Source organism: Chelativorans sp. M5D2P16, from assembly GCF_034427935.1.
Taxonomy (GTDB): Bacteria; Pseudomonadota; Alphaproteobacteria; order Rhizobiales; family Rhizobiaceae; genus Chelativorans.
In genome coordinates this window covers 167,735-279,525 of sequence record NZ_JAXQNM010000012.1, presented here as the reverse complement: position 1 = coordinate 279,525, position 111,791 = coordinate 167,735, and the positions used below count along the sequence as shown (strand labels likewise).

The 111,791-nt window shown below is 64.8% G+C and carries 109 protein-coding genes, 2 tRNA genes and 1 pseudogene (2 of these 112 running past the window's edge); 40 read left to right on the top strand and 72 right to left on the bottom strand.

Translation table 11 applies throughout. The features are described 5' to 3' along the window. Positions 1-357: the end of a tyrosine--tRNA ligase gene (tyrS, locus tag SIN08_RS07135; protein WP_322450879.1), read on the top strand. 897 nt of this gene lie to the left of the window's left edge; 357 of the gene's 1,254 nt are visible here — the last part of the coding sequence; its start codon lies off the left edge, out of view; the stop codon is at positions 355-357. Positions 358-368: 11 nt separating this feature from the next. On the opposite strand, the gene SIN08_RS07130 is transcribed toward tyrS, so the two are convergent. After that, positions 369-3,737, bottom strand: coding sequence for a DUF3971 domain-containing protein (locus tag SIN08_RS07130; RefSeq protein WP_322450878.1), 3,369 nt, complete (start codon positions 3,735-3,737; stop codon positions 369-371). A gap of 126 nt (positions 3,738-3,863) precedes the next feature. On the opposite strand from SIN08_RS07130, the gene SIN08_RS07125 reads away from it, so the two are divergent. Further along, positions 3,864-4,331: a peroxiredoxin gene (locus tag SIN08_RS07125; protein WP_322450877.1), complete on the top strand. Its 468-nt coding sequence runs from the start codon at positions 3,864-3,866 to the stop codon at positions 4,329-4,331. Positions 4,332-4,402: 71 nt separating this feature from the next. Then, positions 4,403-5,656 (top strand): M23 family metallopeptidase, encoded by a 1,254-nt coding sequence (locus SIN08_RS07120; protein ID WP_322450876.1) that lies wholly within the window; start codon positions 4,403-4,405, stop codon positions 5,654-5,656. A 63-nt stretch (positions 5,657-5,719) separates the two neighbouring features. Here SIN08_RS07120 and tig read toward each other — a convergent pair whose 3' ends face one another. Both tig and SIN08_RS07110 read right to left on the bottom strand, forming a co-directional pair. Continuing rightward, positions 5,720-7,168, bottom strand: coding sequence for a trigger factor (gene tig, locus SIN08_RS07115; RefSeq protein ID WP_322450875.1), 1,449 nt, complete (start codon positions 7,166-7,168; stop codon positions 5,720-5,722). A gap of 195 nt (positions 7,169-7,363) precedes the next feature. Then, a tRNA-Leu gene (locus tag SIN08_RS07110) sits at positions 7,364-7,448 on the bottom strand. A gap of 312 nt (positions 7,449-7,760) precedes the next feature. On the opposite strand from SIN08_RS07110, the gene SIN08_RS07105 reads away from it, so the two are divergent. Continuing rightward, positions 7,761-7,901 carry a DUF1127 domain-containing protein gene (locus tag SIN08_RS07105; RefSeq protein WP_322450910.1) on the top strand — a complete coding sequence of 47 codons (141 nt, stop codon included), beginning with the start codon at positions 7,761-7,763 and terminating at the stop codon, positions 7,899-7,901. Positions 7,902-8,025: 124 nt separating this feature from the next. Here SIN08_RS07105 and SIN08_RS07100 read toward each other — a convergent pair whose 3' ends face one another. Further along, complete coding sequence (locus SIN08_RS07100; RefSeq protein WP_322450874.1) at positions 8,026-8,595, bottom strand: hypothetical protein; 570 nt, start codon at positions 8,593-8,595, stop codon at positions 8,026-8,028. Positions 8,596-8,688: 93 nt separating this feature from the next. On the opposite strand from SIN08_RS07100, the gene trmFO reads away from it, so the two are divergent. After that, entirely contained in the window at positions 8,689-10,095 is a 1,407-nt protein-coding gene (gene trmFO, locus SIN08_RS07095) for a methylenetetrahydrofolate--tRNA-(uracil(54)-C(5))-methyltransferase (FADH(2)-oxidizing) TrmFO (RefSeq protein WP_322450873.1), read from the top strand. Between the two features lie 2 nt (positions 10,096-10,097). Here trmFO and SIN08_RS07090 read toward each other — a convergent pair whose 3' ends face one another. The 5 genes from SIN08_RS07090 to yajC all read right to left on the bottom strand — a co-directional run bounded on the left by SIN08_RS07090 (position 10,098) and on the right by yajC (position 16,120). Beyond that, on the bottom strand, positions 10,098-11,852 hold the full coding sequence (locus SIN08_RS07090; RefSeq protein ID WP_322450872.1) for a DUF4153 domain-containing protein: 1,755 nt from the start codon (positions 11,850-11,852) through the stop codon (positions 10,098-10,100). A 79-nt stretch (positions 11,853-11,931) separates the two neighbouring features. Further along, positions 11,932-12,774, bottom strand: coding sequence for a phytoene/squalene synthase family protein (locus SIN08_RS07085; RefSeq protein ID WP_322450871.1), 843 nt, complete (start codon positions 12,772-12,774; stop codon positions 11,932-11,934). A gap of 1 nt (position 12,775) precedes the next feature. Beyond that, complete coding sequence (locus SIN08_RS07080; protein WP_322450870.1) at positions 12,776-13,165, bottom strand: Mth938-like domain-containing protein; 390 nt, start codon at positions 13,163-13,165, stop codon at positions 12,776-12,778. Beyond that, positions 13,162-15,729, bottom strand: a complete 2,568-nt coding sequence (gene secDF, locus SIN08_RS07075) for a protein translocase subunit SecDF (protein WP_322450869.1) — start codon at positions 15,727-15,729, stop codon at positions 13,162-13,164. The genes SIN08_RS07080 and secDF overlap by 4 nt, the downstream gene beginning before the upstream one ends. A 52-nt stretch (positions 15,730-15,781) precedes the next feature. Continuing rightward, positions 15,782-16,120 (bottom strand): preprotein translocase subunit YajC, encoded by a 339-nt coding sequence (yajC, locus tag SIN08_RS07070; protein WP_322450868.1) that lies wholly within the window; start codon positions 16,118-16,120, stop codon positions 15,782-15,784. A 200-nt stretch (positions 16,121-16,320) separates the two neighbouring features. Here yajC and SIN08_RS07065 point away from each other — a divergent pair, with 200 nt between their 5' ends. Next, positions 16,321-17,199 carry an ATP-binding protein gene (locus SIN08_RS07065; RefSeq protein ID WP_322450867.1) on the top strand — a complete coding sequence of 293 codons (879 nt, stop codon included), beginning with the start codon at positions 16,321-16,323 and terminating at the stop codon, positions 17,197-17,199. 21 nt (positions 17,200-17,220) lie between these two features. On the opposite strand, the gene SIN08_RS07060 is transcribed toward SIN08_RS07065, so the two are convergent. The 14 genes from SIN08_RS07060 to SIN08_RS06995 form a co-directional block, all read right to left on the bottom strand. Beyond that, a complete protein-coding gene (locus SIN08_RS07060; RefSeq protein WP_322450866.1) occupies positions 17,221-18,528 on the bottom strand; it encodes a peptidoglycan DD-metalloendopeptidase family protein in 1,308 nt (435 codons plus the stop codon). A gap of 170 nt (positions 18,529-18,698) precedes the next feature. Next, on the bottom strand, positions 18,699-19,352 hold the full coding sequence (locus SIN08_RS07055; protein WP_322450865.1) for a protein-L-isoaspartate(D-aspartate) O-methyltransferase: 654 nt from the start codon (positions 19,350-19,352) through the stop codon (positions 18,699-18,701). After that, positions 19,349-20,107: a 5'/3'-nucleotidase SurE gene (gene surE / locus SIN08_RS07050; RefSeq protein ID WP_322450864.1), complete on the bottom strand. Its 759-nt coding sequence runs from the start codon at positions 20,105-20,107 to the stop codon at positions 19,349-19,351. Before surE ends, SIN08_RS07055 begins: the two co-directional genes overlap by 4 nt. A gap of 5 nt (positions 20,108-20,112) precedes the next feature. Next, complete coding sequence (gene serS / locus SIN08_RS07045; RefSeq protein ID WP_322450863.1) at positions 20,113-21,411, bottom strand: serine--tRNA ligase; 1,299 nt, start codon at positions 21,409-21,411, stop codon at positions 20,113-20,115. A 59-nt stretch (positions 21,412-21,470) separates the two neighbouring features. Next, entirely contained in the window at positions 21,471-22,295 is an 825-nt protein-coding gene (gene tatC, locus SIN08_RS07040; protein WP_322450909.1) for a twin-arginine translocase subunit TatC, read from the bottom strand. Positions 22,296-22,339: 44 nt separating this feature from the next. Next, on the bottom strand, positions 22,340-22,954 hold the full coding sequence (tatB, locus tag SIN08_RS07035) for a Sec-independent protein translocase protein TatB (protein WP_322450862.1): 615 nt from the start codon (positions 22,952-22,954) through the stop codon (positions 22,340-22,342). A gap of 39 nt (positions 22,955-22,993) precedes the next feature. After that, positions 22,994-23,218, bottom strand: coding sequence for a twin-arginine translocase TatA/TatE family subunit (locus SIN08_RS07030; RefSeq protein WP_322450861.1), 225 nt, complete (start codon positions 23,216-23,218; stop codon positions 22,994-22,996). Positions 23,219-23,254: 36 nt separating this feature from the next. After that, entirely contained in the window at positions 23,255-24,358 is a 1,104-nt protein-coding gene (locus SIN08_RS07025) for an ABC transporter ATP-binding protein (RefSeq protein WP_322450860.1), read from the bottom strand. 51 nt (positions 24,359-24,409) lie between these two features. Then, a complete protein-coding gene (scpB, locus tag SIN08_RS07020; protein ID WP_322450859.1) occupies positions 24,410-25,150 on the bottom strand; it encodes an SMC-Scp complex subunit ScpB in 741 nt (246 codons plus the stop codon). Next, positions 25,147-26,004 (bottom strand): segregation and condensation protein A, encoded by an 858-nt coding sequence (locus tag SIN08_RS07015; RefSeq protein WP_416208025.1) that lies wholly within the window; start codon positions 26,002-26,004, stop codon positions 25,147-25,149. Before SIN08_RS07015 ends, scpB begins: the two co-directional genes overlap by 4 nt. Positions 26,005-26,029: 25 nt before the next feature. Continuing rightward, entirely contained in the window at positions 26,030-27,049 is a 1,020-nt protein-coding gene (nagZ, locus tag SIN08_RS07010) for a beta-N-acetylhexosaminidase (RefSeq protein WP_322450858.1), read from the bottom strand. Between the two features lie 73 nt (positions 27,050-27,122). Next, positions 27,123-29,624, bottom strand: a complete 2,502-nt coding sequence (locus SIN08_RS07005) for an SPOR domain-containing protein (RefSeq protein ID WP_322450857.1) — start codon at positions 29,622-29,624, stop codon at positions 27,123-27,125. Positions 29,625-29,723: 99 nt separating this feature from the next. Continuing rightward, a complete protein-coding gene (argS, locus tag SIN08_RS07000) occupies positions 29,724-31,481 on the bottom strand; it encodes an arginine--tRNA ligase (RefSeq protein ID WP_322450856.1) in 1,758 nt (585 codons plus the stop codon). A gap of 63 nt (positions 31,482-31,544) precedes the next feature. After that, positions 31,545-32,765, bottom strand: a complete 1,221-nt coding sequence (locus SIN08_RS06995) for a deoxyguanosinetriphosphate triphosphohydrolase (RefSeq protein WP_322450855.1) — start codon at positions 32,763-32,765, stop codon at positions 31,545-31,547. A gap of 72 nt (positions 32,766-32,837) precedes the next feature. On the opposite strand from SIN08_RS06995, the gene erpA reads away from it, so the two are divergent. Both erpA and SIN08_RS06985 read left to right on the top strand, forming a co-directional pair. Then, entirely contained in the window at positions 32,838-33,188 is a 351-nt protein-coding gene (gene erpA / locus SIN08_RS06990; protein WP_322450854.1) for an iron-sulfur cluster insertion protein ErpA, read from the top strand. 133 nt (positions 33,189-33,321) lie between these two features. Then, complete coding sequence (locus SIN08_RS06985; protein ID WP_322450853.1) at positions 33,322-33,858, top strand: SH3 domain-containing protein; 537 nt, start codon at positions 33,322-33,324, stop codon at positions 33,856-33,858. A gap of 29 nt (positions 33,859-33,887) precedes the next feature. Here the strand turns inward: SIN08_RS06985 and SIN08_RS06980 are convergent, their stop codons facing one another. The 4 genes from SIN08_RS06980 to SIN08_RS06965 all read right to left on the bottom strand — a co-directional run bounded on the left by SIN08_RS06980 (position 33,888) and on the right by SIN08_RS06965 (position 35,969). Then, the gene (locus tag SIN08_RS06980) at positions 33,888-34,988 is read right to left on the bottom strand and encodes an AI-2E family transporter (RefSeq protein WP_322450852.1); all 1,101 of its coding nucleotides are present in this window, start codon (positions 34,986-34,988) and stop codon (positions 33,888-33,890) included. A gap of 3 nt (positions 34,989-34,991) precedes the next feature. Then, positions 34,992-35,291 carry a hypothetical protein gene (locus SIN08_RS06975; RefSeq protein ID WP_322450851.1) on the bottom strand — a complete coding sequence of 100 codons (300 nt, stop codon included), beginning with the start codon at positions 35,289-35,291 and terminating at the stop codon, positions 34,992-34,994. 61 nt (positions 35,292-35,352) lie between these two features. Further along, on the bottom strand, positions 35,353-35,565 hold the full coding sequence (locus SIN08_RS06970; RefSeq protein ID WP_322450850.1) for a hypothetical protein: 213 nt from the start codon (positions 35,563-35,565) through the stop codon (positions 35,353-35,355). Positions 35,566-35,585: 20 nt separating this feature from the next. Beyond that, positions 35,586-35,969: a DUF2188 domain-containing protein gene (locus SIN08_RS06965; RefSeq protein WP_322450849.1), complete on the bottom strand. Its 384-nt coding sequence runs from the start codon at positions 35,967-35,969 to the stop codon at positions 35,586-35,588. 176 nt (positions 35,970-36,145) lie between these two features. Here SIN08_RS06965 and xth point away from each other — a divergent pair, with 176 nt between their 5' ends. Beyond that, positions 36,146-36,937: an exodeoxyribonuclease III gene (gene xth, locus SIN08_RS06960; RefSeq protein ID WP_322450848.1), complete on the top strand. Its 792-nt coding sequence runs from the start codon at positions 36,146-36,148 to the stop codon at positions 36,935-36,937. 6 nt (positions 36,938-36,943) lie between these two features. Here the strand turns inward: xth and SIN08_RS06955 are convergent, their stop codons facing one another. After that, positions 36,944-37,750 carry a tetratricopeptide repeat protein gene (locus SIN08_RS06955; protein ID WP_322450847.1) on the bottom strand — a complete coding sequence of 269 codons (807 nt, stop codon included), beginning with the start codon at positions 37,748-37,750 and terminating at the stop codon, positions 36,944-36,946. After that, positions 37,737-39,461, bottom strand: coding sequence for a dihydroxy-acid dehydratase (gene ilvD / locus SIN08_RS06950; RefSeq protein WP_322450846.1), 1,725 nt, complete (start codon positions 39,459-39,461; stop codon positions 37,737-37,739). The genes SIN08_RS06955 and ilvD overlap by 14 nt, the downstream gene beginning before the upstream one ends. Before the next feature lie 39 nt (positions 39,462-39,500). On the opposite strand from ilvD, the gene SIN08_RS06945 reads away from it, so the two are divergent. After that, on the top strand, positions 39,501-39,782 hold the full coding sequence (locus SIN08_RS06945; protein WP_322450845.1) for a hypothetical protein: 282 nt from the start codon (positions 39,501-39,503) through the stop codon (positions 39,780-39,782). A 57-nt stretch (positions 39,783-39,839) separates the two neighbouring features. Here SIN08_RS06945 and SIN08_RS06940 read toward each other — a convergent pair whose 3' ends face one another. The 7 genes and pseudogenes from SIN08_RS06940 to SIN08_RS06915 form a co-directional block, all read right to left on the bottom strand. Further along, positions 39,840-40,988, bottom strand: coding sequence for an outer membrane protein transport protein (locus SIN08_RS06940; RefSeq protein WP_322450844.1), 1,149 nt, complete (start codon positions 40,986-40,988; stop codon positions 39,840-39,842). A 346-nt stretch (positions 40,989-41,334) separates the two neighbouring features. Then, complete coding sequence (locus tag SIN08_RS06935; protein ID WP_322450843.1) at positions 41,335-44,115, bottom strand: valine--tRNA ligase; 2,781 nt, start codon at positions 44,113-44,115, stop codon at positions 41,335-41,337. Between the two features lie 99 nt (positions 44,116-44,214). Next, a complete protein-coding gene (locus SIN08_RS06930) occupies positions 44,215-44,679 on the bottom strand; it encodes a GNAT family N-acetyltransferase (protein WP_322450842.1) in 465 nt (154 codons plus the stop codon). Positions 44,680-44,731: 52 nt separating this feature from the next. Then, entirely contained in the window at positions 44,732-44,935 is a 204-nt protein-coding gene (locus SIN08_RS23610) for a PopZ family protein (RefSeq protein ID WP_416208027.1), read from the bottom strand. Between the two features lie 446 nt (positions 44,936-45,381). Beyond that, positions 45,382-45,472, bottom strand: a pseudogene (locus SIN08_RS23605) (DUF2497 domain-containing protein); the annotation flags it as partial. A 177-nt stretch (positions 45,473-45,649) separates the two neighbouring features. After that, positions 45,650-47,014: a TolC family outer membrane protein gene (locus SIN08_RS06920; protein WP_322450840.1), complete on the bottom strand. Its 1,365-nt coding sequence runs from the start codon at positions 47,012-47,014 to the stop codon at positions 45,650-45,652. Between the two features lie 198 nt (positions 47,015-47,212). Next, complete coding sequence (locus SIN08_RS06915; protein ID WP_322450839.1) at positions 47,213-47,887, bottom strand: protein-L-isoaspartate O-methyltransferase family protein; 675 nt, start codon at positions 47,885-47,887, stop codon at positions 47,213-47,215. A gap of 263 nt (positions 47,888-48,150) precedes the next feature. Here SIN08_RS06915 and SIN08_RS06910 point away from each other — a divergent pair, with 263 nt between their 5' ends. Next, positions 48,151-49,929 carry a mechanosensitive ion channel domain-containing protein gene (locus SIN08_RS06910; RefSeq protein ID WP_322450838.1) on the top strand — a complete coding sequence of 593 codons (1,779 nt, stop codon included), beginning with the start codon at positions 48,151-48,153 and terminating at the stop codon, positions 49,927-49,929. 36 nt (positions 49,930-49,965) lie between these two features. On the opposite strand, the gene SIN08_RS06905 is transcribed toward SIN08_RS06910, so the two are convergent. From SIN08_RS06905 to iolG, 4 genes are all read right to left on the bottom strand, one after another. Next, positions 49,966-50,039 (bottom strand) — tRNA-Cys (locus SIN08_RS06905). 137 nt (positions 50,040-50,176) lie between these two features. Further along, complete coding sequence (locus SIN08_RS06900; RefSeq protein ID WP_322450837.1) at positions 50,177-51,169, bottom strand: hydroxyacid dehydrogenase; 993 nt, start codon at positions 51,167-51,169, stop codon at positions 50,177-50,179. Beyond that, on the bottom strand, positions 51,169-51,984 hold the full coding sequence (locus SIN08_RS06895; RefSeq protein WP_322450836.1) for an HpcH/HpaI aldolase family protein: 816 nt from the start codon (positions 51,982-51,984) through the stop codon (positions 51,169-51,171). Before SIN08_RS06895 ends, SIN08_RS06900 begins: the two co-directional genes overlap by 1 nt. Before the next feature lie 64 nt (positions 51,985-52,048). Then, on the bottom strand, positions 52,049-53,056 hold the full coding sequence (gene iolG, locus SIN08_RS06890; protein WP_416208024.1) for an inositol 2-dehydrogenase: 1,008 nt from the start codon (positions 53,054-53,056) through the stop codon (positions 52,049-52,051). 106 nt (positions 53,057-53,162) lie between these two features. Here iolG and iolD point away from each other — a divergent pair, with 106 nt between their 5' ends. Genes iolD through SIN08_RS06875 form a run of 3 tightly spaced genes read left to right on the top strand, consistent with a single transcriptional unit; the run spans position 53,163 to position 56,737 of the window. Continuing rightward, positions 53,163-55,013, top strand: coding sequence for a 3D-(3,5/4)-trihydroxycyclohexane-1,2-dione acylhydrolase (decyclizing) (gene iolD, locus SIN08_RS06885; protein ID WP_322450834.1), 1,851 nt, complete (start codon positions 53,163-53,165; stop codon positions 55,011-55,013). 3 nt (positions 55,014-55,016) lie between these two features. Beyond that, positions 55,017-55,916, top strand: coding sequence for a myo-inosose-2 dehydratase (gene iolE / locus SIN08_RS06880; RefSeq protein ID WP_322450833.1), 900 nt, complete (start codon positions 55,017-55,019; stop codon positions 55,914-55,916). 5 nt (positions 55,917-55,921) lie between these two features. After that, positions 55,922-56,737, top strand: a complete 816-nt coding sequence (locus tag SIN08_RS06875; protein WP_322450832.1) for an SDR family oxidoreductase — start codon at positions 55,922-55,924, stop codon at positions 56,735-56,737. A 146-nt stretch (positions 56,738-56,883) separates the two neighbouring features. Here SIN08_RS06875 and dksA read toward each other — a convergent pair whose 3' ends face one another. Beyond that, complete coding sequence (dksA, locus tag SIN08_RS06870; RefSeq protein ID WP_322450831.1) at positions 56,884-57,300, bottom strand: RNA polymerase-binding protein DksA; 417 nt, start codon at positions 57,298-57,300, stop codon at positions 56,884-56,886. A 218-nt stretch (positions 57,301-57,518) separates the two neighbouring features. Here dksA and SIN08_RS06865 point away from each other — a divergent pair, with 218 nt between their 5' ends. The 4 genes from SIN08_RS06865 (at position 57,519) to SIN08_RS06850 (ending at position 61,299) form a co-directional block, all read left to right on the top strand. Further along, positions 57,519-58,025 carry a SixA phosphatase family protein gene (locus tag SIN08_RS06865; RefSeq protein WP_322450830.1) on the top strand — a complete coding sequence of 169 codons (507 nt, stop codon included), beginning with the start codon at positions 57,519-57,521 and terminating at the stop codon, positions 58,023-58,025. Positions 58,026-58,088: 63 nt separating this feature from the next. Then, positions 58,089-59,552, top strand: coding sequence for a YcjX family protein (locus SIN08_RS06860; RefSeq protein WP_322450829.1), 1,464 nt, complete (start codon positions 58,089-58,091; stop codon positions 59,550-59,552). Further along, positions 59,549-60,622: a TIGR01620 family protein gene (locus SIN08_RS06855; protein ID WP_322450828.1), complete on the top strand. Its 1,074-nt coding sequence runs from the start codon at positions 59,549-59,551 to the stop codon at positions 60,620-60,622. Before SIN08_RS06860 ends, SIN08_RS06855 begins: the two co-directional genes overlap by 4 nt. Positions 60,623-60,753: 131 nt before the next feature. Beyond that, complete coding sequence (locus SIN08_RS06850) at positions 60,754-61,299, top strand: hypothetical protein (RefSeq protein WP_322450827.1); 546 nt, start codon at positions 60,754-60,756, stop codon at positions 61,297-61,299. 54 nt (positions 61,300-61,353) lie between these two features. On the opposite strand, the gene folK is transcribed toward SIN08_RS06850, so the two are convergent. Then, positions 61,354-61,872, bottom strand: coding sequence for a 2-amino-4-hydroxy-6-hydroxymethyldihydropteridine diphosphokinase (folK, locus tag SIN08_RS06845; protein WP_322450826.1), 519 nt, complete (start codon positions 61,870-61,872; stop codon positions 61,354-61,356). After that, positions 61,872-62,714 carry a dihydropteroate synthase gene (folP, locus tag SIN08_RS06840; RefSeq protein WP_322450907.1) on the bottom strand — a complete coding sequence of 281 codons (843 nt, stop codon included), beginning with the start codon at positions 62,712-62,714 and terminating at the stop codon, positions 61,872-61,874. The genes folK and folP overlap by 1 nt, the downstream gene beginning before the upstream one ends. Before the next feature lie 146 nt (positions 62,715-62,860). Here folP and SIN08_RS06835 point away from each other — a divergent pair, with 146 nt between their 5' ends. Continuing rightward, a complete protein-coding gene (locus SIN08_RS06835; RefSeq protein ID WP_322450825.1) occupies positions 62,861-63,472 on the top strand; it encodes a DUF922 domain-containing Zn-dependent protease in 612 nt (203 codons plus the stop codon). A 1-nt stretch (position 63,473) separates the two neighbouring features. On the opposite strand, the gene SIN08_RS06830 is transcribed toward SIN08_RS06835, so the two are convergent. Together SIN08_RS06830 and SIN08_RS06825 are read right to left on the bottom strand one after the other, a co-directional pair. Beyond that, the gene (locus SIN08_RS06830; RefSeq protein WP_322450824.1) at positions 63,474-63,794 is read right to left on the bottom strand and encodes a 2Fe-2S iron-sulfur cluster-binding protein; all 321 of its coding nucleotides are present in this window, start codon (positions 63,792-63,794) and stop codon (positions 63,474-63,476) included. A gap of 88 nt (positions 63,795-63,882) precedes the next feature. Next, positions 63,883-64,248 (bottom strand): Hpt domain-containing protein, encoded by a 366-nt coding sequence (locus SIN08_RS06825; RefSeq protein WP_322450823.1) that lies wholly within the window; start codon positions 64,246-64,248, stop codon positions 63,883-63,885. Between the two features lie 248 nt (positions 64,249-64,496). Between SIN08_RS06825 and SIN08_RS06820 the strand changes: the two genes are divergently transcribed. The 3 genes from SIN08_RS06820 to SIN08_RS06810 all read left to right on the top strand — a co-directional run bounded on the left by SIN08_RS06820 (position 64,497) and on the right by SIN08_RS06810 (position 71,162). Further along, positions 64,497-69,524, top strand: coding sequence for a hypothetical protein (locus SIN08_RS06820; RefSeq protein ID WP_322450822.1), 5,028 nt, complete (start codon positions 64,497-64,499; stop codon positions 69,522-69,524). Between the two features lie 199 nt (positions 69,525-69,723). Then, positions 69,724-70,470 (top strand): LuxR family transcriptional regulator, encoded by a 747-nt coding sequence (locus SIN08_RS06815; RefSeq protein WP_322450821.1) that lies wholly within the window; start codon positions 69,724-69,726, stop codon positions 70,468-70,470. Positions 70,471-70,604: 134 nt separating this feature from the next. Continuing rightward, complete coding sequence (locus SIN08_RS06810) at positions 70,605-71,162, top strand: alpha/beta hydrolase (RefSeq protein ID WP_322450820.1); 558 nt, start codon at positions 70,605-70,607, stop codon at positions 71,160-71,162. On the opposite strand, the gene SIN08_RS06805 is transcribed toward SIN08_RS06810, so the two are convergent. After that, positions 71,149-71,469 (bottom strand): DUF1476 domain-containing protein, encoded by a 321-nt coding sequence (locus tag SIN08_RS06805; RefSeq protein WP_322450819.1) that lies wholly within the window; start codon positions 71,467-71,469, stop codon positions 71,149-71,151. The two genes, SIN08_RS06810 and SIN08_RS06805, sit on opposite strands and share 14 nt — an antisense overlap. A 238-nt stretch (positions 71,470-71,707) precedes the next feature. On the opposite strand from SIN08_RS06805, the gene purC reads away from it, so the two are divergent. The 4 genes from purC (at position 71,708) to SIN08_RS06785 (ending at position 73,970) form a co-directional block, all read left to right on the top strand. Then, positions 71,708-72,499, top strand: coding sequence for a phosphoribosylaminoimidazolesuccinocarboxamide synthase (gene purC, locus SIN08_RS06800; RefSeq protein ID WP_322450818.1), 792 nt, complete (start codon positions 71,708-71,710; stop codon positions 72,497-72,499). A 61-nt stretch (positions 72,500-72,560) separates the two neighbouring features. Continuing rightward, positions 72,561-72,821, top strand: coding sequence for a phosphoribosylformylglycinamidine synthase subunit PurS (purS, locus tag SIN08_RS06795; protein ID WP_322450817.1), 261 nt, complete (start codon positions 72,561-72,563; stop codon positions 72,819-72,821). Between the two features lie 46 nt (positions 72,822-72,867). Beyond that, positions 72,868-73,536 carry a phosphoribosylformylglycinamidine synthase subunit PurQ gene (gene purQ / locus SIN08_RS06790; RefSeq protein ID WP_322450816.1) on the top strand — a complete coding sequence of 223 codons (669 nt, stop codon included), beginning with the start codon at positions 72,868-72,870 and terminating at the stop codon, positions 73,534-73,536. A gap of 32 nt (positions 73,537-73,568) precedes the next feature. Beyond that, a complete protein-coding gene (locus tag SIN08_RS06785) occupies positions 73,569-73,970 on the top strand; it encodes a hypothetical protein (RefSeq protein WP_322450815.1) in 402 nt (133 codons plus the stop codon). Between the two features lies 1 nt (position 73,971). Here the strand turns inward: SIN08_RS06785 and SIN08_RS06780 are convergent, their stop codons facing one another. Then, complete coding sequence (locus SIN08_RS06780) at positions 73,972-74,133, bottom strand: DUF1127 domain-containing protein (protein ID WP_322450814.1); 162 nt, start codon at positions 74,131-74,133, stop codon at positions 73,972-73,974. A 166-nt stretch (positions 74,134-74,299) separates the two neighbouring features. Here SIN08_RS06780 and SIN08_RS06775 point away from each other — a divergent pair, with 166 nt between their 5' ends. Next, positions 74,300-75,727 (top strand): PLP-dependent aminotransferase family protein, encoded by a 1,428-nt coding sequence (locus SIN08_RS06775; RefSeq protein ID WP_322450813.1) that lies wholly within the window; start codon positions 74,300-74,302, stop codon positions 75,725-75,727. Positions 75,728-75,865: 138 nt separating this feature from the next. Here the strand turns inward: SIN08_RS06775 and recA are convergent, their stop codons facing one another. Then, positions 75,866-76,954 carry a recombinase RecA gene (gene recA, locus SIN08_RS06770; RefSeq protein ID WP_322450812.1) on the bottom strand — a complete coding sequence of 363 codons (1,089 nt, stop codon included), beginning with the start codon at positions 76,952-76,954 and terminating at the stop codon, positions 75,866-75,868. 233 nt (positions 76,955-77,187) lie between these two features. Between recA and SIN08_RS06765 the strand changes: the two genes are divergently transcribed. Beyond that, positions 77,188-78,129, top strand: a complete 942-nt coding sequence (locus SIN08_RS06765) for a carbohydrate kinase family protein (protein ID WP_322450811.1) — start codon at positions 77,188-77,190, stop codon at positions 78,127-78,129. Positions 78,130-78,149: 20 nt separating this feature from the next. Beyond that, the gene (locus SIN08_RS06760) at positions 78,150-79,073 is read left to right on the top strand and encodes a pseudouridine-5'-phosphate glycosidase (protein WP_322450810.1); all 924 of its coding nucleotides are present in this window, start codon (positions 78,150-78,152) and stop codon (positions 79,071-79,073) included. Between the two features lie 39 nt (positions 79,074-79,112). Here SIN08_RS06760 and SIN08_RS06755 read toward each other — a convergent pair whose 3' ends face one another. The 3 genes from SIN08_RS06755 to SIN08_RS06745 all read right to left on the bottom strand — a co-directional run bounded on the left by SIN08_RS06755 (position 79,113) and on the right by SIN08_RS06745 (position 81,907). Then, positions 79,113-79,766, bottom strand: coding sequence for an OmpA family protein (locus SIN08_RS06755; protein ID WP_322450809.1), 654 nt, complete (start codon positions 79,764-79,766; stop codon positions 79,113-79,115). 108 nt (positions 79,767-79,874) lie between these two features. After that, a complete protein-coding gene (locus SIN08_RS06750) occupies positions 79,875-80,948 on the bottom strand; it encodes a GGDEF domain-containing protein (protein WP_322450808.1) in 1,074 nt (357 codons plus the stop codon). 131 nt (positions 80,949-81,079) lie between these two features. Next, the gene (locus SIN08_RS06745) at positions 81,080-81,907 is read right to left on the bottom strand and encodes an aldo/keto reductase (RefSeq protein ID WP_322450807.1); all 828 of its coding nucleotides are present in this window, start codon (positions 81,905-81,907) and stop codon (positions 81,080-81,082) included. Positions 81,908-81,971: 64 nt separating this feature from the next. Here SIN08_RS06745 and SIN08_RS06740 point away from each other — a divergent pair, with 64 nt between their 5' ends. Both SIN08_RS06740 and SIN08_RS06735 read left to right on the top strand, forming a co-directional pair. Continuing rightward, the gene (locus tag SIN08_RS06740) at positions 81,972-82,973 is read left to right on the top strand and encodes a heparan-alpha-glucosaminide N-acetyltransferase (protein ID WP_322450806.1); all 1,002 of its coding nucleotides are present in this window, start codon (positions 81,972-81,974) and stop codon (positions 82,971-82,973) included. Positions 82,974-83,017: 44 nt separating this feature from the next. Then, on the top strand, positions 83,018-83,497 hold the full coding sequence (locus tag SIN08_RS06735; RefSeq protein ID WP_322450805.1) for an isoprenylcysteine carboxylmethyltransferase family protein: 480 nt from the start codon (positions 83,018-83,020) through the stop codon (positions 83,495-83,497). Positions 83,498-83,513: 16 nt separating this feature from the next. Here SIN08_RS06735 and SIN08_RS06730 read toward each other — a convergent pair whose 3' ends face one another. The 5 genes from SIN08_RS06730 to SIN08_RS06710 form a co-directional block, all read right to left on the bottom strand. Further along, positions 83,514-83,900: a MerR family DNA-binding transcriptional regulator gene (locus SIN08_RS06730; RefSeq protein ID WP_322450804.1), complete on the bottom strand. Its 387-nt coding sequence runs from the start codon at positions 83,898-83,900 to the stop codon at positions 83,514-83,516. A gap of 140 nt (positions 83,901-84,040) precedes the next feature. Further along, positions 84,041-85,633, bottom strand: coding sequence for a trimethylamine methyltransferase family protein (locus SIN08_RS06725; protein ID WP_322450803.1), 1,593 nt, complete (start codon positions 85,631-85,633; stop codon positions 84,041-84,043). 149 nt (positions 85,634-85,782) lie between these two features. Beyond that, on the bottom strand, positions 85,783-86,226 hold the full coding sequence (locus SIN08_RS06720; protein WP_322450802.1) for a hypothetical protein: 444 nt from the start codon (positions 86,224-86,226) through the stop codon (positions 85,783-85,785). Next, positions 86,223-86,609 (bottom strand): hypothetical protein, encoded by a 387-nt coding sequence (locus SIN08_RS06715; protein ID WP_322450801.1) that lies wholly within the window; start codon positions 86,607-86,609, stop codon positions 86,223-86,225. Before SIN08_RS06715 ends, SIN08_RS06720 begins: the two co-directional genes overlap by 4 nt. Positions 86,610-86,628: 19 nt before the next feature. Further along, positions 86,629-87,105, bottom strand: a complete 477-nt coding sequence (locus tag SIN08_RS06710) for a hypothetical protein (protein ID WP_322450800.1) — start codon at positions 87,103-87,105, stop codon at positions 86,629-86,631. Between the two features lie 332 nt (positions 87,106-87,437). On the opposite strand from SIN08_RS06710, the gene SIN08_RS06705 reads away from it, so the two are divergent. After that, on the top strand, positions 87,438-88,136 hold the full coding sequence (locus tag SIN08_RS06705) for a corrinoid protein (RefSeq protein ID WP_322450799.1): 699 nt from the start codon (positions 87,438-87,440) through the stop codon (positions 88,134-88,136). Positions 88,137-88,191: 55 nt separating this feature from the next. On the opposite strand, the gene SIN08_RS06700 is transcribed toward SIN08_RS06705, so the two are convergent. Continuing rightward, positions 88,192-88,356 (bottom strand): entericidin, encoded by a 165-nt coding sequence (locus SIN08_RS06700; protein ID WP_322450798.1) that lies wholly within the window; start codon positions 88,354-88,356, stop codon positions 88,192-88,194. Between the two features lie 101 nt (positions 88,357-88,457). On the opposite strand from SIN08_RS06700, the gene SIN08_RS06695 reads away from it, so the two are divergent. From SIN08_RS06695 to SIN08_RS06660, 8 genes are all read left to right on the top strand, one after another. Further along, complete coding sequence (locus tag SIN08_RS06695) at positions 88,458-89,033, top strand: DUF1638 domain-containing protein (RefSeq protein ID WP_322450906.1); 576 nt, start codon at positions 88,458-88,460, stop codon at positions 89,031-89,033. 216 nt (positions 89,034-89,249) lie between these two features. Further along, on the top strand, positions 89,250-89,924 hold the full coding sequence (locus SIN08_RS06690; RefSeq protein WP_322450797.1) for an exopolysaccharide biosynthesis protein: 675 nt from the start codon (positions 89,250-89,252) through the stop codon (positions 89,922-89,924). Positions 89,925-90,039: 115 nt separating this feature from the next. Beyond that, complete coding sequence (locus SIN08_RS06685; RefSeq protein ID WP_322450796.1) at positions 90,040-90,342, top strand: virulence factor; 303 nt, start codon at positions 90,040-90,042, stop codon at positions 90,340-90,342. Then, positions 90,329-90,931 carry a methylenetetrahydrofolate reductase C-terminal domain-containing protein gene (locus SIN08_RS06680; RefSeq protein ID WP_322450795.1) on the top strand — a complete coding sequence of 201 codons (603 nt, stop codon included), beginning with the start codon at positions 90,329-90,331 and terminating at the stop codon, positions 90,929-90,931. The genes SIN08_RS06685 and SIN08_RS06680 overlap by 14 nt, the downstream gene beginning before the upstream one ends. Beyond that, positions 90,928-92,025 (top strand): methylenetetrahydrofolate reductase, encoded by a 1,098-nt coding sequence (locus tag SIN08_RS06675; RefSeq protein ID WP_322450794.1) that lies wholly within the window; start codon positions 90,928-90,930, stop codon positions 92,023-92,025. The genes SIN08_RS06680 and SIN08_RS06675 overlap by 4 nt, the downstream gene beginning before the upstream one ends. 163 nt (positions 92,026-92,188) lie before the next feature. Then, positions 92,189-93,163 carry a methyltetrahydrofolate cobalamin methyltransferase gene (locus SIN08_RS06670; RefSeq protein WP_322450793.1) on the top strand — a complete coding sequence of 325 codons (975 nt, stop codon included), beginning with the start codon at positions 92,189-92,191 and terminating at the stop codon, positions 93,161-93,163. Between the two features lie 78 nt (positions 93,164-93,241). Next, positions 93,242-95,305: an ASKHA domain-containing protein gene (locus SIN08_RS06665; RefSeq protein ID WP_322450792.1), complete on the top strand. Its 2,064-nt coding sequence runs from the start codon at positions 93,242-93,244 to the stop codon at positions 95,303-95,305. An 894-nt stretch (positions 95,306-96,199) separates the two neighbouring features. After that, a complete protein-coding gene (locus SIN08_RS06660; RefSeq protein WP_322450791.1) occupies positions 96,200-96,550 on the top strand; it encodes a VOC family protein in 351 nt (116 codons plus the stop codon). Positions 96,551-96,764: 214 nt separating this feature from the next. On the opposite strand, the gene SIN08_RS06655 is transcribed toward SIN08_RS06660, so the two are convergent. From SIN08_RS06655 to nuoG, 15 genes are all read right to left on the bottom strand, one after another. Next, positions 96,765-97,454, bottom strand: a complete 690-nt coding sequence (locus tag SIN08_RS06655; RefSeq protein ID WP_322450790.1) for an ABC transporter ATP-binding protein — start codon at positions 97,452-97,454, stop codon at positions 96,765-96,767. Then, positions 97,455-98,738, bottom strand: a complete 1,284-nt coding sequence (locus tag SIN08_RS06650; RefSeq protein WP_322450789.1) for a lipoprotein-releasing ABC transporter permease subunit — start codon at positions 98,736-98,738, stop codon at positions 97,455-97,457. Beyond that, positions 98,735-100,063 (bottom strand): proline--tRNA ligase, encoded by a 1,329-nt coding sequence (gene proS / locus SIN08_RS06645; RefSeq protein WP_322450788.1) that lies wholly within the window; start codon positions 100,061-100,063, stop codon positions 98,735-98,737. Before proS ends, SIN08_RS06650 begins: the two co-directional genes overlap by 4 nt. A gap of 381 nt (positions 100,064-100,444) precedes the next feature. Further along, complete coding sequence (locus SIN08_RS06640; protein ID WP_322450787.1) at positions 100,445-100,711, bottom strand: DUF1467 family protein; 267 nt, start codon at positions 100,709-100,711, stop codon at positions 100,445-100,447. 90 nt (positions 100,712-100,801) lie between these two features. Beyond that, the gene (gene mce / locus SIN08_RS06635) at positions 100,802-101,206 is read right to left on the bottom strand and encodes a methylmalonyl-CoA epimerase (protein WP_322450786.1); all 405 of its coding nucleotides are present in this window, start codon (positions 101,204-101,206) and stop codon (positions 100,802-100,804) included. Positions 101,207-101,216: 10 nt separating this feature from the next. Then, complete coding sequence (locus SIN08_RS06630; RefSeq protein ID WP_322450905.1) at positions 101,217-102,824, bottom strand: ribonuclease J; 1,608 nt, start codon at positions 102,822-102,824, stop codon at positions 101,217-101,219. Between the two features lie 80 nt (positions 102,825-102,904). Then, on the bottom strand, positions 102,905-103,723 hold the full coding sequence (locus SIN08_RS06625; protein WP_322450785.1) for a biotin--[acetyl-CoA-carboxylase] ligase: 819 nt from the start codon (positions 103,721-103,723) through the stop codon (positions 102,905-102,907). A 3-nt stretch (positions 103,724-103,726) separates the two neighbouring features. After that, positions 103,727-105,163: an NADH-quinone oxidoreductase subunit NuoN gene (gene nuoN / locus SIN08_RS06620; RefSeq protein ID WP_322450784.1), complete on the bottom strand. Its 1,437-nt coding sequence runs from the start codon at positions 105,161-105,163 to the stop codon at positions 103,727-103,729. A 14-nt stretch (positions 105,164-105,177) separates the two neighbouring features. Continuing rightward, positions 105,178-106,686, bottom strand: coding sequence for an NADH-quinone oxidoreductase subunit M (locus SIN08_RS06615; RefSeq protein ID WP_322450783.1), 1,509 nt, complete (start codon positions 106,684-106,686; stop codon positions 105,178-105,180). Continuing rightward, positions 106,687-108,675, bottom strand: a complete 1,989-nt coding sequence (gene nuoL, locus SIN08_RS06610; protein WP_322450782.1) for an NADH-quinone oxidoreductase subunit L — start codon at positions 108,673-108,675, stop codon at positions 106,687-106,689. 12 nt (positions 108,676-108,687) lie between these two features. Then, a complete protein-coding gene (nuoK, locus tag SIN08_RS06605; protein WP_322450781.1) occupies positions 108,688-108,996 on the bottom strand; it encodes an NADH-quinone oxidoreductase subunit NuoK in 309 nt (102 codons plus the stop codon). A gap of 5 nt (positions 108,997-109,001) precedes the next feature. Then, positions 109,002-109,622 carry an NADH-quinone oxidoreductase subunit J gene (locus SIN08_RS06600; protein WP_322450780.1) on the bottom strand — a complete coding sequence of 207 codons (621 nt, stop codon included), beginning with the start codon at positions 109,620-109,622 and terminating at the stop codon, positions 109,002-109,004. Between the two features lie 136 nt (positions 109,623-109,758). Beyond that, positions 109,759-110,250 (bottom strand): NADH-quinone oxidoreductase subunit NuoI, encoded by a 492-nt coding sequence (gene nuoI, locus SIN08_RS06595; protein ID WP_322450779.1) that lies wholly within the window; start codon positions 110,248-110,250, stop codon positions 109,759-109,761. A gap of 28 nt (positions 110,251-110,278) precedes the next feature. Further along, positions 110,279-111,322 (bottom strand): NADH-quinone oxidoreductase subunit NuoH, encoded by a 1,044-nt coding sequence (gene nuoH, locus SIN08_RS06590; protein WP_322450778.1) that lies wholly within the window; start codon positions 111,320-111,322, stop codon positions 110,279-110,281. A gap of 11 nt (positions 111,323-111,333) precedes the next feature. Further along, positions 111,334-111,791 carry the end of an NADH-quinone oxidoreductase subunit NuoG gene (nuoG, locus tag SIN08_RS06585; RefSeq protein WP_322450777.1) on the bottom strand. The gene runs 1,624 nt beyond the window's last position, so only the last 458 of its 2,082 coding nucleotides appear in the window; the start codon falls outside the window, past its right edge; the stop codon is at positions 111,334-111,336.

The following is a 111,791-nucleotide window of genomic DNA, read 5'->3' as shown; positions in this document are numbered from 1 at the left end:
AAGATCCTGGCCACGGAAGTGACGGCCATGTTGCACGGGCGCACGGCGGCCGAAGAAGCCGCCGAGACCGCCCGCAAGACCTTCGAGGAAGGCGCGCTGGCCGAATCTTTGCCCACCGTGTCCATAGAACGCGCCCGGCTCGAAGGCGGGATCGGCCTTCTCAGCCTGTTCGTCGAGACGGGCCTTGCCGGTTCCAACGGCGAGGCCCGCCGTCACGTGAAAGGCGGAGCCGTGCGCATCAATGACGATGTAGTGGACGACGACCGCCGCATGGTGACAACAGGCGACATCACGGCCGACGACGTGATCAAGCTGTCGCTGGGCAAGAAAAAGCACATGCTGGTGCGGCCGCAATAGAGCGATCCCGGTCAGTGGTATTCGAAGAGCTGCCTGAAGATCCCCGGTGCGATGGCCGAGATCGGGTTGATCTCGAGCGCCGGTTCGCCCGTCTTGCCGCTCAGGCGATAGGTGATGCCGATCAGCGCCCGGTCGCGTCCGTTGCCGAGGATCTGGCCGATGATCGGGATTTCCCCGAAAATGCGGTTGATACCGTAAAGCGGCATGAACGTGCCGGTGATGTCCATGTTTCCGTTCGGATCGTAGAGCGTGCCCTGGAACGTCGAGCCGATCAGCGGCCCGCGCAGCACGCCGTTGCTGATCCCGAGGCGCTGCGGCGCCTTTTGAAGCACAGCGGCTCCGCGCTCGAACCGGACGCGTGAAGCGTCCACCTGCCGCCCCGTGCCCTCACCGTCGGAGCTTGCGGCCACCAGCGAGCGCAGGCGCGGTTCGTCGACGACCCAGAAATCCTGGATCGTGAACTGACCGGCGAGATTCTTGTCGTCTGCTCCGTGTAAGGCGAGACTGAGCTGCCCGCCTTCGACATGCTCGTAAATATCGAGGAAGCGCAGGACCGCACCGGCATTGGTCGAGGACGCGCGCAGGCTGACACGCCCCGGCTCACCCCCCTTCTCCGCCTGCACGGCCCCATAGCCGGAAGGGGCGGCACGCAGCGACAGCCGCTCCGGCCGTGAGGATCGCGACGCATAGGTCAGTTCCACCTGCTCCAGGCTTTCCCCGTTAAAGCCGTGAACCGCGGCGAGCGAGGCCTCGACGGAGGTCTGTACGCGGTCCCCGGCGCTTTCCGATCCGGCGGTCTTTTCGTCCAGGACACGCTTGATGATACCGCGCGCATCCAGCGAGCGACCGTTCACCGAAACGGCATATGCGGCGCCGGAACGCCGGATCGTGGCCGCATAGTCGTCATTGCGGTTGAGCTGCACGTGATCGAGACGGGCTTCCGCCAGGGTTCCGCCGGAAAGGCGCACAAAGCCGTCGACAGCGAAGCTTTCGCCGCGCAGCGAGAACTCCCGCAGTTCCACCGTATCGCCGTCCCGCTCCATGAAGAAGCGCGCCGTTGCGGGAATGCCGGCCCCCTTCCGCCAACCGATCCACGGCACCGTCAGTTGTGCCTTGTCCAGGGAAACAGTCAGCTTCTCGCGCTTGTCGGGCTGTTGTTCGTAGACGACTTCGAATGGCCCGGAGACGAGCGTCTCCAGACCGGGGAAAAGCCTCTCCCGCGCGGCGTCGTCCACCTTCAATACGACGTGTCGAACCCGCTCCACGGCCGATCCGCGCAGCGGCTCGACGACGTGCACACTGGCGGGTACGGAGTTGAGGCGTGCTTCGGCGGTAAACTCCGCCCTGTCGGGCTGCACCAGCAGCGACCCGTTCGCATCGCTGATCTCCTGTCCCTCGAAGGGCTTGGCGATCGAGAGATTTTCGTAGTCGAGCGCAACGCGCCAGCTCAGGTCTTCCGCCGGGAGACCGGCCTGGAGGGGAATCTGGGCATTGACCCGTCCAGCCGTCTGCCCGCTCAGATCCGCGGGCGTCAGGTCGTGGAAGCGGGAGGCGTCGATCGGCTCGTAGGAAGCAAGTTCGACAACCGCCGCGGCCTCTCCCTCGATATCGATCTCCAGATCGCCGATGCGTGGCTTGCGATGCGCGGCGTCTATGCGCATCGTCCCGCCGTGAACGGCGACGCTGCGCCCGCTGGGCATGTAGATCGTCCCCGACTCCAGGCCGACCAGGACATCCGTGCCGCGAAATTCCACCTGTCCGCTGCCGTCGCGCACCGCCGGGATATCGCCGGCAATGTCGAAGCGCGTATCCTTCAGCGCGAAGCGGCCGACCAGTTCGTCATGCGAGAGCGGAACACCGTTTCCCAGCCGCCCGGGCGGAACGCTGAAGCGCAGCGTGCTGTCGTGCACGCGCCCGCCGAAAACGTTCTCCAGCGTCCAGCGGCGCGCCCCGTGCGCCGCGAACCAGGGCCAGAACTGCTTGACCTCCGCCATTGGCATGTCCGCCACATCCACCGCGAGCGTGATGCCCGGCGACATGCCGGCCGGGACGGATAGCGCGGCACTTGCCGCCATCTCCCCCGCTTGCGTGCGGATGTTGATCTCCTCGGCGACCAGGCGGGTGTCCGCCGGCTCAAATCGGCCCTTGAGGCGCATGGCATATGCAAGGGCTGGTTCGGGCGAATCGCGCGGTGCCAGCAGCGCATTCCGCGAAACGAGCTCGAAACCATAGCCGGCGGTCCCGGCGGCGGAGAGCGGCCGGATCGTGCCCTTGAAACCGATGGTGCTGCGGCCCACGCTCATATGGGATGAGATGAGAGAGTACACCTCGTCGCCTTCGGCGAAAGCCACCTCCAGCGCGGCCTTGGAGATCAGAAATTCGCTGTCGTCAACGCCCAGCAGGATATCCCTGGCATCGACCGCAAGCGACATTTGGCCGGCCTCCGTCCCGTGGGTCTCCCGGCCCGTCATCGCGATCGTCACCGGGCCGATCGACCGCACGGCGCCGCGCTGTGCGGGGGCCGACCGGTTGTCGTCGGTCAGCGCCATGTCGAGCGCAAGCTCCGTTACGGTGCCTGTTTCGGGATCGCGTGCGGCATGGCCTTCGAGGACGACACGGCGCAGGCCGTTGACAAGCGATCCTTCAAGATCGATGTGTGCGCCGTCGCGTCTGAGATCCAGATCTTCGATGACGAGCCCCGGCTCGCCCCGCGGCTTTTCCGACAGGAAGCTGAGCCGGGAAAGCGTGACACGGTCGAGGCCGGAGGCGCTCGTCGTCCGGAAGGCGTTTCGGACCGCGCCGAACACCGCCGCGCGCAGCCGATCCGGACCGATGGCTGTCCCTGGCGCATCCGCAAGCAGGGCCGGCAGACCGGCCGGCAGGATTTCGGCATCTTCCACTTCGACCCGCCCCAGCTCCACGCGGCCGTCAAGCAGGGCCAGGGGGCGGAGACCGAAACGCAAGGTGCCGACGCTCGCGATCAGTGCACTGTCGTCGGCCCGACTGATACGGGCCTCGCGCACCTCGAGGGCGAGAAGGCTGGTCTCGCCGAGTCCCATGCGCAGCTGGCCCAGTGTCACGTCCGCATCGAAACCGGCAAGCCGGCTGATCGCGCGTTCGGCCTGGAGCCGCAGGCGTTCATTGCCGATCGCATCGACCCCGATCGCGTAGAAGGCGCCGCCCGCGAGCACGAGAAGTACCAAAAAAGCCAGCCCCGCCATGGCGATCCACGCCAACAGGCGCTCGCGCAACCGGCGGGGCAAGGGTCGCGACGAAGAGCAAATCGCCGAGGGCAAGCGCGCGAGCGCGGCGATTTCGCTGCGTCGAAAATGCACCTCCTCGTGGCCCCGTGCCTCGTGCTCCCGCTGGTTGTCCGTCAATGCATCCTTACCCGGTTGGACGAATCCCCCTGGACCATTATATCTGTGCGTCCCGCGTGCGGGGGCCGGCCATGGAAAATTCCATCGATTTGTTCTGCCGGCGTAGAGAAAAACGAGGGAAATAAAATGGCCGGTCCTGACAAAGGAAGCGAAGCACCCGATTTCGAGCTGCCACGCGACGGCGGCGGCACCCTGCGGCTGTCGGAACTGCGCGGCAAACCGGTGGTGCTCTATTTCTATCCCAAGGACGACACCAGCGGGTGCACGGCACAGGCGCTCGACTTTTCCGCCCGCAAGGCCGATTTCGACGAAATCGGCGTGGCCGTCATCGGCATGTCGCCCGACAGCCGGAAAAGCCACGAAAAGTTCAAGACCAAGCACGAGCTCTCCATCGACCTCGTTTCCGACCCGGACAAGAAAGTGCTCGAAACCTACGGCGTCTGGGTCGAGAAGAGCATGTACGGGCGCAAATACATGGGCGTGGAGCGCACCACCTTCCTGATCGCGCCCGACGGCCAGATCGCCGAGGTCTGGCGCAAGGTGAAGGTGCCGGGCCATGTCGAGACCGTTCTGGAGGCTGCCAGGGCGCTGTGACGCGCTCAAAAGCCTTTATTAACCCTAAGATTGTGTAATCGGCTTCACTGAAATCACCATGGTGCGGGGCAGTGAAGCGGGCACGATCGACAGCGTCGCGCGGGCGGAGGGAGCCGCCCACCATCATCATCGCCCGAGGCGATGACATCCGCTATTTCACGCTGCGGCCGTGGATGACGGCCATCGCCGTGTCGGCGGCCGTCATCCTTTCCCTCGGTTACCTCGGCGCCACCGCCTATCTGGTCCTGCGCGACGACCTCATGACGGCGGCGGTCGCCCGTCAGGCGCGCTTGCAACAGGCCTATGAAGACCGCATCGCCGAGCTCAGGACGCGGCTCGACCGCACCGCCAGCCGTCAGCTGCTCGACCAGCAGCTCATGGAAAGCAAGGTGAAGGAACTTGCCGAACGGCAGCGGGCGCTGGATGAACGCTACGACAGGCTGGGCCTGGATCGCGGCGAGCCGGCCGAAAAGGAAGCACGGCAAACGCCGCCGATCCCCGCGCAAGTTCCCGAACGTCGTGCTGATCACCTGCGCTTGGACGGAATCACCACCGGCAGCGCCTATGCGCCGACGGACGTTGCCAGGAGACCTTGGCCGGATCGTGCAAGCCTGCAGAGCGAAGCCGATCACGCTGACCTTCTCTTCGTTTCGATCAACCGCACGCTTCGTACGCTTGAGGCGAAACAGATCGCCCGCGTGAAAGCCGTCACCGAGAAGGCCTATCAGACAGCCGAGACCCTGGGCGAAGCGTTCCGGACCGCCGGCATCGACCTGCCTGGTAGCTCCGCCGAGAGCAGTGCCGGCGGTCCGCTCATCGCATTCGAGGAGAACGCGCTCTTCCAGGACAGGATGCGCGAACTCGATGAAGTGCTCGACCGGCTGGAGACCTTGCGAAAGACGGCCAGGCGTATACCCGTCTTCCACCCCGTTCCCGCCGCGAGCGTGAGCAGCAGGTTCGGCATGCGCCGCGATCCCATCCTGCGGCGCCCCGCCTATCACGCCGGCGTGGATTTCCGGGTCCGGCATGGTGCGGCGGTGCGGGCCGGCGGCGGCGGCACGGTCGTCAAGGCGGGATGGAACGGCAGCTATGGCCGGATGGTCGAGATCGACCACGGTGACGGCTTCAGCACGCGATATGCCCATTTGAGCCGGGTTGCCGTCAAGGCTGGCGAAACGGTGCGCCCGGGACAGGTGATCGGCCGGGTCGGCAGCAGCGGGCGCTCGACCGGTCCGCATTTGCACTACGAAGTTCGCCGCAGCGACACCGCCGTCGATCCGCTGACCTTCATCGCCACCGGCCGCCGCATCGCGGATTATCTGTAAACATGAAAAGGCCCCGGTGAAAAACCGGGGCCTTTGGCGTGGAAACCGTTTGCCGACGGCCGCCTACTCGGATTCAGACTCGGATTCGGCGTTCTTGGCGGCTTTCTTCGGTGCCGCCTTCTTCTTGGGCGCAGCCTTCTTCTTGGCGGGCTTCGGCGCTTCCTCGGCCTCGTCCTCGTCGTCCGCCAGAAGCTCCTCGCGGCTCACCTTCTTGTCGGTAACGTCGACCTCGGCCAGGAGCTTGTCGACCACCTTCTCCTCGAAGAGCGGTGCGCGGATATTGGCGAGCGCCTGCGGGTTCTGGCGGTAGAAATCGTAGATTTCCTGCTGCTGGTGCTGCGGATAGCGCCGGATCGATTCGAACAGCGCGCGCTGCATCTCGTCCTCGCTCACCTGCACGTCGGATTCCTCGCCAATCTGGGCCAAGACGAGGCCGAGCCGCACGCGGCGCTCGGCGAGCTTGCGGTATTCCTCGCGCGCCTCTTCCTCGGTCGTGTCCTCGTCCTCGAAACTCCGGCCCGCTTGCTCCAGGTCACGAGTGACCTGCGACCAGATGTTGTCGAACTCGGCATCGACGAGCTTCGACGGCGCCTCGAACTGGTAGACCTCGTCCAGCGCATCGAGCAGCTGACGCTTGGCTTTCTGGCGCGTCACCTGGCCGAACTGGTTCTCGAGCTGGCCGCGGATGATCTCGCGCAGCTTGTCGGCCGATTCCAGGCCCAGCTTCTTGGCCAGCTCGTCGTCGATCACCAGTTCCTCCGCCGCGGCCACCTGCTTGACCGTGACGTCGAACTCCGCCTCCTTGCCGGCGAGGTGCTCGGCTGCATACTCTTGCGGGAAGGTGATCTTGAAAGTCTTCTCCTCGCCCGCCTTCAGCCCGACGAGTTGCTCCTCGAAGCCGGGGATGAACTGATTGTGGCCGATCACCACCTCAGAGTCGGTTCCGGCACCGCCTTCGAAAGGCTCCCCGTCGAGCTTGCCGACATAGTCGATGGTGACCTTGTCGCCCTCTTCGGCCTTGCCGTCCTTGGCTTCGTAGGTGCGCGCGGAATCGGCCACCCGCTTGACCTGCTCCTCGACCTCCTCCTCGGAAACGTCATAGACCGGACGCGTGATCTTGATCTCGGAGAAATCCTTGATCTCGATCGGCGGGATGACCTCATAGCTCATGGAGAACTCGAAATCCGCGTCACCGGCGAGCACCTTCTCGGCTTCCTTCTCGTCCTCGGTCATGGCGACCTCCGGCTGCATGGCCGGCTTTTCGCCCCGCTCCTCGAGAATCGACTTGGAGGAATCGGATAGGATCTCGTTGACGACCTCCGCCATGAAGGACTTGCCGTACATGCGCCGCAGGTGCTGGATCGGCACCTTGCCTGGACGGAAGCCTTTCAGCCGGACCTTGTCCTTGGCATCCACCAGCCGCTCCATCAGCCGGGCTTCCAGGTCCTCGGCCGGCACGGTGACCTTGATCTCGCGCTTAAGACCGGAATTGAGAGTCTCGCTAACCTGCATATCAAACCTTTATTTTACTTCAGCGCCACCTCTAGCGGCGTGCCATCGTCACCTGCCGGATGTCGTTCCCGGGCGGGCCCTGTTCCCCTCGGGGAAGCCGTTGCGCCCACACCAGTCCTCCCTTCGCCGGCTTCGAGGAAAAACTCCCTGTGCGCGGCGGCCCAGAACCGCAAAGCCCAGGCCTAACAAACATCCTGGTGCGGGTGGAGGGACTTGAACCCCCACGGCTTGCGCCACAGGAACCTAAATCCTGCGTGTCTACCAGTTCCACCACACCCGCCTCGAAAGCGGACGCTCCCGAAAGCGCGGCGTTCTATATCACCTGCCCCCTATGTATCAAAGGGAAATTGCCCGAGAAACCGGCCTTTTTTGGCCGACACCCCCGCAACGACGGGCCGCCGCACTGCGCAGCGGCCTGCCGGCCTTCCCATTTCCTTCGCGCCGCGCGTCGGCCGGCTTCGTGACAGATTTATGATGCGTTGCACAATTTGCATTGCTGCCATGCAACATCGTCTCTTTTTCCTTTGTGCCGAGGGGCTTATTTAACGAGGGCAAGACGGTTGAACAAAACCTCGACGAAATGAGTAAGACCATGAACCTGATCCGCAACTACAACAACTGGCGCCGCTACCGGCAGACGGTTAACGAACTGAACCGCCTCTCGACACGCGAATTGAACGACCTCGGCATCTCCCGTGGCGACATTCCGTACGTGGCGCGCAAGTCCCTTTAAGAGTTTCGCCAGGGTTACCTCCTCCCAACCCTGACGAATGCGGCTGGCTTTCTCCTCCTCCCGATTGCCAGCTACACAAACGACACCCGCCGGACCTCCTCCCCCGGCGGGTGTTGTTTTTTGCCTATCTCTCTCCCAGTACCCCACGCTGGCGCCAGTGCGCGAGCGGCATGATGTCGGGCGCACCTCCGGCCGGCTCGTACCAGCTGTCGACCGCCCACCGTCTGCCGTCGGGCGCACGGATCACTGCTGTGGCATGCGGGTAGCGCCGGTCCAGGAAGAAGCCGCGCGAGGCGTTCGCCTCGACCCGGTGGTGCCTGAGCAACCCCAGACGATTGAGCAGGTGCAGCAAAGCCTGGGTATTGGTCGATTCGTCGATGCAGTCCATCTGTCCCAGCACGCGCGAACCGGCGAAGCTGCCCTTCGCCTTGTCGGCCACGCCGATCGCTTTTGTCGCCTGTCGCTCGAAGAACTGGACCGCCGCGGCGATCGCCGCCCGTTCCGCCTCGGGCGAGTGCCGGCCGGGTTGCATGATCTCCTGAAAACGCTGGCGCATCTGGTGGCCGACCGACAGGCTCGTTCGGTAGGTACAGGAATAACCGCTGCAAACGTGAATCTGTAGGGGCTCCGCCGAAGCGCGAGCCACCGGTGCGGCGAAGCCGGCAAGCATGGCAATGATGATGAACCCGCGCATTCCCTCCCCTTCGGGGCGCACAGTCGGTCCGGAGATAACGCGCGTGTCGCGGTTTGCGTTGCATTCGCGGTGGCTTGCGCCTATTTCCGCGACATGAAACAGACTCCCCTACACGTCATCGGCGGCGGGCTCGCCGGCTCGGAAGCTGCCTGGCAGGCTGCGGAGGCGGGCGTGCCCGTCGTCCTGCACGAAATGCGGCCAGTGCGTGGCACGGACGCGCACAAGACGGACGGCCTGGCCGAGCTCGTCTGCTCGAATTCCTTCCGTTCCGACGACGCGGAAACGAACGCGGTGGGGCTCCTCCACGCCGAGATGCGGCTTTCGGGATCGCTGATCATGCGTGCGGGCGACGCCAACCAGGTGCCGGCGGGCGGCGCGCTCGCCGTGGACCGGGATGGGTTTTCCCAGGCCGTGACACGCGCGCTGGAAGACCATCCGTTGATCGAAATCACCCGCGAGGAGGTTCCCGGCCTGCCGCCGGCGGAGTGGGACCAGGCGATCATCGCCACCGGCCCCCTCACCGCCCCCGGACTGGCCGAAGCGATCCGGCGGGAGACCGGCGCGGAGGCGCTGGCCTTTTTCGACGCCATCGCCCCGATCGTCCATTTCGACACGATCGACATGGACGTGGCCTGGTTCCAGTCGCGCTACGACAAGGTCGGCCCCGGCGGGACGGGCAAGGACTATATCAACTGCCCGATGGACAAGGACACCTATCTGGCCTTCGTCCAGGCCCTGCTCGACGGCGAGAAGACCGCCTTCAAGGAATGGGAAGGCACGCCCTATTTCGATGGCTGCCTGCCCATCGAGGTGATGGCCGAACGCGGCGTCGAGACCCTGCGCCACGGGCCGATGAAGCCCATGGGGCTCACCAACGCCCACAAGCCCGACGAGAAGCCCTATGCGGTCGTACAACTGCGCCAGGACAACGCGCTCGGTACGCTCTACAACATGGTCGGTTTCCAGACGAAGCTGAAATACGGCGAGCAGGTCCGCGTCTTCCGCATGATCCCGGGGCTGGAGAATGCCGAGTTCGCGCGCCTCGGCGGCCTTCACCGCAATACCTACATCAACTCGCCGGCCCTTCTCGACGGCACCTTGCAGCTCAAATCCCGGCCGGGCCTGCGCTTTGCCGGGCAGATCACCGGCTGCGAGGGCTATGTGGAGAGTGCGGCGATGGGGTTGGTTGCCGGCCGCTTCGCTGCGGCCGAACGCCTGGGCCGGGCACTCACGCCGCCCCCGCCGACGACCGCCTTCGGGGCGCTGTTGAACCACATCACCGGCGGACACATCCTGGCCGAGGACGAACCCGGCAAGCGCTCCTTCCAGCCGATGAACGTCAATTTCGGCTTGTTCCCGCCGGTCGAGGTCCCGAAACAGGAGGGCAAGCGCCTGCGCGGCAAGGAGAAATCCGCGGCGAAAAAGCGGGCGCTCACCGCGCGTGCGCTGGCGGACTGCCGTGCATGGCTCGGGATCGCGGAAAAGGAAGCGGCCGAATAGACCTACCAGTCCTCGGATTTGAGCAGGATCGCGCCCTGGAAGGTTTCGAGGCGCGGCTGCTGGAGGTCGGCAAACAGGTAGGTGGGCAGCAGCATGATCTCGCGGCCTTCTGCGCCGAGGCCGAACTTCAGCACCTGCTTGGCCCCGTCGATCCGTGCCATGTCTTCGATGGTCGGCTTGGAAACGGGGAAGCGGACCGTCTCCTCCCCCGCCGTTATCAGGAGGGCATTCTCCTCCAGGCGGAAGGAAAGCTCCGTTCCCGATGGTAGAGTTAGGGACTCCGGCTCCTCATCGCGAGTGGAGAGATCGAAGTTCGGGATCATCACGTCGAATCCCGAAAGGGCAAAGGCGGTAGGCGCGGCGTTGTAGGCGAGCGAAAAACCGCTCGGCCCCTTGAAGCGCCGCGTCGGATCGAGGTCCCAGGCACGGGCTATGGCTTGATAGCCCATACCGGACGACAGATCGACGTCCTCTCCCTCCGGCGCAACGCGTGCCAGCGCGTCCTGCCCCGCGAGAAAGCTGAGGGCGCCCAGTGCTTCCTCGTGGCGCTTGCCCTCGACCGGCGGGTTTCCGACGATGTCCAGGAACCGCTCGGCCTGGCTCCTGATCGAAATCCCGAGAGCGCCCTGGGGGCCGAAGCCGCCGAGGAGAAGCGCGAAAACCGGAAGCGCCAGAATGACCCGGATGTCGCCGCGAAAACGCGGCAGGAACTGAAGCAGCACCACCACCGCCGTGACCGCCCCGAACAGACCGAGCAGGTAGCGCTCCGGCGTAAATCCGAACGTCCCCACGCGCTCGACCAGCGCAAAGAAGAGCAGCACCAGCGGAACCGGCAGGACGAACGGCCAGAACCGCAGAAAGAGCCGAGTCGGCGCCCGGGCGTGGTCGAAAAAGGGATTGATGATCAAGAGCGCGGCGAAGAGGCAGAAGCCGTAGGTGAGCACCAGCCACCCGATCTGGCCTTCCGGCATCTCGGCCGCGATGACGATTTTCAGCGCATAGACGTGAAGGATGAGCGCGTAGACGATGAGCAGCGGCGCAGCCAGAAAGTCCCCCAGGGCGCGCATGCCCCGGTCCATGAAGCTTCTGGCGGCCACGCTCGGACGTTCGTCGAATCGGTCGGGAAACTGCCCGAGGGCGAAGAGCGGCGCGGCAAAGAGGCTCGTGAACGCCCAGACGTGCTGATAGAGCTCACTCGGAACCTCCAGGCCGAACAGATACGTCAGGCTTGCCAGGATGGCCGATATCCCGCCGGCAAGCAGCAGCAGCGCCAGCCCGCCCAAAAGCACGGCAAAGGCCGTGCGTGCGGAAAACATCCAGAAGGAATCGCTATCACCCCGCCCGATAAAGGGGGCGATCAGGACCAGCCCGCACAATGCGGGAAACAGGACCCATTGCAGCACCGACAATTGTGCGGAAAATACGATCAGCAGCGTGACGGCACAGCCGGCCAGGACGGCGGTCGCGTTACTTGCCATGCGCGAGATCCCGCGCGCCTCACCGCTCAGAGAAGCCGCCAGAGCGGCGAGCGCACCGCTGAACAGGCCGATCGCGAGGTCAGCCGCAAATGCCCGCTGCGCATCGTCAGCGAACAGGTATATTTCGGCGATGATCAGATTGGCCTGCAGGGCCGCCGCCGCAAAGAAAATCGCCGGCACCGGAAAGCGGAAGGCTGCGGCACGCACGCCGACGAGCATTTCCTTGAACACGGCGCGCCAACCCGCGTCGGTTCCCCTGCCACTGGCCAGAACTGCCATCGCGAAAACTCCCTCGTCAAAGAATCAGGTCATGAAAAACGCTTCCTGGAGAGCAGACAAGGCTGGCAGAAATGGGGCGTCACCAGCCGCGCAGGGCTCGCCTCAAGAGCAGCCAATGCCGGCGCACAGGCGAGATGGCGGCGCTTTCCTCGAGCGGATCGACCGCGCCGGATTCGATCGCATCCAGATAGGATCCGGCAAGGGATACCGGTAGGTAGGCCGGCCTCAGCGACACGGGCAGCGTGCGGGCCTCCTGCTTGAACCGGGCGAGATGATCACGCGCCAGCGCCGCCGTGGCGGCCACGGCGCGCGTCGCGCCCGGCCTGTCATTGCCGGCAATGAAATCGTCCCGCGTCGTGCCGACCGCCTGGAGGATGTCGAGCGGCACGTAGCACTGGCCTCTTCTGCGGTGGATCGGCAGCAACCGCAACAGCCCGGCAATCGCCTGTGCGCAGCCGGCATGACCGGCGGTCGCCGCCGTTTTCACCGCCGCGCCGGGATCGAGCACCAGGCCGGCAAGCTGGATCAGCGCCGAAGCGGTCTCGCCGCAATAGCCTTCCAGATCCGTCCTGGTCGGCATCGGATCGTCATAGAGATCGAAGATGCGCGCCTCCAGCATGTTCTCGAAGGTCGCAAGGGGAAGATCGTACGCGCGGATGGCTTCCAAGAGCGCCGCGGCTATCGGATGCCCGCCCGCTGCCGCGGGATCGCCCGACGCCAGGACGTCGCGCCACCACTGCAGCCGCACCTCGCCGGGGAGCGGCTGGCTGATCCTGTCGCGCACGGCGGCGATCTCGGCATTGAAGGCGTAGAGCGCCAGCAGCGCGGGCCGCTTTGCCGCCGGCGCATAAAGGGCGGCCAGATAGCGGTCCGGGTCGGCCTGGCGGACGATGGCGAGCGTCTCGGTCTCGGCCGAACTCATCTCACCCGACGGCGATCAATGCCGCTGCGACGGCGCGCTCTTCCGCCAGGAGGACGTTGTAGGTGCGCACCGCTGCGCCCGTCGACATGGTCTCTACCGCCATGCCGGCCTCCCTGAGCCGGGCACGAAGTTCCGCCGGCAACGGCTTGAGCGATCCTCCGGTCCCCACCAGCAGGATTTCGATCGATTCTGCTTCCTCGATGGTCTGCAGAAAATCCCCTTCGCCGAGCCCGGCAGGATCGCTCGCCGCCCAGCCATGAATGCCCGAAGGCAGACACAGGATCGAACCGCGATGCGACATCTCGGCAAAGCGGAAGCCGCCATTGCCATAGGCGTCGACGGGCGCGCGCCCCGGAAAGTGCGCCTCGCGTATATGCATACCGCCAGTCATCCCTTGGCCGCGATCTCGCCCGTGCCCTGATCTTCCTTTTTCGCCGCGCCGGCCTCTTCCGTAGTGCCCGCGGGGCGCATCCGGAAGAGGATCAGTAAGGGTGCGGCAACGAAGATCGAGGAATAGGTGCCGATCACCACGCCGAAGATCATGGCCGCGGTGAAGGAGCGGATGACCTCGCCGCCGAAGGCGTAGAGTGCCACAAGTGCCAGAAGCGTCGTCACCGAGGTCATGAGCGTGCGCGCAAGCATCTGGTTCATCGACATGTCGAGAAGCTGCGGCAGGGGCATCTTCTTGAAGCGCCTGAGGTTTTCGCGAATACGGTCATAGACCACCACCGTGTCGTTCAGCGAATAGCCGACGATCGTCAGGATGGCGGCGATGCTCGACAGGTTGAATTCGATGCCGGTTATGACGAAGAAGCCGATGGTCATGATGACGTCGTGCATCGTCGCCAGGATCGCGCCGAGCGCGAACTGCCATTCGAAACGAAGCCAGATATAGATCAGGATCGCCAGCAGCGAGACAAGGACGGCGATCGTACCGGCACGCGCCAGTTCGCTCGACACTGTCGGCCCGACGACTTCGACGCGGCGGAAATCGTAGTCGGCCTCCAGAACGCTGCGAACCTGGTCGATGACGGCCTGCTGGGCTTCTTCTCCGCCTTCTTGTGCCTGGACCCTTATCAGCGCCTCGCGCGGGTCGCCGAACTCCTGCACCTGCAGGTCACCCAGATCGAGGACGGAGAGGCTGCTACGGATCTCGGCGATGTCGGCCGGGCCTTCCCGCGACTGCACCTCGATGCTCGAGCCGCCCTTGAAGTCGATGCCGTAGTTCATGTTCACGGTCGCGAAAAGCGCAAGCGCGCCGATGGAGGCGACCGCCGAAAGCGTGAAGGCGAAGCGGCGCAGCCACATGAAACGGATGCCCGTCTCCACCGGGACCACCTGCAGCGGGAAGCGCGGCAATTCCTTGGGCCGGCGGCGCCGAACCCATTCGGCGATCATCCAGCGCGTGAGCGTGTACGCGGAAAAGACCGTCGTGACGATACCGATGGCGAGCGTCACGGCAAAGCCGCGCACCGGACCGGTGCCGAGATAGAACAGGATCACGGCGGCAATCAGGGTCGTCACATTGGCGTCGACGATCGTGGTGAGCGCCTTGGAGAACCCGGCGTCAACGGCGTGAATAAGACTTCGCCCCGAGGCCCGCTCCTCGCGGATGCGTTCGAAGACGAGCACATTCGAGTCCACCGCCATGCCCATCGTCAGCACGATGCCGGCGATGCCCGGCAGCGTCAGCGTGGCCCCGAGTCCGGATAGGATGGCGATGATCATGCAGATATTCGCCGTGAGCGCGACGACGGCGAAGATGCCGAGGAGCCCATAGGCCGCGACCATGAAGAGGACCACCAGCGCGGCACCGATTATCGAGGCGATCTGGCCGGCCTCGATGGAATCCTGCCCGAGGCCCGGCCCGACGGTGCGCTCCTCGATGACGGTCAGGGTCGCCGGCAGGGCGCCGGCGCGCAGGAGAACGGCGAGATCGTTGGCGCTCTGGACCGTGAAACTGCCGGAAATCTGCCCCGATCCGCCGAGAATCGGCTCGCGGATCTGCGGCGCAGAGATCACCTGCCCGTCGAGGATGATGGCAAAGAGGCGCCCGACATTCTCCTGGGTGGCCTGCCCGAATCGGGTCGCGCCACGGGTGTCGAAACGAAAGGAAACGACCGGCTCGTTGGTCTGCTGGTCGAACGTGGCCTGGGCGTCGATCAGGTTCTCGCCCGAAACGATGATCCGGTCCTCGATGAGATACGGCACGGACGGCTCGTCCATCGAGTACATGACGGAGGTGCCCGCCGGCGGCCGGCCGTCGATCGCTTCCTGGGCGGGCATGGACTGATCGACCATCTGGAAGGTCAGCCGGGCGGTCTGGCCCAGCAGATCCTTCAGCCGCTCGGGATCTTCCAGACCCGGCACCTGCACGAGGATCCGGTCGTCACCCTGGCGCTGAACCACCGGCTCGGTCGTACCCAGCTCATTGATGCGGCGGCTCACCACCTCGATCGACTGCTCGAGTGCACTCGACAGCCGGTACTGTATCCCCTCCTCCGTCAGCGTCAGCCGCAGCAGGCCGGGCTCGGGTTCCGACAGCGCCAACTCGCGTAGGCTGCCGGATCCGAACAGGCCGCCGGTAACCGGCTGCAGGAGTTCGTCGAGCGCCTGCCGGGCTGCTTCGACCTCCGCCGTGTCGCGGATCCGAACCTGCACCGCCTGTCCGGCGGTGGAAAGGCCCGTGTAGCCGATGCGCTCGTCACGCAGCAGGCGGCGCACGTCGTCACGCACGCTGTTGAGCCGCTCGGCGACGAGTTCCTGACGGTCGAGCTGCAAAAGGATGTGCGATCCGCCCCTGAGGTCCAGGCCCAGCGTCATGGGTTGCGAGGGCGCCCAACTCGGAAGCGAAGAGAAATAGGACTGCGGAAGAACGTTCGGCGCGGCGTAGGCGACGCCGAGCGCCACCGCCAGCCAGATTAAAATAGTCTGCAAGCGTGAAAAATATAACATGCCGCTTCTTTCTTCAGGCTCCGTCCGGCGCGCCTTCCGCGGAAAATCAGAGCTATTTGTTGGCCGCTTGCTCGGAACTCGGCTCGCCCTTCACCCGCACATCGGCGAGCATGGAGCGCACGGCCGTCACCTTGGTGCCGCCGCCGAGATCGACCTCGAGCTCGGTGTCGTTGATCACCTTGGTCACCTTGCCGACGAGGCCGCCGCCGGTCACCACCGTGTCGCCACGCCGCACGGCCGCCAGCATCTCCGTGCGCTTCTTCATCTGTTGGCGCTGCGGCCGGATAATCAGGAAATACATGATCACGAAAATGAGCACAAAGGGCAGGATGCTCACAAAAAGATCGGGGGCTCCCCCGCCCGCCTGCGCATATGCCGGTGTCACAAACATAAAAAACTCCCGAATTGCGAAATGGGACCGGAACGCAGCGCCCGGTTCGAACTCGCGCGGAATATAGATGTTCGCACCCTGTTTGCAACTGCCCGCGTATCCCCTGATCCCACAGGTGGCCGGCACCCGGACAACCCTTGCAAAAACACGCTTGCTGTGACAGAACCGTACCGTACGGTACTATTGCCAAGGGGACCGCCATGACCGACAAAGCCGTCGACTCGCTCAATGAAAAGCTGGACAGGCTGATCGAAATCGTGTCGCGCATGGCCCCGAGAGCGCCCGAGGAACCGGATCTGGACGCGGCGGACTGTTTCGTCTGGCACGCCGAGACGGGTTCGCTCGCCCCGGTCGCAAAGGTCAACCGCGTCGATCTGACGCTCATCCGCGGCGTCGATCGCGTGCGCGACATCCTGCTCGACAACACGCGGCGCTTCGCCGCCGGACTGCCCGCCAACAACGCGCTTCTGTGGGGCGCGCGCGGCATGGGAAAATCCTCGCTGGTCAAGGCTGTCCACGCCGAAATTAATCGCACACGCGAGGGTGATGCGCCCGTCTTGAAGCTCGTCGAGATCCATCGCGAGGACATCGAGAGCCTGCCGGTCCTGATGGCGCTGGTGAAGGCGGCCGCGCACCGCCTCATCCTGTTTTGCGACGACCTGTCCTTCGACCAGGACGACACCTCCTACAAGTCGCTGAAGGCGGCGCTGGAAGGCGGTGTCGAAGGGCGGCCGGAAAACGTCATCCTCTACGCGACATCGAACAGGCGTCATCTCCTGCCGCGCGACATGATCGAGAACGAGCGCTCGACAGCCATCAACCCCTCCGAAGCGGTGGAGGAGAAGGTCTCCCTGTCGGACCGCTTCGGTCTGTGGCTCGGCTTCCACAGGTGTTCGCAGGACGAGTATCTGGCCATGATCGACGGCTATGCGCGCTATCACGACCTTCCGGTCGACGCGGACACGCTGCGCGCGGAGGCGCTGGAATGGGCCACGACCCGCGGCAGCCGCTCGGGGCGCGTGGCCTGGCAATTCGTGCAGGATATGGCGGGCCGCCTCGGCAGGCGGCTGAAGGATTGAGCGGACAGGCCCCGGCCCCGCCTATTCGAGATAGGTCATCGGGTCGACCGGCGAGGTGCCCTTGCGCACCTCGAAATGAAGCTTGGGACGGTCCGCTTCCCCGCTCATGCCCGAAAGGGCGATCTCCTGGCCGCGCTTGACGTTGTCGCCGCGCTTCACCTTGAGCTGCGAGGCATGCCCGTAGACGGTGACGAGACCGTCCTCGTGGCGCACGAGAACGGTATTGCCGAATCCCTTCAGCCCGTCGCCGGAATAGATGACCACGCCGTTCTCGGCCGCCCGGACGGACGTCCCCTCGGGGACGGCAATGTCTATGCCGTCGCTGCTTCCGCTGCCAAAGCCGGCGACGACGCGTCCGCGCGCCGGCCAGCGCAGACGTCCCACACCCGTGGCGTCAGGGGTCAGTGCCGCGACCTCTTCTGCCTCTTCCCCGCTCTTCTCCGAGACGGTATCGCCGGAGGGCGGCGTATAGGTGGAAACCTTCTTCTCCTCGGCCTTGGGCGGCGTACCCGCCTTGTCGGCCGAGGCGGTGGTCACCGGGTCGGCCTTCGGCGCGTCCGCCTTGGCTGGCTCCGCCTTGGCGACCGTCGTTTGGCCTGCGCCGTTGCCTTGCGGAATCGTGAGCGTCTGTCCGACCCGGATCATGCCGCCGGACAGTCCGTTCGCCTGCTTGATGCTGTCGACGCTGACCCCGGTCTTGCGCGAAATCCCGTAGAGCGTATCGCCCGAGGCAACGGTATAGCGGCCCGAATCGGAACTGTCGTTCGCCGTGCCTCCACCCGAATTGTCGCGGCCTGCCTGCTGCGGCTTCGGCGCCTGCGGCAGAACGCCGAGCTGTCCGTCGGGCTGATTCGCGGGCGCCTGCGGCTGCGGGGCTGTGCCGGAAGAAGGGGAAGCTGTGCGGTTAGCCGTATTGGCCGGCTGTGTACCCGTCGAAGGCGTGGCGGCGGAACGCTGCGGAGCCGGCAGGGGCGAAGAGGAAACGGCCGAGCCGCCGTTCACCGGCGCGCTCTGGTTGGTCCCGGCTTGGGACGGTGCCGGCAGTTGCGCCGGCGCCGTGCTCTGAACGGCCCCGCCGCCGACGGGCGCCTTGGGGCGGATGACCCGCTCATAGCTCGGCTGGGCGCGCCTGCCCTGCATGTCGCCGGGATAGGGCTGGTTGGCCTGAGCCACCGTAACCGGCCTGCTCGAGGTGGTCGAATTGGTGACGAGGCCATCGGTCAGGCTCGAGGCGCCCGCGCCGCAGCCAGCCGCCAGTCCGCCGAGCACGACGACCGCCGCTCCGCGCGCCAGCGTGCTCCTGAAGTGTCCTGTGATGCCGAAACGCATGAACCTACCCGCACTTATCCCGTTCCTGCAGCGCCATGCACCCTTAGGGCGCGCAAAGGACTCTGCAGGTGTTGAATCTGCGCATCGTGCCGTCGGCCGATACGCGAGTACAGGCCCGATTAGAACGCGTTAATGTTACCGGGCGGTTAAGCTGGAGAAAGTCGGCGCGTTCACAGTGCCTGCGCGACGCCCTCAATGAGCGGCTGGAGACGCACGGGCTCGAGATCGGTGCGCTCGAACCGGCTGCCCACCTTCACGAAACGCGTCATCATCTGCACGTCCTCCGGCGGGCCGACGGGCGCGATCATCATGCCGCCGCTTGCCAGGAAGTCCGCGAAGCGGCGGGGTGCCTCGTCGAATGCCGCCCACACGATGATACGATCGAACGGGCCGTCGGCGACGCCGTCGGACCCGTCCGCCTGGCGGGTGAAGACATTCGTCAGGCCGAAGCCTTCGTGGCGCAGGCGCGCCTGCTCGACCAGAGTCTTGTAGCGATCCACGGTAAGCACGCGCCCGGCGAGCCGCGCCATCACCGCCGCGGTGTAGCCCGAGCCGGTGCCGATCTCCAGAACGCGCACATCCGGATTGAGCTCGAGCGCATGAATCATCGCAGCCTGCAAATCGCAGCCCTCGAGCGTCTCGCCGCACTGAATGGGCACGGTGCGGTTGGACCACACCCATCGCTGCCACTCGGCGGACACGAAGCCGGTGCGCGGGATGGCCTCCATCGCCGAGAAAAGCTCGTTCGAGGTCACGCCGCGGGCGCGCATGCGCAGCATGAAAGCGGCAAAGTCCTCGCGTTGCTCCTGGCCCGTCCCCGTCACAGAATCGCCTTTGCCAGCCTCTCCCGGACCTCGTGCGCCGTCAAATCGAGGTGAAGCGGAGTGACCGAAACCCGGCCGTCGCGCACAGCGGCCTGGTCGCTGCCCTCGCGCACCTCCTCCTCCTTGGGACCGAAGCGCAGCCAGTAGTAGGGAAAGCCGCGGCCGTCCCGGCGCTCGTCGATCCACAGCCCGTGCACAAGCTTGCCCTGCGCCGTCACCACCGTGCCCTTCACCTCCTCGGGCCGGCAGTTGGGGAAGTTCACGTTGAGGAAGACGCCGCGCGGCAGCTCGGTGCCAACCAGCTTCTTGAGGAGGGCTGGCGCGACCGCCTCGGTCGTGTCCCATGGGATATAGCGAATGTCGTCGGAAAAATCGTAGGCCTGGCTGAGCGCGATCGAGCGGATGCCCAAAAGCGTGCCTTCCATGGCACCGGCCACCGTGCCGGAATAGGTCAGGTCGTCGGCCACGTTGGTGCCGTTGTTGACGCCGGACAGGATCAGGTCGGGCGGGGAGTCCATCACCCTGCGCACGCCCATGATGACGCAGTCGGTCGGCGTGCCGCGCAGCGCGAAATGGCGGTCGTCGATCTTGCGCATGCGCAGGGGCTCCGAAAGCGACAGCGAATGCGCGAACCCGGATTGGTCGGTCTCCGGCGCGACCACCCAGACATCGTCGGAGAGCGTGCGCGCGATCCGCTCCAGAACCTGGAGCCCCTCGGCATGGATACCGTCGTCATTGGTCAGAAGTATGCGCACTGTGCCTAGCCTTTCGCCGCCTCGATTCGTTGCATCCCGCCCATATAGGGCTGCAGGACGTCGGGAATGGAAATGCTTCCGTCCTCGTTTTGGTAGTTCTCCATGACGGCGATCAGCGCCCGGCCGAGCGCGACCCCGGAACCGTTCAGCGTGTGGACGAAATGCGGCTGCCTCTCGTCGGGCAGCCGGTAGCGCGCGTTCATGCGCCGCGCCTGGAAGTCGCCGCAGACCGAACAGGAGGAGATTTCGCGATATGCGCCCTGCCCCGGCAGCCACACCTCGATGTCATAGGTCTTGCGCGCGCCGAAGCCCATGTCGCCGGTGCACAGGATCACGGTGCGGAACGGCAGGCCGAGTTTCTTCAAGACCGTCTCGGCGCACTCCGTCATGCGCTCGTGCTCGTCGAGCGAGCTCTCGGCATCAGTGATCGAGACCAATTCGACCTTGTAGAACTGGTGCTGGCGCAGCATGCCGCGTGTGTCCCGCCCCGCAGAACCGGCTTCGGAGCGGAAGCAGGGCGTAAGCGCGGTGAAGCGCAGCGGGAGTTGGCCGGATTCCAGGATCTCCTCGCGCACGAGATTGGTAAGCGGGACTTCCGCTGTGGGGATAAGCCAATGGCTCTCCCCGGCGTGGAACAGGTCCTCCGCGAACTTCGGCAGCTGCCCCGTCCCAAACAGCGCCTCGTCCCGCACCAGAAGCGGCGGCTGGACTTCCGTATAGCCGTGCTCGTTCGTGTGCAGGTCGAGCATGAACTGACCGAGCGCGCGCTCGAGCCGCGCAAGCTGGCCCGAGAGCACGGTGAAGCGGCTGCCCGACAGCTTCGCCGCACGCTCGAAATCCATCTGGCCGAGCGCCTCGCCAAGCTCGAAATGCTCGCGCGCCCAGTTCGGTCGGAGGGTCTCGCCGGCCTTGCGGATTTCGACATTGTCGCTCTCGTCGGCGCCGACGGGCACCTCCTCCAGCGGCGGGTTGGGGATGCCGGCGAGCCGGTCGCGAAGTTCGGCGTCCAGCCGGCGCTCTTCCGCCTCGCCGTCCTGGACGAAGCTTTTCAGCTCCGCGATTTCGGCTTTCAGCCGTTCGGCGGTTTCCCTGTCGCCCCCGCGCATGGCGATACCGATTTCACGAGAGGCGGCGTTGCGGCGCTCCTGCGCCTCCTGCAACCGGCCCAGATGCGCACGTCTTGCCTCGTCGGCCAGGATCACGGCCTCGACGACGGACGCCGCCGCCTCCGCCGAATGCCCGCGCTTCCTCAGCGCGTCGGCAAGGGCTTCGGGGTTTTCGCGAATCCATCTGATATCGAGCATGTTCGGCTTCCGGGCGTGCGAATGACAACCGCCCGCGACAGAACGCGAAGACGAAGGATTTAGGAAGCGGAACCGGTGCTGGCGCTCGTCTCCGAATCGCCTGCCGCCGAATCGGCCTCCTCTTCCGCGGCCTGCCGCGCCGCCCTGTCCCTCTCGCGTCTGCGCTCCACCATACGGGCGCTCCAGATGGCAATCTCGTAGAGAAGGATGGTGGGAAGCGCAAGACCGATCTGGCTGACCGGATCGGGCGGCGTGAGCACTGCCGCCACCACGAATGCGGCGACGATGGCGTATTTCCGCTTGTCGGCAAGTCCCTGGGAGGTAAGCAGTTCTACCCGCGCCATCAGCGTCGTGACCACCGGCAGCTGGAAAACCAGGCCGAAGGACAGGATGAGCGTCATGATAAGCCCGAGATATTCGGACACGCGCGGCAGGAGCGAGATGTGGATTTCGTTGTCGGGCCCCACCTGCTGCATCGACAGGAAGAACCACATTACCATCGGCGTGAAGAAGAAATAGACGAGCGCGCCGCCGATGAGGAAGAGGACCGGCGAGGCCACCAGGAACGGCAGGAAAGCGCGCCGCTCGTTGCGGTAGAGCCCCGGCGCCACGAACTTGTAGACCTGCAAGGCGATGATCGGGAACGCCAGCACCAGCCCACCGAACATGGCGAGCTTGATCTGGGTGAAGAAGAACTCCTGCGGGGCGGTATAGATGAGGTCGACCTGCTCCGAATCGAGCCCGGCCCAGTCGCTCGCCCACTGGAAAGGAATCACCAGGAGGTTGAAGATCTCCTTGGCGAAGAAGAAACACACCAGAAATGCGACGAAAAAAGCGGCGATCGCCCAGATCAGCCGCGAGCGCAGCTCGATGAGATGGTCCATCAGCGGCGCGGAGGACTTATCGATGTCGTCGTCGTTCTTGGCGCTCACGGCGCGGTTCCCGTCGTTTTCTTCTTGCCCGCGGTGGATTTCGGCGCGGGTCGCTTCGCAGCGGTTTTTGTGGTGGCGGCGGATTTGCCGGGTGTCTTGCCCTGCGACACCGGCTCGCCGGATGCCTTCTTCGCCGCCGCCGGTTTGGTGGACGACGCCTTCTTGCCGGCCGCGGGTTTGGCGGCCGCCGTGTTTTTGGCCGACACGGATTTGGCGGCCTTGGAATCCTCGCCCGCAATGGCGGTCGCGCCGGTCTTGGCCGGTGCGCTCTCTTGGGCCGTAACGCCGGACGCCTCCTTGGCCTTGGGCTTCGCAGCATCATCGAGGCCGCTGCGAATGTCGCGGCCGACCTGGTTCAGTGGCTCCATGTGCTTGCGGATTTCCCGCCGCGGATCGAGCTTGCGCGCTTCATCGGCAAGCCCCTTCACATCGTCGAGCTCCGCCTCGCGCAGTGCTTCGTCGAACTGCTTGCGAAAATCGCCCGCCATCACCTTGAGCTTGCTCGTCGTGCGGCCGAAGCCGCGCAGGACGCGCGGCAGGTCCTTCGGCCCCACCACCACGATCAGCACAATCGCGATGACGAGAAGTTCAGGCCATCCGAAATCAAACATCGAGCGTTGTTCCGAGGATGCGGTCCGGCCGCGCCAAAATCAGGACGACTTGCTTGCCTTTTCCTTGGCGCCGTTCACCGACTCCTCGGAGCGGTGCTCCACCGTCTTCGGCTCCTCGGCGGCCTCGTCATCGGCCATGCCCTTCTTGAAGCTCTTGATGCCCTTGGCCATGTCGCCCATCAGCTCGGGGATCTTGCCCCGGCCGAAAAGGAGCAAAACGACCACAAGCACGATAAGCCAGTGCCAGATTGAAAAGGAACCCATGATATCTCTGCCCGTTTCCTGAGGTTGTTACCTGATTTATGCGCTTTCGCGCTCTCTTTCAAACACAAGAACGTCGCGCGGACGCACTTTCAGAAAAATGTCGCGAATACCGGGGGGAAGCAGGCCGCAGCGCACGCGCGCCCGCAGGTGCTCGTCGACTCCCTCGACCCCAAGCTCGAGCAGTTCCACCACTCCCAGGAAGCGCCGCGACAGGATGCGTGCGGCCACGCCATCCTCCTCCGCGCAGGGTTCCAGCCCCGACAGACGGACAGCCACCGTCACGGCAGCACCCTCGTCGAGCCCTGGCGCGGCAAACCGGCCGAGCGGCGTGTCGGCGGCACCGCCCGCCACGCGCGCACCGAACAGGTTGAGCTCGGAAAAGAAGCCGGCGACGAAAAGATCCGCCGGCTGGAGGTAGAGCTCCTCCGCCGTCCCCGTCTGGATCAACCACCCGCTGCGCAACAGCGCGATGCGGTCGCCCATGCGCATCGCCTCCTCCGCGTCGTGGGTGACGACGATCGCCGTCGCCCGGCTCTGCCGCAGGATGGCCAGCGTTTCGGCGCGCACCGTGTCCTTGAGCCGGGAGTCGAGGCCCGAGAACGGCTCATCCATCAAAAGCACCGCCGGGCGCGGCGCGAGAGCACGGGCCAGCGCCACGCGTTGCTGCTCGCCGCCCGAAAGAACATGCGGATAGGCGCCGGCGTAGGATTCCAGCCCGACACGCGAAAGCGCGGCCATGGCCTCGTTCCTCGCCTCCTCGCGCGAAAGGGCCGTCAGCCCGAAGCGGACATTGTCCAGGATGGTAAGATGCGGGAAAAGCGCGAAATCCTGGAACACCAGCCCGATCGAGCGTTGCTCCGGCGGGAGGAACACGTTCGGGCCGGCGATTTCACGCTCGTTGAGAAGCACCCGCCCCGCACTCTGGCTCTCGATTCCCGCGGCAATGCGCAGAAGCGTCGTCTTGCCGGATCCCGACGGCCCCAGCAGGCACAGAACCTCCCCCGGCTCGGCGACGAGGGAGACATCCTGGAGCGTGACCTGGTCGGACGCGAAGCGGTGGTGGATTTGCTCGAAGGCAAGCCTGGCGCCGAAGGTGACCCCGGCGGTCACCCGTGCCGGCTTTTCGCTCGTTCCGCTCATTTCCCCGGGTTCTCGCCTCTGCCCGCGCGCCTGCGCCTGCGCCGGGAGCGATCAATCATCCTCGGCACGGGGTGTCAACAGACCGAGTTCCTCCAGATCGATATCGGTCAGCGGATCCTCGTCTTCCGCGAGAGCATCGCCGTCGCTCGGCGGCTGTGGAACGGAGAAGTTGGACGGCATGCGTGCCGAAAGCAGTCCCGCGCCCTTGAGTTCGTCCAGCCCCGGCAGGTCGCGCAATTCCTCCAGCCCGAAATGATCCAGGAATTCGGTGGTCGTCCCGTAGGTAACGGGGCGCCCCGGCGTGCGCCGGCGTCCACGCATCCGGATCCAGCCGGTCTCCAGAAGCGTATCCAGCGTGCCCTTGGAGGTTTCCACGCCGCGGATCTCCTCGATCTCGGCGCGCGTGACCGGCTGGTGATAGGCGATAACCGCCAGCATCTCCAGCGCCGCGCGCGAGAGCTTCTTCTGCTGCACCGCGTCGCGGCTGAGCAGAAAGGCGAGATCATCGGCCGTGCGGAAGGCCCAGCAGTCCGCCACTCGCACCAGATTGACGCCCCGGCTGGCATAATCGCTCTTCAATTCCTCCATGACCGCGCCGATGTCGAGACCGTCCGGCAACCGCGCGGCGAGCGCCTTGGAGGAGACGGGTTCGGCACTGGCAAAGACCAGCGCTTCGGCCATGCGCTTTGCTTCGGCGAAGGAAATGCCATGTCCTTCCGCCTGCCGATCGAGCTCCCCCGCCGGTCCCTCGTCCTCGGCACGGAATGGAACCACGTTGCCGCTGTCGTTCATGGGGTCTTCCGCTCTTGGTGGGCTGCCTCGGCGGCATTGCGCATGTAAAGCGGCGCGAAGGGCTCGTTCTGGCGGATCTGCAGCGTACCCTCGCGCACCAGTTCCAGGGAGGCGGCGAAGGTGCTGGCGACCGCGGTGCGCCGGTCTTCAGGCTGTGTCAGATAGGCGATAAGAAACCGGTCGAGCGTCGTCCATTCCGAGAACTCGCCGATCAGGCGGATCAGGATCTCGCGCGCCTGCTTCAGCGACCATACTCCGCGCTTGGCGATCTGGACGCTGGTGATGGCGCGGCGCTGGCGCTGGCCGGCATAGGCGGTCAACAGGTCGTAGAGCGTCGCCGAATAGTCGCTCCGCTTTTGGACGACCACCGGCTCGGGCATGCCGCGGGCGAACACGTCCCGTCCCAGCCGGTTGCGGTTGACGAGCCGCGCCGCCGCATCGCGCATCGCCTCCAGCCGCTTCAGCCGGAATTGCAGGAGCGCTGCCATTTCTTCGCCGGAAGGCTCCTCGTCATCCTGCTGCTTGGGGATGAGCAGGCGCGACTTGAGGTAGGCGAGCCAGGCCGCCATCACGAGATAGTCGGCGGCAAGCTCCAGGCGCATCTGCCGCACGCGTTCGATGAACTGAAGATATTGCTCCGCGAGCGCCAGGACGGAGATGCGCGAAAGATCCACCTTCTGGTTGCGAGCCAAATGCAGGAGCAGGTCCAGCGGCCCCTCGAAACCCTCGACATCGACGGTCAAGGCTGGTTCGGAGACGCCCCGCTCCTCGCTCTCGGGCGCCCACAGCTTGTCCATGGGGATGGGTTTGCCCGCCCCGTCCTGGTCTCCCGCTTTCTGTTTCGCCTCGGCCATTTCAGCCGTTTCCTTCTCGTCGCGTCTAAACCGCGGCGGTGATGAGCGATAAAAACTCCGCTCGCAGCGCAGTCTCGTCCATGCGTTCTCCGACGCCCGCCGCGGCAAGGGCCCGCTCCGCGCGCAGCAGAGCCTTGCCGGACAAAGCCGGCGTTCGTTGGGCGACGGCCCGCATTTCGGCCATCGCGCCGTTGCAATGAAGAACGACATCGCACCCGGCTGCAAGGATCGCCGCCGTGCGCGCGCCGTAATCCCCAGAAAGCGCCTTCATCGACATGTCGTCGCTCATCAGGAGCCCGTCGAAGCCGATTTCGCCGCGGATGATGTCGTCTATCACGCGGGATGAGGTGGTCGACGGATGCTCGGAATCGATTGCCGAATAAACGACATGCGCCGTCATCGCCATGGGCAGGTCGTTCAATGCCTTGAAGGGGACGAAGTCACGGGCGCGCAGCGCCTCCAGCGAAGCCTCGACGCGCGGCAGCGCCAGGTGACTGTCGGCGCCGGCGCGGCCGTGGCCCGGCACGTGCTTCATCACGGGCAGGACGCCGCCGGCCATGAGACCGTCCGCCGCCGCACGCCCGAGCATGGAGACGGTTTCGGGATCGCCGCCATAGGCACGGTCGCCGATGACGTCATGGGCACCGGGCTGCGGCACGTCGAGCACAGGCAGGCAGTCGGCGGATACGCCGAGCCGCGCCAGGTCGAAGGCGTGCAGGCGCGACATCAGCCAGGCGGCATGCAAGCCGGCTTCCCGGTCCTGATCGTAGAGCGCGCCGAGTGCCGCTGCCGGCGGATAGTCGGGCGCCAGCGGCGGGCGCAGCCGCTGCACGCGCCCACCCTCCTGATCGATGAAGACCGGCGCGTTCTCCCGTCCGGTGCTGTCGCGCATCGCGGCGACGAGATCGCGCACCTGCTCGACCTCGGCGATGTTGCGTGCAAACAGGATGAAGCCCCAAGGTCGCTCGTCGCGGTAGAAAGCCGCTTCGTCGCGCTCGAGCCGGGTGCCGGCGGCCCCGAGAATCATCGCCTTTGATTCGCTCATGCCAAAAGCATAGCCGGATCTGCCCGGATTGGACACGCCCGGTCCTGCCGGCCTCCCCGCCTGAGGGACAGCACTACTGCGAGACGAAGCAGTTTCCGCCGGCGGACTTCAACTGGCTGCAGAGCCGGACGGCTTCGTCCTTGGAGGAGGACGGGATGCGCACCCGGTAGTACGTCCCCTTCCCTGCAATATCGGCCTTGACGATGTTGACGCCCCTGCCCTGCAGAAGATTGCCGTAACGCTGCGCCAGTTCCTGGTAGGACTGCTGCGCATCCTGCGCGGAGGGCTGGGAGGCGATCTGCACCGACCAGCCGGATGCGGCCGCCGAGGGCTGGACCGGCTGCGGTTCAGCAGCCGCTACCTGCGTCGGCGCCGAATTCGATTGCGCGGCCTGCGAAGCCTGCCCACTCGGCTGCTGCTGTGTGCTGGCGATGTTGGCCGGGCGCGAGGGTGGAATGGGAGCCGAATTCGGGATCGGAACGTCCGTCGTCTCGGTTGCACCGGCGGTATCCACCGCCGCCGTCTCGGCATTGTCGGGCGCATTGCCGTCCGCCGCCGCACTTTGCCCTCCGGCAGAGGCCGATTGCTCTCCGGCAGAGGCCGAGGCAGTCTCCTGCGGCTCGGGCATTTCCCGCGGCACCATCGTGCCGTCGGGCCGCACCACCAGGGAGCGGACACGGCGCGGCGCGAGTGCTGCGACTTCCGTTTCGCCCGCGGCGGCTTCCTCGAGCGAATTGTCCAGACGGTCCTCGCGCTTGTCCGAACCGCCCTCCATCACGGCGGGGGTCGCGCCGGACGAACCCGTCACGCCCGGGAGGTCGAGCGGTTCCTCGGCGGTGGAGACGAGCTCCGCCTGCGCCGGAACGGCATCGCCCGCTTCCTCTCCGGAAACGCGCTTGTAGACCTGGTTGTCCTGATTGGGAATGACGGTCCCGCCGGGATCCTCCGGCTGCACCTTCACCGGCTCGTTATCCGCTTTCACCAGCACGGGACCGGAGGATTCGCCGCCATTGAATGTCAGCGCGAATACCGTCACTCCGCCGAGGATGACGACACCGCCCGCCACGGCGGCCGCCAGGAGCGCCCGCGATCCGGAACGGCCACGTTCGGTTTCGACGGGAGGTTCGATCCCAGGCGCTGGCGCCAATCCTGCCCCGACAGGTTGTTCCGGCAGGTGCTCCCAGTCGCGGGAATAGGTCTCGGTGAAATCCCCGTTCAGGTCTTCCGGATAGGTCGCTTCGGCCGGCCTGGAAGCGTTGGCCGCCGTGCCGGCGACCCCCAGCCCCGCCGCAATGCCGGCAGCCAGAAATTCGTCAAGCCGTTCGTCCTCGGAGGAGGAAGCAGGCGCAGCATCGATCGCCGCCGGCTCGGTTTCCTTCCAGTTCGCCTCCGAAACTTCCGGCAGATCGCCCGTCTCGCCGAAGGCGCCCGCCAGCAGTTCGTCGATCTCGTCGAGTTCCGCCGCCGGCTTTACCTCCTCGCGATGGGGGACGTCCGGAATGTCGAGCGTGTCGGCAACAGCGACCGCCTCCTCGGGAACGTCGACGGTCTCGACCTCGGGGGGCAGTTCCGCCGCGCCCGCATAAGGCAGCGCTTCCTGGGGATCGTCCGCTTGCGCGGAAAGTTCCTCGACATGCGGCTTGTCACTACCGCCGAATATGTGCTCCAGCGACCAGTCACCGAACGCTCCACCGGAACTGTCGTCGGTGGATTCGGGCAACGGCGCAGGCTCTTCTGCCTGTGCCGTATCCTCCCGCCCGGTGGGAAGCTCCAGTTCCGGCGCCAGACGATAGGTTGCCGTGGCGGCATCGGCGGCGGTGAAGATGCTTGCCGGCAACGGCTCGGGATCGGTCTCGGCGGTCACGTCTTGCCGTTGCGGCGCCTCCGCCTCCTGAAAAGACGCGAACGACAGGGCCGCCTCCAGCGAAGCGGGCTCGGCTCTGTCGGCGAAAACTTCGTCACCAGCGCTTTCGGGAGAAGTGAAATCGGAATCGAGCGCGGCGAAATCCTCCTCGCGGATCACGAAGGGCTCAACCTCGCCATCGCCTTCCCCGAATCCCTCCTGCCGCGGCGCGCTCGCATCCGGCGCGCCAAAACCATCCTGAGGAAATTCCGGCTGGGCGGGAACGGACGCTTCATCATCTGCCGAGAAGGCCTGATCCCGGCCTGCCTCGAGGGCGGCATCCAGTTCGGAATCGGCAAACCCCGACATCTCCGCCTCGGCTTCCCGTGCGGGTTCGGCATACGCCTGCGCGGACGCAACATCTTGCGGCAAATGCGGCTCGACCGGCTCGATTTCGGAAATGCCTGACTCGACAGGCTGTTCTTCTTGCGGCACAGCAGGATGGAGGGTAAAGGCCTCGCCCTCCTGCGGGGCGTCGGGTTCGTTCTCGTCGAGCCCGCCCATCAGTTCGTTCTCGAGTTCGAGCGCGAGATCGTCCGCCGGCTGCTCCTCCGCCGCCGGGCGTGAGTCCGGGCGCGGATTGTGCCCCATAATTCGCGTCAGTTCCGCGAAGGGGTCGTCCTGGGTCAGATCGTTCCGATCCGCCGCGTTCGAATAATTGCTGTCAGCCATGCCTTTTCCCACACTCGGTCGGACGCCGGCGACGTCACACTTGAAGTTGGCCCTATCAGCGCATTGTGGGCAAAAGGTGACAGTTTTCCGCCTGCGATTTCAGCGCATTTCTGCCGGCGCATCCACCCCCACGAGCGCCAATCCAGAACTCACCACGTCGCCAACGGCCTGCACCAAACCCAGCCTAGCGCGGGTTAACTCTGGATCGTTAACTTTAACAAATCGTAAGTCGTCTGTCTCGGTGCCCCGATTCCACTGTGCATGGAACTGGCTGGCGAGGTCGTAGAGGTAGAAGGCGACGCGGTGCGGCTCCAGCGCCTCGGCGGCACTTTCGATGAGACGCGGGTACTCTGCCAGCTTGCGGATAAGCGCGATCTCGCCCTCGTCCTTGAGCCGGTGCAGCGCGCTGCGCATGGCCTCGCGATCGAAGCGGTCGACGCCGAGTTGCTCGCGTGCCTGGCGGAAAACGGAGTGGCAGCGTGCCGAGGCATACTGCACGTAGAAGGCCGGATTGTCCTTGGACTGCTCGGTGACCTTGGCGAAATCGAAGTCGAGCGGCGCATCCGATTTGCGGTAGAGCATCATGAAGCGCACGGGATCGCGCCCCACCTCGTCGATGACGTCGCGCAGCGTGACGAACTCCCCTGCCCGCTTCGACATGCGCACCGGCTCGCCGCCGCGGTAGAGCTTGACGAGCTGGCACAACAGAACCGTGAGCTCCAGTTCGCCGCCGGAGATCGCCCGCGCGAGCGCTTCCAGGCGCTTTACATAGCCGCCATGGTCGGCCCCCAGCACATAGATCAGCTTTTCGAAGCCGCGCGCGTATTTGTCCTTCATGTAAGCCACATCGGCGGCGAAATAGGTGAAGCTGCCGTCGGACTTGATCAGCGGCCGGTCGATGTCGTCCCCCACCTCCGTGGAGCGGAAGAGCGTCTGCTCGCGGTCTTCCCAGTCCTCAGGAAGCTGCCCCTTGGGCGGCGGCAGCTTGCCCTTGTAGACGTGCCCCTTCATGGTCAGGTCGTTGATGGCCGAACGGATCGCCCCGCCATTGCCGGCATGCAGCGAGCGTTCGGAGAAGAAGACGTCGTGGTGCACGTTGAGGGCCGCGAGGTCGTCGCGGATCAACGCCATCATGGCGTCAATAGCGCGGTCCTTGGCGATGACCAGCGCGTCCACCTCGGGCATTTCGAGCAGTTTCGTTCCGAACTCCTCGGCGAGCGCCCGGCCGACCGGCACGAGATAATCGCCCGGATAGAGGCCTTCGGGGATATCGACCACGTCCTCGCCCAGCGCTTGCCGGTAACGCAACATCACCGAGCGTGCCAGCATGTCGATCTGCGCACCGGCGTCGTTGATGTAGTACTCCTTGGTGACGTCGTACCCGGCAAAGGACAGGAGATTGGCCAGGGCATCGCCCACCACGGCACCGCGGCAATGGCCGACATGCATCGGGCCGGTGGGATTGGCCGAGACAAACTCGACATTGACCTTGTGCCCGGCACCCACCTGCGAGCGGCCGTAGTCGGTGGCCAATCCCAGCATTTCGCCAAGCCGCGCCTGCCAGAAACCGTCGCCGAGCCTGAGATTGACGAATCCGGGGCCGGCCACGCTGGTTTCGGCCACGTCCGGATCCTCGGCAAGGACCGCCGCCAGTCGCTCACCAAGGGCGCGCGGGTTTTCGCCCGCGGCCTTGGAAAGAACCATCGCGGCGTTGGTGGCCAGGTCGCCGTGGCTGGGATCGCGGGGCGGCTCGATGGTGACACGCGAGAAGTCGAGCGTCCTGCCTTCCTGGGCTTCAAGGCCGAGCGCCCTCACGGCATTGAGGACCCGATCGGAAAAATCGGCGAAAATGTTCATGGGGAGATGTCCCGGATCAAGATACCATCGGCTGGGCGCACGCCGCCACAAACCGCTTGCGCCCTATCGCAAATCCGGAGAACGGTCAAACAGGCGCTCGTGTTCTTTCAAGGCGTAGGTATCGGTCATGCCGGCCAGGAAATCGGCCACGGCGCGCGCCTTGATGCGCGCCTCCGCCCGGTCGAGCCCTTCGCGCCACCCCTCCGGCATCTTGCGCGGATCGGCGAAGTAGGCATCGAACAGCTCGCGCACCACGCGGTCGGCGCGGCTGCGTACGGCCAGCACGTCCGGGTGACGGTAGAGATTGGCGTAGAGGAAGGATTTCAGTTCCTTCTCCTGCGCCGCCATTCGGGGCGAAAATGCGACGATTGTGCGCCCGGCATCGCGCACCTCGTCGACTGAACGAGGATTCAGGACGCCGAGATTGGCGCGCGCCGTCGCGATCACGTCCTCAACCATCAGCGTGATCTGCCGGCGCATCAGCTCATGGCCCGTGCGGACCGGATCGAGATCGGGATAGCGTTCCTTGACCGCGTCGAGGATGCGGCCAGGCAGCGCCACCGTGCACAGCATGTCGAGCGTGATCAGTCCGGAGCGCAATCCGTCATCGATGTCATGCGCGTCATAGGCGATGTCGTCGGCGATCGCCGCGCACTGCGCCTCCAGGCTCGCGAAGCGGTCAAGCTCGAGATCGTGCAGCGCCGAATAGGCGCTTATGGCGCGCGGCACCGGCTCCTCGAGCCCGTTGCCGTCCCTGTCGGTCAGCGGTCCGTTGTGCTTGACCAGTCCTTCCAGCGTCTCCCATGCGAGATTGAGCCCGTCGAATTCGGCATAGCGTCGCTCCAGCCGCGTCACGACGCGCAGCGATTGCGCGTTGTGGTCAAAGCCGCCCCAGGGCGCCATTTCGTCGTTTAGCGCCTCCTCGCCCGTGTGGCCAAAAGGGGTATGTCCGAAATCGTGCACCAGCGCCACGGCCTCGGCCAGATCCTCGTCGCAGCACAGCGCGCGCGCCAGCGCCCGGGCGATTTGCGCCACCTCGATCGAGTGGGTGAGCCGGGTGCGGTAGTGATCACCCTCATGGGCGATGAAGACCTGGGTCTTGTGCTTCAGGCGGCGAAAGGCGGTGGAATGAATGATTCGGTCGCGGTCACGCTGGAAAGGCGTGCGGGTCCGACTTTCGGGTTCCGGGTGGAACCGCCCGCGCGAGCGTGCCGGATCGCAGGCGTAGGCCGCGCGCGGCCGGTAGCCGAAGCCGATGCCGTCGAGATCTGCCGGGCCTGCCATGTCCGCCGCTTGTTGACTTGCCGTCTCAGCGTTCATACCTATGATCCGTGTGTGAAAGCAAGGTGACCTCCCATGGGCATTGATGCGAAGACCGATATGAAGGGCGTCGATCTCACCGAGGCGGCGGCCAAACGCATCGTGCAGATTCTCAAGGACGAACCCGGCAAGATGGCGCTCCGCGTGTCCGTGGAGGGCGGCGGATGCTCCGGCTTCTCCTATAAGTTCGACCTCGTGGAGAGCCGCAACGACGACGACTCCATCATCGAGAAGGACGGCGCGACGGTGCTGATCGACGAGCTCTCCCTGGTCTATATGGGCGGCTCGGTCATCGATTTCGTCGACGATCTGATCGGCCAGTCCTTCCAGATCAGGAATCCGAATGCCGTCGCATCCTGCGGCTGCGGAACGAGCTTCTCGATCTGAGCTTCCCCGGCACCGGAAGCAGCGCTTTCGCCTTTTCATTCAGCAACTTTGCGATCCTCTTTCCTGTGGAACTTCGGAACCGCGGCCCCGCATAGCGGTTATACTGAAGAGGAATACCGAGGAGTTTGGACCGATGCTGAAGAGAATGCTCAAAGCCGCCGTCTTCGCCGGTGGGATTCTCCTTCCCGGCGCGGCTTTGGCGGTGCCGGCCATGGTGACGGCGGATCTCAACGTGCGGAGCGGGCCGGGCACGGGTCATCAACGCATCGCGACGATCCCCAACGGCTATCGTGTCGACGTGGACGGCTGCCTGCGCGGATACAACTGGTGCCGCGTCGATTGGGCCGGTCCTTCCGGCTGGGTGTCGGGCAACTATCTCGCCTATCTCGAAGGCGGCTATCGGCAACCTTTGCCGCAAGTCGGCGTCGGGATCGGCGTTCCCATCATTCGTTTCGAGTTCGACCGGGACCGGGACTGGTACGATCGACGCTGGCGTCACCGCGACCGGTGGGACCGGGACCGGGATTGGCGGCGGGACCGGGATTGGCGGCGGGATCGCGATCGTCATGCCGGGTGGCGCGACCGTGGCCGCGACCGGAACCGTGGCCGGGACCGCGAAGATGCGCCGGACTGGCTCAGGGACTGGGTGCCGCCCTGGGAGCGGGACTGAGGCGAAAGGACCGCCCCGGCGGTCCTTTTTCAATCGGTAACCGCCCGCAGTTCGTCCAGGTTTTTCGCGTTTGAAAGAAAGAGCGCGATGGGCTGCAACGTTTTCACCCGCGCGAAGGCGATGGTGATAGCCATCGTCATGGGAACCGCGAGAAGCGCACCCATAAGCCCCCACACCCAGGTCCAGAACATCAGAGCCACCAGGACGACAAGCGGCGAAAGCGACAATTGCCGTCCCTGCAGCCTGGGGTCGACGTAGTTGCCCATCACCTGCTCGATGACGATCAGCCCGGCGGCAATGATCAACGCCGTCGCGGGATCACGTTGAAGAAAGGCAAGTCCCACCGGCAGGGCCCCGGCGATCAAGGAGCCGATCGTGGGAATGAAGTTCAGCAGGAAAGCCAGAAGCCCCCACACCAGAACGAAATCAAGCCCCCACCACCAAATCCAGGACATATACAGAAGCGCCGTTGCAACGCCGAGCACCGTCCGCACCACGAGGTAGCGGCGGAACCGGGAGGCCGTCGCCTCGACCGCGTGGTAAAATGACCGGCCCTTGGTTTGCGATGTGGCGGCGGAGACCTTCGCCATATAGGACGGCGTTTCCACGAGCATCAACAAGACCAGGAAGAAGAGCAGGGTCAGAATTCCCCCGGAACTCCAGATCGACTGGACGACGGTGGTCGCAAGCGACATAAGCGGATCGATCAGGCGTTCGACGACCGGCGTGTCGCCACCGCCCTGCTCTTCGGCCACGGCCATCCACTGGCCGATCCGATCGGCGAATTGCTGCAACGCGGTCTGATAGCGCGCGAGCCCGGTTGCCAACTGGCGCGCGGCAAAGAGAATGCCCAGCGAGAATAGCACGAGGACTGACACCATGACCGCCAGCGCGGCCGCATGGCCGATCCACGCGAGCGGGCGCGGCATGTGCCGACTGATCCAGGAGTCGACCGGCCAGACCGCAAGTGCGGCAAAGAAAGCCATTGCGAGCGTCGAGGTGATCCAGGCGGTCTGCCGCAGGGCTGTCACGATCAGAATGGTTGCGATGGCAAATAGCAACCAGAACGCCGCGCCCGGCGCCTGCGGTCCCTCCGGCCCTCCGCCGGCCCTGGTGGTCGCCTCTGTCAACGCCTACTCCTCTCCGGAGGAATTACCACGCCAGCGCTCGTCATTGCTGCCGGTCTGTTCGGTGACGCCAAAGCGCTGCACCTGGGCGGACCGCGGAAAGCGGTCGGGCAATTCCGCCGCAAGGAGTCCCTGGAGCAGCTTCATCGCACGCTCGATGATGCGGCTGCGGCCCATCTCGCCACTGCCGGAAGACGGACAGGCCAAACGCACCGAAACCGTCTCACCGCCATCCCCGACAAAGACGACATTGGCCCAAATGCTGTTGTCGCCTTCCCGTGCGATGACTGTATCGACGATACGCAAGTCCCTTCCTCCGCTCGCATGGTCTCAACTGACGAATGGCTGCCGTCGTTCCAGGCGTTGTTCATTCGTCTTGCGGTGTCGTGGGACGCGTCTCCTCCGTCTCCATCGGAGCGCTGTAGCGGGCATCGGGGCCGCCCGACGTGGTATCGGGAGCGGTGCGGTAGCCGAAGTCGAAGAACAGGAAAAGCGCGAGAACGACCACCACCACAATCGCCGCCGCGACCAGCACCCGCCTGTCCATTCTCCAGCGCCTCGGCTCGCGGTCGTTGGCCATCTTCTCGTCCTTCCTTCTCGTCAGCCGGTGGCCGGCCTGCCCCGCACCTCCGTCTCGGGCCGGTCCTCTCCCGGTTCGGTTTCCTCATGCCAGCGGCCTTCACCGTCCTGGTACTGGATGAACGTGTCGCTGCCGGCACTCTCATGGGCGGCCGCTGCCTGACGGGCGGCGCTGTCAGCCTCGCGCCTTGTCGCGAAGGTTTCGGAATAGACGTCGTCCACCTTGTAGGCCCAGCCACCATCGTGCTCGACCACCTCGTAGGTGACATGCACCGGCGCTGCGCCGCGCGGTCCGCCTTCCCCGCGCATGTCGGAAAGAAGCGCCGACCGCCCGTGGCGCTCCTTCCGCCACTTGAGGAAACGATAGAGCCCGAAGGTCCCGAGTGCGAGCAAAACGAACCGCATATCCTTCTCCTGCCTTGGGGCCTGTCTCATTCCGGCCGCGCAGTCCAACGCCGGCGGGGAACGACATGTTCCCTTCCGTGTCGGTCGTCTGCCGGGAGCGTGTCGGATAAGCGGTTTGACGGCCGGGGCGATTGGATTACTGTGCGCGGCACTGCCGGCATACGAGGTCAATTTTCATGAAGATCGCCACCTGGAACATCAACGGCGTGAAGGCGCGCATCGAAAATCTCCTGCACTGGCTGGGAGATGCCGATCCCGACATCGTCTGCCTGCAGGAGATCAAGTCAGTCGACGAGCAGTTCCCGCGCGAACCGATCGAGGCGCTCGGCTATCATGTCGAGACGCACGGACAGAAGGGCTTCAACGGCGTGGCAATCCTGTCGAAGCTGCGTTTCGACGAGGTGAGCCGCGGGCTCCCCGGCAATGACGGCGACGAGCAGGCGCGCTTCATCGAAGGCGTGTTCTCCACCGCCTCGGGCGCCTTGCGCGTGGCCTCCCTCTACCTTCCCAATGGAAATCCCGTCGCCAGTGAAAAATTCGCCTACAAGCTGGGTTGGATGGATCGGCTCGAGCATTGGACGAAGGCGCGGCTCAAGCTGGAGGAGCCGCTGGTGCTTGCCGGCGACTACAATGTCATTCCCCAGCCTGAAGACGCCAGGAACGCCGAAGCCTGGCTGGACGATGCTCTGTTTCAGCCGGAAAGCCGGCAAGCCTTCCGCATGCTTGCCCATCTTGGCCTGACCGACGCTGTGCGCGCCGTCACCGACGATCCGGGCACCTACACTTTCTGGGACTACCAGGCGGGCGCCTGGCAGAAGAACAACGGCATCCGGATCGACCATCTGATGCTGTCGCCGGAAGCGGCGGACAGCCTCTTGTCCGCCTCCGTCCAGAAGCACACCCGCGCCTGGGAAAAACCGTCCGACCACGTTCCGGTGGTTGCGGATCTGGCGCTTGCGGCCGCCTGACCGGGTCTATTTCAGGCCGTTTTCGCGAATGTCGTCTGCGAGCGCGATCGCCGTGCGCCGGTCGGCTTCGCCGGCAAGCGCGAAAGCCTGTTCCTGCATGTCGCGGATCCAGGGCACATCAGCCGGCGCGGCATTTTCGAGAGCACTCGTCAGCAAGGCCAGCCCGAGGACGATCTGCTCGCTGTTGCCGCTCTGAAACAGGAGATTGCCGAGCGTCGCCTGGGCGCCGGCATGCCCCTTTTCCGCCGCAAGCTGAAGCCAGCGCGCCGCCTGCTGGACATTGCGGGTCCCGCCTTCGCCCGAGAGCAGCATCTGGCCGAGCTCGTACTGCGCCTCACGATTGCGGTAGGCGGCCGCGGCACGCATGAAATATTCCTGGGCGGCGGCGGGGTTGGCCACCACGGGTGTATCCGGGATCCCGTTCTTCAGATAACGACCGATGGCGACCAGCGCATCGGAGATATAGGTCTCGTCCCGGCTTCCGGGGTGCACCTCGTGCTGGATCACCGCGGAAAAGAACTTGAAAGCCTCGTAATGGTTACGTGTTACCCCGTCGCCTTCGGCATACATGCGGGCGAGCTTCCAGCGCGCGCCCACCTGGCCGTTTTCAGCGGCGTAGCGATAGGCTTCCACCGCTTCTTCCTTCTTGCCCTTCTTGTAGGCCGAAAAGCCGAAGCGGAAGACGTCCCAAGGGCTGCGCTCGGATTGCTTGACGACGGCCTTCTCGTCGAGGGCCGCCGCCGGTCCCACGGCCCCGAACAGCACCAGGGCACCGACCAGGAGGCTTCCGGCGAATTGCTCAGATGTCCGCATAGCAGTGCGTCTCTTTCTCGCCCCCTGGATGCGTAACGGCGCCGTGGCGGGCGGAGCCGACCGTCTGCGCGTATTTCCAAAGCGCCCCCGACCGGTAGTCCGTTTCACGCGGTGTCCAGCCTTTCAGCCGTGCCGCCAGTTCCTCTTCGCCGAGCGCGACATCGATCGTGCCGGCCACCGCGTCGATGGTGATCACGTCGCCGTCACGCAGAAGACCGATGGGTCCGCCGATCGCGGCCTCCGGCCCCACATGGCCGATGCAGAACCCGCGTGTCGCGCCGGAGAACCGGCCGTCGGTGATGAGCGCCACCTTGTCGCCCATGCCCTGGCCATATAGGGCGGCGGTGGTGGCCAGCATCTCCCGCATACCCGGGCCACCCTTGGGACCCTCGTAGCGGATGACCAGCACTTCGCCCTCGCGATAGCGGCGCTCGTTGACGGCGGCGAAGCACGCCTCTTCCGAATCGAAGCAGCGCGCCGGGCCGGAAAAACGCAGATTCTTCATACCCGCGACCTTCACGATCGCCCCGTCGGGCGCCAGGTTGCCCTTCAAGCCGACGACGCCGCCTGTCGGGGTGATCGGTCGGTCGGCCGGACGCACCACGTCCTGCGCATCGTTCCAGCGCACATGCGCCATGTTCTCGGCCAGCGTACGGCCGGTGACGGTCATGCAATCGCCGTGCAGGTAACCGTGCTCCAGAAGCGTCTTCATCAGAAGCGGAATGCCGCCGGCCTCGAACATGTCCTTGGCCACGTATTTGCCGCCCGGCTTCAGATCGGCGATGTAGGGCGTCTTCTTGAAGATCTCCGCCACGTCGAAGAGGTCGAAGGCGATACCCGCCTCATGGGCGATGGCCGGCAGGTGCAGCGCCGCGTTGGTCGAGCCGCCCGAGGCGGCGACCACGGCGGCCGCGTTTTCCAGGGACCTGCGGGTGATGATGTCGCGCGGGCGGATCTGCTGGGCCACCAACTCCATCACCTTCTCGCCCGAGGCGTAGTTGAAGCGGTCGCGCATCTCGTAAGGCGCCGGCGCGCCGCAGGAATAAGGCAACGCCAGACCGATAGCCTCGGCGACGGTGGCCATGGTGTTGGCGGTGAACTGGGCGCCGCAGGAGCCGGCCGACGGACAGGCCGCCTGTTCGATTTCGGTCAGCTCTTCATCCGTAATGCCGCCCACGGAGTGCTGTCCAACGGCCTCAAAGACGTCCTGCACCGTGATGTCGCGGCCGCGATAGGAGCCCGGCAGGATGGAGCCGCCATAGATGAAGACCGAAGGCACGTTGAGGCGCACCATCGCCATCATCATGCCCGGAAGGGACTTGTCGCAACCCGCGAGACCGACCAACGCGTCGTAGCAATGACCCCGCATGGTCAGCTCGACCGAGTCGGCGATCACCTCGCGCGAAACCAGGGAGGCCTTCATGCCCTGGTGTCCCATGGCGATGCCGTCGGTCACGGTGATGGTGGTGAATTCGCGCGGCGTGCCATGGGCCGCCGCCACGCCCTTCTTCACCACCTGTGCCTGGCGCATCAGGGAAATATTACAGGGAGCCGCCTCGTTCCAGCAGGTCGCAACACCGACCAACGGCTGCGCGATCTCCTCGGGAGACAGGCCCATCGCATAGAGATAGGACCTGTGGGGCGCACGCGCCGGTCCGACCGTCACATGACGGCTGGGGAGTTTCTGCTTCAAATTTGCCCATGCGTCCATGATCACCTTCACCGCGAACGGCGGCTTCCTGACACGCTGATGGTTTCGTTGCGCGCCGAGGTTCATTTCGGTGCGCCTGTTTTATGGCGGGAAGTTGGCATTTCCGCCCCCGCCGCTTTCTACACCGTTGCATCTTTAGAAACTGTTGCCTTTGCAACACAGTTGGCAAATGACAGTTTTAGAGGGGCTCTACGCGTGCGAACGGCCGGCCTGAAGAGGCAGGCAAGAGAGCAGTTCCAGGAAAAGTGGAAGCCGGTCTTCCGTCCGGAATTGGCTGGAAGAATGGTTGGATCAGTTCACCGTTTTTCCGCGAAACGGTGAACTGACCTAAGGAAAAACCCGGCGTTGCCGCCGGGTTCCGTCGCGTTCGACGCTGATCTACCAGCGGACGGCGTATGAGGCCGAGAAAATGGCCGCCCAGCCCGAATCGACCGCGGCGCCCGCTTCGAGCCCTTTCGTGATGTCGACCGCGGCCAGGTGCGAAACACCGGCGCCGAGGCGCAATTCACCGCCCATTTCATCCTGAAAACGGGCGCCGGCCGCGACCAGCCACTTGTCACCGCGCAAGTCGTATCCCGTGCTCACGCCACGATCCCACTGGACGCTGAGGGAACCCGAGATGTTTTCGGTGAAGGTGTGCCCGATCCCCGCGGTGATGGTCCATCCGTCACGCCAGTAGTACTGATTCAGGCTGTCGAGGCTGCCGAGTCCGAGCGCACTGGCATCGACCACGAGATCGAGCGTTTCGTTGACCGACCAGTCAGTCCATTTGACCGACCCGAAGGCAAGCCAGCCGGGGGCGATCCCCGACTGCAGCTTCAACTCGACGCTCTGCGGCAGTTCGCCGGATCCATAGGCCGGCAGGCTGCCCGGGAAAAGCGGTGTGTTGCCCGAACCGGTGGCGGAGTGGGTCGTACCCGAGCGGTAGAGAAGCTGTGCGCGGAACGCGATATCGGGAATTTCATAGCCGACGCCGGCACGCCAGCCATAGGCCTGGCTATCCAGGCCGACATTGACGGGAACCGCCCCGAGAACGGGCAGCGTGGGCATCGCCTCCAGCGAATAGTCGAAGCTTTCGAGGAAAGCGCCACCCAGGACCGACAGCCGGCCTCGGCCCATATCGAAAAACACCGCGCAGGTGGCCCCGAACTCGGACACGGTGAATACCTCCGAGAGCCTGCCGCTCAAGCCGTAGGGAACGTCATAGCTCGAGGATGCGCCGTTCGAGTGGGTATAGGTGCCGGCGCAAGCCAGGTTCTCTGAAAACCCGAACTTCACCGCTGCCGTCGGAATGACATATGTGTCGAGATAGTTTTGGCCCACGACCCCGCCGCTCGTGCTCCCCCCGGGGTTGGCCGTGTATTCTTGCCTCGGCGCGGCGATAATCGCACCGGCGCGGAAGCTGAAATTCCCCTCGTCGTACAGGATATCCGTATCCGCCGTGCCGCGGGAAAATCCCCCGGCCTGCGCACTGGCCGCAACGAGCGCGACCCCCAAGAAGGAATACCCGAAACGGCTGAAACGCATCCGTACCTCCCGTGTCTCGCCATTCGTGGAGACAGGATAGCAAGGGTCTCTTGCCGCACAATTACCATGAGTCGGGTCCGGCTCGCCGAAGCGGTGTCCTTACTTTAACGTAAGCCCCGTTTCCTGTTTCGGGCACGACCTCCGGCCGCGGAACGAACACAAGTTTGAAGGAATTACATATATGGATCAGTTAGTTGAAGAGAAACCACGTAAAGCGCAGAAAGATTTGTTGTGAAAATGTCACAATTGGCCAGAAAGTCGCTCGCGCATGGGCAGACAGCGCCCGGACGAGGGGAAAAAGCGCAGGGCTAACCTGGTGAATCGCGTTTCGGGAGACGAATCGGCCTCAGCCAGCCTCCCGAACCCGTGCCAGCGCGGCCTGAAGGCGCGTCCGCGTCTCCTCGAAGCCGGTCAGTTTCTCACGCTCGCCAGCGACGACCTCCTCCGGAGCGTTGGCGACGAATTTCTTGTTCGCGAGCTTCTTCTCCAGACGCCGGATCTCGTCATTCGTCTTGGAGACCTCTTTTTCCAGCCGGGCAGCCTCGGCATCGAGGTCGATCAGCTCGCCCAACGGCAGGCAGAAGGTGGCTTCGCCCAGGAGAATCTGCGCCGAGCCCTTGGGCGGTTCGCCCGCGAAGCCGACCTCGCCGACACGCGCCAGGCGGCGGATCGCGGGCTCGTGGCGGGCAAGGCGCGCGCGCGTCGTTTCGTCAGCACCGACGGCGACCAGGGGGGCGACCGCCGCCGGCGGGATATTCATCTCCGAGCGCACCGAACGGATACCGGAGACCAGATCGACCAGCCAGTTTATGTCGGCGGCCGCCTCCTCGTCCTCGAAATCGGGCATCGGCCAGCGTGTCAGCGCCAGCACGTCTTCCCGCCCCGCCTTGCCGCCGGTCAGCGCCCAGAGCTCCTCCGTCATGAAGGGCATCATGGGATGCAGAAGCTTGTAGATTTCGTCCAGAACATGGGCCGCGCAGGCGCGCGCCTCCGCCTTGGCCGCCTCGTCTTCGCCGGCGAAGACGGGCTTCAGGAGTTCCAGATACCAGTCGCAGAACAGGCTCCAGACAAAGCGGTAAGCCGCCCCGGCCGCATCGTTGAAGCGGTAGGAAGTGATGCCCTCCGTCACCGCCAGCGCCGCCCGTGTCAGCTCCGTCAGTATCCACCTGTTGATGGCGAGCCGCGCGTTTTCCGGCCGGAAATCGGGATCGCGCTCGACGCCGTTCATCTGCGCAAAGCGCGTGGCGTTCCAGAGCTTGGTGCCGAAATTGCGGTAGCCGGCGATGCGCGCCGGGTCGAGCTTCACGTCCCGGCCCTGGGCCGCCATGATGGCGAGCGTAAAGCGCAGCGCATCGGCGCCGTATTCATCGATCAGTTCCAGCGGATCGATGACGTTGCCCTTGGACTTCGACATCTTGGCGCCGTTCTTGTCACGCACCAGCGCATGGACATAGACGGTGTGAAACGGCTCCTCGCCCATGAAGTGCAGGCCGGTCATCATCATCCGGGCAACCCAGAAAAAGATGATGTCGAAGCCGGTGAACAGCGCCGAGGTCGGGTAATAGGTCTCCAGCGCTCTCGTCCTGTCCGGCCAGCCGAGGGTCGAGAAAGGCCAAAGCGCCGAGGAAAACCAGGTGTCGAGCACGTCCTCGTCGCGGGTGAGGATCTCGCCGGGGGCGAAATTCTCCAGCTTTTCCTCCACCCAGGCCTTCCACGGCCCCTCATGGGAAATATAGTGCTGGACGGCTGCCTCGAGCGCCGTCTCTTCGTCCTTCTCCACGAAGACCTGGCCGTCGGGGCCGTACCAGGCGGGAATCTGGTGCCCCCACCACAATTGCCGCGAGATGCACCAGGGCTGGATGTTCTCCATCCATTCGAAATAGGTCTTTTCCCAGTTCTTCGGCACGAACTTGGTGCGCCCCTCGCGCACGCTGGCGATCGCCGGCTTTGCGAGAGTCTTGGCGTCGACATACCACTGGTCGGTAAGGAAGGGCTCGATGGGCACGCCGCCGCGGTCGCCGTGCGGCACCGTATGGGCATACGGCTCCACCTTGCCCAGATGGCCGCCCTCCTCCATCATCTCGACGATGCGCTTGCGCGCTTCGAAACGGTCGCGCCCGTGGATTTCCCCCCAGAGGCGGAGCTGCGCCTCGCTCGGCTCCAAGCCTTCCAGGAAGTCGTCATTCTCGAGGATGTCGATGGCCGCTGCGACGGTCATGATGTTGATCGCGCGCAGGCGATGACGCTTACCGACCTCGAAGTCGTTGAAGTCGTGCGCCGGCGTGATCTTGACGGCGCCCGTTCCCTTCTCCGGGTCGGAATATTCATCGCCGATGATAGGAATCTTGCGACCGACGATGGGCAGGACGACGTGCTTGCCGATCAGATGCTTGTAGCGCTCGTCTTCTGGGTGGACGGCGACGGCCGTATCGCCCAGCATCGTCTCCGGCCGGGTGGTCGCAACGGTGAGATAGGTCCTCTGGTCCTCGGGGTCGAAACGCAGCCCCTCGATCGGGTAACGAAAATGCCAGAGATGGCCGTTGGTCTCGACCTGCTCCACCTCGAGATCCGAGATCGCCGTCAGAAGCTTCGGATCCCAATTGACGAGCCGCTTGTCGCGATAGATGAGCCCTTCCTTGTAAAGGGTGACGAAGACCTCGACGACGGCGCGCGAAAGCCCCTCGTCCATGGTGAAGCGCTCGCGCGACCAGTCGCAGGAGGCACCGAGGCGCTTCAGCTGGTTGATGATGACGCCGCCGGACTGCTCCTTCCACTCCCAAACCTTTTCGATAAACTGTTCGCGGCCCAGCTCGCGCCGGTGGATCTGCTGCTCCATGAGCTGCCGCTCCACCACCATCTGCGTGGCGATGCCGGCGTGGTCCATGCCCGGCTGCCACAGCACGTTCTTGCCGCGCATGCGCTCGAAGCGCACCATGATATCCTGCAGCGTGTTGTTCAGCGCGTGGCCGATATGCAAGGAGCCGGTGACGTTGGGCGGCGGGATGACGATGGTGAAGGGCTCGGCATCCGGTTCGGCACCGGCGCCGGCGGCAAAGGCACCCGCCTCTTCCCAGCGTTCGGCGATTCTCTTTTCAACGCGCGAGGCGTCGTAGGTTTTCTCGAGCATCAGGGTATCCGCGCTTGGCCAGCGTAACTTCGCTGTCCGGTGTAAAGCCGAAGGGTTTGGGCAAGTCAACCGCGCCTTTCCGAAGCGACGCGCCGCCGCTCAGTTCGGCGCCGACGTGCGCTTGCGCCGCAGCAGGATGAGTTCGAAGCCGGTGTCGGGATCGGTGCGCGAGCCGTCCTCTTCAAAACCCGTGCGCCGGTAAAAGTGCCGCGCGCCCTCGTTGCGCGCAAAAACCTCCAGCCGCAGGTCTCCCTTGAGCGCGACCGCGTGCGCGATCAGCTGTCGGCCGATTCCCTTCCCTTGCGCTTCCGGCGCGATGAAAAGCCCACCGACTTCCGCGTCCTCGTGCGTGGAAAGCAGCCCGAGAAGCCCGACCACGTTCCCATCCGCGTCGGTGGCCACCCAGTTCTCCGCGTGGACGAGATAGACGTCGCGCAGGAGGCGCAGCCGTTCTCCTTCGCCTTCGCCGGGAATGAAAGGGTGCGCGGCCTTCGAAGCGCGGCTCCACAGATCGGACACTTGTGCCTCGTCACCCGTGCGGTAGCGGCGTATCACGATTTTCATGGGGATCGAATGCTACGGCGCGCTCGCCTCGGCCGCGAGGCGAGCGCAAACGTCAGCCGCGGGCGATGCGCTCGATCTCCTCGCGCACCAGCTTCTCGACGATCTGCGGCAGATTGTTGTCCAGCCATTCCTGCAACATCGGGCGCAGCATCTCTTCGGCGGCCTCCGTCAGGTTCTTGCGCCGGGTCGCTTCGAACGCCTCGCTGAGTTCACCGAACGCCGCGGCAACCTTGCGCCCGGTATCCTCCGACAGCATCGACGGCCTGGCATCGGCCTCCTCTTCCGTCCGCGCGGCGCGTTCGACCGCGTGCTGCGCGTGCTCGAACAAGCCTTGCCGGGACGGGATATCCCGGTGGAACGCCCCGCCACTGTAAGGCGCTTCCGGCGCTTCGCTCGAGCGCATCGGGAAGGCGGAATGGTCGGCGGACGGCGCGTCCTCCTCGGCGGACGATCCAGCATCCGCCTCCTGGTCAACCAGCGGGTAAGGCTGTGCCGATGACGCGGCGGCCTCGGCCGTTGCGTCTTCGCGCCACGAACTGTCGGGTTCCTCGGTCGCCTCTTCAAAATCCTCGCTCACCGCCGTGCCGGCGGGCCGGGGTTGTGCGTTGGCCGCAGCCACTCTCAACTCGGCATGGAAGCTGTCCACATCTGCGGCGGTGCTCGCGGGCGCATCGGAAGCGGCCTGCCCCCTCTCCTCCTGCCGGCCCGTTTCATTGTCCTCAATGATGCGCCGGATGGAGGCCAATATTTCTTCCATCGAGGGTTCGCGCTGCGCGCTGCTTGCCTGTGCCATTCTATAATATCCGCCGCTTCTGTTCCGCCGCAGTCCGCTCGACGCGGACGTTCGCTGCGGCCGGGAGGCCCTTACGAATCAAGGCAAGGGTAGCGGAGGGACCGCCGGGTGAGAATCCCCCAAGCCGGATTTGACATCTTTTCGCACAGGATTGCCGGCGACAGGGCGCGCGGGCGTTCAGCGCCCATCCGGCGTACGCAGGCCGAACCACTTGTCCTTGACGGCGTTGTAGTGCTCTTCGGGCTTGTAGCTCGCCACGTTCAACCCCAGCCGGGAAGACGAGAGCCGGCCGGTGGCCGAAGCAATGGCATAGCTCGCCGAGACCACGGCGCTCTGGGCGGTTGCCAGATCGATCTGCGCGTTGATGACATCCTCTTGCGCGTCGAGCACGTCGAGCGTGGTGCGCTGGCCGACATTGCGCTCCTCGATGACCCCTTCGAGGGCGAGCTGCGCCGCATTGACCGTTTCGCGGTTTGCCGCCACGCTCTCGACTGCCGCCCGATACTGCGCCCAGGCGGACGTTACGGCATTGCGCACCTGATCGCGGCTGACGTCGACATTGATGCGGGCCTGCCCCAGTGATTCCTTCGACCTGCGCACACGCGCCGACGTCTCCCCTCCCTGATAGATCGGGACGGTCAGACTGAGCCCGATGGTGGCCGAATCGGTGGTGTTGTCGGCACCGGGCGTGGTCGTCGGGTCGGTGTAGCTCCTCTCCACGCTGGCATTGGCCGAAACATTGGGCAGGAGTGCCCCTTCCGCGGATTTGACGGCGAAGGCCGCCGCGTCGACCTGATGTTTCCTGCCGGCGATCGCCGGGTGCTCGGCAAGGCCGATGGCCAACGCCTGATCCAGGCTCGACGGCAGAAGCGACGTGAGCGGTGAAGGCATCTGCAGGGCACCGGGCTCCTGCCCCACCAACTGCCTGTACTGAGCTTCGCTCGCCTCGACGTCGGCGCGTGCGGCGGAAAGCTGCGCCTGGGCCGCCTGCCGGCTCGCCTCGGCCTGGGCAAGGTCGGTTCGTGTGCCCTCGCCCACCTCCAGGCGTGAGTTGGCGGCCCGCACCTGCTCCTGCAGGAACTCAAGATTCTGCTCCCGCAAGGCCGCAATCCGGCGGTTGCGGATAACGGCCATATAGGTGTCAGCGGCGTCGAAGAGCGTGTTCAGTTCCTCGTTGCGCAGCCCCGCCACCGCCGCGCGCACCTGCGCCTCGGCGGCACGCACATTGTTGTGTGTCTGAAATCCGTCGAAGATCGGCTGCCGAAGAGTGATCCCGAAGCGGCCGGCCCTGATCTCATCGCCTTCGCGATTCTCGATGCTGAAGCTGCCGGTCCCCTGGATCCGCGGGCGCAAACCGGACTTGGCGATCGCCACGTCCTCGTCGGTCACGCGGACCCCGGCGCGGGAGGAATTGAGGCTGGAGTTGTTCTGATAAGCCATGCCCAGCGCTTCCATCAGCGTCTCGGCGCCGGCCGGTACGGATGTCAGAGCGATTGCGGAAGCAGCCAGCAAAGGCAAAATGCGACGACGAAGGAATGACACGACCAATCTAAACCCCTGTTCGCGTGCAGATTCCGACCGGCCCCTCAGCCTGCCGACGTCCCACGCGGATTGCCTTTTGGCCTCAGCGGCCACGAGCACCCCTCCCCGAATCGCACCCCCATGATGCGAATCCGGCAGGACAGCACGTTACATCATCCGTTCGATCAAATCCGTTGCGCAAAGGCAACAGACCCGCCATCAAAATACAAACCCCTCCTCACGCCTGAAACCGGGCAGCGGCTGCACCGCGGCATTGAACTCCGCGCGCGAAGAAACCACACCGTCCTCCTTGAGGAAAAGATGTGCCCGGGCGGCATTGCCGTAGCCGATCACCGCAACCAGCCGCCCTCCCTCGCCAAGCTGGTCGAGAATCGCCTCGGGCACATATTCCACGGCACCTCCCACGAAGATCACGTCGTAAGGTGCTTCTTCCCGATAACCTTGCTCCAGCGGCCCGGTAACGGTCGTGGTGTTGACGCAGTCGAGCTCTGCGAGCCTGCTCGCCGCCATTTCCGCGAGTGTCGGATCGCATTCCAGCGCAACCACGAAACTAGCGACCTTCGACAGGACGGCCGTGGAGTAGCCGCTTGCCGCGCCGATATCGAGAACGAGGTCGGACTGCCGGACGCCGGCAAGCTGAGCCAGCCGGCCGAACTGGGCGGGCTCCATGAGGTAGCGCGCGGGCGCGCCACCCGCTGGCGCTGCGATCTCCAGATCCTCGTCCATATAGGCCAGGTTGCGGCGCCTTCCCGGCACGAAAAGCTCGCGGGGTATCTCGCGAAAGGCTTCCAAGAGCGCGACATTCGTCACGTCGCGCGTACGCAGCTGCCCTTCGATCATCTTGGCGCGCTGCAGGGAAAAATCGGCGTTCATCACCCTCGTTCCCGTCTCCGGCGCGCCGGCGCGCACCCCTGATCGTCGAACCATGTGCACGAACGTGAAACGGACATCGACCTGCCTCCCACCCGCGCACAACTCGGCTGGGATGTGGCAAAATTCTTCCCGATCGTCAATCAGCGACTTGCAGGGCGTGCCCGCCCGGCTCTGCGAATCCTTCTTTGCCCATTACCCGGATCTTGCGGAAACCGGCATTGGCTGATGCCGCATCAAAGGTCCATTCAAATCTGCAACGTCCGATGAAGCTTGCCCCTCTTCACGCCTTCCGCCGCCTCGTGGTGCTCGTTTTGGTGGCGCTCGCCCTGCCCTCGGCTTCACCGGCCCGGACAGAGGAAACGTCCGCGGCCTATCCCTACCTCCATCAGGACCTGACGAGCCCCCGAGCCACGCTTGAAACGTTCAGATCCGCGGCGGCCGAAGCAGGCAGCTTGGTGATCGAAGCCCATCGGCTGCGCCTTGAGGAAGGCGGCCTGTTCGCATCGCGGCAGGCCAAGGCGATGGCCGAGCGGGCGGAAATCCTGATCGACACCGCCGCCAATGCGCTGGATCTGTCTCGGATTCCGCCGGCGATCCTGGCGCACACGAAGGTGGAAGTCGTGCTGCAGCTCGAAGAGGTGCTCGACCGCGTCCCGCTGCCCGAGACGACGGAATTTCCGGATCTCCAGGCCGTGCGGGAAGCCAGTGCCGCCGGTCGGCCCCTCCTGCACTGGAGAGTGCCGGATACCGGCATTCTCATCGTGCAGCAGGACGGCCAGAGCTATGCGGGCGAGTTTGCCGTGTCCGCCAGCACGGTCGATCGCATTTCCACGATCTACAAGGCCGTCCGTTCCCTGCCGAGTCGCTCCGGGAGCGTGGACGCTTATGCCCTCTACAGCCTCTCGCCCGGGCGAATCCTGCCGCCGGTCTGGTACGTTTTCATTCACGATGGACCGGAATGGCTGACCGCATCGATCGCCGGCAACGCGGTCTGGCAATGGCTCGCACTGGTCTTGTGGACGGCAGCGGCCGGGCTGGCCGTTGCACTGGCCGTAAAATGGCGCTGGCGACACACCGGGGAAGAGGAGGAGGTGTCCGTCTGGGACACTTTGCACCAAGCCGTTCTGCCGCTCGTGCTGGCCGTTCTGGGAGCCCTCTTCCTGACCGCGGTTCTCGACCTCGTCAGCCTCACCGGCACAGCCTACTTCATTGCCGATGCGGCCACACAGCTTCTGATCGCCGCCAGCCTGGGCTGGCTCGCGGTGATTGCGTGCCGGACGATCGCGGAACTGATCATCAAATCGCCCTCGATCCTGCCGGGCAGCCTCGATGCGCATCTGCTGCGGGCCGGCTTCCGGGTCCTGGGCCTGGCACTGGCGGTGCTTCTGTGGAGTCACACCGCTGCGGCCATAGGCATTCCACTGTTCGGGGTTCTGGCCGGTCTCGGCATTGGCGGACTGGCGATCGCGCTGGCGGCCCAGCCGACGATCGAAAACTTTATCGGCGGCGTGATCCTTTTCGCCGACCGTCCGGCCCGTACGGGTGACTTCTGCCGTTGCGGCGACATCCTGGGCACCGTGGAGGAAATCGGCATCCGCTCGACTCGGATCAGAGCGCTCGACCGCACCCTCGTCAGCATTCCCAACTCGGAATTCGCGAAGGAAAGGATCGTCAACTATACCCGCCGCGACCAGCACATGTTCGACACGGTCATCGGCATCCGCCTAGACACCGCCGACGGTGATTTCCGAAACCTGCTCGCCCGGTTGCACCAAGTCTTTGAGGACCACCCTCTCGTCATACCAGACACGAGCTGGGTGCGCTTCAGAGCAATCCGCAGCGACCGGCTCGAAATTCACCTGCGCGCCCACCTGCGCATCGCCGACTACGACACGTTCCTTCTGGAAAAAGGGAAAATGCTGCTTTCGGTGAAACACTGCGTGGAGGCCTGCGGCAGCGAGTTCGCGCTGCCCGCACGCAGGCTCCACCCGGCCCACCCCGGCGGCGCGATCATCTCGCGCCCGGAACGGGATACGCCGTAAAATTAGGAAATCCGTTGAACCCGGCCGCGGAGAATTTGGAGGCCTCGCCCGGAATCGAACCGGGGTGCAAGGATTTGCAGTCCTCTGCGTAACCACTCCGCCACGAGGCCATGCCCGGCCGGGCAATGACGTGTTCAATATGTTGCGCGCTGGTGGGCGTCAAGCACCGAAGGCGCTCTCCAGGCAGTTTTCCCAATGCCACGCGCCCCGCATATGGGAAGCCCCGCCGCCGGGCGCCACAAGCCGGTCAGTCATGGCCCGCTCTGCGAGGAGACGACGGCCTCAGGCGTTCCGTGGGGCTCACCACGAGAGCGGGGTCCACCCTGCCGTCGAAAAAGTCGAGCACGTTTTCGACCGCGGCGACAGCCATGCGCTGGCTGCATTCGGCAGTCAGTCCGGCGATGTGGGGCGACAGGACAACCTGATCGAATCCCATCAGCGGATGGTCGGTCGGCGGCGGCTCGTCCTCGAACACGTCGAGCCCGGCGCCGGCCAGCCGGCCCGACGCGAGCGCAGCCGCCAGGGCCTGCTCGTCTACCACGCCGCCGCGCGCCGTGTTGACGAGAATGGCGCCCGGCCTCATCCGGGCGAACTCCTCCCCGCCGAGAAGGGGTCGCTCCCCCTTGGGCACGTTCACCGAGATCATGTCGGCCCAGGCGAGACCTCGTTTCAGCGCCCGAACCGGTGTCGCGCCGTCTTCCGTCCAGCCGTCTTCGCCGACAAACGGATCGTAGGCGCCGACCTCCATGCCGAAAGCGCGCGCCAGGCGCGCCAGATGGCGCCCGATACGGCCGTAACCCAGGATCAGAAGCCGTTTCCCGGCGAGCTCGCGGGCTTGCAGGCAGTCGCGCCAGCGCCAGTCCCCGGCGCGCACCGACCGGTCGGCCCGGACGGCCCTCTTGGCAGTGGCGAGCAGCAGCATCATGGCGTGCTCGGCCACCGCGAGGGAGTTGACATCGCCGACCACCGTCAAGGTGATGTCGCGCTCCTCGAGCGCGGGCAGATCGACCGCATCGTAGCCGACTCCATGGCGGGAGACGATCCTGAGCTTGCCCGCGCGCGCAATCGTGGCAGCAGACAAAGGTTGGGTACGCAGGATCAAACCCTCCGCGGCCCCGATCAGCGGTGCGAAGCTCGCCTCGGACACCTCCTCCACGTAATCATAGGTGACGTCCGGCGCCGCCTCCAGAAGCGCCAGGCCACTGGGGTGCAGCTTGCCCGCCACCAGCACGTGCGGCATCAGGAACCACCCTTCTCCGCCGCGCTCTTGCCTACCTGCTCTCCGGTCAACGCGCGGAAACGGGACACGCTGGCACGGGCAGCACCCGCCAGCAGCCGCGTGTCGCCCGAGACCGTCACCATGTCGTAGCCCCAGCCGATCGCACGGGCGGCATATTCAGGCGTGCCGCAATGCAGCACCGCGCGCTTGCCGGCCGTCTTGCAGGCCGCCACGATCCGGTGCAGCGCTTCGACGATCTCCTGTTCCTCCCGGTCGAATCCCGGAGCCAACCGTCCATCGGTCAGGCTCAGCGTGAGGTCTGCGGGCCCGACATAGATGCCGTCGATCCCCGGTGTGGCGACGATCGCATCGAGATTGCGCATCGCCTCGGCCGTCTCCACCATGGCGAAGGCCAGGATCTCGTCATTGGCCTCGGCAGCATAGTCGGACCCGGCGGCATAACTCGCCCTTGTGGGGCCGAAACTGCGCTGGCCCGCCGGAGGATAACGCACATAGCCGGCAAATTCCGCCGCCTGTTCAGGCGTGTTGATCATCGGGCAGATCACGCCATAGGCGCCGGCATCGAGTACCTTCATGACGATGCCCGGCTCGCGCCAGGGCACACGCGCCAGCGGCACCACGCCGGACGCGCGCATGGCCTGGAACATGGGCAGCACCATGGAATAATCGAGCGCGCCATGCTGAGCATCGATGCAGATGCTGTCATAGCCCTGGGCCGCCATGATCTCGGCGACGAAAGGATTGCCGATCGAAAGCCATCCATTGATCGCCGGCCTGTCCTCCGCCCAGATCTGCTTGAGTCTGTTTCTGATCACACCGGCCCCTCCTCAGGTGACGACTTGCGCAAACTTGGGTGCCGGAGCGGTCGTCGACATGGCGCTACGCGACCTCGCCGACCTTCACCATCCGGCCTTCCGCAGCCGAACGCGCCGCCGCTTCGGCAAGGATCAGCGCGCGCCGCCCGTCCTCGAAACGCACCGTCGGTTGCTCGCCCTTTTCAATGCAATCGACAAAGGCGCTGATCTCGGCATTGAAGGCCTCCTGATAACGCTCGATGAAGAAATCGAGATACGGCTCGCCCCCTCCCGCTCCCATCGCCGAATAACGGGTCAGTTCGTGCGGCCTGCGGTTGCCGCTGATCAGCATGCCCCTGCTGCCGAGCAATTCCACGCGCTGGTCGTAGCCATAGGTCGCGGTGCGCGAGTTGTTGATATGGCACTGTCGGCCATCGGCCGTGCGCATCACGATCATCGCTGTATCGAAGTCATCGAGTTCGTTCATCAGGGGCGGGTCGATGAGGCGGCCGCCAACGGCGAACACCTCCTCCGGTTCCGCCCCCAGCATGAAACGAGCCAGGTCGAAATCATGGATCGTCATGTCGCGGAACAGCCCGCCGGCCGCCTCGTAATAGGCGCGCGGCGGCATACCGGGGTCGCGCGAGGTGATGATGACCTGGTGCAAATCACCGATGTCACCGGAATGGGCGGCTGCGCGGGCCGCACTGTGGCCGGGGTCGAAGCGCCGGTTGAAGCCGATCTGCACGGGCACCGAACTGGCACGCACCGCCTCGGCGCAACGGTTGACCCGCGCCAGATCAAGGTCGATCGGCTTCTCGCAAAGCACCGGTTTGCCCGCCGCGACCGCCTTTTCGATGTAATCGGCGTGGGTCTCCGTGGCCGTGGCGACGAGCACCGCGTCCACCTTGTCCGAGGCGAATACTGCCTCCGCGCTTTCGGCTGCCGAGACGCCGTGGCGGCCGGCGACATCCTCGGCCGACGGGCGATGGATGTCGTAGACCATCGCCAGCGTCGTGCGCGGATGTGCGGCCACGTTGGCCGCATGCATGCGGCCGATCCGTCCGCAGCCGAGAACGGCGATGGTCAGCATCACGACCCTCCCAGAACGAGTTAGCAAATTTCATTGCAAGGATGTTGAATTGTCAATACGTATTCCGTAATAATCGCAGCGGCAGATCATTCCGGGAGGAGACGCAATGAGCATGCCGACGGTCCGCCTGACGATGGCACAGGCGCTCGTGCGCTATCTGTGCAACCAGTTCACCGAGATCGGCGGCGAGCGCGTGCCGCTCTTTGCCGGGGTCTTTGCCATTTTCGGCCATGGGAACGTGACATGCCTGTCCGAGGCGCTGGAGAGCGCGCAGGACCAGCTTCCCACCTGGCGCGGCCAGAACGAGCAATCCATGGCGCTGGCGGCGATCGCCTACGCCAAGGCGAAGAAGCGGCGGCAGATCATGGTGGCCGCCTCCTCCATTGGTCCAGGCGCGACCAACATGGTCACCGCGGCCGCCGTGGCGCATTCCAACCGGCTGCCGGTGCTCCTGCTTTCCGGCGACACCTTCGCCAACCGCGTGCCGGACCCGGTGCTGCAGCAGGTGGAGCATTTCGGCAACCCGACGACGACCGTCAACGACGCCTTCAAGGCGGTTTCGCGCTACTGGGACCGTATCACCCGCCCCGAGCAGATCATTTCGTCGCTCCCCCAGGCGGTAGCAACCATGCTCGACCCGGCCGATTGCGGCCCGGCTTTCCTGGCGCTGTGCCAGGATACGCAGGAACTGGCCTACGACTACCCGGAAATCTTCTTTCAGCCGACCGTGTGGTCCGTCCCCCGCCCCCGCCCCGACCGTACGCGGCTCGCCGAGGCGGCGGAACTCCTGCGGACGGCGAAGAAGCCGCTGATCGTCTCGGGCGGCGGCGTGCGTTATTCGCTCGCGGAGGAGACGGTCGCCGCCTTCGCCGAGGAGCGCGGCATACCGGTCGTGGAGACCATCGCGGGCAAGGGTGCCCTCACCCATGATCACCCGGTCCATGCCGGTCCGATCGGCATCATCGGCTCGACCTCCGCCAATACGCTCGCGGCCGAAGCCGACCTAGTTCTCGCCATCGGCACGCGACTTCAGGACTTCACCACCGGTTCGTGGACGGCGTTCAGCCCCCGGGCCGGCTTCATCTCGATCAACACGGCGCGCTGGGACGCGACCAAGCACCGGGCTCTGGCCGTCGTCGGCGACGCGCTGGAGACGGTGAACGAATTGAACGACGCACTGGGCGCGTGGAAAGCGCCGGTTTCATGGATGGAGAACGCCCGCGCGCTCTTTGCCGAATGGAACGCACTTCTCGACCGGCACCAAGCGCCGACCAATGCGCCGGTCCCCACCTATGCGCAGGTCGTGGCCGCGGTGAATGCGCATGCGGGGCCGGACGACACGCTGATCGCCGCCGCCGGTGGCCTGCCCGGCGAAGTCACCAAGGGGTGGCGGGTGAAAAGCCCCAACACCTTCGACTGCGAGTTCGGCTACTCCTGCATGGGCTACGAGATCCCCGCCGGCTGGGGCCATGCCATGGCCAAGGACGGCGACGGCACACCCATCGTCATGATCGGCGACGGCAGCTATCTGATGATGAACTCGGACATCTATTCCTCGGTGCTGACCGGGCACAAGATGATTGTCGTCGTCTGCGACAATGGCGGTTTCGCCGTCATCAACCGGCTGCAGAACTTCAAGGGCGTGCCAGGCTTCAACAACCTCATCAAGGATTGCCGCGTGCGGGAACCGTTCGCCGTGGATTTCGCCAAGCACGCTGAATCGATGGGGGCGCTGACGCGCCATTGCGCGAGCCTTGCCGATCTCGACGCGGCCATGAAATGGGCACAGACCACCGACCGCACCACCGTCATCACCATCCTCACCGACGCCTATCACTGGGTGCCGGGTGACGCTGACTGGGATGTAGGCGTACCCGAGGTCTCCACCCGCCAGACCGTGCAGGAGGCCCGCGCTCAGCAGGTCGAAATCCGCGGCAAGCAGCGCGTCGGAGTATAATGCATGAAGGCCAAACTCGGCATTGCCCCGATCGCCTGGTCCAACGACGACCTGCCGGAACTGGGCGGCGAAACCCCGCTGGAAACCTGCCTGTCCGAAGCGCGGCGGGCTGGCTTCAGCGGCATCGAGACGGGCGGCAAATTTCCCAAGGATCCGGCCGTCCTCGGTCCCCTTCTCGAGAACCATGGGTTGAAGCTCTGCGGCGGCTGGTATTCCGGTCGTCTGCTCGACGGCGAGGTCGAGGAGGAAAAGCACCGGGTGGCCGAGCAGATGGCGCTCTTCAAGGCGCTGGGCGCGCCCTGTCTCGTCTATGGAGAAACGGCCGGCTCGATCCAGGGCAAGCGCGACGCCCCGCTCGCCACACGCCGGCGGCTGAGCGAAGAGGACATCAAGATCTACGGCCGGAAGATGACCGCCTTCGCCGAGTGGTGCGCCGAACAGGGCATGCCGATCGCCTATCACCATCACATGGCCGCACCCATCGAGACCGAGGAAGATCTCGACCTCCTGATGACGAACTCCGGCCAGGGGCTGCCCCTCCTCTACGACGCCGGCCACATGGCGTTCGCCGGCGGCGACGTGCTGCGCGTCATCGACAAGCACCACGCGCGCATCTCCCACGTGCACATGAAGGACATCCGCCGGGAGGTGATGGACGGGATCGACCGCGCGCGCGAAAGCTTCCTGGATGCGGTGCTCAAGGGCGCATTCACCGTCCCGGGCGACGGCACGCTCGATTTCGAGGCGATCACGAAACGGCTCGCATCTTACGGCTACGAGGGCTGGTTCGTCATCGAGGCGGAGCAGGATCCTGCCAAGGCCCCACCGCTGAAAATGGCCGAGATCGGCCACGCCGAGCTTCTGCGCCTCATGGCCGCAGCGGGCTACACGGTGGAGGAGTGAAGGACATGAACCGGATGGACGGAAAGGTATGCGTCGTCACGGGCTCCACTCAGGGGCTCGGGGCGGCCATCGCAAGACGTCTGGCGGCGGCGGGCGCCGCCGGCCTTGTGACGACCGGCCGCAACGAAGCAAAGGGCCGTGCCGTTGCCGAGGCGATCACCGGCGACACCGGCGTGCCGGCGCATTTCGTGCGTGCCGATCTCGGCGACGTCGAGGACTGCCGCCGGCTCATGGCGGAGGCCGAGCGGATCTTCGGCCGCATCCATGTGCTGGTGAATGCCGGTGCGCGCACCGACCGCGGCACCATTCTCGACACCTCGCCCGCGCTGTTCGACATGCTGTTCGCCGTCAATGTGCGCGGGCCCTATTTCCTGATGCAGGAGGCGATCCGGCGCATGATCCGCGACGGCATCGAGGGCGCCATCGTCAACATCGGCTCGACGTCTGCGCGTGCGGGCCAGCCGCACATCAGCGCCTACTGCGCCACCAAGGGCGCGCTCGCGACGCTGACGCGCAACACGGCATTCTCGGTGATGAAGAACCGGATCCGGGTGAACCAGCTCAATGTCGGCTGGATGTCGAGCGACAACGAGCGTGCGCTCCAGGCAGCCGAGACCGGCGACCCGGATTGGGAGCGGAAGGCCACGGCAGCGCTCCCCTTCGGCCGCCTCGTCGATCCGGAAGAGGCCGCCCGGGCGGTCAACTTCCTGGTCTCAGACGAAGCCGGGCTGATGACCGGTGCGGTGGTGAATTACGACCAGACGGTCTGGGGTGCCGCATCCGGCAGCATGCCGGTGCCAGAAAAGGCGATGACGCTCTGAAGGCGCCGGCACCAGGTTCCTTCGCGGCCTTCTGGCCTGTAGCGCACTGTCTGATAGTAAGCCGCTCCAGATACGGCATGCGCTAAAGATACGATAGTGCCGGCCCCTCCGGCATATCGCGCGTGGCCGCCACAGAAGCCTCTGCTTCAGTCGTCGCGGTAGACCTTCTCGCGCCGCTCGTGGCGCTCCTGGGCCTCGATGGAGAGCGTGGCGATTGGGCGGGCGTCGAGCCGCTTGAGGGAAATCGGCTCCCCCGTCTCCTCGCAGTAGCCATAGGTGCCCTCGTCCAGGCGCTGCAGCGCGGCGTCGATCTTGGCGATCAGCTTGCGCTGGCGGTCACGGGCGCGCAACTCGATGGCCCGGTCGGTCTCCGAGGATGCCCGGTCGGCCAGGTCGGGATGATTTGCATTCTCACGCTGAAGCGCATCGAGTGTTTCGCGCGCTTCTTTCAGAATGTCGTTTTTCCACTTGATCAACTTGCTTCGGAAGTAAGCGCGCTGGCGCTCATTCATGAAGGGCTCGTCTTCGGAAGGCACGTAGTCGGAATCGACGAGATCGGTCATGGTAACCCCACTGTTTACCAGCGGCGCCTATATATTCGGGCAGCGCGGCGGGGACAAGCACAATCAGTGGTGCGATAACGCAAATGTCAAAATCGCCGCAAATTTTCCCGGCGGCAGGACGGCGATGCCGGACCGTCACGTTGCGCGCTGCCGGCAAACACGTAAGATCGGTCGCCGGAAGGCCGGTGGAATCTGGTCGCACCAAAGGAGGGAGCGCCTTGCACCGGCTCTATCTGCTGCGGCACGCGGAGGCCGCCTGGACCAGACCGGGAACGGGGGATTTCGACCGCCCGCTGACCCTGCGCGGACGCGAAGATGCGGCGCGCCTCGGCCGGCATATGCGCATGACCGGCCTCGTCCCGACCTTCGTCCTGTGCTCGAGCGCGGCGCGCGCCCGCGAAAGCTGGCATGTGCTGTCGGGCGAACTCGCCGCCGCCGATATCGAGACGCTGCATGCGCCCGAGCTCTACCAGGGCGACACGGCGGAATGCCTGGCTCTAATCGCGGCGATACCGACGCCCGGGCCACTGCTGGTGGTGGGCCACAATCCGACGATGCAGCACCTCTGCCATCTTCTGGCGGATAGCGGCACGCCCGAAGCCATGGCAGCTGCCGGGCGCGGCTTCGCCGCCGGCAGCCTGGCGGTAATCGAGTTCACCGAACCGTTCTCGGAAATCGCGCCGGGCAAGGGCAGGCTTTCCGCCTTCGTCCCGCCGGGCGCGTGAACGGCCATTTCATCGCCACCTCCCTTTGCTTATATCCGGACTGCAACGATTCGAGGAAAGCCCTTGCCATCGCTGACCAATCTGGCCGACGAGGCCCGCATCGCCCTCGATACCGTCGCCGACCGGGCAACGGGGCTCTGGTCACCCTCGCTCAGGCTCGGCGTGACGGGACTCTCGCGGGCCGGCAAGACGGTCTTCATCTCGGCGCTGGTGCACAATCTCGTTCATGGCGGGCGACTGCCGCTGTTCGAGGCGCAGGCCTCCGGCCGCATCGCCAAGGCCTATCTGGAGCACCAGCCGGACGACGCGGTGCCGCGCTTCCAGTACGAGGACCACATCGCCGATCTCGTCGACCGGCGCGTCTGGCCCGAATCTACCCGCGCCATTTCCGAGCTCCGGCTGACGGTGGATTACGAATCGGCCTCGGCCTGGGGACGCATGTTCTCGCGTGGCCGGCTGTCCATCGACATCGTCGACTATCCGGGAGAGTGGCTGCTCGACCTGCCGCTACTCGGCAAGAGCTTCGAAACCTTCAGCCGCGAAGCCGTCGAGATGGCGAAATCCGAGCCGCGCCGCGACATCTCCAAGGATTGGCGCGACCTCGCCGCCAGCATCGACCCGGACGCGGATGCCGACGAGGTGCTGGCGCGGCGACTTTTCGAAAGCTTCGCCACCTATCTGAAAGCCTGCAAGGAAGACGGCCTCGCCCTCTCCACCCTGCCGCCCGGCCGCTTCCTGATGCCCGGCGACCTGGAGGGCTCGCCGGCGCTGACCTTCGCGCCGCTCGCCAGGCTCGCGGAAGGCAGGCCCCGCCCCGGTTCCATGCAGGCGATGATGGCGCGCCGCTACGAGGCCTACAAGACCCATGTCATCAAGCCCTTCTTCCGCGAACATGTTGCCCGGCTCGACCGGCAGATCGTGCTCATCGACGCCATGCAGGCGATCAATGCGGGCGCGGCGGCGGTCAACGATCTGGAGCGTGCGCTCACCGAGATCCTGTCCTGCTTCCGCCCCGGGCGGACGAGCCTTTTGACCAATCTCGTCGCCCGCCGGATCGACCGGATCCTGATCGCCGCCACCAAGGCCGATCACATCCACCATGAAAGCCATGACCGGCTCCAGGCGATCGTCCGCCGGCTCGCCGAGCGCGCCATCGCCCGGGCCGATTTTTCCGGCGCCGCAGTCGACGTCGTCGCCATGGCCGCCGTCCGCGCCACGCGCGAGGGCACGGTCAGCCGCAGCCGCGAGACGCTGCCCGTCATCATCGGCACGCCACTCGCCGGCGAGACGATCGGCGAGGATACCTTCGACGGCGAGGCCGAAACGGCGGTCTTCCCCGGCGACCTGCCGGAAAGCCCGGCCGCCCTCTTCCGCAAGGACACGGCACCCGCCGCCGTCCCGGCGATCCGCTTCGTGCGCTTCCGCCCGCCGAGACTGGAGCGCACGGCCGAAGGGGTGACGCTCTCGCTGCCGCATATCCGCCTCGACCGCGCCCTCCAGTTCCTTCTGGGAGAGCAGCTCGCATGAGTGAACCCCGCCGTCCCGCCGCCTTCCGCATCGAGCCGGCCGAAAAGCCTGCCAAAGGCGGTGCGCGCGCAGGCGAGCGCAAGCCGCGCGCGATGAAGGTGGACGAGGCAGTCACCGTCACGCCGGCCGAAATCGACGCCTTCGAGGCGCTGGAACCCGCTGCGACCCCGCCGCCGGCAACCGCGCCTCGGCGTCGCTCGCGCCTCGGCACGATCTTCTTTGCATCCCTTGCCCTCCTCGTCTCGCTGGCGGTGGGCCTGTGGACCGATCAACTGATCCGCGGCCTCTTCGCCCGCGCCGACTGGCTGGGCTGGGTTGCGGCGGGGCTGGCGCTCGTCACATTTCTCGCATTTCTGGCGATCCTCGCCCGCGAGACCGTCGCCCTTTCCCGTCTTGCCTCGGTGGAGAAGATCCGACGGCGCGCGGACGAGGCGTATGAAAGCGACGAGACGCGTGCAGCGCAGAGGGTCGTGACCGATCTCACGAATCTTCTGTCCAGCCACGCCGAAACGGCAGCGGGGCGGCGCGCGCTCAAGGAACTCGAAGGAGAGATCATCGACGGCCGAGATCTTCTGCGCATCGCCGAGAAGGAGCTGCTCTCCCCCATTGACGCCCGTGCCCAGAAGCTCGTGCTCGACGCGGCCAAGCGCGTTTCGATGGTGACGGCGGTCAGCCCGCGCGCGCTGGTCGACGTGGCTTATGTCCTGTTCGAGGCGGCACGGCTTTTGCGCCGGCTTTCCGAACTTTATTGCGGACGGCCCGGCTTTCTGGGTTTCCTGCGCCTGTCACGAGGTGTGCTGGCCCATCTGGCGGTGACCGGCTCGATGGCCATGGGCGATTCGCTCGTCCAGCAGATCGTCGGCCACGGCATTGCCGCGCGGCTTTCGGCACGGCTCGGCGAAGGCATCGTCAACGGCATGCTGACGGCGCGAATCGGGATTGCCGCCATGGCCACCATCCGCCCCCTCGCCTTCCGTGCCGTGGAGCGCCCCGGCATGGGCGATTTCCTGAAGGCGCTGACCCAATTCGCCTCGAAAAACGAAGAAACAGCAGCGAAGAAACGCAAATGAGGCTTGTCCGGCCGGCCCGATTGCCGCATCTTCGCGCGGGCGGTGCCCGGCTCGGCATCGCCCGGTGATAAAGCGTTAACCAAAATTCCTCATGCTGGGCGGGATCGTCCACGCAGTTTGTCCGGGTTCCCATGTCGTCAGCTTCGCGCCTGCTTGCTCTCCTGCCGTTTGCCGCTGCGCTGGCCGTTACCGCGCAGGAACCAGCCGCAGCCTCCGAGCGCGACCAGCGCTTTTTCAAGCAGGTCGAGGGCCAATGGTCCGGGCCCGGTGAAATCGTCGCCGGCAAGTACAAGGGCACCAAGTTCGTCTGCACCTTCGCCGGCTCGACCCCGCGGAATGCGATCGGCATGGCGCTCGACGGCGGCTGCCGTGTCGGCGTTTTCAATCAGGACATGTCGGCGCAGGTCGAGCGTGCGCGTTCGGGCTATCGCGGTACCTTCCTCGACGGCGCAAAGGGCAAGGGGCTCGACGTGGTCAGCGGATCGGTGAACGGCAAATACGCCGTCTTCGGCATCCACCGCAACGAACTGACCGGCGCCATGCGGGCCCAGCTGACCGACGAGGAGACGATGAACATAACCATTTCCGTCCATGTCGAGGAGGAACTGGTGCCGGTCATCGGCATGACGCTGAAGCGGCTCGACACGCAGGCCGTGGGCGCGCTGGCAACCGAATAACATCTGATTTGCGCAATTCCGGGCGGACCGCCGGCATCACCTTCCCCGAATTGCTCAACGCTTATCCAGCCACCAACTGCCGTCCGGGGTGATCCTGTCGATTCCCGAGGTGTCGATCGCCTCCAGATGCTCGGTGACGGTGCGTCCATCCACCACGAGACCGGGGGCGATCTCGGCCAGCGGCACCAGCACGAAAGCCCGCTCCAGCATGCGCGGATGGGGGATCTCCAGGCCCTCTTCCGCGACACGCTCATCTCCGAAGAAGAGAATATCGATGTCGATCGGGCGCGGTCCCCAGCGTTCGCGCCGCTCGCGCTTCAGTTCGCGTTCGATGTCCAGGCAGAATGTCAGCAAATCGCGCGGCCGCAAGCCGGTCTCGACCGCCGCCACCGCATTCAGGAAATCGGGTTGATCGCGCTTGCCCCACGGCGGCGTCCGGTAAAGCGCGGAGACCGCCGCCACCCTCGTTTCGGCGGAAGCGGCGAGTTCGCGAAGCGCAGCCGCCATGGCTCTGGCGGGATCACCGATATTGCCGCCGAGCCCCAGAAAGGCGCGGTTTCGTGCAGCGACCATCACCCTTCCCGTCCAGCGGTCAGCACGGCATCGGCGATGCGCAGCGCGTCCAGGTTCTCGGGAATGTCGTGCACGCGAAAGATCGATGCGCCCTTCAGCCGCAACAGCGCGCTGGTGGCGGCGGTGCCCACGGCCCGTTCGTCCCGGTCGCGATTGGTCAGCGCGCCGACGAAGCGCTTGCGCGAGGTGCCGACGGCGAGCGGAAACCCGAGCCCGGCCAGTTCGCCGAAGCGCCCCATGATCCGGAAATTCTCGTCCGTGTCCTTGGCGAAGCCGAAACCCGGATCGAGCACGATCTGCGCGTCGGGCACGCCCGCCTCGCGGGCGATATCCAGCGAACGGCGCAGGAAATGGAACTGGTCGGCGATGACGTCGGGCAGCTTCTCCCGTTCGCGCCCGTTGTGCATGATCACCAGTCCCGCACCGGTTTCGGCGGCAAGGGCGGCGATGCGCGTGTCCTTCTGCAGGCCCCAGACGTCATTGACGATGTGCGCCCCGGCGGCAACCGCCAGCCGCGCCGTCTCCGCGTGGTAGGTGTCGATGGACAGGATCATCCCGTCCTCTTCCGCCAGTTCCTCGATGACGGGCAGCACCCGCTTCTGCTCTTCCGACGGCTCGACCGGCGTCGCCCCGGGGCGCGTCGACTCGCCGCCCACGTCGATGATGGCGGCTCCTTCCTCCAGCATTACGCGCGCGCGCGCCAGCGCGCTATCGACCGCCGCATGGCGCCCACCGTCGGAGAAGCTGTCGGGCGTAACGTTGAGAATGCCCATGATGTGCGCCTCGGCTCCGAGTTCGAGCGAGCGCCCATGGGCGAGTTTCCACTGGCGCGGTGTTTCCATCATCCTCGTCCCGTATGTTGCCGATCCGAGTTGTGGGACGCACCGCGAGCGAAATCAATCGACATTTCCGGTCCCGGCTCCTTTGGCGCAGCTTTGCCTTGCGTCCTTCCTCGCCTTGCAGCAATGTCATCGGCGGGAGGCTCGCGATGCGTGCTGCAGTTTGCGTTCTTCTGGCTTTCTCGATCGTCCTGCCGGCATCCGCCGCCAGCCTGTCGCGCACCTACAGCTATTTTCCCGTGGGCGGTATGACCCTGACGGAAATCGAGCGGCAATTGCGGGAGCGCGGGCCCCGCCTGGAGAGCACCGGCCAGAGACACCCCGGCGCCACGAGCATGGAATTCACCACCCGGATCGACTATGCCGAAGGCGACGGGTACTGCCACGTCGCCGATGCCCGTGTCAGCGTGGAAGCCAAGGTGTTGCTGCCCAAATGGCGCGACCGGCGGCGGGCGGAGCGGGAGGTGCGGCTCATCTGGGACACGCTCTCCCGCGACATCAAGCGCCACGAGGAAAGCCATCTCAGCATCGCCAAGACCCATGCGCGCCGCCTCGAAGACGCGCTGAAGAATCTGGGCCGCATGACAAGCTGCGAGGCGCTGGCGCGCAAGGCGGAAGCGACGACGGCGCGCATGCTGGCCGAGCACGATGCCGCCCAGGACCGGTTCGACCGCATCGAGGCGATCAACTTCGAAAGCCGCATCCTGCGCCTTCTGCGCTACCGGCTGGAGCAGATCGAAGCCGGCCGGTTGCAGCCTTGAGCTAGCCCTGCCGCTCCGGCACCTCGACAACCAGCCCGTCGAGCTCGTCGCGTACCCGGATCTGGCAGGACAGGCGCGAATTGGGCCGCGGCTCGTAGGCGAAGTCCAGCATGTCCTCCTCCATTGCCTCCGGCGGCCCGACGACATCCGTCCATGCCTCGTCCACATAGACGTGGCAGGTGGCGCAGGCACAGGCACCGCCGCATTCGGCCTCAATGCCCGGCACGCCGTTGCGGATGGCGTTTTCCATCACGGTAGAACCGTTCTCGGCTTCCACCTCAAAGCGAGAGCCGTCGAAAGCGATGTAGGTGAGCTTGGTCATATATTGAGTGGGTCCGAAGGGAGTGTCGTCGCACCGGCGTTGCGGCCGGCAGCCATCGAGGTTCGACATAATGACTGCACCCGAGGTGTCAACCGCTGCGGGGGTCCGGCGGCTCGAATCGATCGTGCACGAACAGCCGCACCTCCTCCACCAGTTCGCCGAGGCGCTCGCTGAGCGAGGGGGAAAACGGCGCCTTCTCTACCGCGGCCGCGCAGTTGGCCAGCGCGAAGGCCCCGACGGCCCGCGCCGAGCCTACCAGGCTGTGGGCGAGCTGCCGGCGTGACTGGGTGTCCGAATTCGACAATGCATCGCGAACGGTGACCGCCTGCTCGACGAACAGCCCGAGCACTTCCTGCTCCAGCACCGTGTCACCAAGAGTCTGGCGGCTCAGATGCGTAAGATCGATCGGTGGCTCCCCGACCTGCCGACCTTTGTTGTGCTGCCCGTTATGCATGACGCCCCCGAGATCGAACGCACGAGGCCTAGGGACCCGCGCGTGCATATTGCGTTAACAGCGAAACCTGAATGCCCGCAATTCGACGAGACTATCGTTAACCTTATGTTTAAACTTTTGGGTATCGCCGCCAGAACGTATTTTCATCACAACCCTGTGTCAGTACGATACGGATCGGCGCAATGTGGGTGCAAAAGGGCCGCGAGGATCCGTTTCGGAACGGCCCAAAGAGTACAGGGTGACGGCGTATGGCGCAAAATATAACAACAAAGAAGGCACCGCAGGATGATTTCGCGCGGGAACTCGAGGAGGCACTCGAGCTCGATGCGGCCGAGTTCCAGAACGCCGACGGCGATCTGGATGTGGCCGCCTCGATGGAGGACCTCGAGGCGCAGATCTCGCTCGCCGCGGAAGAGCTGGCGCGCGAAGGGCGCGACGACGATGCGGACGACAGCGGCATCGACGACGGGATGAACGGCCACGCGGAGGACGAGCCGAAGGCGGAGGAAGCCTCGGCCGGGGCCGACGCGGCGGCTGCCGAGGAAGCACCCTCCGGGGCACGCGCCGAAAAGCTGCGTCCCGCCGAGCCTGGACCGTCGAGCTCCACCCCCTTCATCCTGGCACCGGCCAACGACGACCAGCAGCGCGAGGTCCGCTACGCCGCGCGCAAGTTCGACCGGCAACCCTCACGCACCATCTATTGGGCCGCCGCCGTCCTGTCGGTGCTCTGGATCGCCGGCGCAATCATGATCGGCCATCTGCTCTATGGGCCGGCATTGTGGCAGATCCGCTCGCCCGAGGGCCTGCTGGCCGCACCCCACGCCATCGCGCTTGCCGTCGGCGCCCTCGTCCCGGTCATGCTGTTCTGGGGCTTCGCGGTGATGATCCGCCGGGCCCAGGAAATGCGGATCGCCGCCCAGGAGATGGCGGAGATGGCCTTCCGGCTGGCCGAGCCGGAAAACCTTGCCCAGGATCGGGTGATGATGGTCGGCCAGGCCGTGCGCCGGGAGGTGCAGGCCATGGGCGACGGCATCGAGCGCACCCTGGCGCGCGCCGTCGAGCTCGAGACGCTGGTGCACACGGAGGTCAACGAGCTGGAGCGCGCCTATTCGGAGAACGAGTCGCGCATCCGCCTTCTGGTCGACAGTCTGGGCAGCGAGCGCGAAGGTATCGTCAGCCACGCCGAACGCGTGCGCGCCTCGATCACCGGCGCCCACGAAATTCTGAAGGAAGAGCTGGACGCCGCCGGCGAACAGATCCGTCTCAGCGTCGACGGCGCGTCGCAAAGGCTCACCGAGTCCCTCGGCCAGTCGGGCAACAATCTGGTCGAGCGCATCAACGCCACGGGTGAATCCATCTACCTGGCGATGGACGAGCGCACCGACACGCTGTCGAAGCACATCACCTCGGCCGGCGACAACCTCGCCGGACTGCTCGACCAGCGCATCTCCTCCCTCACCACCTCGGCGGAGAACTTCATCCAGCGCATGGACGAGTCCACCGGCACGGTCTCGCAGGCCATCGATCAGCGCACGCAAGACCTTGCGCAGCGGATCACGACCTCGGGCGACTCGGTGGCGCGGCTACTCGACGAGCGTGTTGCCTCGCTGGGCAGCGCGACCGACCGTTTCGTGGAGCGTGTCGACGGATCGACCGGGACGATCACGCAGGCCATCGATCAGCGCGCGGGCGACGTCGCCGGCCGCATAACGCATTCCGGCAATGCGGTAACGCAGGCGCTGGACGAGCGCATTACCGTCCTCGACGGCTCGACCGAACAGTTGATCGAGCGCATGAACCATTCGAGCGCGGCCATCACCGAGACCTTCGAGCAGCGCGCCCAGATGTTGTCGCAGCGTGTCACCGAATCCGGCGAAGGCATCGCCGGCCTGCTCGACCAGCGCATCGCCGCCCTCGGCGAACGCACCGAGGATGCCACCCGCTCGCTGGGCGAGCTCTTCGACGGCCGCGTGTCCGGCCTGGTCAATTCCCTGGGCGAGGCGTCGCACAAGCTCAATGCCGAGTTCGATTCCCGACTGAGCCAGCTGGAAAACGCGCTTTCCCAGCGCGGACAGTCGCTTATCGCCGAATTTTCGACTCGTGCGGAAGCGCTCGATACGGGCATGCAGAAGCTCGATGCGGCACTCGAAGCCCGCGCCCGCGGCATCAACGAATCGCTCGTGGAGCGTGCGCGCGAGATCGCTGACACCTTTGCGCGCGGCCGCGACGACGTCTCCGCAGCCGTCGAGGCGGGCAGGAACGCAATCGACAATGACCTTTCCGGCCTCGTTGCCTCGACATCGTTGGTACTCGAATCCAAGGGCGAGGAATTCGGACGGCTCCTGGAAGACGGCCAGGCGCGCTTGAGCGCACGGCTCGATGCCGATCTCGGCAAATTCGACGCCGTGCAAGGGCGCATCGACGAGGCCGTGGGACGGCAGGTCGAAGCCGTCACGCAGAGCCAGGAGCGTCTCCAGGGGCTGCTCGATGCGGATCTGCGCAAGCTGGAAGAGACCCGCAACGGCTTCGAGGCCCGCATCGCCGGCCAGATCGAGAAGTTCTCCGAGACGCGCAGCAATTTCTCCTCGGCTCTGGAACACGACATCGCCCGGATCGCCGAGCAGCGCGAAACGCTCACCGACGCCATTCGTGCCGATGTCGACCAGGTTAACGCCGCCTTCAACCAGCAGATCGGCGTGATCGAGGAGCGAACGCAGACCATGGAGAAGGCGCTGACGGTCGGCGTCGATAATGTCCGCCAGACGCTGGAAAACAGTGCCGTCGTGGTGGCCGGCGCCCTGCGCGAGAAGGTCACGGAAGCCACCGCCGCACTCGGCGACGAGACGGCCAGAGTGCTCGACGGGGTGGATCAGCGGATCGCCGCACGCGTCGACAGCGCAGCCGGCCAGCTCGGCGAACAGGCCGACCGCATCGACCGGACCTTTGAAGGCGCGGCGCGGCGCATCGCCGAGCAGACCGACGCCTTCGGCCAGCACTTCGCGGACATCGACGGGCGGGTCGCCGCGCGCATTTCCGAGACCGCGCAGGTACTCGAGAGCCGAGCCGAAACGGTGGCGCGCACCTTCGAGGGTGTCGACGAGCGCATCGCCGCGCGCATTTCCGAGACCGCGCAGGTTCTTGACAGCCGGGCCGAAACGGTGGCGCGCACCTTCGAGGGTGTCGACGAGCGCATCGCCGCGCGGACGCGGGAGTCCGCCGAAACCCTGGCGCAGCGTGCCGCGGGCCTGTCGCAGACCTTCGACGAGGTCGACCAGCGCATCATCGCCCGCACGCACCAGACCTCGGCCGAGCTGGACGCCCGCGCCGCGGCCATGGCCGAAAGGCTGGCAGAGATCGAAAACCGCCTGAAGGCGACCGCAGGTTCCACCGCCTCTACCTTTGTCAACAGCATGTCGGAGGTCGAAAAACGCATCGACGAAAGCCTCGGGCGCACGCAGACGACCCTCAGCGCAGGCATCGGCGATGCCGAAGAGCGGTTGAAACAAAGCGCCGAGCAGGCGGCGAACCATGTCGGCGAACAACTCTCGCGCACCCAGGCCGACCTGGTGTCCACCGCCGACACCATCGGCCAGACCTTCGCCGCCGTGAACGAGCACATCTCCAGGCGCACGGGCGAGACCGTGCGCACGCTGGAGGAGCGCACCAAGGAGTTCAACGCCATGCTGGCCGGGCGCAGCGCCGAGATCGCCCGCGTTCTCGACGAAACGGCGCGTCCGCTCGTGGAGCGGTTCGAAGCCAGCGGCGGAGAATTGCAGCAGAGCATCGAGGCCGTCACCCAGCGCACAACCGAGCGCCTGCAGCAGGAGAACGCCGCACTCGTCAACGCGCTGGCCAGCCGCACCGCCGAGACGTTGAACGCGATCGAGCACGCCCGTACGAACCTCTCCGGCAAGGTGGACGACCTCCTGGCGCGCCTGAACGCCTCCGGCGAGAAGCTCGGCGAACTCGTGGAATCGGCATCGCAGAACCTGTCGAGCGTCGACGAAAGGCTCACCAGCACCACGCGTGAATTCGCCCAGAGCGCGGAGAAGGCAGCCGAGACCTTCGCCAACTCCGCAAGCCTCATCAACGCGAATTCGGGCCGCCTTTCGGACTTCTCGGAGCGCACCTTGCGTGAGATTTCCGCCATCGCCAGCCGTTTCGAAGACCACAGCCGCGTGCTGGAAAGCGCCTCGAACCTGCTCGAGCAGGCGCAGAGCGGCCTGGGCTCGACCCTCGAAGGCCGTCAGCAAGCGCTCGAGACCCTAGCGAACGGCCTTGTCGAGAAGTCGCAAAAGATCGAAACGACCATGAAGTCCTTCGAGGGCCTGGTCGATGGGCTGCTGGATACGGCCGAGGGACGCACGCGCGAGTCGGCCGAGACCATCCGGGAGGCGATCAACCAGGTGCTGGAAGCGGCCACGAGCCGCTTCGCCGGGGCCACGGACGACATTCGTCGGACGGCCATGGAAATCCGCACCGAGCTCGAGGAGACCCGTGCCGACATGCAGCGGGGCATCGTGGAACTGCCGCAGGAGGCGAAGCAGTCGACCTCGGCCATGCGGCGCGCCATCACCGAGCAGATCAACGCGCTCAAGGAGCTTTCCGACATCGTCGCGAAATCGGGACGCCTGCACGACGTCGGCTCCGCTCCTTCCCCCGCGCCGGAGCCGGCGCGCAATGCAACAGCACCGGCCGCCCCCATCGCCGTGCAAGCCGCGGCCGCCCCGCGCGTGATGGAACGCCCCGCGCCTGCCGGCGCGCCACAGTCTCCCGCTTCCGCACGCGGCCCCGAGCGCGAGGCGCCCGACGCCGCCCCTGCCGCCTCCGGCGGCGGCTGGATCCGCGACCTCTTGCGCAGTGCTTCGCGCGAGGAGGAGCGTGTGCAGAAGGAAAACGGCGCGGCGAGCGACAAGGGCCGCACACCCCTTCACGTGGTGGAATCCCTCAACTCGCTCTCGGTCGACATCGCCCGAGCCATCGACCACGAGGCGTCCATCGAGCTGTGGGAACGGTATCGCCGCGGCGAGCGACACGTCTTCACCCGCCGGCTCTACACGCTGAAAGGCCAGCAGACCTTTGACGAGATCCAGCGCAAATATCGCTCCGACGCCGAGTTCCGCAAGGCGGTGGACCAGTATTGCCGCGATTTCGAAAAGCTGCTGGCGGACGTCGCACGCAACGATCGCGAGAATATGATGAGCCAGACCTACCTCACCTCCGAAACCGGGAAGGTCTACACCATGCTCGCCCATGCCAGCGGACGGCTGCGCTGATCGCAGATCCGATCCCGCCAACGCGCAAGACCCCGGCCGCCGCGCCGGGGTTTTTCTTTGAGAGCCTCAATCGGGCATACGGTCGAGACTGCAGCACAACACCGCCAGCCCATAGCCTGCTCCACTTGGGCCTGCTCTACTTGGGCTTGCATTTGGCGGCGTCGCGACGCATCTTCGTGGGGGAGACAAGGGGAGTCGCATGCATGGTGGGCATGGCTGGACCGAGCAGGGCGAACTGACGGAGATCCGACGGGCCGTGGCGCAGACGGCCAGCGTGGAGGAAGCCGTGATGCTCACCCGCGACCGCTTCTGCGTCGACCATGTCACCCACTGCACGGCCGTAGCGCCGGCCTCACCGGTCTCGATCCCGTTTGTCAGGAGCACCTACCCGCCGCAGTGGATCGCCCGCTATCTGTTGCGCAGCTACATTACCGTCGACCCCGTAGTGCAGGTGGGGTTTCGGTCCACGCGTCCGTTTGCGTGGGACGAACTTGACTGGAATAGCGAGGCCGAGAAGGCTCTGATGGCCGATGCGCTGGCCCATGGGCTTGCCGAGAGAGGCTATGCGATCCCGGTCGTCGATCGCGCAGGCAGGAGGTCGCTCCTCACGCTCAACGCGGACATGCCGGCGCCGGAATGGGCCGACTTCATCGACCGGAACCTGCCGACGCTCAGTGCTTTGGCGGAGATAATCCACGACAAGGCCGTGAGCGAGATCGCAGCGACCTCGGGCCCGGCTCCCTCGCTTTCCCCGCGCGAAACAGAGTGCCTGCTGTGGACGGCGCGGGGCAAGGAGGCCAAGGCGATCGCCGCGATCTGCGATCTTTCCGAATACACGGTGCGCAGCTATCTGCGGACCGCCCGGCAAAAGCTGAAATGCAGGACGCTTTCGCAAGCCGTCGCAAGGGCCATGCAGCACGGCCTGATCCACCCCCAGGACGAGTGATCGGCCGCAAAGGCCCCAGGCAATGGCGGGCGCTTATCCTCCCGCTTCCGGCATTTCAGTGCTCACCGGAGAAGACGCCGCCCCTGCGAGCGGCGGCTGTTGCACGGCGCGTCACGGGCCGCTACATGCGGGCCATGCAAGCGAAAGACGCCGACATTCTGATCGTCCCGGGCTACACCAATTCCGGCCCCGACCACTGGCAGAGCCGCTGGCAGGCACGCCTGTCGACCGCCCGCCGCGTCGAGCAGGCCGAATGGTCCAAGCCCGTGCGCGAGGACTGGGTGGCGAAGGTGGCCGAGGCGGTGAACGAAGCGGAAAAGCCCGTGGTTCTGGTCGCTCACTCGCTGGGCGTGGCCACCGCCGTGCAGGCAATCGGCGCGTTTCGCAAGCCCGTGGCGGGTGCCTTCTTCGTCGCTCCGCCGGACGTGGCCAATCCGGAAATCCGGCCGAAACATCTGATGACCTTCGGTCCCTACCCGCGCGCGCGCCTGCCCTTTCCGGCACTGGTGATCGCCAGCCGCAACGACCATTTCGGCAGCTTCGCGCAAGCCGAGGATATCGCCGCCGCCTGGGGCGCACAGCTGCTCGACGCCGGCAATGCCGGACACATCAATGCCGAGTCCGGTTTCGGACCCTGGCCCGAGGGTTCGCTGACCTTCGCCCGCTTCCTGTCGCGGCTCACTCCCGCTTGACCTGATCGATGGCGGTGGCCAAAAGCTCGCTCATGGTGCGGCGGATTTGATGGTCCGACTGCTGCACCCCCGCGGCATCGAAATCCCGGCGGATCTTGCGGAACACATCCTCCTCGCCCGCTTCCTCGATATCGGCCTTGATCACCTCGATCGCATACGCGTCGGCGGCCTCTCCCGATTTTCCAAGCTTCTCTGCCGCCCACAGGCCCAGCAGCTTGTTGCGGCGCGAGACCGCCCTGAACTTCATTTCCTCGTCATGGACGAACTTGCGCTCGAATGTCTCTTCGCGATCCTTTAAGCTGCTCATGTTTCTCCGGGGCTCCTGACCGTCGGGGTTTCACGCGATACCGGACACTATCCGGCTGATATGATCGCCGGTCAACACGCATCGGCTGGCGCAATTCCGTTGATGGCGGCAAATGCCGATTGAGGTGGCGGCGCGTTTGCGCTACAGACCGCAACAGGCCGATTGGCTCACTCCCCCTCTTGCCGAGTCGAGCTGATGATCACCACCTTGAAGACCGGCACAAACCAGAGACAAGCCAATGAATCGTCGTCGCCGTATTTATGAGGGCAAGGCCAAGATCCTTTATGAAGGCCCGGAGCCCGGCACGCTCATCCAGTTCTTCAAGGACGACGCGACCGCCTTCAACAAAAAGAAGCACGAGATCGTTGACGGCAAGGGTGTGCTCAACAACCGCATTTCGGAATATCTCTTCGAGCATCTGAACCGGATCGGCATCCCCACCCACTTCATCCGCCGCCTCAACATGCGCGAGCAGCTGATCAAGGAGGTGGAGATCATTCCGCTCGAGGTGGTCGTACGCAACATTGCCGCCGGCTCGCTCGCAAAGAGGCTGGGAATCGAGGAAGGCACGGTTCTGCCGCGCTCCATCATCGAGTTCTACTACAAGGCAGACGCACTGGACGATCCGATGGTCGCCGAAGAGCACATCACCGCCTTCGGCTGGGCCAGCCCCCAGGAGATCGACGACATCATGGCGCTCGCCATCCGCGTCAACGACTTCCTGTCCGGACTGTTCCTCGGCGTCGGCATCCAGCTCGTCGATTTCAAGATCGAATGCGGCCGGCTTTTCGAAGGCGAAATGATGCGCATCGTCGTCGCCGACGAGATCTCTCCCGACTCCTGCCGCCTGTGGGATGCGACCACGCGCGACAAGATGGACAAGGACCGCTTCCGCCGCGATATGGGCGGCCTGGTGGAGGCCTATCAGGAAGTCGCCCGCCGGCTTGGCATCATGAACGAAAACGACCCGCCGAAGCCCAGCGGGCCGGTTCTCGTCTCGTCCAAGACAGCCGGACGAACCCGTCACTAGGGGCAGATGGCCGGATCATTTCATTGTTTCCGCGAAACGGTGCACCGATCCGGCCCGCAGCATGGAGAGCGAAGTGATTCAGGCCCGAATCATGGTTACCCTGAAAAATGGCGTGCTCGACCCCCAGGGCAAGGCGATCGAGCACGCGCTTGACGGCCTCGGCTATGGCGAAGTCGGCTCGGTGCGGCAGGGCAAGGTCTTCGATGTCACGCTCGAGACGGTCGACAGGACGAAGGCGGAAGCGACCCTGAAGGAAATCTGTGAGCGTCTGCTGGCGAACACCGTGATCGAAGATTACATGATCGAGATCGCAGGCAGCTGATCCCGCCGAGACGTCCACCAGTTCCGAAACCAATCGGTTTTTTTCCATGAAATCAGCCGTCATCCAGCTCCCGGGCCTCAATCGCGACCGCGACATGATCGCCGCTCTCACGAAGATCTCCGGTAAGGAACCGGCAACGGTCTGGCAGACCGAGACGGAATTGCCCGACGTCGACCTGATCGTCATTCCGGGCGGCTTTTCCTATGGTGATTATCTGCGCTGCGGCGCGATCGCCGCGCGCATGCCGGTCATGCGGGCGGTGGCCGAAAAGGCCGCCAAGGGCGTCATGGTCATGGGCGTTTGCAACGGCTTCCAGATCCTGCTCGAGGCCGGTCTGCTGCCCGGGGCCCTGATGCGCAACGCCTCGCTGAAATTCGTCTGCCGCGAGGTGAAGCTTGCGGTGTCCAACGCCAACACGCCCTTTACGCGCGGTTACGCGCCCGGCCAGATCATCCGCTGCCCCGTCGCCCACCACGACGGTAACTATTTCGCCGACGAGCAGACGCTTGCGCGCATCGAAGGTGAGGGCCAGGTGGTCTTCCGCTATGCCGAAGGGACAAATCCGAACGGCTCGATCAACGACATCGCCGGCATCGTCAATGCCGGGGGCAACGTGCTGGGGCTGATGCCGCATCCTGAAAACCTGATCGAGGCCGCCCATGGCGGCGCCGACGGACGCACGCTCTTTGAGGGCCTCGCGGGCAAGGCCGCGTGAAGCGCTGCACGCTCCTTGAAAAAGACGGCAAGATGCGCGCCAGAAGCGCCCTTGTCCTGCTGCTCGTGCTGATAGGCTGTGTCGGGGGACCTTCGGGAGACCCGTTTTCACTGCAGGTCGCGGCGATAAGCCCCGTCGCGGCGCTGCAGCGCATCAATCGCGCCGGCGCGCAGTGTTGGCCCCGTTCCCCGGATGCCGCCCTCAAAACGCTGCATCTCGTTCCGGAACTGGACACCCGCACGGGCCTGCCACGCCTCCTGCTCCTTAAAAGGGGAAACGTCGAAGGCCTGCCGGTCCTGGTGATCGAGGCGGCCGGCTCCCCCGTCACGATCAGCACCTACGGTCCGCTCGCCGGAACACCGACAGGACGGCGCGTGAACACGGATATCACGCGCTGGTCGACCGGTCCCCTCGCCTGCCGCAACGGAGATTGAATCAGTTCCAGAACGGCCTTGCCGCCTCGCGGCAGGCATCGGCGCGCGAGATGCCGATGTCCTTGAGCTGATCGTCATTCAGCTCGAGCAGGGCGAGCCGGCTGCGGCGCTTTTCCAGTATCGCGTCGAGACGCAAGAGGATTGCCGAAACCAGCTGCGCCAACCAAGCCGCACGCGCGGTGAGAATGAGTATCCGTCCGGATGCGCTGCCTCGTCGTGCGCCCCTGAATGTCCCAATTGTATCCATTTCGCTCGATTCCTAGCGCAATTGCACCGAGCCAATTCTATGCATTGACGGAGAAAGAGAGACAATATAGATAATTGTCACCATGACAAATTGGCTTCCGAATCTCGCTCAAGGCGGCGGACCACTCTATCTGCGGCTCGCCGATCGCATTGAGCACGACATCGAAAACGGCGTTCTGCCCGAAGGTGCGAAACTGCCCCCGCAACGCAATCTTGCCTTCGATCTCGGCGTGACGATCGGCACGGTGAGCCGTGCTTATGCACTGGTGCGCGAGCGCGGGCTCATCAGCGGCGAGGTCGGGCGCGGAACCTATGTGCTTGAGCGCGGCGCTGCCGGAGCGGTTCCGGCCGAGCGGCGACCGTCGCCGGCCTCACGTCCCCTGGACGGTACGCGCGAACTGGACGCAGCGGCCGAGAAGCTGCGTTTCGACGCCACTGCGGCACCCGACGTGGGACAGGGCGAGACGATCGCCGCTCTTTCAGCCCGGATCAACCGCGCGCACCTGCAGGAAATGGCGAGCTATACGCGCACCTATCCCGAGCATTGGCTTTCGGCGGGCAGCCGTTGGCTCGCACGCGGTGCCTTTCGGCCCTCCGCACAGGATATCGTGCCTACCCTCGGAGCTCATGCCGCGGTGGTAGCCGTCATTGCCGCAACGACGTCGCCCGGCGATCACATCGCCTTCGAGCACCTGACCTACTCGCAGGTGGCGCGCAGCGCCAGCCTGATCGGCCGGCGTGTGACGCTCGTCGAGTCGGACGCCCAGGGCATGGTGCCGGAAGAGCTGGAGCGTGTCTGCGCGCAACGGCACCCGAAGATGGTCTTTCTGATGCCCGCCGCGCAGAACCCCACGGTGGCCACATTGCCGCGCGAACGGCGCATCGCCATTGCCGAGATCGCGCGCAAACACAATGTTTGGCTGATCGAGGACAATCTCTACGGCGCATTGGCGGCGGATCCCCAACCCGTGTTGGCGGAGCTGGCGCCGGAGCGGACCTTCCATGTCGGCGGCCTGTCGAAGTCGGTGGCCGCGGGCGTGCGCGGCGGCTGGATCGCCTGTCCGCCGAACTACGCGCGGCGCGTTCAAGTGGCGCATCGCATGCTCACCGGGGGCCTCCCCTTCATGCTTACGGAGCTCAGCGCGCAGTTGGTCCTTTCGGGCGAGGCGGACACCATCCGCGAAAAATGCATCGCCGAGAACAACGCCCGGCTTGCGCTCGCCCGCCGGGCGCTTTCCGGCTACTCCGCACGCATGTCGGCGAATGTGCCGTTCATCTGGCTGGAACTGCCGGAGCCATGGCTTTCCGGTACATTCAAGAACGCGGCATCCGGGGAAGGCGTACTGATCGACGATGCCGACGAGTTCAAGGCCGGGCGCTCGGACCGCGTCTTCCACCATGTCCGTATCGGCATATCGGCACCCCGCAGCCGCGAAGAAACCGCCCACGGCCTGTCCGTCATACGCCGCCTCATGGAGGAAGGGAGTGCCGGCTACGATAGCCTCGATTGAGATCCGGGCACCGTTTCCGGTCCTCCGACCAATGCTCTACAGCGCCCTGCGTCCATTCGAACGCACCAAGAGGCCAGGCCTTTTCGCTCCATGCGTCGTGCTTTTTCCGAAAGCGGTTCCGGTTTTCGAGCCGGTGCGCTAGCTGCCATCAGCCGCATCGTCCAGATCGTCGTCGCCGCGGACCTCATCGAGGAACTGATCCGCGATCAGCCCCGCATTCTGCCTGAGCGCCAGCTCGATCTCGCGGGCCACTTCCGGATTCTCGCGCAGAAACTGCTTGGCGTTCTCGCGCCCCTGCCCCAGGCGCTGAGAGTTGTAGGAGAACCAGGCACCGGATTTCTCGACCGTGCCGGCCTTCACCCCCAGATCGATGAGTTCGCCGGTCTTGGATATGCCTTCGCCATACATGATGTCGAACTCGACCTGCTTGAAGGGCGGAGCCAACTTGTTCTTGACCACCTTGACGCGCGTCTGGTTGCCGACCGTCTCGTCGCGATCCTTGACCGCGCCGATGCGGCGAATGTCGAGACGCACCGAAGCGTAAAACTTCAGTGCGTTGCCGCCCGTCGTGGTTTCCGGAGAACCGAACATGACGCCGATCTTCATGCGAATCTGGTTGATGAAGATCACCATCGTGTTGGAGCGCGAGATGGAGGCGGTCAGCTTTCTGAGCGCCTGGCTCATCAGCCGTGCCTGCATACCGGGCAGCGAATCGCCCATCTCGCCTTCGATTTCGGCACGCGGCGTGAGCGCGGCCACCGAGTCGACGACAATGACGTCCAACGCACCGGAACGCACCAGCGTATCGCAGATCTCCAGCGCCTGCTCGCCCGTATCCGGCTGTGAGATAAGAAGGTTTTCCAGGTCCACGCCCAGCTTGCGGGCATAGACGGGGTCGAGCGCGTGCTCGGCATCGACGAAGCCGCAAATGCCGCCCTTCTTCTGTGCCTCGGCCACCGAGTGCAGCGCCAGCGTTGTCTTGCCCGAGCTTTCCGGCCCGTACACTTCGATAATGCGTCCGCGCGGCAGGCCGCCGACGCCAAGGGCGATATCAAGGCCCAGCGAGCCGGTGGGGATGGTCTCGATCTCGACCACCTTGTCATTGGCGCCCAGTCGCATGATGGAGCCCTTGCCGAAGGCCCGCTCGATCTGCGAAAGCGCCGCGTCCAATGCCTTGGATTTATCCACCGAGTTTTCCTCTACGAGCCGCAGTGACTTCTGAGCCATGATAAAACACCCCTTTGACGTCAATGGAAGCCGCGCCTTGCAGATCTCCCGAGATTTTTTGTACCTTTTTTGTTCCGTTTTGGCAAGGGGTTTCATCTATCTGAAAGGAATAGGAAATTCGATTCTGTTCTGATTTTGTGCTAATTCGGGGGAGCGGACATGGACGGCGTGACTAGTCCTGCCGGAGGCGGGCATGCGTCGGCCACGGCGATTCGCAGGCAAGGAGATCGAGAATGACGAGGCCACGTCTTCTGGCCGTCGGGGGCGCGCATATCGACCGGAGAGGCCGCATCATCGGTCCGCACGTGCCGGAAGCGTCCAATCCCGGCGTCATGTGCGAGGAGGTCGGCGGCGGCGCCTTCAACGCCGCCAGAATGGCGGTGCAGCGCGGCGTCTCCGCCTCGCTCGTCTCGCTGCGCGGCGGAGACGCGGCGGGCGAGCAGGTGGCACGGGCCGTGGAGGACGCCGGCATCGAGGATCTCTCTGCGGTCTTTCTCGACCGAACGACGGCGAGCTACACGGCGATCCTCACGGACAAGGGCGACCTGATCACCGGGCTGGCGGACATGGCGCTCTACGAGCATGGTTTTGCAAAACAGATGCGCCGCGGCAAGGTGCGCGAGGCGGCCGCACACGCGGATGCACTGCTGTGCGATGCCAACCTGCCGGCGGAAGCCATCGGCCAGCTCATCACCTTGGCCAGGGGGAAGCCGGTCCACGCGATCGCCGTCTCGCCCGCCAAGGCGGAGCGGTTGGCGGGAGCCCTCCCCGCCCTCTCCTGCCTTTTCATGAACCGGAGAGAGGCCACCCGGCTTTCCGGTTTGCCGGACGGGTCACCGTCAAACCAGGCAGCGGAGGTGCTGCGCGGCATGGGGCTTGCCGCCGGTGTGATCACGGCCGGCGCCGGTTCCGCCCTTTGCTTCCGGGGCCATGACATGTTCGAGGTTTCCCCGCCCGCGCTTGACCATGTCGGAGATGTGACCGGCGCGGGTGACGCGCTCGCCGGGGCCACGGCCGCCGCGCTGATGCGCGGACTTGCTTTTGCCGAGGCTGTGCGCGAAGGAATGGCGGCCGCCAAGCTCGCGGTGGAGAGTGTGCATGCGGCGCCGGAAATGGCGGATGAAGACTTTCGCGCAGCACTTGAAGCGGCGCCGCGTGCGAAGCAACTTTCTTGAAAGCCCAGACAGGAGACCCGATGCCGCTCGCCAGCCATGTCGATATCCACGCACCGGTTGCCGAGGCGCTTAACGCCGGGCGCGCGGTCGTCGCGCTCGAAAGCACGATCCTCACGCACGGCATGCCGTGGCCGCAGAACGATGCGATGGCCGCCGAGGTCGAGGCGATCGTCGCCGATGAGGGCGCCGTGCCCGCCACGGTTGCCGTGATCGGCGGGCGGCTCCGGATCGGGCTGTCGGCGCAGGAGCGCAAGACGCTCGCCCAGGGGCGCGAGGCGATGAAGCTCTCACGCGCCGACCTCGCCTTCGCACTTGCCGAAGGCCGCACGGGAGGCACGACGGTGGCCGCCACCATGATGGCCGCTCACCTGGCGGGCATTTCGGTCTTCGCCACGGGTGGCATCGGCGGCGTGCACAAGGGCGCGGAGACGAGCTTCGACATCTCGTCCGACCTCGACGAGTTGGCGCGCTCGCCGGTCGTCGTCGTCTCGGCCGGTCCCAAGGCCATCCTCGACATCCCGAAGACGCTGGAAGTTCTGGAATCGCGCGGCGTTCCGGTGGTCGGCTACCAGACGGACACGATGCCTGCCTTCTGGTCGCGCAACTCCCCCTGCCCGGCCCCGCTGCGCCTCGACAGCGCCGAGGCGATCGCGCGCTTCCAGAAGACGCGTGTGGAGCTCGGCATCACGGGCGGAATGCTCGTTGCCAACCCGGTGCCGCCGGCCGAAGAGATTCCGGCGGCGGAACTGGAGGTCGTAATCGCCCGGGCCCAGGCCGAGGCCGACGTGCAGGGCGTGAAGGGCAAGGCGGTCACGCCCTTCCTGCTCGAACGTATCCTGGAGATGACCGAGGGGCGCAGCCTCGCCACCAATATCGCTCTCGTCAAAAACAATGCGCGCCTGGCGGCGCGCATCGCAATCGCGGTTTCGGCAACGAAGGCCTGACACCGTCCGTTTGAAGCACCGTCGAGACGGCGCTCGCCGTCAGGTGAGCGGCGCCAGGCGGATTTCCACGCGCCGGTTCTGCGCCCGGCCTTCCTGGGTGTCGTTTGAGGCGACGGGCTGGGTCGGGCCGAGGCCGATGATCGAGAAGCGCTGCGCATTCGTGCCCTGGGCGACGAGATAATCGGCGACCGAGCTAGCGCGGCGCTGTGACAGCTGCATGTTGTGCTCGTAGCTGCCGGTGGAATCGGTGTGGCCATAAACGTCGACCAGCGTCTGGTTGTAGCGCTTCAAAACCAGCGCCACGGAGTTCAGCGTCGGATAGAAGGCCGGCTGGATCGAGGACGAGTCGGTGGCGAAGGTGATGTTGGAGGGCATGTTGAGCACGATGTAGTCGCCCTGGCGCGTGACGCTGACGCCGGTGCCCTGAAGCTCGCCGCGCAGCTGCGCTTCCTGCCGGTCCATGTAGGCACCGATGGAACCGCCTGCCAGCGCGCCGATGCCGGCGCCGATCAGGGCGTTACGCCGGTCATCGCCACCCGCCAGAAGGCCCGCGCCCGCGCCCGCCAGCGCGCCCAGTGCGGCGCCGCCGGCCGTGTTGGAAATCTTCCGCTCGCCGGTATAGGGGTCCGTGGACGTCGCGCATCCGGCCGTGAAGCCGGCCACGACGGCGACTGCAATCACTTTCTTGAGCATCAATGTCATCCTCTCCTGATCAAATCGAGCCGAAACCGCGAAACGACGAATCCGGTTTCTGTCCCCTAGCTGCCCTTCTAACACAATTGCGGCGAAATCCGGCAAGGCTTACGCACCGCGATACAATAACCACCTCTTCGACAGGGAATCGGGTCCCAGCTTGGAGAAGCGGGTCACACGGTTTCGTCCACCGGCTTTCGAGGCATAGAGTGCGCGATCGGCCCGGGCATAGAGCGCCTCCGCATCCGGAGCCTGGGCAGCCATGCACAAACCGAGCGACACGTTGACCGGTCCGACACTGGTCGACGAGGGGCCGACGACGAACTCGGCCTCGGCGATGGAGACACGGATCCGTTCGGCCACCGCCTCGGCGGCCTCTTCGCTCAGCCCCTCGACCACCGCGGCGAATTCCTCTCCACCGGTCCGCGCGACGAAGCTTCCCTCCGCGCAGGCGGCTTCGATCCCCCGCGCAACCATCTGCAATATGCGGTCCTCCGCCGGATGGCCATGGCTGTCGTTGAAGGCCTTGAAGCCATCGATATCCACCAGCAGCAATGCATGGAACAGCACAGCACGGTCGTTCGCATAGATGGCGGCGAGCTTCTGGTCGAAGGCGCCACGGTTCCAGACCTTGGTGAGCGGATCCGTCTCGGCCAGGTGCTTGTATTTTTCGAGCTTTGCCTTGACCTCGCACAGTTCGGCGGACTTCTCCTCCATAGCTTCGCTGATCCGGCGCCCGTGCTCGAGCGTGGTCTCCGTCGCCGCCGCCAAGATACCGACGATCTTGCGCAGCAACTCGCCGGGGAGGATCTCGCGCGCATCCAGGCCGTCGCGGGTCTGGCCAAGGATCAGGCCGAACTTTTCCAGGGAGCTGCGCTCACGCCCGAGAAGGGCGAGTATCTCGTCCGCCCTGAGGGCGATCTGCTCCCAAGCATTTTCGATCACCAGGTGACGACTGCTGTGGGTGAAATACCTGCGCGACAATTGGTCGAGCGCTGCTTGCGTGGGGCGGTTGCCCAGAGCATTGAAGGCGTCGCAGATCTCGGCGTTCGCACCGGTCGAGACCTCGTAGAAGAGCTCGTAGTTGCGCGGCAGACCGACAACCCCCATGCGGCGCATGGAGGCGGCGATGGCTGTGGCGATGTCGATCTTGCCTTGCGACGCATCCGCCGTTTGCAACATGGTCCCACTCCACCCCCGAGGGACGGCCGCGGATTTGCAAGATATACCGCAGCGCCCCCCGTCCCGCATGCGTTGCATAAAATTAGCGCGCAGCTGCTAACGCAGGGTTAATAGGTCACCTTCCATTCCCGTCAGGGTTGGTCCCATTCGGGCGAAAAATCGTAATCGCAGATCCGCCGCCCCGCGCTTTTGAGGCGGCTGATCGCCTCCATCTCCCCGGCATCCAGGGAGAAATCGAAGATATCCGCGTTCTCCGCCAGCCGCTCCAGCCGGCTGGTTCGTGGGATCACGGCGACATTTTCCTGCTCGATGTGCCAGCGCAAAACGATCTGTGCCGGTGTCTTGCCGTGCCGGGCGGCCGCCTCGGTGATGGCCGGCTCGTCGAGAAGCCCGCCGCGATAAAGCGGGCAATAGGAGACCATCGCCATGCCCTGCCGCAGGCAGGCGGCATGAACCTTCTCCTGATTCAAATAGGGATGATACTCGACCTGGTTGGCCACCAGCGGCGCCGTGGAATGGCCCGCCGCCGCCTCCAGGAGGCGTGAGGGAAAATTCGACACGCCGATATGGCGTGTCAGGCCCTTTTCGCGCGCGCGATTGAGCGCTCCGATCGTCTCGGCCAGCGGAATGTCCGGGCTCGGCCAGTGGATCAGGAGCAGGTCGACGGCATCGACTCCCAGCCGCTTCAGGCTCTCGGCCGCGGAACGCTCCAGATCGCCGGGCGCGAGATCGGTCCACCAGACCTTTGTGGTCAGGAAGATCTGATCGCGCGCAAGCCCGGAAGCCCTGATGCCCTCGCCGACCTCCTCTTCATTGTCATAGATCGTCGCCGTATCCACGTGCCGGTAGCCATGCTCGAGGGCGTGGCTGACGATGTCGACACAGGTGCCGCCCTTGAGCGTCCAGGTCCCCAGTCCGATCACGGGAATCTGCGCGCCATTGACATCCAGTTTTTTCATGTTCATCTCCCCTATAACAGTTTCATCAGCAACAAAAACGTGGTTTCGGGAGTTGCATTCCTGAATGGCATCGACCCGTCGCCCGGGGGCGCATCAGGTGCAATCCTCTCAACCCGAGAAGCGGCGGATCGAACTCATCGACATTGCCCGGGGCACCGCCCTCGTTGCAATGGCGGTCTATCATTTCACCTGGGACCTCGATTTCTTCGGCTACATCGAGCCGGGCACCTCGGTACGCGGCGGCTGGTGGATATTCGCCCGTTCAATTGCCGGTTCCTTCCTTTTCCTGGTCGGGGTCAGCCTGTATCTGGCGCACGGGCGGCGCATTCGCCTGCGTGCATTTACCAGAAGAACGGCGGTGATTGCGTTGGCGGCAGCCGGCATCACGGTCGTTACCTATTTTGCCACGCCGGACGCCTTCATTTTCTTCGGCATTCTCCACAACATCACCGTGGCGAGCGTGCTCGGCCTTCTCTTTCTTCGGCTTCCCGCGGTCCTGATCCTGGTTTGTGCGGCGGCGGCACTCGCCGCCCCCCTCTACGTACACGCCGATTTCCTCGACCAGCCGATCTTCTGGTGGACCGGGCTTTCGCGCAATGTGCCCGGCTCGAACGACTACATTCCGATCTTTCCATGGTTCGGCGTCGTGCTGGCGGGAATCGCGGTCGCAAAAATCGCGGCGGCAACCGGGCTGCTTGCTCGTCTGGCCACCTTCAGGCCGGCCGCGCGCATTCCGCTCCTGGCCGCGGCGGGGCGCCACAGCCTTGCCTTCTACCTGCTGCACCAGCCGGTGCTCGTCTCCCTTGTCTGGATCGCCGCCCAGGTCGCGCCGCCGCCTGCACCGGACCGCGAGGCCCTTTTTCTGCAGGTCTGCGGCGAGCAATGCGCCAACCAGCACGAAGAGAATTTCTGCCGCGCCTATTGCGCCTGCGTGCTGGAAGCCGCGGAAGCGGAGAACCGTTTCGAAGAACTCTACAATCCGCAGCGCAACCCCGAAACCCAATCCTGGATCGAGGATGTTGCCTTTCGCTGCAGTGTTGAGAACAATGGCGGAGAAGCGCAGTAAGCCGACTGGCAAGGACGGCCGGACACGCGCCGAGGGAGGAAGAGATGACAGATTCGGTCGACCGTGGACCAAGCCGTGTCGCCTGGCCGCCAATCGTGTTCCTGTGCGCGGCCGTGCTGGGCGTCATCCTTGCCTATGCGGTGCCCCTGCCCTGGATCGGCTCGCCGCTTTCCGACATCCTGTTCGCCGCCGGCTGGCTGCTTGCCGCGGCCGCGCTTCTGTCCATTGCCATGGCCTTGCGTACGCTCCGCCGCGCCGACACCACCGTGATGGCGACAAGGAGCGCCCGGCACCTGGTGACCGGCGGGCCCTACGCCTTCTCGCGCAATCCGATCTATCTCGGTATGGCGGCGCTCCTGTTCGCCGTCGGCCTGATCACCGGCTCGGTCTGGTTTCTGCTCGCGTCCATCCTGGCGGCGATCGTCACGCAAAAGCTCGCGATCGAACCGGAGGAGCGCCATTTGGCGGAGCGCTTCGGCAAACGCTACCGCGACTACCAGAAGAAGGCGCGGCGCTGGTTCTGACGATGATGCCTGCCCTTCAGGTCTTCACGCCCAGCTCGGCCAACCGCTCGACACAAGCCTCCTCGGCCTGGTCGAGTTCCTGCAGCGTATCCTCCAGATCGCGGCGCTTCTGCCGCAGGCTTTGCCTCTTCTCCTCGATCTTATCGATCATCAGGTGCAATTGCCCGACCTCGCCGGGCGGCGTCTTGTAGACTTGGATGATCTCCCGGATCTCGTTAATCGAGAAGCCGAGACGGCGGCCGCGCAGGATCTGGCGGACGAGATGCCGGTCGGAGGGACGGTAAAGGCGCGTGCGCCCACGCCGCACCGGATGGATGAGCCCTTCGTCCTCGTAGAACCGGAGCGTGCGTGTCGAGATCCCGAACTCGCGGGTCAGCTCCGTGATCGTGTAATATTCCCGCATCGGTGGTCGGCCTCGCATATTGTGCGACCGACAATGTCACCCGACTTACGTAAAAGTCAATTCAACGATAAGCCGCACCGCCGCGTCGACAACTGGCGACCCACCACCGCCTCTGCGCGCGCTCGAAAACGCAGGCCGGCTCAAGCGAAGGCGTCCGGCATCGACTCCTTGCGCCGGGCTACGAAATCGTTGAGCGCCTCATCGATTCCCTCGTCGAGCGCCGGCGCCTGATAGGCATCGAGCCAGTTCCTGGCCAACTGGTTCGCCCGCTGATTCGCGGCCTTCTCGCCCTCCGCCGACCATTGCTCGTAGGAATTGTTGTCGGCGATCGAGGAGCGGTAGAAGGCGGTCTGGAAATTGGCCTGCGTGTGCGCACAGCCGAGATAGTGGCTGCCCGGCCCCACCTCGCGGATGGCGTCCATCGCCTGGCCGTTTTCCGACAGGTCAAGCGGCTCGCACATGCGCTGCTGCATGCCGAGCTGGTCGATATCCATCATGAATTTCTCATAGGACGAGGCAAGCCCGCCTTCGAGCCAGCCGGCCGCGTGGAGGACGAAATTGGTGCCCGCGAGCACGGTGGAATTGAGCGTGTTGGCACTCTCATATGCAGCCTGGGCGTCTGGAACCTTCGAGCCGGTGAGCGAGCCGCCGGTGCGGAAGGGAAGTCCGAGGCGCCGGGCGAGCTGTGCCGCGCCGTAGGAGACGAGCGACGGTTCCGGCGTGCCGAAGGTCGGCGCCCCGGACTGCATGGAGATCGATGACGCGAACGTGCCGAAGAGGACCGGCGCGCCCGGCCGCACGAGCTGCGTGAAGGCCGCCCCAGCCATCACCTCCGCCAGCACCTGGGTGAGCGTGCCCGCCACCGTCACCGGGCTCATGGCACCAGCCAGGATGAAGGGGGTGATGATGCAGGCCTGGTTCGCCCGGGCATAGACCTTGGCCGCGCCCAGCATGGTCTCGTCGAAGACCATGGGCGAGTTGGCGTTGATGAGGTTGATGACGACCGTGTTTTCCTCGACGAATTTCTCGCCGAACAGGATCCTGGCCATCGACACCGTGTCCTCGGCGCGGTCGGGCGCGGTGACCGATCCCATAAAGGGCTTGTCGGAAAAGCGCATATGCGCATAGACCATGTCGAGGTGGCGCTTGTTGACCGGCACATCGACCGGCTCGCACACCGTGCCGCCCGAATGGTGGATCGACGGCGCCATATAGGCGAGCTTCACGAAATTGCGGAAATCCTCGATCGTGGCGTAGCGGCGCGTGCCTTCGAGATCGCGCACGAAAGGCGGGCCGTACACCGGGGCGAAGACGGTGGCATCGCCCCCGATCTGGACGGAGCGTTCCGGATTGCGTGCGTGCTGGGTGAAGACGGACGGTGCCGTCTTCAAAAGTTCGCGGCACAGCCCCTTCGGGAAATGCACCCGGTCCGCCTTCACCTCGGCTCCGGCTTCCTTCCAGAGCTTCAGCGCTTCCGGATCGTCCCGGAACTCGATTCCCACCTCTTCCAAAATTGTGTCGGCATTGGCCTCGATCAGCGACAGCCCTTCCTCGTCAAGCACTTCGTAGGGCTTGATCGAGCGCCTGATGTAGGTGAGTTGCTGGCCCGGTCCGCCGCCGCTGCGCGCTGCCCGCCGGGCCGACGCGCCGCCACGCTCACCGCGTCCGCCGCGTCCGCGCCGGCCTTCGGAGGGAGCGGCCACTTCCTGTTCCGTCGGCACGTTCTGGTTCATCGCCCTGTCCTCGATGCATGGGTCGCACGTCCACCCCGTTGCGGGCGACATGCCTCTCATCCGCATCGTATTCACACAGGCGGCTGCGAACGTTCCGCGAGCGCCAGACCGTGTCGCATTGAGAGCGGGCACCGGTCGATGAACGGCGCTCACCGGCGGTCGCCGGTCGTCCAGCCATCGTCGCTTGCCCAATCGGCCTCGTTCGACACCGCGCTGTTCGTGCGCGGGTCGAGGCCGTGTTTCAAGAGCTGAACTTCCAGCCGCAACCGCTCCAGCTCGAGCTGATACAGGCGGTCGCAATCGAGCCGTTTCGGCTTTCTGCCGAGGGGAACGACGACGCGCCCATAGGCCGAAAGCGTCTGCGAGGAGGAACCGTCCAGTCCGCCTCCGATAACGCCGGAATCCACATAGGCGCCGGATCCGGACATCGACGAGCGGCATGTCGTACCGTCGGCCGCGCGAATCTCGTCGAAACCATGCGGCATCACGACACCCGGCAGGCTCACCCCTGTCTGTTTCTGGTTGATGATGTACTGGTCGTCGGCCCGGGCAAGCGGGCACGCCAGCAGGCCGGTCAAAAAGGTCAGGCTCAACGCAGCCGCCGGGCGATGAAACGTCCGCATATCTGTGCCTTTATCCTGGTTTTCTGACGTGGAAACGGAACACTTTCGGTGCACACCCGGACGCGCCGTTGCGCGGCACCCTCGAAACCCACCACGACGAGCACGGGTCGCGAGGCCTTGCCGCCGAGCATGAGCCGCCGCGGGGATATCTTGGCGGCCACAGGACGGAAATCCTGGTCATAGACCCGCACTTCCACCTGGATGCGGTGCTGGTAGGGATTGTAGGGCCTGACCCGCACGGCAAATTCGTCACTGAAGCTGGTGACCTCGCCGCGCATCGGCGTCATTGCCTGCGCGTCTGCCGTCGGGGCGCCCCCCAACACGGCGAGCACCGCAATCAGCCCTTTCGCCATGCTCCCGGCAGCCATCCGTTCACTCGCAGGTGACGGTGACTTCGGCGACATAGCTTCCGGCCGGGAAGGCACCGGCGGATTTCGTGGCCGTGAGGTCGACGGCAAGGTTTGTAAGCCCGAGACCGAGCACCGAGGTCACCGAGCCGACGATATCGGTGAGCGAGGTCACGCCGCTGGCACTGTAGCTGGACGCGAAAGTGACGGAATCGTCGCCGCCGGCCGGCGCCGAGACAAAGGCCACCGGCGCACTGGTGGAGACTTCATAGCCGGCCGCGGTCGTCAGGATGGTCGCCGTGCCCGAAGCCCCGCCTGCCTCGAGCGAGCTCAATTCGGTGTAGTCGGCGCTCGCCGTCATGACGCCGGGTGTTCCAATGGTGATGAGGCACGTCGACAAAACGGAGGCATTGAAGAGAACCGTTCCGTCCGCGGCAAGGCCGGGCAGCGTCGAAGCGGCCAGAGCGGTGGCTGCGACAAAGGATTTCGTCAGATATCTCATGAAACTTCTCCGTAAACCAATATTCCAACCCGGACAGCATATCGGAAAGCATGAGCTCGTTCCTGTTAAATAAATCTAAAGTTGCATATTCAAACTTTCCTGGTGAATTTTCAAAGGGCAGTTCCCTTCGCTCTTCCAAAAGAATTACCAAAATGCACGCAAAGGTGGTATATACGAAGCAAGCTTCATGGTCAGCCAATCCGCCCGTATCAGTCGCTTTCCTTTTGCATCACGTCGCAATTCGGCCATGGAAGACGCCAAAAGACCGATTATGTCTAGACTCACCAGGGTCGCGAGCGGATTGCTGACCGTAGGACGGCAGGAGCCAGCAAATGTCCGATGAAGAAATCGTTCTTTCCGAACTTCCCGATGACGAGCTCGTGCAGCAGATGCACGACGACCTTTACGACGGCCTGAAGGAGGAGATCGAGGAAGGCACGCGCATCCTGCTCGACCGCGGCTGGGCACCCTACGAGGTTCTTACCCAGGCGCTTGTGGAGGGCATGCGCATCGTCGGCGAGGATTTCCGCGACGGTATCCTGTTTGTGCCGGAGGTGCTTCTTTCCGCCAACGCGATGAAGTCCGGCATGAACATCCTGCGCCCGTTGCTCGCCGAGACCGGCGCGCCCAAGCAGGGCAAGATGGTGATCGGCACCGTCAAGGGCGACATTCACGACATCGGCAAGAATCTCGTCGGCATGATGATGGAAGGCGCCGGTTTCGACGTCGTTGATCTGGGTATCAACAATCCCGTCGAGAACTATCTGGCCGCGATCGAGGAACACCAGCCCGACATCATCGGCATGTCGGCGCTGCTGACGACCACGATGCCCTACATGAAGGTCGTCATCGACACGATGAAGGAAAAGGGCATCCGCGACGATTACATCGTGCTCGTGGGCGGTGCGCCGCTGAACGAGGAGTTCGGCAAGGCCGTCGGCGCGGACGCTTACTGCCGGGATGCGGCGGTTGCCGTTGAGACCGCCAAGGAGTTCATGAAGCGCAAGCACAATGTGGGCGCTTCGGCCTGAAGAGGCTGTCACCTCCCTTCACGACCCGGCGCCCTGGATCCTGGGTGGGTTTCGCTCAATAGGAGTTCGCGGACCCGGCAACGTTTTCGCCGGCATCCTGGGTAGCATCGACCACGTTGGCCGTGTCCTGCCCGACACCGCGAATCGTATTGGCGCATCCTGCCGTCAGGCCGATAACGGCGATCAGGACGACGAGGCGTGATAAAATCGTGGCGAGCATGCGTCTCTCCCTTGTTGTGCGCACGAATCGCGCAGAAAGGAACATGTTTGACACCCCTGAAACGCACGTGGGCTGAAAAGGTTCTGGTCGTGGCTTGCGGCATGATTGCGCGCGAGGTGCTGGCCGTGCGCGAGCGCCTGGGGTTCGACCATCTGGAGCTTACCTGCCTGCCGGCGGCGTTTCATTACCGCCCCGATCGCATCGCTCCCGCACTCGACGCTGCAATCGAGAAAGCCCGAGGGGAAGGCTATCGCCACATCTTCGTCGGGTATGCCGATTGCGGGTCGGGCGGCGCGGTCGACCGTGTCTGCGAAAAGCACGGCGTCGAGCGCATCGCGGGCCCGCACTGCTTCGCCTTCTACCAGGGTCTGGACGCTTTCGAGGCGATCGGCGAGGACGACATGCAGGCCTTCTACATGACCGATTTCTTGTGCCGCCAGTTCGATGCGTTCTTTCTCAAGCCCCTTGGCCTCGACCGCCATCCAGAACTGATCGCGGATTTCTTCGGCAATTACGAAAAACTGGTCTATCTCGCGCAAACGGACGATCCGGAACTGGAGAAGGTCGCGCGCAATGCAGCCGGACTCCTGAGCCTTTCCTACGAACGACGCTTTACCGGCTATGGCGATCTGTCCACGGCGCTTGCAAAGGCCGCCAGCACCGCGCCGGCGGCTTAGCGCCACCATAAAAACGCTTCAATCAACGGCTGGTATTGGGAGCATGAAGATGCTCCTTGCCTGCGCTGCCTTCCCCACCTCCAAGACGGTCGCTGCACCGCTTCCGGCTTTGGCGGCCATTCGCAAGACGCGCCGGCCTCGGCTTGCCCGGCCTGTCACGAAAGCTTAATTGCAGCCGGACAATATGTTTTGCAGGATGTTTTGCAGGCAAACAGTGTGTCGGCGCGACAGGACCACGGTAACGTGAAGGCGGAGAATACGGGATTGGAAGCGCTGTCGGGCCGGCCCGCCGCGGACAATCCGCCACGCCGCCTGTCCGCCGTCTTCGAAGAGCTGGCCCGCAATGCCGATGGGCCGGTCACGGTCGAGCAGTTCCGCCAGGCGCTAGGCGACCGCAGCTTTGCCGCGCTTCTTGTCTTCTTCTCCTGTCTCAACCTTTTACCCCTGCCCCCTGGCAGCACGCTGGTGCTGGGCATTCCGCTTCTTCTGCTGTCGGTTCAGATGGTGTTCGGCCGCCGCGCCGCCTGGCTACCGAAGTTCGTTTTGAGGAAATCGATCGCCGCTGACAGTTTCCGCCATTTCACCAAACGGTTCATTCCGCGGCTGAAATGGGCGGAGCGCTTCATCCGCCCGCGCTATTGGCCGTTCGCCCGCAGCCACGCCGACCGCATCATCGGGTCGATCGCGCTTATCCTGTCGATCGCCGTGACGCTCCCCATTCCGCTCGGCAACTGGTTCCCGGCATTCTCCTGCGCCCTCGTTGGCCTGGCGCTTTCCGAGCGCGACGGCGTGCTCTTGTCCATCGCCGTCGTGAGCGGCGCCTTGTCCCTGGCCGTCATCGCCGTTGTCGTGGGGGCGGCCAGCCTCCTGGCTGGCGTGCTAATCCACTAACGACCCGCCCCCGTGTCATGCGGCGTCGCTTTTGAAAGCGCGCGCGTCGTCACGCAGCAAGCGGGCCTTCGACGCTTACGGCAATGCTCGAAAAACCGAAGAGGCAAGAGGCACGATGGCCGATCTGATCGTGGTTTACTGGCGTGACATTCCCGCCCAGGTGATCGTCAGGAAAGGACGCAAGGCAGCCAAGCGTGAGCTGCCCCTGCGCTTCACCGAGGCGATCGACATGTGTGCCATGCGCGTGGGCGCGCGTGATACCGATGCCTATCTGGCCGAATGGCGGCGCGGCGATCCGGAGCCCGTCGGCGACGACCTGGAAGCCGAGGCCGACATGGCCCTTCGGACCATCGAACAGGCGTTTCCCGACGAGCGTCTGAAGGCGCTGGTCAAGGCAGGCGGACATGCAAAAGGGTAATAACAAGCCGAATTCCGTAAGGAAGCGCGTCACCCAGGCAACGCTGGTGAGAAAGGCGCGCGCGCTCCTGGCCTACAAGCCCTGGGGTGTTTCGCCCCAACGCCGCGTCCAGCGGCGTTACACCATGCGGCTGTGGTCGGTGCGCCACGCCCGCTTTCTGGAATGGTTCTACGCACGCTTCGCCGATCTTTTCCTGACCCTTCATCCATTGTGGCAGGCGATCGGTTATCGGCGCGCCGAAAAGCCGGTGAAATTCGTCGAACGGCAGGTGAAGGGTCTCATGTTCGACTGCCGCATGTGCGGACAGTGCATTCTCTCCTCCACCGGCATGTCCTGTCCCATGAACTGTCCCAAGCAGCTCAGAAACGGGCCCTGCGGCGGTGTGCGCGCAAACGGCAATTGCGAGGTCGAACCCGACATGCCCTGCGTATGGGTGAAGGCCTGGGAAGGCGCCCAGCGCATGCGCAACCGGGATGCCATCCTGACTGTGCAGAAGCCGGTCGACCAGTCGCTCCGAGAAACGTCCGCCTGGCTGCGCGTCACTGCACTCGCCGCCGCCGAACGGGAAAAGGCGAAGGAGGTCCGATGAACCACCGCCCGCCCCATCCCGACGAGAACCCGCACGGCATCGACCTGCCGCTCGATCCCTTGCCCGGTCACGTCTCGCGCGGGCGGCTGGAGCGCATCCTGAGGCGCGGCGAGTTCGCCGTCACGGCCGAACTCAACCCGCCCGACAGCGCTCACGCGCAGGACGTCTATGAGCGCGCCGCCGTCTTCGACGGCTGGGTGGACGGTATCAACGCCGTCGACGCGTCCGGCGCCAACTGCCACATGTCCTCGTTGGGCATCTGCGCGCTACTCACGCGCATGGGCTACGCGGCGATCATGCAGATCGCCTGCCGCGACCGCAACCGCATCGCCATCCAGGGCGATGTGCTGGGTGCGGCGGCCATGGGAGTCAGCAATATCCTGTGCCTGACGGGCGATGGCGTGCAGGCCGGCGACCAGCCAGGCGCGAAACCGGTTTTCGATCTCGACTCCATGTCCTTGCTGGAGACCGTGCGCACCATGCGCGACGAGGAAAAATTTCTCTCCGGCCGCAAGCTCACCGCCGCGCCCGCAGTCTTCATGGGCGCCGCCATCAACCCCTTCGCCCCGCCCTTCGACTTCCGCCCGCTGCGGCTGGCCAAGAAGATCGCCGCCGGTGCGCAGTTCGTGCAGAGCCAGTACTGCTTCGATGTACCGATGCTGAAGGAATACATGAAGCGCGTGCGCGATCTGGGCCTGGACGAGCAATGCTTCATTCTCGTCGGCGTCGGCCCCCTCGCCTCGGCCAAGGCGGCGCGCTGGATCCGCAACAACGTGCCCGGCGTGCATATCCCCGATTCCGTCATCGCACGGCTCGACGGCGCGAAGGACCAGAAAGCGGAAGGAAAACGCCTGTGCATCGACATCATCAACGAGGTGAAGGAGATCGACGGCGTTTCCGGGGTCCACGTCATGGCCTACCGCCAGGAGGAATATGTGGCGGAGATCGTGCACGAGTCCGGCGTGCTGAAGGGACGCCGTCCCTGGAAGCGCGAGCCCGGCCTGGACGACGCGCTGGTGGCCGACCGCCTCGAGCACATCCTTGAAACGCCGAGCGAGAAGCCGGTCGACATGGTGAAGGATGCGACGAACTGAGGGCGTGGGAATGAGGCAACAGGAGTAAAACGCACGAGGACCGGAGATCCGGACGCGAAAGCAGGCGACCAGCCGCCTACTCCCTTGTTGCCCTATTCCCTCCTTCTTGAAACACATGAGATAACCATATAAAGAAGTCTTTATATCCTTTGGAGGACTGCGCATGACCCGCACCATCGTCGCCTCTGCGACCCGGGAAGTCGTCATCGGCTTCGACCAGCCTTTTTGCGTCATCGGCGAACGCATCAATCCGACCGGCCGCAAGAAGCTCGCCGCCGAGATGGTGGCCGGCAACTTCGAGACGGTGAAGAAGGACGCCCTCGACCAGGTGGCCGCAGGCGCGACCATGCTCGACGTCAATGCCGGCGTGACGGCGGTCGATCCGAACGCCACCGAGCCCGCCCTTCTCGTCCAGACGCTCGAGATCGTGCAAGGTCTGGTCGATGTTCCCCTTTCCATCGATTCCTCCGTGTCGGCGGCCATCGAGGCGGCGCTCCAGGTGGCCAAGGGCCGTCCGCTGATCAATTCGGTGACCGGCGAGGAGGAGAAGCTGGAAGCCATCCTGCCGCTCATCAAGAAATACGACGTCCCGGTGGTCGCGATCTCCAACGACGAGACCGGCATTTCCGAAGACCCGGACGTGCGCTTCGAGGTGGCGAAGAAGATCGTCCAGCGTGCCGCCGACTATGGCATTGCCGCGCACGACATCGTGGTCGATCCGCTCGTCATGCCGATCGGCGCCATGGGCACGGCGGGCAAACAGGTCTTTGCGCTTCTGCGTCGCCTGCGCGAAGAGCTGAAGGTCAACACGACCTGCGGCCTTTCCAACATCTCCTTTGGCCTGCCGCATCGCCACGGCATCAATGCCGGCTTCATTCCCATGGTCATCGGCGCCGGCATGACCAGCGCCATCATGAACCCCTGCCGGCCGCAGGAAATGGAAGCCGTGCGCGCGGCCAACGTGCTGAACGGCACGGATCCCAATTGCTACAACTGGATCATGACCTACAAGGACCACCAGCCTGCTGCCGGGAACTCCGGAGCCCCGGCGGAGTCTTCCAATGGAAACGGTCAAGCCGCCCTCGCCGGCCGCCGTCGCGGCGGCCGCGAAGCGCGCATGGCGCGGACGGGACGGTAAGGCAAATCAGGAGATAGGCGGCCCTGTCGCCCCTCGGGCGCGACAAGGTGCCGCCCGAGGCAAGGAATTCCACCTCCCATGAATGCCCCGCCCAACATAACCGAGCACCTCGTGCTCTTCATGCCTTCGGGCAAGCGCGGGCGTTTTGCCAAGGGCACGACGATCCTCGATGCCGCGCGTCAGCTCGGCGTCTATGTGGAAAGCGTGTGCGGCGGGCGGGCGACCTGCGGGCGCTGCCAGATCGAGGTGCAGGAGGGGCATTTCGCCAAGCACAAGATCTCCTCCTCCAGGGACAGCATCTCGGCCGTCGGTCCCAAGGAGGCGCGCTACGCCGAAAAACGCGCGCTTCCCGCCGGGCGGCGCCTGTCCTGCTCCGCCACCATCGAAGGCGACCTCGTCGTCGATGTACCCCAGGATGCGATCGTTAACGCGCAGGTCGTGCGCAAGGACGCCGACGCACGCGTCATCGAGCGCTATCCCGCAGTTCAGCTTTGCTATGTCGAGGTGGACGAGCCCGATATGCACAAGCCACTGGGCGACCTTGACCGGCTCAAGGCGGCGCTGCACCGCGAATGGGGCTTTGCGCGGCTGGAGGCCGACACGCACCTCATCGGCGACGTCCAGTCCATCCTGCGCCAGGGCGAATGGGCCGTCACCGCCGCGATCCATCACGACGAGGAGGGCGACGCCGCACGCATCATCGCGCTTTGGCCGGGACTGAAGAACGAGGCCTACGGGATCGCCTGCGATATCGGCTCCACCACCATCGCCATGCATCTGGTCTCGCTGCTTTCAGGTCGCGTGGTGGCCTCGGCCGGCGCATCGAACCCGCAGATCCGTTTCGGCGAAGACCTGATGAGCCGCGTCTCCTACGTCATGATGAACCCGGACGGGCGGCAGGCCATGACCAAGGCCGTGCGCCAGGAAGTCTCGAAGCTGGTCGACAAGGTGGTCGCCGAGGGCAATATCCAGCGCGCCGATATCCTCGATGCCGTCTTCGTCGGCAATCCGATCATGCACCACCTGTTTCTGGGCATCGATCCCTCGGAGCTCGGCGGTGCGCCCTTTGCGCTCGCAGTCTCCGGCGCGGTCAACGCCAGGGCCGGCGAACTGCGCCTGGCACTCAACCCCGGTGCCCGGACCTACGTCCTGCCCTGCATCGCCGGCCATGTCGGCGCCGATGCCGCGGCCGTCACGCTGTCGGAAGGTCCGCACCGGCAGGACGAAATGATGCTGATCGTCGATGTCGGCACCAACGCCGAGATCGTGCTCGGCGATCGCCGGCGCGTCGTCGCCGCTTCTTCGCCCACCGGCCCGGCCTTCGAGGGCGCCGAGATTTCTTCCGGCCAGCGCGCCGCCCCGGGCGCCATCGAGCGCGTGCGCATCGACCGCGAAACACTCGAACCGCGCTTCCGCGTCATCGGCTGTGATCTGTGGTCGGACGAGCCGGGCTTCGCCGAGGCGGTGGAAGCCACGGGGGTGTCCGGCATCTGCGGCTCCGGCATCATCGAGGTGATCGCCGAGATGTATCTTTCCGGCATCATTTCCGAGGACGGCGTGATCGACGGCGCGCTGGCTCTCAAAAGCCCCCGCATTGTCGCGGACGGTCGCACCTTCTCCTACGTGCTCAGCGAAGCGACGCCACGCATCACGGTCACCCAGAACGACGTGCGCGCCATCCAGCTCGCCAAGGCCGCACTCTACGCCGGCACGAAGCTTCTGATGGAAAAGCAGGGCGTGGAGACCGTCGACACGATCCGCTTCGCAGGCGCCTTCGGCTCCTTCATCGACCCGAGTTACGCGATGGTGCTGGGCCTCATTCCCGACTGCGATCTGGAGAAGGTCTCCGCGGTCGGCAATGCCGCCGGCACCGGCGCGCGCATGGCATTGCTCAACCGCAATCATCGCCGTGAGATCGAGGAGACGGTGCACCGGATCGAGAAGATCGAAACTGCGCTGGAGCCGAAGTTCCAGGAGCACTTCGTCTACGCCATGGCCCTGCCCAACAAGGTGGACCCCTTCCCCCGGCTGGCTGCCCAGGTGAAGTTGCCGCCGCGCAAGGTGCTTGACGGCGAAGGAGGCGGCACCGAGCGGCCGCGCCGGCGCTCGCGCGAGGAACGCATGGCGCGGCGCCGACGATAGGTCCCCGCCGCCTTATCCGAGCCGATCCCGGTTTTTCCACCGTCTCGCGCACGTGATGCGGCAATCCGCCTATTCGCTTGGCGCGAACACCCGACGGGAAACCGGTCTTTTCCAGAACCGCGTGAGCGTCGGCATCACGCTCCGCCCATTTCCCCGCAACCGGCGCGCATGGGTACGATTCGGGCATGCGAGCCAATACCAGCGGCGCTAATTCTTCACCGATGGGGCGTATCGATGTCCGGGCATGGATCCTCGGGTCGAGCCCGAGGATGACGAAAGTGGAGATAGAAACGCAGTCCCCCACCGTCGGCGATTAACGAAACGCCCCTGCCCTTCGTCGTCCTCGGCTCGACCCGAGGATCCTGTGTGTCGGGATTGAGATCCTAGCCGCCATGCCGGAACGATGCCTACCGCCGGCGGCTGTCGGCATCACTTTTCTGCGGGGCCACCTGCCGGCGCCCCCTTTCAGGTCGGCTTACAACGCGCCGATCCAGGTCGCGGCGACGACGATGAAGGAGCTGACGGCAACCAGTGAGAGGACATCCTGAATGAGGTCGGCCATGGGTTTCTCCTGTGCAAAACCGCTTCATGATCTTGATATGAACCTTATATGTTCGTCTTATGTTCTTGTCAATCACAACACGGTGTGCCCATCAGGTGCGCTGGTTCGCAGCGTTAACAACGGGTAAAGTGCGTTCTGGTAGACTGCGCGAAGGATTGGCGGGAACGGGTCGGCGCGGGCGATCCTGGAATGCAGTTGAGTCACTGCTTTTCATCGTTCCGCGTAAAAAGCCCCCTGGCGCAAAGTCCCCCTCATGGACCGTCAGGCCCATGGTTTACCGCTTCCACACCGCGGGCGTGATGGCGAAATGAATGTTGCTGGAGTTGGAGGTCATGAAGGTCAAGCGAATCGTCACCAATATCGACACGCGAGATCTCGCCGCCGCCGAGCAGTTCTATGGTGAGGCGCTCGGCCTCGACCGCCTGATGGACCTTGGGTGGATCGTGACCTACGGCGCGTCCGGCGCGCCGGGCGTGCAGGTTAGCATCGCGTCGGAAGGCGGCTCGGGCACGGAGACACCCGACCTGTCCATCGAAGTCGATGATCTGGACGCTGCGCTGGCGCGCATGAAAGCGGCTGGATTTGCGATCGAATACGGTCCGGCTGACGAACCCTGGGGTGTTCGCCGCTTCTATGTGCGCGATCCGTTCGGCCGCGTAGTGAACATCCTTAGCCACAGATAGCTGCGGCGCCGTGCGTCCATTTGGACCACACGAAGGACACCGTGGTTTTTCGCTCTGTGCATCCGCTTACAAGAAGCCAGTCTTAGGGGCCGGGCACCAAAGGGGGACGAAATTGTGCGAAGCCGCCGCCGCCATGTCGTCCCGAAGGACGGAGTGATAGCGGAGACTGTCCGGGTTGATGCGCGGAGACGGATGCGCCTGAACACATCCCGCTTCAGGTCTCCACCATCTCCACCACCTTGCCCTCGGACAGCGTCACGCGCCGGTCCATGCGCGCGGCCAGTTCCTTGTTGTGCGTGGCAATCAGAGCGGCGAGACCGGAATGGCGCACCAGCGCTTCCAGAGCGTCGAAGACATAGCCGGCGGTGCCGGGGTCGAGATTGCCGGTCGGTTCGTCGGCGAGCAGGACCATCGGCGCGTTGGCGACGGCGCGGGCGATCGCCACGCGCTGCTGTTCGCCGCCGGACAGCTCCGCCGGGCGATGCTCGACACGCGGTCCGAGCTTCAGATAGGAGAGGAGCTGCGTGGCCCGCTCGCGCGCCTCGGCGGGACCGAGCCCGGCGATGAGTTGCGGCATCATCACGTTTTCCAGCGCGGTGAACTCCGGCAGGAGATGATGGGCCTGATAGACGAAGCCGATCTCTGCACGGCGGATCGCCGTGCGCCTGTCGTCGGAAAGCTCCGCGCAGGACTGGCTGTTGATGACGATGTCGCCGGCATCGGGATATTCCAGAAGGCCGGCAATGTGCAGAAGCGTCGACTTGCCCGTGCCGGACGGCGCCACCAGCGCCACCATCTCACCGGGACAGAGCGTGAAATCCGCGCCATTCAGGATGACGAGTTCCTTGGAACCCTGCACATAGCGCCGGTCGATCGACTTCAGTTCCAGGACGCTTTCGGCCATTTACTCGTATCTCAGGGCTTCCACGGGGTCGAGGCGCGAAGCGCGCCAGGCGGGGAAAAGGGTGGCGAGGAAGGACAGGACCAGCGCTATGAGCACGACGGCCGCCGTCTCCCCCGTCTGCATGTCCGCCGGCAACTGGCTCAGGAAATAGACCTCCGGGTCGAAGATCGTGGTCCCCGAGAGCCACGAGAAGAACTGCCGGATCGATTCGACGTTCATGCAAAGCAGCGTGCCGAGAATGAAGCCGGCCAGCGTGCCGGCCACGCCGATCGCCGCCCCCGCCATCAGGAAGATGCGCATGATCGACCCGCTGGTCGCCCCCATGGTGCGCAGGATGGCGATGTCGTGTCCCTTGTCCTTCACCAGCATGATCATGCCGGAAATGATGTTGAGCGCGGCAACGAGCACGATCAGCGTCAGGATCATGAACATGACGTTGCGCTCCACCTGCAGCGCGGAGAAAAGCGTCCGGTTGCGCTGGCGCCAGTCGGAAATCAGGACAGAACGCTGGGCCGCCTCCTCGACCAATGGTCGTAGAGCATCCACGTTATCGGGATCGTCGACAAAGACCTCGATGTGCTGCGCCAGCCCCTCGACATTGAGATAGAGCTGGGCCTCCTGCATCGGCATGAACAGGATGGCGGCGTCATATTCCGACATGCCGATCTCGAAGATCGCCGTGATCGGATAGCCCTTCACGCGCGGCGTCGTGCCGAAGGGCGTGACATTGCCCTCCGGCGAAATGAGCGTGATCGTATCCCCAAGGCCCAATCCGAGGTTCTGGGCCAGGCGGGAACCCACAGCAACTCCCTGCCCGGCGGCGAAATCGATCAGCGAGCCCTGGCGTACGTTTTGCGAGATCAGGTCCATCTCCGTCAGGTCTTCCGCGCGCACGCCGCGGATCAGCGCGCCGGTGCCGGCACCGCTGCGCCCGGAGGCAAGAACCTGCCCCTCCACCAGGGGCACGGCGAGCCTGACCCCGGGAACCTCGGAAATGCGGCGGGCAACGGCGTCGTAATTGTCGAGCGGCATGTCGGTCGGCTGCACGATCAAGTGCCCCTGCACGCCGAGGATGCGGTTCAGAAGCTCGGCCCTGAAGCCGTTCATCACGGCCATGACGACAATCAGCGTGGCGACGCCGACCATGATGCCGATAAAGGAAATGGAGGCGATGACGGAGACGACGGTTTCCTTGCGCCGCGAGCGCAGATAACGCCAGGCGACCAGTCGCTCGAAGTAGGAGAACGGCCGTGTCTCTCCGCCGGCTTCCGCCTTGTCGTTCATGCGCGCGCGCCGAACCGGCCAGGCACCGCGGAGATGGCGAGGGTCTGCCGCTCCCCCGTGGCGCGATTCTTGATCTCGACCTCGCCGTTGGCCACACCGCGCGGGCCGACGATGATCTGCCAGGGAAGGCCGATGAGATCCGCGGTGGCGAACTTGGCGCCGGCCCGGCCGTCCGTATCGTCGTAGAGGACCTCGCGGCCGGCCGACCTCAACCCGGCGTAAAGCTCACCGCAAACCCGGTCGCACTCCGCATCGCCCGTCTTCATGTTGATGAGCATGATGTCGAACGGCGCCACGGCTTCAGGCCAGATGATGCCGTTCTCGTCGTGGCTCGCCTCGATGATCGCCGCGGCGAGCCGGCTGGGGCCAATGCCGTAGGATCCCATGGAAACGAAGTGTTCCTGCCCGTCGGGTCCCGTCACGCTGGCCTTCATGGGCTCGGAATACTTGGTCCCGAAATGGAAGATGTGGCCGACCTCGATGCCGCGCGCGGAAAGCCGGTCCTTGTCCGGCACGTCCTTCCAGGCCGCCTCTTCATGCATTTCGTCCGTCGCCGCATAGGGTGCCGTCCACTGGGACACCACCCCGCCGATCTCGGCTTCGTCGGTAAAATCGATATCGGCGCCGGGAACGGGCAGGTCGAGAAATTCCCGGTGGCAGAACACCTCGCTCTCGCCGGTGGAGGCGAGAATGATGAACTCATGGCTGAGATCGCCGCCGATCGGGCCGGTCTCGGCGCGCATGGGAATGGCCTTCAGCCCCATGCGGTGAAAGGTCCTCAGATACGCCACGAACATGCGGTTGTAAGCGGCCCGCGCGCCTTCGAAATCCAGGTCGAAGCTGTAGGCATCCTTCATCAGGAACTCGCGTGAGCGCATGACGCCGAAACGCGGCCGAACCTCGTCGCGGAACTTCCACTGGATGTGGTAGAGGTTCAGCGGCAGATCCTTGTACGATTTCACATAGGCGCGGAAGATATCGGTGACCATCTCCTCGTTGGTGGGCCCATAGAGCATCTTGCGCTCATGCCGGTCGGTGATACGCAGCATCTCCTTGCCGTAATCGTCATAGCGCCCGCTCTCCATCCACAATTCGGCCGACTGGATGGTCGGCATCAGGATCTCCTGGGCGCCGGCGCGGTTCTGCTCCTCGCGAATGATATTGCAGACCTTGTCGAGAACGCGCTTCCCAAGCGGCAGCCAGGAGAAGCTGCCCGCGCCCTGCTGCCGGATCATGCCCGCGCGCAGCATCAGCCGGTGCGAGACGATCTCCGCCTCACGGGGATTCTCCTTCAGAATGGGCAGAAAGAAGCGCGACAGTCGCATGAACAGATCCGTAAAATACAGGGGCGGAATCAACGCCGCCGAAAGATATCCTCGGGCTTCTTAGCCATTTCGTGACAGCTTGAAAACCCACGGGTTTGAAGGCGACCGCCACCCTCGCAGCGGCAAAGCGCCCGAAGCACGGTCAAGCGGTAACATGTCCAATGTAGGGCAAAATTTTTCGTGACATTGCCTTGAAACTTAGTCTAATGTGAATATCACATAACAAGAGAGCAGAACGACAATCCGCTCTCGATACGCGGTCAAAGTCTTGGGAGGATACGATCCCGGCGCGGAAGCCCGCAGCCGCCGTTGAGGAAACGGATGAGGATCGGACGCGTTTAGTTGCAAGGCCTGGTGCCTTGCTTTTTTTTGCCTTGAATTTCAGAAATCCGGCACGATGCGCGGGATGTCCTCGAAGCCGAAGCCCAGGACGGCCGTGAGCGTGTAATAGGCGCCGATCAGGAGAACGGTCAGCACCGTGGTGCGAATCATGGCGCGCAGCATATGCGGCCCGCGCGGCGCACTCGATTCGGTGCCGAGAACAACATCGTCTTCGTCATCCTGCGTGCGCAGCCCGAAGGGCAGCGACACGAACAGCATCAGCCACCAGGCGATGAAAAATACAGCGGCAAGGGATATCCAGGTCATTCCGCTCTCCGTTGCCCCATGGTCGCGGAGCCGGTTCACACAATAGTGCCTCGGGCGGCGATTTTAAGATGCGCACGACGCGGCGTCGGGTCACACCTGCTCGATCTCGATCAGGGTGCCGGCGAAATCCTTCGGGTGGAGGAAGAGCACCGGCTTGCCGTGTGCGCCGATTTTCGGTTCTCCATCGCCCAGCACCCGTGCGCCGTGCGCGGCCAGACGCTCGCGGGCGGCGGCGATATCATCGACCTCGTAGCAGATATGATGCATCCCGCCGACCGGACAGCGCTCCAGGAAGCGGGCGATGGGCGAATCTTCGCCCAGCGGTTCGAGCAACTCGATCCTGGTGTTGTCGAGGTCGACGAAGACGACCGTCACGCCGTGTTCGGGAAGCGGCTGTGGCTGGGAGACCGCGGCACCCAGAACGTCGCGGTAGACGGCGGTGGCATTGGCCAGATCCGGCACGGCGATGGCGACGTGATTGAGCCTGCCGAGCATCTCTCTTCCCCTATTGGGTGACGAAGACCGTCACGATCGGCTTCTTTCCCCAGGCATCGTTCGCGGCGGCGCGCACGGCGCGGCGTACCGATTCGGCCACCAGATCGAGATCCTTGCGCCGCGGCCGCGGAATGCTGGAGACGGCACCGACCGCCGCTTCCAGCATTATCTCCTCCAGCGGCTCGCCGCGCGCATTCGTCTCGGCGACACCCAGCGCGACAAGGTCGGGATCGCCGGCAAGATCGTAGCGATCGTCGAGCACGACGTTCACGGCCACATGTCCGGCGAAGGACAGCTTGCGCCTTTCGCGCACGCCGACCTCGTCATCCGTGCCGATCACTCTACCGTCCTTGAAAATGCGCCCGCAAGGCACCTGGTCGATGATTTCCGCCGCTCCCGGCGCAAGTCGCAGCATGTCGCCATTGCGCACCTGCGCCACCTCGGGAATGCCTGCCATAGCGCCAAGCGCGCCGTGGGCCACCAGATGCGCCGCCTCGCCGTGAACGGGCACCAGGATACGCGGCTTGATCCAGTCGTACATCTTCTTGAGTTCGCTGCGGCGCGGGTGGCCGGAGACGTGGACCAGCGCGTCCGTGTCCTCGATGATCTTCACGCCCTGCTCGATGAGCCGGTTCTTGATTGTGATGATCGCCTTCTCGTTGCCCGGGATCACCCGCGAGGAGAAGACCACCGTATCGCCCGGCGACAGCGCCACGTTGCGCATCTCGTCGCGCGACAGCTTGGCAAGCGCCGCGCGCGGCTCTCCCTGGCTGCCAGTACAAAGGACCACGGCGTTTTCGCGCGGGATATAGCCGAAATCCTCCTCCGTCAGGAAAGGCGGCAGGCCATCCATGTAGCCGAGTTCGGACGCCACATCGATGACGCGCTGCAGGGACCGTCCGAGCACCAGAACCTGCCGCCCGGCGTCACGCGCCGCCTCGGCGATCGAGCGGATGCGCCCGACATTGGAAGAGAAGGTGGTGACCGCGACGCGGCCCTCCGCCTTCTCGATCACCTCCTTCAGCCCGCCGGCCACGGCCTCCTCCGACGGCGATTCGCCCTCGCGCATGGCATTGGTGGAATCGCAGACGAGCGCCAGCACGCCCGCCTCGCCCAGCGCCCGGAAACGAGCCTCGTCTGTCTTAGGGCCCAACGCCGGTGCAGTATCGAGCTTCCAGTCGCCTGTATGGACGATGGTACCGACTGGAGTGGTGATCGCCAACGAAACCGGCTCGGGGATCGAGTGCGTCACGTCGATCGCCTCGATGGCGAAAGGCCCGACGGTGAAGCGTTCGCCCGCGCGGAAGATGGTGACGGGCACATCCGGCGCATTCAGTTCACCGGCGCGCCTGGCTTCCAGAAGGCCGGCCGTGAATGGCGTCATCCACACATTGGTCTTCAGGCGCGGCCAGAGGTCGAGCAGCGCCCCGTAGTGGTCCTCGTGCGCGTGGGTGATCACGATCCCGGCGAGGTTCTCCGCCTGCTTTTCGATGAACCGGATATCCGGAAGAACGAGGTCGACGCCCGGCAAGTCCGGGCCGGGAAAGGTGACACCACAATCGACGACGATCCACTTGCGCTCCTGTGGCGGCCCATAGCCGTAGAGCGCGAAATTCATTCCGATCTCGCCCACCCCGCCCAAGGGGCAAAACACCAGTTCCGGCTGCTTGGAAGCCACGTTCTCTCCCTTATGGTTCTTCACGCGCGCACGGAAGCGACGGCACCGAAATGCACGTCGCCAGCCGCTATGCGCAAACGCGTGCCGTCATCTTCACGGATAACGAACCTGCATAATTCATCGATTGTTTCAAAAACGCCCCGCACCACCCGGCCGTCGACACGCACCGAGACCTCGCCACCCAGACCTGCCGCCCGCTCGAGCCAGCGCTCGCGCACGGCCGCAAGCCCGCGACCGCCGTCCCACAGACGGACATTGTCGATCCAAGCATCCGACAGCGCCAGAAACAGCATTCCGGCGTCAAGCTTCGCGCCGAGGCTTGCGAGCGATGTGGCCGGATAGGGCACGTCTTCTGGATGGGAGGCGACGTTCACCCCGATGCCGGCGGCAAGTGCCAGCCGGCCGCCTTCGAGCGAGGTGGACTCCAGGAGAATCCCCGCCAGTTTCGCCCCGTCGGCCAAAAGGTCGTTCGGCCATTTCAGAGCAAACCGGCTGCGCCCCCTCTCCGCGCCGTCCACGCCGACCGCGACTCGCGCGTCGGGCACTGTGGCCGAGAGCGCGTCCCCCAGCGCCAGCCCGGCCACGAAGCCCAGCGTGGCCGCCGCCGCACCGTCCTGCACCTCGGATATGAGAAGCGTGGCGGCGAGATTGCCCGGCGGCGTGGCCCAGGGGCGTCCGCGCCGCCCACGGCCGCCTTCCTGCTGGGAGGCGACGACCCAGAGCCTGCCGGGATCGCCCTGGCGCGCCCTCTCCAGGGCCAGGGCATTGGTCGAGCCAACCCTTTCATGCGCCTCCAGCCGGTAGCCGGCGGCAAGAGCGGAAGGCGCGAGCGCAAACATGGATCAGAAGAAGGTCGACGCGGCGGCTTCCGCGAGGCGTCCGACAGGGCCGCCGAAGAAGACGTAGAAAAGCACGAACGCGCCTGAAAGCATCAGGACGAAGCGCAGTTCGCCCGCCATCGGCTGGAAGCCGCCCACGGATTCATCGAACCACATCACCTTGATGATGCGCAGATAGTAGTACGCGCCCACGACCGAGGCCAGAACACCGATGACGGCAAGCCAGTAAAGCTCGGCATTGATGGCGGCCAGGAAGACGTACCACTTGGCGAAGAAGCCCGCGAGCGGGGGAATGCCGGCCAGCGAAAACATGAGGATGGTCATGACGGTGGCCATCATCGGGTTAGTGCTGGCAAGCCCCGCCAGATCGTCAATCTGCTCGACATTCGTGTCGTTGCGGCGCATCGCAAGAATAAAGGCGAAGGTGCCGAGCGTCATCGCCAGATAGATCATCATGTAGATGACGACGCCGCGCACGCCTTCCGGCGAGTTGGCGGCCAGACCGACCAGTGCGTAGCCCATGTGGCCGATCGAGGAATAGGCCATCAGCCGTTTGATGTTGCGCTGGCCGATGGCCGCAAAGGCGCCGAGCAGCATCGAGGCGATGGAAATGAAGACGATGATCTGCTGCCAGTCGAAGGCGACCGGCTCGAAGGCCCCCATGGTCACGCGCACGAGCAGCGCCATTGCCGCCATCTTCGGCGCGGCGGCAAGGAACGCCGTCACCGGCGTGGGCGCCCCCTCATAGACGTCCGGCGTCCACATGTGGAACGGCACGGCCGAGATCTTGAAAGCAAGGCCCGCGAGCACGAAGACGAGCCCGAAGACGAGACCCAGCTGCCGCTCGCCGCCCGAAAGCGCGGCCGCGATCGCGTCAAATCCGGTGTTGCCGGTGAAGCCGTAGACCAGCGAAACGCCATAAAGCAGCATGCCCGAGGAAAGTGCGCCGAGAACGAAGTATTTCAGTCCCGCTTCCGTCGCCCGCACGCTGTCGCGGTTGATGGCGGCGACGACGTAAAGCGCCAGCGACTGCAACTCCAGCCCGAGATAGAGCGAGATCATGTCGTTGGCCGAGACCATCAGCATCATGCCAAGCGTGGAGAGCATGATGAGAACGGGATACTCGAACTTGTCGAACTTTTCGGCCTTGGCGAAACCGACCGACATGACGAGCGTCACCGCGGCGCCGATCAGGGTCAGGAGCTTCATGAACCGGGCGAAGGGATCGCTGACGAAAGCGCCATCGAAGGCGAACCCCTCGCTCGGGAAGATGACGAGCCAGGCGATGGCGGCCAGGAGCAGTGCGACGGCAAGCCCGGTAACGGTCGTGTTCGCACGCTCGCCGGAAAAGACGCCGATCATCAAGAGCGCCATGGCGCCCAGCGCCAGCGCCACTTCCGGAACGGCGAGGATCAGGCTCGAGGTGAGATCAAACGTCATGAGTCATCGTCCGTTCAATTGGATGTCGCGCCGGCTGCGGCCATATCGACCGACACGCTCACCTGGTTGAGCAGCGCCTCGACCGAGACAGCGGTCGCATCGAGCAGCGGCGCCGGATAGACGCCGAAGAAAATGACAAGGGCGACAAGCGGATAGAGAATGGTCTTCTCGCGCAGCGACAGGTCAGACAAGCCCTTGAGGCTCTCCTTGGTGAGCGCGCCGAAGATGACGCGCCGGTAAAGCCACAGCGCATAGGCCGCCGACAGGATCACGCCGGTGGCGGCGAAGAATGCGATCCAGGTGTTGACCTGGAATACGCCGAGCAGCGTCAGGAACTCGCCGACGAAACCACTGGTACCGGGCAGGCCCACATTAGCCATGGTGAAGACCATGAAGGCCACCGCATATTTGGGCATGTTGTTGACCAGCCCGCCATAGGCGGCGATGTCGCGCGTGTGCATGCGGTCGTAGACGACGCCAACGCACAGGAACAGCGCGCCCGAGACCAGGCCGTGGGAGATCATCTGGAAAATCGCACCCTGCACGCCCTGCTCGTTCAACGCGAAGATGCCCATGGTAACGAAGCCCATATGGGCGACGGAGGAATAGGCGATCAGCTTCTTGATGTCCTCCTGCATCAGCGCCACCAACGAGGTGTAGACGATCGCCACCACCGAGAGCGTGAAGACGAACGGCGCCAGATCGATCGAGGCAACCGGGAACATGGGCAGCGAGAAGCGCAGGAAGCCGTAGCCGCCCATCTTCAACAGGATGCCGGCCAGGATCACCGAGCCGGCCGTCGGCGCTTCCACGTGCGCATCCGGCAGCCAGGTGTGCACCGGCCACATCGGCATCTTCACCGCGAAGGAGGCGAAGAAGGCCAGCCATAGCCAATACTGCATCGGCGTCGGGAACACGTGGGTGAGGAGCGTCGGAATATCCGTCGTGCCGGCCTGCCAGAACATGGCCATCATGGCGAGCAGCATCAGGACGGAGCCGAGCAGCGTGTAGAGGAAGAACTTGAAGCTCGCATAGACGCGCCGCTTGCCGCCCCACACGCCAATGATGATGAACATCGGGATGAGGCCCGCCTCGAAGAAGACGTAGAAGAGCACGATGTCGAGGGCGCAGAAGACACCGATCATCAGCGTTTCCAGGATCAGAAACGCGATCATGTATTCCTTGACGCGATTGTCGATCGCCTCCCAGCTCGCCAGGATGCAGAACGGCATCAGGAAGGTCGTCAGGATGACGAACAACACCGAGATGCCGTCGATGCCCATGTGGTAGGAGATGCCGGCGTCCAGCCACTCGCGCTTTTCCACCATCTGGAAGCCGGGCACGGACGGATCGAAGCCGATCCACACGAAGAGCGACAGGATGAATGTGAAGACGGTCGTCAGCAGCGCGACGTTGCGGATGTTGCGGCGCGCGCCCTGCCCGTCATCCCGGATCAGCAGGATGAGAAAGGCGCCGACGAGCGGCAGGAAGGTGACCGTGGAGAGAATAGGCCAGTCGGTCATTTAGAACGAGCTCCCGAGCATCATCCAGGTCACGAGGGCGGCAATGCCGATCAGCATCGCGAAGGCGTAGTGGTAGAGGTATCCGGTCTGCATCTTGACGACCCGGTTGGTCACGTCGATCACGCGGGCGGAGATACCGTCCGGGCCGAAGCCGTCGATGAACCAGCCGTCGCCCCTCTTCCACAGGAAGTGGCCGAGGCGCTTGGTCGGCCCGACGAAAAGGAAGTCGTAGAGCTCATCGAAATACCACTTGTTGAGAAGGAAGGCATAAAGCCCCCGGTGCTGGGCCGCCAGTCGCTTCGGCGTCTCCGGCGAGCGGATGTAGAAGTGCCACGCCACTGCAAGCCCGAGCAGCATGGCCACGAAGGGCGACAGCTTCACCCACAGCGGAACGTGATGGAACTCTTCGAGGATATGGTTCTCCTGAAGGGTGAACAGCGTGCCCTTCCAGAAGTGATCGTAGTCGTGTCCGACGAAATATTCGTGGAAGACGATACCCGCGAACAGCGCACCGGCGGCCAGCAGGAAAAGCGGCACGAGCATCACCAGGGGCGACTCGTGCACGTGATGCATGACGTCGGCCGAGGCGCGCGGCTTGCCGTGGAACGTCATGAAGATGAGACGCCAGGAATAGAAGCTGGTGAAGACCGCCGCGACGACGAGCAGCACGAAGGCGATGGGCGCGACCGCGTTGTGGGCGACGAAGGACCCTTCGATGATGGCATCCTTGGAAAAGAAGCCGGCCGTGCCGAGGATGGTGCCGGGGATGCCGACACCCGTCAGCGCCAGCGTGCCGATGATCATCATCCAGTAGGTCTGCGGGATCAGCGTGCGCAGCCCGCCCATCTTGCGCATGTCCTGCTCGTCGGAGACCGCATGGATGACCGAGCCTGAACCGAGGAAGAGCAGCGCCTTGAAGAAGGCGTGTGTGAACAGGTGAAAGATGGCCGCACTGTAGAAGCCGGTACCGAGCGCCACGAACATGTAGCCGAGCTGCGAACAGGTCGAATAGGCGATGACGCGCTTGATGTCGTTCTGCACCAGGCCGACGGTGGCGGCGAAGAAGGCCGTAAAGGCGCCGACGGCGGTAACGACCGTGAGCGCGGTGGCCGAGAGTTCGAAGATCGGCGAAAGCCGCGCCACCATGAACACGCCCGCCGTCACCATGGTGGCGGCATGGATGAGCGCGGAAACGGGCGTCGGGCCTTCCATGGCGTCGGGCAGCCAGGTGTGCAGCGGCACCTGCGCGGACTTGCCCATGGCACCCAGGAAGAGAAGCAGGCAGACGACGGTGAGCGCCGCCTCCGGCATCAGCGCATAGCCGAGGAAGGTGAGCACCGGCTCGGCCGCCTCACCTGCCCCCTCGCCCGGCATGAAGGAGGCCGTGTTGGCGAAGATAGTATCGAGATTGATCGACCCGAAGAGCATGAACACGCCGAAAATGCCGAGGATGAAGCCGAAATCACCGACGCGGTTGACGATGAACGCCTTCATGGCCGCGGCATTGGCCGACGGCTTCTTGTACCAGAAGCCGATGAGCAGGTAGGAGGCCAAGCCCACGCCTTCCCAGCCGAAGAACATCTGCACCAGATTGTCCGACGTCACCAGCATCAGCATGGCGAAGGTGAAGAGCGACAGGTAGGCAAAGAAGCGCGGCCGGTGCGGATCGTGGTGCATGTAGCCGATCGAATAGACGTGCACCAATGCCGAGACGGTGTTGACCACCACCAGCATCACGGCCGTCAGCGTGTCGATCCTCAGCGCCCAGTCGACGTCGAGCGCGCCGGAGGAGATGAAGCGCATGACGGGCACGGTGAAGGCCTGGCCGTCGCCGAGCGCCATGGTGAAGAAGGCGATCCAGGACAGGACGGCCGCGATCACCAGGAAACCGGAGGTGATCCATTCGGCCCCCTTGGCACCGATGGACCGGCCGAAAAGCCCAGCAATCAGGAAGCCCGCAAGCGGCAGAAAAACGATCGCTTGATACATGAAGGTCCCCTCTCAGCCCTTCATCATGTTGATGTCTTCCACCGCGATGGAGCCGCGGTTGCGGAAGAAAACCACGAGAATGGCAAGGCCGATTGCCGCTTCTGCAGCGGCGACAGTGAGCACAAACAATGCGAAAACCTGCCCCACGAGATCGCCCAGCACTGCGGAGAAAGCGATGAAGTTCAGGTTCACCGCGAGCAGGATCAACTCGATGGACATCAGGATGATGATCACGTTCTTGCGGTTGAGAAAAATGCCGAACACGCCGAGCGTGAACAGGATGGCCGAGACGGTGAGATAATGTGCGATGCCGATTTCCATGATCCTCAGATCCCCTCGCCCGTTTCCACCTTGCGGACCTCGATGGCCGTCGCCGGGGTCCGCGCCACCTGCTCGCTGATGTTCTGCCGCTTCACATTCTCCTTGTGGCGCAGGGTGAGCACGATCGCTCCCACCATGGCCACGAGCAGGATGAGGCCTGCCACCTGGAAGAAGAAGAAGTAGTCCGTGTAGAGGATGTCGCCCAGAGCCGCCGTATTATGGCGCACCGCAATGTCCGGCGTGGGCTTGGCCACCTCCGCGGCGATTTCCGGCGAGAATGCGTAACCGCCCAGCACCACGACCAGCTCCACCGCCAGGATGAGGCCCACCAGGGCGCCGATCGGCGCATATTGCAGCGCACCGTGCTTCAGCTCGGCGAAGTCCACGTCGAGCATCATGACCACGAACAGGAAAAGCACGGCGACCGCACCCACATAGACGATGAGCATGATCATCGCCAGGAACTCGGCCCCGGTGAGGAGAAAAAGGGCGGCGGCGTTGAAGAAGGTGACGATGAGGTAGAGCACCGAATGAACGGGGTTGCGCGCGGAGATGACCATGAAGGCCGCCGCGACCGCAACGAAGGCGAAGAGGTAGAAGAAGATCGCCCCTAATCCTGTCAGCATCGATTCCCTCGGCACTTTTTCTCGTTGCCGGCGCCTGGCGTCCGGTCTGTTTCGCCGCCCTTTTGAGGCGACCTTTTCGGCATGTGTCTCTTAGACGAGCACCCCGCCCTCGTCCACTCCCGCAATCGCCGCCACCTCAGCGATAGGGTGCGTCCAGTTCGATATTGCGCGCCAGCTCGCGTTCCCAGCGGTCCCCGTTGGCCAGCAGCTTTTCCTTGTCGTAATAAAGTTCCTCGCGCGTTTCCGTCGCGAACTCGAAATTGGGCCCCTCGACGATGGCGTCCACCGGGCAGGCCTCCTGGCAAAAGCCGCAATAGATGCACTTCACCATGTCGATGTCGTAGCGCACGGTGCGCCGCGTACCGTCATTGCGGCGCGGACCGGCCTCGATGGTGATGGCCTGGGCCGGGCAGATCGCCTCGCACAGCTTGCAGGCGATGCAACGCTCCTCGCCGTTGGGATAGCGGCGCAACGCATGCTCGCCGCGGAAGCGCGGTGAGATCGGCCCCTTCTCGTGCGGGTAGTTCACCGTGTATTTCGGCGCGAAGAATTGCCGCATCGAAAGGATCACGGCGCCAACGAACTCCTTCAGGAGGAGGCTTTTCGCGGCCTGTGCAAGAGCCGACATGGTCATTCTCCAGCGAAAATGCGACGGGTCATGCCAGACCCGTCAGCTTGAGGAACGCCGCCGTCGCCGCGACCATGAAGAGCGAGATCGGCAGGAATACTTTCCAGCCAAGGCGCATGAGCTGGTCGTAGCGGTAGCGCGGCACGAACGACTTCACCAAGGCGAACATGAAGAACATGGCCACCACCTTGAGCGTGAACCAGATCACGCCCGGCACCCAGGTGAAGGGCGCGAAGTCGAATGGCGGCAGCCACCCTCCCAGGAAGAGGATGGTGGTGAGCGCGCACATCAGGACGATGGCGACATACTCGCCAAGGAAGAAGAGCAGGAAGGCCGTCGAGGAATACTCGATCATGTGGCCGGCCACGAGCTCCGATTCGGCCTCCACCAGATCGAAGGGCGGCCGGTTCGTCTCGGCAAGTGCAGAGACGAAGAAGATGATGAACATCGGAAACAGCGCCAGCCAGTGCCAGTCGAGGAAGCTGTTCGGCAGGCCGACCATGGTGCCGAGGCCATCGCGCTGCGAAAGCACGATGTCGGTCAGGTTGAGAGATCCGACGGCCAGAAGCACGGTGACGATGACGAAGCCGATGGAGACCTCGTAGGAGACCATCTGCGCGGCCGAGCGCAAGGCGCCCAGGAACGGATACTTCGAGTTCGAAGCCCAGCCGGCCATGATGACGCCATAGACCTCCAGCGAGGCGATGGCGAAGACATAGAGGATGCCGACATTGATATCGGCGATCGCCCAGCCCTCGTTGACCGGGATCACCGCCCAGGCGGCGATCGCCAGGGTAGCGGCCACGAGCGGGGCGATGAGGAAGACGCCCTTGTTGGCGCCGGAGGGAATGACCGGCTCCTTGAAGACGAATTTCAAAAGATCGGCGAAGGCCTGCAGGAGTCCCCAGGGGCCGACCACGTTCGGTCCGCGGCGCAACTGCACGGCGGCCCAGACCTTGCGATCGGCATAAAGAAGATAGGCCACACTGATCAGCAGGATGACGATGAGCGCCACCGACTGCAGGAGGATGACGAGACCCGGAAGCACATATACGCTGAAGAAGGTTTCCATCGCCATCGCCCCTACTCGGCCGCCTGTTTGAGTTCACCGCGCGCCAGGGCCGAGCACTCGGCCATCACGGCCGATGCCCGCGCGATCGGATTGGTGAGATAGAAATCCTTGATCGGCGAGGCGAACGGCGCCTTGTCGAGTTCGCCGCCCACCTTGGAAAGCTCCAGCACATCGGCCGGTGCTCCTGCCTCGACGGCATCGATCGCGGCGAGATGCGGATGATCCGCATAAAGCTTGGCGCGCAGCGCGGGCAGCGAATCGAAGGGCAGCTTGTGGCCCAGAACGTCCGACAGCGCGCGCAGGATCGCCCAGTCCTCCTTGGCGTCTCCCGGGGCGAACCCGGCGCGGTTGGTCATCTGCACGCGGCCCTCCGTGTTCACATAGGTGGTGGACTTTTCCGTATAGGTGGCGGCGGGCAGGATAACGTCGGCGCGGTGGGCGCCGGCATCGCCATGGGTACCGATATAGA

Excerpts from the sequence above, each read along its gene's own strand:
- SIN08_RS06655 (WP_322450790.1), bottom strand. The coding sequence starts at position 97,454 with ATGGCCGAAAGCGTCCTGGAACTGAAGTCGATCGACCGGCGCTATGTG.
- tig (WP_322450875.1), bottom strand. The coding sequence starts at position 7,168 with ATGCAGGTTAGCGAGACTCTCAATTCCGGTCTTAAGCGCGAGATCAAG.
- SIN08_RS06855 (WP_322450828.1), top strand. The coding sequence starts at position 59,549 with ATGAGTGAACCCCGCCGTCCCGCCGCCTTCCGCATCGAGCCGGCCGAA.
- serS (WP_322450863.1), bottom strand. The coding sequence starts at position 21,411 with ATGCTCGATATCAGATGGATTCGCGAAAACCCCGAAGCCCTTGCCGAC.
- SIN08_RS06625 (WP_322450785.1), bottom strand. The coding sequence starts at position 103,723 with ATGTTTGCGCTCGCGCCTTCCGCTCTTGCCGCCGGCTACCGGCTGGAG.
- SIN08_RS07105 (WP_322450910.1), top strand. The coding sequence starts at position 7,761 with ATGAACCTGATCCGCAACTACAACAACTGGCGCCGCTACCGGCAGACG.
- purS (WP_322450817.1), top strand. The coding sequence starts at position 72,561 with ATGGAGAGCGAAGTGATTCAGGCCCGAATCATGGTTACCCTGAAAAAT.
- SIN08_RS06650 (WP_322450789.1), bottom strand. The coding sequence starts at position 98,738 with ATGAACGACAAGGCGGAAGCCGGCGGAGAGACACGGCCGTTCTCCTAC.
- SIN08_RS06995 (WP_322450855.1), bottom strand. The coding sequence starts at position 32,765 with ATGGCAGGCCCGGCAGATCTCGACGGCATCGGCTTCGGCTACCGGCCG.
- nuoK (WP_322450781.1), bottom strand. The coding sequence starts at position 108,996 with ATGGAAATCGGCATCGCACATTATCTCACCGTCTCGGCCATCCTGTTC.
- yajC (WP_322450868.1), bottom strand. The coding sequence starts at position 16,120 with ATGTTTGTGACACCGGCATATGCGCAGGCGGGCGGGGGAGCCCCCGAT.
- SIN08_RS06695 (WP_322450906.1), top strand. The coding sequence starts at position 88,458 with ATGATTGCGCGCGAGGTGCTGGCCGTGCGCGAGCGCCTGGGGTTCGAC.
- SIN08_RS07005 (WP_322450857.1), bottom strand. The coding sequence starts at position 29,624 with ATGGCTGACAGCAATTATTCGAACGCGGCGGATCGGAACGATCTGACC.
- SIN08_RS06755 (WP_322450809.1), bottom strand. The coding sequence starts at position 79,766 with ATGCTCAAGAAAGTGATTGCAGTCGCCGTCGTGGCCGGCTTCACGGCC.
- SIN08_RS06680 (WP_322450795.1), top strand. The coding sequence starts at position 90,329 with ATGCAAAAGGGTAATAACAAGCCGAATTCCGTAAGGAAGCGCGTCACC.
- purQ (WP_322450816.1), top strand. The coding sequence starts at position 72,868 with ATGAAATCAGCCGTCATCCAGCTCCCGGGCCTCAATCGCGACCGCGAC.
- SIN08_RS06760 (WP_322450810.1), top strand. The coding sequence starts at position 78,150 with ATGCCGCTCGCCAGCCATGTCGATATCCACGCACCGGTTGCCGAGGCG.
- xth (WP_322450848.1), top strand. The coding sequence starts at position 36,146 with ATGAAGATCGCCACCTGGAACATCAACGGCGTGAAGGCGCGCATCGAA.
- SIN08_RS06915 (WP_322450839.1), bottom strand. The coding sequence starts at position 47,887 with ATGAACGCCGATTTTTCCCTGCAGCGCGCCAAGATGATCGAAGGGCAG.
- SIN08_RS06775 (WP_322450813.1), top strand. The coding sequence starts at position 74,300 with ATGACAAATTGGCTTCCGAATCTCGCTCAAGGCGGCGGACCACTCTAT.
- SIN08_RS06705 (WP_322450799.1), top strand. The coding sequence starts at position 87,438 with ATGTCCGATGAAGAAATCGTTCTTTCCGAACTTCCCGATGACGAGCTC.
- SIN08_RS06670 (WP_322450793.1), top strand. The coding sequence starts at position 92,189 with ATGACCCGCACCATCGTCGCCTCTGCGACCCGGGAAGTCGTCATCGGC.
- SIN08_RS07015 (WP_416208025.1), bottom strand. The coding sequence starts at position 26,004 with ATGGCCGAGGCGAAACAGAAAGCGGGAGACCAGGACGGGGCGGGCAAA.
- SIN08_RS06850 (WP_322450827.1), top strand. The coding sequence starts at position 60,754 with ATGTCGTCAGCTTCGCGCCTGCTTGCTCTCCTGCCGTTTGCCGCTGCG.
- SIN08_RS06940 (WP_322450844.1), bottom strand. The coding sequence starts at position 40,988 with ATGCGTTTCAGCCGTTTCGGGTATTCCTTCTTGGGGGTCGCGCTCGTT.
- folK (WP_322450826.1), bottom strand. The coding sequence starts at position 61,872 with ATGGTCGCTGCACGAAACCGCGCCTTTCTGGGGCTCGGCGGCAATATC.
- SIN08_RS06805 (WP_322450819.1), bottom strand. The coding sequence starts at position 71,469 with ATGAGCAGCTTAAAGGATCGCGAAGAGACATTCGAGCGCAAGTTCGTC.
- SIN08_RS06825 (WP_322450823.1), bottom strand. The coding sequence starts at position 64,248 with ATGCATAACGGGCAGCACAACAAAGGTCGGCAGGTCGGGGAGCCACCG.
- SIN08_RS06740 (WP_322450806.1), top strand. The coding sequence starts at position 81,972 with ATGGCATCGACCCGTCGCCCGGGGGCGCATCAGGTGCAATCCTCTCAA.
- SIN08_RS06955 (WP_322450847.1), bottom strand. The coding sequence starts at position 37,750 with ATGCGGACATCTGAGCAATTCGCCGGAAGCCTCCTGGTCGGTGCCCTG.
- SIN08_RS06970 (WP_322450850.1), bottom strand. The coding sequence starts at position 35,565 with ATGGCCAACGACCGCGAGCCGAGGCGCTGGAGAATGGACAGGCGGGTG.
- nuoH (WP_322450778.1), bottom strand. The coding sequence starts at position 111,322 with ATGGAAACCTTCTTCAGCGTATATGTGCTTCCGGGTCTCGTCATCCTC.
- SIN08_RS23610 (WP_416208027.1), bottom strand. The coding sequence starts at position 44,935 with ATGCTGTCGGAGGATACCGGGCGCAAGGTTGCCGCGGCGTTCGGTGAA.
- SIN08_RS06935 (WP_322450843.1), bottom strand. The coding sequence starts at position 44,115 with ATGCTCGAGAAAACCTACGACGCCTCGCGCGTTGAAAAGAGAATCGCC.
- SIN08_RS06835 (WP_322450825.1), top strand. The coding sequence starts at position 62,861 with ATGCGTGCTGCAGTTTGCGTTCTTCTGGCTTTCTCGATCGTCCTGCCG.
- SIN08_RS06685 (WP_322450796.1), top strand. The coding sequence starts at position 90,040 with ATGGCCGATCTGATCGTGGTTTACTGGCGTGACATTCCCGCCCAGGTG.
- SIN08_RS07125 (WP_322450877.1), top strand. The coding sequence starts at position 3,864 with ATGGCCGGTCCTGACAAAGGAAGCGAAGCACCCGATTTCGAGCTGCCA.
- iolE (WP_322450833.1), top strand. The coding sequence starts at position 55,017 with ATGAAGGCCAAACTCGGCATTGCCCCGATCGCCTGGTCCAACGACGAC.
- SIN08_RS06830 (WP_322450824.1), bottom strand. The coding sequence starts at position 63,794 with ATGACCAAGCTCACCTACATCGCTTTCGACGGCTCTCGCTTTGAGGTG.
- SIN08_RS06735 (WP_322450805.1), top strand. The coding sequence starts at position 83,018 with ATGACAGATTCGGTCGACCGTGGACCAAGCCGTGTCGCCTGGCCGCCA.
- SIN08_RS06660 (WP_322450791.1), top strand. The coding sequence starts at position 96,200 with ATGAAGGTCAAGCGAATCGTCACCAATATCGACACGCGAGATCTCGCC.
- SIN08_RS06730 (WP_322450804.1), bottom strand. The coding sequence starts at position 83,900 with ATGCGGGAATATTACACGATCACGGAGCTGACCCGCGAGTTCGGGATC.
- SIN08_RS06750 (WP_322450808.1), bottom strand. The coding sequence starts at position 80,948 with ATGTTGCAAACGGCGGATGCGTCGCAAGGCAAGATCGACATCGCCACA.
- tatB (WP_322450862.1), bottom strand. The coding sequence starts at position 22,954 with ATGTTTGATTTCGGATGGCCTGAACTTCTCGTCATCGCGATTGTGCTG.
- SIN08_RS07085 (WP_322450871.1), bottom strand. The coding sequence starts at position 12,774 with ATGAGTTCGGCCGAGACCGAGACGCTCGCCATCGTCCGCCAGGCCGAC.
- SIN08_RS07060 (WP_322450866.1), bottom strand. The coding sequence starts at position 18,528 with ATGCGTTTCGGCATCACAGGACACTTCAGGAGCACGCTGGCGCGCGGA.
- SIN08_RS06785 (WP_322450815.1), top strand. The coding sequence starts at position 73,569 with ATGCGCGCCAGAAGCGCCCTTGTCCTGCTGCTCGTGCTGATAGGCTGT.
- SIN08_RS06910 (WP_322450838.1), top strand. The coding sequence starts at position 48,151 with ATGAAGCTTGCCCCTCTTCACGCCTTCCGCCGCCTCGTGGTGCTCGTT.
- SIN08_RS06810 (WP_322450820.1), top strand. The coding sequence starts at position 70,605 with ATGCAAGCGAAAGACGCCGACATTCTGATCGTCCCGGGCTACACCAAT.
- proS (WP_322450788.1), bottom strand. The coding sequence starts at position 100,063 with ATGCGACTGTCGCGCTTCTTTCTGCCCATTCTGAAGGAGAATCCCCGT.
- SIN08_RS06725 (WP_322450803.1), bottom strand. The coding sequence starts at position 85,633 with ATGAACCAGAACGTGCCGACGGAACAGGAAGTGGCCGCTCCCTCCGAA.
- iolD (WP_322450834.1), top strand. The coding sequence starts at position 53,163 with ATGAGCATGCCGACGGTCCGCCTGACGATGGCACAGGCGCTCGTGCGC.
- SIN08_RS06945 (WP_322450845.1), top strand. The coding sequence starts at position 39,501 with ATGGTTTCGTTGCGCGCCGAGGTTCATTTCGGTGCGCCTGTTTTATGG.
- SIN08_RS06900 (WP_322450837.1), bottom strand. The coding sequence starts at position 51,169 with ATGCCGCACGTGCTGGTGGCGGGCAAGCTGCACCCCAGTGGCCTGGCG.
- trmFO (WP_322450873.1), top strand. The coding sequence starts at position 8,689 with ATGAAACAGACTCCCCTACACGTCATCGGCGGCGGGCTCGCCGGCTCG.
- tatC (WP_322450909.1), bottom strand. The coding sequence starts at position 22,295 with ATGGACCATCTCATCGAGCTGCGCTCGCGGCTGATCTGGGCGATCGCC.
- SIN08_RS07080 (WP_322450870.1), bottom strand. The coding sequence starts at position 13,165 with ATGACTGGCGGTATGCATATACGCGAGGCGCACTTTCCGGGGCGCGCG.
- erpA (WP_322450854.1), top strand. The coding sequence starts at position 32,838 with ATGGGCATTGATGCGAAGACCGATATGAAGGGCGTCGATCTCACCGAG.
- nuoN (WP_322450784.1), bottom strand. The coding sequence starts at position 105,163 with ATGACGTTTGATCTCACCTCGAGCCTGATCCTCGCCGTTCCGGAAGTG.
- nuoI (WP_322450779.1), bottom strand. The coding sequence starts at position 110,250 with ATGTCGGCTCTTGCACAGGCCGCGAAAAGCCTCCTCCTGAAGGAGTTC.
- SIN08_RS06640 (WP_322450787.1), bottom strand. The coding sequence starts at position 100,711 with ATGACCTGGATATCCCTTGCCGCTGTATTTTTCATCGCCTGGTGGCTG.
- dksA (WP_322450831.1), bottom strand. The coding sequence starts at position 57,300 with ATGACCGATCTCGTCGATTCCGACTACGTGCCTTCCGAAGACGAGCCC.
- argS (WP_322450856.1), bottom strand. The coding sequence starts at position 31,481 with ATGAACATTTTCGCCGATTTTTCCGATCGGGTCCTCAATGCCGTGAGG.
- SIN08_RS06600 (WP_322450780.1), bottom strand. The coding sequence starts at position 109,622 with ATGCTGACAGGATTAGGGGCGATCTTCTTCTACCTCTTCGCCTTCGTT.
- SIN08_RS06815 (WP_322450821.1), top strand. The coding sequence starts at position 69,724 with ATGCATGGTGGGCATGGCTGGACCGAGCAGGGCGAACTGACGGAGATC.
- SIN08_RS06715 (WP_322450801.1), bottom strand. The coding sequence starts at position 86,609 with ATGGCGAAAGGGCTGATTGCGGTGCTCGCCGTGTTGGGGGGCGCCCCG.
- SIN08_RS06930 (WP_322450842.1), bottom strand. The coding sequence starts at position 44,679 with ATGAAAATCGTGATACGCCGCTACCGCACGGGTGACGAGGCACAAGTG.
- purC (WP_322450818.1), top strand. The coding sequence starts at position 71,708 with ATGAATCGTCGTCGCCGTATTTATGAGGGCAAGGCCAAGATCCTTTAT.
- SIN08_RS06765 (WP_322450811.1), top strand. The coding sequence starts at position 77,188 with ATGACGAGGCCACGTCTTCTGGCCGTCGGGGGCGCGCATATCGACCGG.
- nagZ (WP_322450858.1), bottom strand. The coding sequence starts at position 27,049 with ATGAGCGAATCAAAGGCGATGATTCTCGGGGCCGCCGGCACCCGGCTC.
- iolG (WP_416208024.1), bottom strand. The coding sequence starts at position 53,056 with ATGCTGACCATCGCCGTTCTCGGCTGCGGACGGATCGGCCGCATGCAT.
- SIN08_RS07100 (WP_322450874.1), bottom strand. The coding sequence starts at position 8,595 with ATGCGCGGGTTCATCATCATTGCCATGCTTGCCGGCTTCGCCGCACCG.
- ilvD (WP_322450846.1), bottom strand. The coding sequence starts at position 39,461 with ATGGACGCATGGGCAAATTTGAAGCAGAAACTCCCCAGCCGTCATGTG.
- SIN08_RS06630 (WP_322450905.1), bottom strand. The coding sequence starts at position 102,824 with ATGAATTTCGCGCTCTACGGCTATGGGCCGCCACAGGAGCGCAAGTGG.
- SIN08_RS06820 (WP_322450822.1), top strand. The coding sequence starts at position 64,497 with ATGGCGCAAAATATAACAACAAAGAAGGCACCGCAGGATGATTTCGCG.
- SIN08_RS07025 (WP_322450860.1), bottom strand. The coding sequence starts at position 24,358 with ATGAGCGGAACGAGCGAAAAGCCGGCACGGGTGACCGCCGGGGTCACC.
- SIN08_RS06745 (WP_322450807.1), bottom strand. The coding sequence starts at position 81,907 with ATGAAAAAACTGGATGTCAATGGCGCGCAGATTCCCGTGATCGGACTG.
- SIN08_RS07065 (WP_322450867.1), top strand. The coding sequence starts at position 16,321 with ATGACCGACAAAGCCGTCGACTCGCTCAATGAAAAGCTGGACAGGCTG.
- SIN08_RS06875 (WP_322450832.1), top strand. The coding sequence starts at position 55,922 with ATGAACCGGATGGACGGAAAGGTATGCGTCGTCACGGGCTCCACTCAG.
- secDF (WP_322450869.1), bottom strand. The coding sequence starts at position 15,729 with ATGTTATATTTTTCACGCTTGCAGACTATTTTAATCTGGCTGGCGGTG.
- SIN08_RS06700 (WP_322450798.1), bottom strand. The coding sequence starts at position 88,356 with ATGCTCGCCACGATTTTATCACGCCTCGTCGTCCTGATCGCCGTTATC.
- recA (WP_322450812.1), bottom strand. The coding sequence starts at position 76,954 with ATGGCTCAGAAGTCACTGCGGCTCGTAGAGGAAAACTCGGTGGATAAA.
- nuoL (WP_322450782.1), bottom strand. The coding sequence starts at position 108,675 with ATGTATCAAGCGATCGTTTTTCTGCCGCTTGCGGGCTTCCTGATTGCT.
- SIN08_RS07030 (WP_322450861.1), bottom strand. The coding sequence starts at position 23,218 with ATGGGTTCCTTTTCAATCTGGCACTGGCTTATCGTGCTTGTGGTCGTT.
- folP (WP_322450907.1), bottom strand. The coding sequence starts at position 62,714 with ATGGAAACACCGCGCCAGTGGAAACTCGCCCATGGGCGCTCGCTCGAA.
- SIN08_RS06675 (WP_322450794.1), top strand. The coding sequence starts at position 90,928 with ATGAACCACCGCCCGCCCCATCCCGACGAGAACCCGCACGGCATCGAC.
- SIN08_RS06985 (WP_322450853.1), top strand. The coding sequence starts at position 33,322 with ATGCTGAAGAGAATGCTCAAAGCCGCCGTCTTCGCCGGTGGGATTCTC.
- SIN08_RS06965 (WP_322450849.1), bottom strand. The coding sequence starts at position 35,969 with ATGCGGTTCGTTTTGCTCGCACTCGGGACCTTCGGGCTCTATCGTTTC.
- SIN08_RS06615 (WP_322450783.1), bottom strand. The coding sequence starts at position 106,686 with ATGACCGACTGGCCTATTCTCTCCACGGTCACCTTCCTGCCGCTCGTC.
- SIN08_RS06665 (WP_322450792.1), top strand. The coding sequence starts at position 93,242 with ATGAATGCCCCGCCCAACATAACCGAGCACCTCGTGCTCTTCATGCCT.
- SIN08_RS07090 (WP_322450872.1), bottom strand. The coding sequence starts at position 11,852 with ATGGCAGTTCTGGCCAGTGGCAGGGGAACCGACGCGGGTTGGCGCGCC.
- mce (WP_322450786.1), bottom strand. The coding sequence starts at position 101,206 with ATGCTCGGCAGGCTCAATCACGTCGCCATCGCCGTGCCGGATCTGGCC.
- scpB (WP_322450859.1), bottom strand. The coding sequence starts at position 25,150 with ATGAACGACAGCGGCAACGTGGTTCCATTCCGTGCCGAGGACGAGGGA.
- SIN08_RS06710 (WP_322450800.1), bottom strand. The coding sequence starts at position 87,105 with ATGAGATATCTGACGAAATCCTTTGTCGCAGCCACCGCTCTGGCCGCT.